98 protein-coding genes and 1 other RNA gene are annotated in these 98,314 nt (G+C 69.1%); 51 read left to right on the top strand and 48 right to left on the bottom strand.

Annotated elements, in window-relative coordinates; all coding sequences use genetic code 11:
* Positions 1-571: 571 nt before the first annotated feature.
* A complete protein-coding gene (gene metF / locus EV662_RS08270) occupies positions 572-1,444 on the bottom strand; it encodes a methylenetetrahydrofolate reductase [NAD(P)H] (RefSeq protein WP_132461692.1) in 873 nt (290 codons plus the stop codon).
* A 101-nt stretch (positions 1,445-1,545) separates the two neighbouring features.
* Here metF and EV662_RS08265 point away from each other — a divergent pair, with 101 nt between their 5' ends.
* The gene (locus EV662_RS08265) at positions 1,546-2,463 is read left to right on the top strand and encodes a LysR family transcriptional regulator (protein WP_132461691.1); all 918 of its coding nucleotides are present in this window, start codon (positions 1,546-1,548) and stop codon (positions 2,461-2,463) included.
* A gap of 170 nt (positions 2,464-2,633) precedes the next feature.
* Here the strand turns inward: EV662_RS08265 and EV662_RS08260 are convergent, their stop codons facing one another.
* Complete coding sequence (locus tag EV662_RS08260; RefSeq protein ID WP_132461690.1) at positions 2,634-3,488, bottom strand: LysR family transcriptional regulator; 855 nt, start codon at positions 3,486-3,488, stop codon at positions 2,634-2,636.
* A 124-nt stretch (positions 3,489-3,612) separates the two neighbouring features.
* On the opposite strand from EV662_RS08260, the gene EV662_RS08255 reads away from it, so the two are divergent.
* Positions 3,613-3,831 (top strand): DUF1127 domain-containing protein, encoded by a 219-nt coding sequence (locus EV662_RS08255; RefSeq protein ID WP_132461689.1) that lies wholly within the window; start codon positions 3,613-3,615, stop codon positions 3,829-3,831.
* A 150-nt stretch (positions 3,832-3,981) separates the two neighbouring features.
* A complete protein-coding gene (locus tag EV662_RS08250) occupies positions 3,982-4,734 on the top strand; it encodes a Bax inhibitor-1/YccA family protein (protein WP_132461688.1) in 753 nt (250 codons plus the stop codon).
* A gap of 252 nt (positions 4,735-4,986) precedes the next feature.
* Here the strand turns inward: EV662_RS08250 and EV662_RS08245 are convergent, their stop codons facing one another.
* From EV662_RS08245 to gatC, 9 genes are all read right to left on the bottom strand, one after another.
* Positions 4,987-6,510, bottom strand: coding sequence for an ArnT family glycosyltransferase (locus tag EV662_RS08245; protein ID WP_132461687.1), 1,524 nt, complete (start codon positions 6,508-6,510; stop codon positions 4,987-4,989).
* A 128-nt stretch (positions 6,511-6,638) separates the two neighbouring features.
* Positions 6,639-6,806 (bottom strand): 50S ribosomal protein L33, encoded by a 168-nt coding sequence (rpmG, locus tag EV662_RS08240; RefSeq protein ID WP_008233681.1) that lies wholly within the window; start codon positions 6,804-6,806, stop codon positions 6,639-6,641.
* 85 nt (positions 6,807-6,891) lie between these two features.
* Entirely contained in the window at positions 6,892-7,641 is a 750-nt protein-coding gene (locus EV662_RS08235) for a DUF533 domain-containing protein (RefSeq protein WP_165915554.1), read from the bottom strand.
* Between the two features lie 106 nt (positions 7,642-7,747).
* On the bottom strand, positions 7,748-8,455 hold the full coding sequence (locus EV662_RS08230; RefSeq protein WP_132461685.1) for a DUF533 domain-containing protein: 708 nt from the start codon (positions 8,453-8,455) through the stop codon (positions 7,748-7,750).
* Positions 8,456-8,569: 114 nt separating this feature from the next.
* Positions 8,570-8,946: RNase P RNA component class A (rnpB, locus tag EV662_RS08225), an RNA gene on the bottom strand.
* Positions 8,947-8,957: 11 nt separating this feature from the next.
* Positions 8,958-9,644: an N-acetylmuramoyl-L-alanine amidase gene (locus EV662_RS08220; protein ID WP_132461684.1), complete on the bottom strand. Its 687-nt coding sequence runs from the start codon at positions 9,642-9,644 to the stop codon at positions 8,958-8,960.
* 4 nt (positions 9,645-9,648) lie between these two features.
* On the bottom strand, positions 9,649-10,317 hold the full coding sequence (locus EV662_RS08215; protein ID WP_132461683.1) for a hypothetical protein: 669 nt from the start codon (positions 10,315-10,317) through the stop codon (positions 9,649-9,651).
* Positions 10,318-10,353: 36 nt separating this feature from the next.
* Entirely contained in the window at positions 10,354-11,835 is a 1,482-nt protein-coding gene (gene gatA, locus EV662_RS08210; protein ID WP_132461682.1) for an Asp-tRNA(Asn)/Glu-tRNA(Gln) amidotransferase subunit GatA, read from the bottom strand.
* Between the two features lie 4 nt (positions 11,836-11,839).
* Complete coding sequence (gatC, locus tag EV662_RS08205; protein WP_132461681.1) at positions 11,840-12,127, bottom strand: Asp-tRNA(Asn)/Glu-tRNA(Gln) amidotransferase subunit GatC; 288 nt, start codon at positions 12,125-12,127, stop codon at positions 11,840-11,842.
* Between the two features lie 183 nt (positions 12,128-12,310).
* On the opposite strand from gatC, the gene purU reads away from it, so the two are divergent.
* A complete protein-coding gene (gene purU / locus EV662_RS08200; protein WP_132461680.1) occupies positions 12,311-13,171 on the top strand; it encodes a formyltetrahydrofolate deformylase in 861 nt (286 codons plus the stop codon).
* A gap of 130 nt (positions 13,172-13,301) precedes the next feature.
* Here purU and EV662_RS08195 read toward each other — a convergent pair whose 3' ends face one another.
* Entirely contained in the window at positions 13,302-13,961 is a 660-nt protein-coding gene (locus EV662_RS08195) for a hypothetical protein (protein WP_132461679.1), read from the bottom strand.
* A 75-nt stretch (positions 13,962-14,036) separates the two neighbouring features.
* Between EV662_RS08195 and EV662_RS08190 the strand changes: the two genes are divergently transcribed.
* Entirely contained in the window at positions 14,037-14,729 is a 693-nt protein-coding gene (locus tag EV662_RS08190) for a metal-dependent hydrolase (RefSeq protein ID WP_132461678.1), read from the top strand.
* 88 nt (positions 14,730-14,817) lie between these two features.
* On the opposite strand, the gene EV662_RS08185 is transcribed toward EV662_RS08190, so the two are convergent.
* The gene (locus tag EV662_RS08185; protein ID WP_132461677.1) at positions 14,818-15,270 is read right to left on the bottom strand and encodes a nucleoside deaminase; all 453 of its coding nucleotides are present in this window, start codon (positions 15,268-15,270) and stop codon (positions 14,818-14,820) included.
* 74 nt (positions 15,271-15,344) lie between these two features.
* On the opposite strand from EV662_RS08185, the gene EV662_RS08180 reads away from it, so the two are divergent.
* The 7 genes from EV662_RS08180 (at position 15,345) to EV662_RS20030 (ending at position 22,056) form a co-directional block, all read left to right on the top strand.
* A complete protein-coding gene (locus EV662_RS08180; RefSeq protein ID WP_132461676.1) occupies positions 15,345-16,154 on the top strand; it encodes a pseudouridine synthase in 810 nt (269 codons plus the stop codon).
* A gap of 152 nt (positions 16,155-16,306) precedes the next feature.
* Entirely contained in the window at positions 16,307-17,218 is a 912-nt protein-coding gene (locus tag EV662_RS08175) for a 5-bromo-4-chloroindolyl phosphate hydrolysis family protein (protein ID WP_132461675.1), read from the top strand.
* Positions 17,219-17,223: 5 nt separating this feature from the next.
* A complete protein-coding gene (locus tag EV662_RS08170; protein WP_132461674.1) occupies positions 17,224-18,402 on the top strand; it encodes a toxic anion resistance protein in 1,179 nt (392 codons plus the stop codon).
* A gap of 19 nt (positions 18,403-18,421) precedes the next feature.
* Positions 18,422-19,348, top strand: a complete 927-nt coding sequence (locus tag EV662_RS08165; protein WP_132461673.1) for a DUF2927 domain-containing protein — start codon at positions 18,422-18,424, stop codon at positions 19,346-19,348.
* A gap of 99 nt (positions 19,349-19,447) precedes the next feature.
* Complete coding sequence (locus tag EV662_RS08160) at positions 19,448-20,545, top strand: SPFH domain-containing protein (RefSeq protein ID WP_132461672.1); 1,098 nt, start codon at positions 19,448-19,450, stop codon at positions 20,543-20,545.
* 21 nt (positions 20,546-20,566) lie between these two features.
* Positions 20,567-21,706, top strand: coding sequence for a TFIIB-type zinc finger domain-containing protein (locus EV662_RS08155; protein ID WP_132461671.1), 1,140 nt, complete (start codon positions 20,567-20,569; stop codon positions 21,704-21,706).
* Between the two features lie 224 nt (positions 21,707-21,930).
* The gene (locus EV662_RS20030) at positions 21,931-22,056 is read left to right on the top strand and encodes a hypothetical protein (RefSeq protein ID WP_279533246.1); all 126 of its coding nucleotides are present in this window, start codon (positions 21,931-21,933) and stop codon (positions 22,054-22,056) included.
* Positions 22,057-22,111: 55 nt separating this feature from the next.
* Here the strand turns inward: EV662_RS20030 and EV662_RS08150 are convergent, their stop codons facing one another.
* Complete coding sequence (locus EV662_RS08150) at positions 22,112-22,531, bottom strand: Hsp20/alpha crystallin family protein (protein ID WP_132461670.1); 420 nt, start codon at positions 22,529-22,531, stop codon at positions 22,112-22,114.
* Between the two features lie 150 nt (positions 22,532-22,681).
* Here EV662_RS08150 and EV662_RS08145 point away from each other — a divergent pair, with 150 nt between their 5' ends.
* The 4 genes from EV662_RS08145 to pdeM are packed head-to-tail and all read left to right on the top strand — an operon-like array spanning position 22,682 to position 27,223.
* Entirely contained in the window at positions 22,682-23,605 is a 924-nt protein-coding gene (locus EV662_RS08145) for a carbohydrate kinase family protein (RefSeq protein WP_132461669.1), read from the top strand.
* Positions 23,602-24,039 carry a D-aminoacyl-tRNA deacylase gene (gene dtd / locus EV662_RS08140; RefSeq protein WP_132461668.1) on the top strand — a complete coding sequence of 146 codons (438 nt, stop codon included), beginning with the start codon at positions 23,602-23,604 and terminating at the stop codon, positions 24,037-24,039. The genes EV662_RS08145 and dtd overlap by 4 nt, the downstream gene beginning before the upstream one ends.
* A 47-nt stretch (positions 24,040-24,086) precedes the next feature.
* Positions 24,087-26,480 carry a ligase-associated DNA damage response DEXH box helicase gene (locus EV662_RS08135; RefSeq protein WP_425057001.1) on the top strand — a complete coding sequence of 798 codons (2,394 nt, stop codon included), beginning with the start codon at positions 24,087-24,089 and terminating at the stop codon, positions 26,478-26,480.
* 38 nt (positions 26,481-26,518) lie between these two features.
* Complete coding sequence (pdeM, locus tag EV662_RS08130) at positions 26,519-27,223, top strand: ligase-associated DNA damage response endonuclease PdeM (RefSeq protein ID WP_132461666.1); 705 nt, start codon at positions 26,519-26,521, stop codon at positions 27,221-27,223.
* Here pdeM and EV662_RS08125 read toward each other — a convergent pair.
* Complete coding sequence (locus EV662_RS08125; protein ID WP_132461665.1) at positions 27,168-27,914, bottom strand: LytTR family DNA-binding domain-containing protein; 747 nt, start codon at positions 27,912-27,914, stop codon at positions 27,168-27,170. The two genes, pdeM and EV662_RS08125, sit on opposite strands and share 56 nt — an antisense overlap.
* A gap of 202 nt (positions 27,915-28,116) precedes the next feature.
* Between EV662_RS08125 and EV662_RS08120 the strand changes: the two genes are divergently transcribed.
* Positions 28,117-28,551, top strand: a complete 435-nt coding sequence (locus tag EV662_RS08120; protein ID WP_132461664.1) for a PaaI family thioesterase — start codon at positions 28,117-28,119, stop codon at positions 28,549-28,551.
* 6 nt (positions 28,552-28,557) lie between these two features.
* On the opposite strand, the gene folD is transcribed toward EV662_RS08120, so the two are convergent.
* From folD to ruvC, 18 genes are all read right to left on the bottom strand, one after another.
* Entirely contained in the window at positions 28,558-29,460 is a 903-nt protein-coding gene (folD, locus tag EV662_RS08115) for a bifunctional methylenetetrahydrofolate dehydrogenase/methenyltetrahydrofolate cyclohydrolase FolD (protein WP_132461663.1), read from the bottom strand.
* The gene (locus EV662_RS08110; protein ID WP_132461662.1) at positions 29,457-29,765 is read right to left on the bottom strand and encodes a chorismate mutase; all 309 of its coding nucleotides are present in this window, start codon (positions 29,763-29,765) and stop codon (positions 29,457-29,459) included. The genes folD and EV662_RS08110 overlap by 4 nt, the downstream gene beginning before the upstream one ends.
* 73 nt (positions 29,766-29,838) lie before the next feature.
* On the bottom strand, positions 29,839-31,515 hold the full coding sequence (locus EV662_RS08105; protein ID WP_132461661.1) for a formate--tetrahydrofolate ligase: 1,677 nt from the start codon (positions 31,513-31,515) through the stop codon (positions 29,839-29,841).
* 287 nt (positions 31,516-31,802) lie between these two features.
* Positions 31,803-33,716 carry an ATP-dependent zinc metalloprotease FtsH gene (gene ftsH, locus EV662_RS08100; protein ID WP_132461660.1) on the bottom strand — a complete coding sequence of 638 codons (1,914 nt, stop codon included), beginning with the start codon at positions 33,714-33,716 and terminating at the stop codon, positions 31,803-31,805.
* 79 nt (positions 33,717-33,795) lie between these two features.
* Positions 33,796-35,004 carry a tRNA lysidine(34) synthetase TilS gene (tilS, locus tag EV662_RS08095; RefSeq protein ID WP_132461828.1) on the bottom strand — a complete coding sequence of 403 codons (1,209 nt, stop codon included), beginning with the start codon at positions 35,002-35,004 and terminating at the stop codon, positions 33,796-33,798.
* A 17-nt stretch (positions 35,005-35,021) separates the two neighbouring features.
* Positions 35,022-35,849 carry a tol-pal system protein YbgF gene (ybgF, locus tag EV662_RS08090; RefSeq protein WP_132461659.1) on the bottom strand — a complete coding sequence of 276 codons (828 nt, stop codon included), beginning with the start codon at positions 35,847-35,849 and terminating at the stop codon, positions 35,022-35,024.
* A 10-nt stretch (positions 35,850-35,859) separates the two neighbouring features.
* Entirely contained in the window at positions 35,860-36,369 is a 510-nt protein-coding gene (pal, locus tag EV662_RS08085; RefSeq protein ID WP_132461658.1) for a peptidoglycan-associated lipoprotein Pal, read from the bottom strand.
* Between the two features lie 78 nt (positions 36,370-36,447).
* Positions 36,448-37,767, bottom strand: coding sequence for a Tol-Pal system beta propeller repeat protein TolB (tolB, locus tag EV662_RS08080; RefSeq protein WP_132461657.1), 1,320 nt, complete (start codon positions 37,765-37,767; stop codon positions 36,448-36,450).
* Complete coding sequence (locus EV662_RS08075; RefSeq protein ID WP_132461656.1) at positions 37,768-38,943, bottom strand: energy transducer TonB; 1,176 nt, start codon at positions 38,941-38,943, stop codon at positions 37,768-37,770.
* A gap of 9 nt (positions 38,944-38,952) precedes the next feature.
* A complete protein-coding gene (gene tolR, locus EV662_RS08070; protein ID WP_132461655.1) occupies positions 38,953-39,429 on the bottom strand; it encodes a protein TolR in 477 nt (158 codons plus the stop codon).
* Between the two features lie 3 nt (positions 39,430-39,432).
* Complete coding sequence (tolQ, locus tag EV662_RS08065) at positions 39,433-40,128, bottom strand: protein TolQ (protein WP_132461654.1); 696 nt, start codon at positions 40,126-40,128, stop codon at positions 39,433-39,435.
* Positions 40,129-40,237: 109 nt separating this feature from the next.
* The gene (ybgC, locus tag EV662_RS08060; RefSeq protein ID WP_132461653.1) at positions 40,238-40,633 is read right to left on the bottom strand and encodes a tol-pal system-associated acyl-CoA thioesterase; all 396 of its coding nucleotides are present in this window, start codon (positions 40,631-40,633) and stop codon (positions 40,238-40,240) included.
* Entirely contained in the window at positions 40,630-42,522 is a 1,893-nt protein-coding gene (locus tag EV662_RS08055) for a hypothetical protein (protein ID WP_132461652.1), read from the bottom strand. Before EV662_RS08055 ends, ybgC begins: the two co-directional genes overlap by 4 nt.
* Complete coding sequence (locus EV662_RS08050) at positions 42,519-43,145, bottom strand: hypothetical protein (protein WP_132461651.1); 627 nt, start codon at positions 43,143-43,145, stop codon at positions 42,519-42,521. Before EV662_RS08050 ends, EV662_RS08055 begins: the two co-directional genes overlap by 4 nt.
* Positions 43,142-43,987, bottom strand: coding sequence for a hypothetical protein (locus tag EV662_RS08045; RefSeq protein ID WP_132461650.1), 846 nt, complete (start codon positions 43,985-43,987; stop codon positions 43,142-43,144). The genes EV662_RS08050 and EV662_RS08045 overlap by 4 nt, the downstream gene beginning before the upstream one ends.
* Positions 43,988-43,989: 2 nt before the next feature.
* Positions 43,990-45,021, bottom strand: coding sequence for a Holliday junction branch migration DNA helicase RuvB (gene ruvB, locus EV662_RS08040; RefSeq protein WP_132461649.1), 1,032 nt, complete (start codon positions 45,019-45,021; stop codon positions 43,990-43,992).
* 3 nt (positions 45,022-45,024) lie between these two features.
* Positions 45,025-45,681 (bottom strand): Holliday junction branch migration protein RuvA, encoded by a 657-nt coding sequence (gene ruvA / locus EV662_RS08035; RefSeq protein WP_132461648.1) that lies wholly within the window; start codon positions 45,679-45,681, stop codon positions 45,025-45,027.
* A complete protein-coding gene (ruvC, locus tag EV662_RS08030) occupies positions 45,678-46,184 on the bottom strand; it encodes a crossover junction endodeoxyribonuclease RuvC (RefSeq protein ID WP_132461647.1) in 507 nt (168 codons plus the stop codon). Before ruvC ends, ruvA begins: the two co-directional genes overlap by 4 nt.
* Positions 46,185-46,512: 328 nt before the next feature.
* Between ruvC and EV662_RS08025 the strand changes: the two genes are divergently transcribed.
* Positions 46,513-46,716: a DUF1127 domain-containing protein gene (locus EV662_RS08025; protein WP_132461646.1), complete on the top strand. Its 204-nt coding sequence runs from the start codon at positions 46,513-46,515 to the stop codon at positions 46,714-46,716.
* Positions 46,717-46,838: 122 nt separating this feature from the next.
* Here the strand turns inward: EV662_RS08025 and EV662_RS08020 are convergent, their stop codons facing one another.
* From EV662_RS08020 to EV662_RS08005, 4 genes are all read right to left on the bottom strand, one after another.
* Complete coding sequence (locus tag EV662_RS08020; RefSeq protein ID WP_132461645.1) at positions 46,839-47,189, bottom strand: hypothetical protein; 351 nt, start codon at positions 47,187-47,189, stop codon at positions 46,839-46,841.
* Positions 47,190-47,251: 62 nt separating this feature from the next.
* On the bottom strand, positions 47,252-48,127 hold the full coding sequence (locus EV662_RS08015) for a 50S ribosomal protein L11 methyltransferase (RefSeq protein WP_132461644.1): 876 nt from the start codon (positions 48,125-48,127) through the stop codon (positions 47,252-47,254).
* A 300-nt stretch (positions 48,128-48,427) separates the two neighbouring features.
* Complete coding sequence (gene msrA / locus EV662_RS08010; RefSeq protein WP_132461643.1) at positions 48,428-49,078, bottom strand: peptide-methionine (S)-S-oxide reductase MsrA; 651 nt, start codon at positions 49,076-49,078, stop codon at positions 48,428-48,430.
* Positions 49,079-49,775: 697 nt separating this feature from the next.
* Positions 49,776-50,291 (bottom strand): GNAT family N-acetyltransferase, encoded by a 516-nt coding sequence (locus tag EV662_RS08005; RefSeq protein WP_132461642.1) that lies wholly within the window; start codon positions 50,289-50,291, stop codon positions 49,776-49,778.
* Between the two features lie 75 nt (positions 50,292-50,366).
* On the opposite strand from EV662_RS08005, the gene EV662_RS08000 reads away from it, so the two are divergent.
* Together EV662_RS08000 and EV662_RS07995 are read left to right on the top strand one after the other, a co-directional pair.
* Entirely contained in the window at positions 50,367-50,981 is a 615-nt protein-coding gene (locus tag EV662_RS08000; RefSeq protein ID WP_132461641.1) for a flavin reductase family protein, read from the top strand.
* 110 nt (positions 50,982-51,091) lie between these two features.
* Entirely contained in the window at positions 51,092-51,964 is an 873-nt protein-coding gene (locus EV662_RS07995) for an S-methyl-5'-thioadenosine phosphorylase (RefSeq protein ID WP_132461640.1), read from the top strand.
* Here EV662_RS07995 and EV662_RS07990 read toward each other — a convergent pair.
* Positions 51,961-52,914 carry a calcium/sodium antiporter gene (locus EV662_RS07990; RefSeq protein ID WP_132461639.1) on the bottom strand — a complete coding sequence of 318 codons (954 nt, stop codon included), beginning with the start codon at positions 52,912-52,914 and terminating at the stop codon, positions 51,961-51,963. The genes EV662_RS07995 and EV662_RS07990 overlap by 4 nt on opposite strands.
* A gap of 122 nt (positions 52,915-53,036) precedes the next feature.
* A complete protein-coding gene (locus EV662_RS19500; RefSeq protein ID WP_165915553.1) occupies positions 53,037-53,213 on the bottom strand; it encodes a hypothetical protein in 177 nt (58 codons plus the stop codon).
* A gap of 311 nt (positions 53,214-53,524) precedes the next feature.
* Between EV662_RS19500 and EV662_RS07985 the strand changes: the two genes are divergently transcribed.
* Complete coding sequence (locus tag EV662_RS07985) at positions 53,525-54,064, top strand: adenine phosphoribosyltransferase (protein ID WP_132461638.1); 540 nt, start codon at positions 53,525-53,527, stop codon at positions 54,062-54,064.
* 453 nt (positions 54,065-54,517) lie between these two features.
* Here EV662_RS07985 and EV662_RS07980 read toward each other — a convergent pair whose 3' ends face one another.
* Together EV662_RS07980 and EV662_RS07975 are read right to left on the bottom strand one after the other, a co-directional pair.
* Positions 54,518-55,936 carry an FAD-binding oxidoreductase gene (locus tag EV662_RS07980; RefSeq protein WP_132461637.1) on the bottom strand — a complete coding sequence of 473 codons (1,419 nt, stop codon included), beginning with the start codon at positions 55,934-55,936 and terminating at the stop codon, positions 54,518-54,520.
* A 49-nt stretch (positions 55,937-55,985) separates the two neighbouring features.
* Positions 55,986-56,816, bottom strand: a complete 831-nt coding sequence (locus EV662_RS07975; protein ID WP_132461636.1) for an MBL fold metallo-hydrolase — start codon at positions 56,814-56,816, stop codon at positions 55,986-55,988.
* Positions 56,817-56,972: 156 nt separating this feature from the next.
* Between EV662_RS07975 and EV662_RS07970 the strand changes: the two genes are divergently transcribed.
* Positions 56,973-57,743: a fumarylacetoacetate hydrolase family protein gene (locus tag EV662_RS07970; RefSeq protein ID WP_132461635.1), complete on the top strand. Its 771-nt coding sequence runs from the start codon at positions 56,973-56,975 to the stop codon at positions 57,741-57,743.
* A gap of 21 nt (positions 57,744-57,764) precedes the next feature.
* On the opposite strand, the gene EV662_RS07965 is transcribed toward EV662_RS07970, so the two are convergent.
* Genes EV662_RS07965 through thrC form a run of 3 tightly spaced genes read right to left on the bottom strand, consistent with a single transcriptional unit; the run spans position 57,765 to position 61,005 of the window.
* A complete protein-coding gene (locus EV662_RS07965; protein WP_132461634.1) occupies positions 57,765-58,355 on the bottom strand; it encodes a GNAT family N-acetyltransferase in 591 nt (196 codons plus the stop codon).
* Positions 58,355-59,617, bottom strand: coding sequence for a M16 family metallopeptidase (locus EV662_RS07960; RefSeq protein WP_132461633.1), 1,263 nt, complete (start codon positions 59,615-59,617; stop codon positions 58,355-58,357). The genes EV662_RS07965 and EV662_RS07960 overlap by 1 nt, the downstream gene beginning before the upstream one ends.
* Positions 59,614-61,005 carry a threonine synthase gene (gene thrC / locus EV662_RS07955; protein ID WP_132461632.1) on the bottom strand — a complete coding sequence of 464 codons (1,392 nt, stop codon included), beginning with the start codon at positions 61,003-61,005 and terminating at the stop codon, positions 59,614-59,616. The genes EV662_RS07960 and thrC overlap by 4 nt, the downstream gene beginning before the upstream one ends.
* 314 nt (positions 61,006-61,319) lie before the next feature.
* Between thrC and tldD the strand changes: the two genes are divergently transcribed.
* From tldD to EV662_RS07930, 5 genes are all read left to right on the top strand, one after another.
* On the top strand, positions 61,320-62,741 hold the full coding sequence (gene tldD, locus EV662_RS07950; RefSeq protein WP_132461631.1) for a metalloprotease TldD: 1,422 nt from the start codon (positions 61,320-61,322) through the stop codon (positions 62,739-62,741).
* 426 nt (positions 62,742-63,167) lie between these two features.
* On the top strand, positions 63,168-64,355 hold the full coding sequence (gene dprA / locus EV662_RS07945) for a DNA-processing protein DprA (protein WP_243695805.1): 1,188 nt from the start codon (positions 63,168-63,170) through the stop codon (positions 64,353-64,355).
* A 145-nt stretch (positions 64,356-64,500) separates the two neighbouring features.
* Positions 64,501-67,113: a type I DNA topoisomerase gene (gene topA, locus EV662_RS07940; protein WP_132461630.1), complete on the top strand. Its 2,613-nt coding sequence runs from the start codon at positions 64,501-64,503 to the stop codon at positions 67,111-67,113.
* A gap of 90 nt (positions 67,114-67,203) precedes the next feature.
* Positions 67,204-67,899: a CoA transferase subunit A gene (locus tag EV662_RS07935; RefSeq protein WP_132461629.1), complete on the top strand. Its 696-nt coding sequence runs from the start codon at positions 67,204-67,206 to the stop codon at positions 67,897-67,899.
* A gap of 13 nt (positions 67,900-67,912) precedes the next feature.
* Positions 67,913-68,542 (top strand): CoA transferase subunit B, encoded by a 630-nt coding sequence (locus tag EV662_RS07930; protein WP_132461628.1) that lies wholly within the window; start codon positions 67,913-67,915, stop codon positions 68,540-68,542.
* Between the two features lie 73 nt (positions 68,543-68,615).
* Here the strand turns inward: EV662_RS07930 and EV662_RS07925 are convergent, their stop codons facing one another.
* Positions 68,616-68,990: a hypothetical protein gene (locus EV662_RS07925; RefSeq protein WP_132461627.1), complete on the bottom strand. Its 375-nt coding sequence runs from the start codon at positions 68,988-68,990 to the stop codon at positions 68,616-68,618.
* Positions 68,991-69,287: 297 nt separating this feature from the next.
* Here EV662_RS07925 and EV662_RS07920 point away from each other — a divergent pair, with 297 nt between their 5' ends.
* The 3 genes from EV662_RS07920 to EV662_RS07910 are packed head-to-tail and all read left to right on the top strand — an operon-like array spanning position 69,288 to position 72,323.
* Positions 69,288-70,292 (top strand): lysylphosphatidylglycerol synthase transmembrane domain-containing protein, encoded by a 1,005-nt coding sequence (locus tag EV662_RS07920; protein WP_132461626.1) that lies wholly within the window; start codon positions 69,288-69,290, stop codon positions 70,290-70,292.
* Positions 70,273-71,589, top strand: a complete 1,317-nt coding sequence (locus EV662_RS07915; protein ID WP_132461625.1) for an FAD-binding protein — start codon at positions 70,273-70,275, stop codon at positions 71,587-71,589. Before EV662_RS07920 ends, EV662_RS07915 begins: the two co-directional genes overlap by 20 nt.
* Complete coding sequence (locus EV662_RS07910; RefSeq protein WP_132461624.1) at positions 71,586-72,323, top strand: SDR family NAD(P)-dependent oxidoreductase; 738 nt, start codon at positions 71,586-71,588, stop codon at positions 72,321-72,323. Before EV662_RS07915 ends, EV662_RS07910 begins: the two co-directional genes overlap by 4 nt.
* A gap of 93 nt (positions 72,324-72,416) precedes the next feature.
* Here the strand turns inward: EV662_RS07910 and EV662_RS07905 are convergent, their stop codons facing one another.
* Both EV662_RS07905 and EV662_RS07900 read right to left on the bottom strand, forming a co-directional pair.
* Entirely contained in the window at positions 72,417-73,850 is a 1,434-nt protein-coding gene (locus EV662_RS07905; RefSeq protein ID WP_132461623.1) for a UbiA family prenyltransferase, read from the bottom strand.
* Positions 73,851-73,852: 2 nt separating this feature from the next.
* Complete coding sequence (locus tag EV662_RS07900) at positions 73,853-74,659, bottom strand: lytic transglycosylase domain-containing protein (protein WP_132461622.1); 807 nt, start codon at positions 74,657-74,659, stop codon at positions 73,853-73,855.
* A 361-nt stretch (positions 74,660-75,020) separates the two neighbouring features.
* On the opposite strand from EV662_RS07900, the gene EV662_RS07895 reads away from it, so the two are divergent.
* The 11 genes from EV662_RS07895 to EV662_RS07845 all read left to right on the top strand — a co-directional run bounded on the left by EV662_RS07895 (position 75,021) and on the right by EV662_RS07845 (position 85,661).
* Positions 75,021-75,248, top strand: a complete 228-nt coding sequence (locus tag EV662_RS07895; RefSeq protein ID WP_132461621.1) for a Flp family type IVb pilin — start codon at positions 75,021-75,023, stop codon at positions 75,246-75,248.
* 248 nt (positions 75,249-75,496) lie between these two features.
* The gene (gene cpaB, locus EV662_RS07890; protein WP_132461620.1) at positions 75,497-76,333 is read left to right on the top strand and encodes a Flp pilus assembly protein CpaB; all 837 of its coding nucleotides are present in this window, start codon (positions 75,497-75,499) and stop codon (positions 76,331-76,333) included.
* A gap of 209 nt (positions 76,334-76,542) precedes the next feature.
* Entirely contained in the window at positions 76,543-77,970 is a 1,428-nt protein-coding gene (locus tag EV662_RS07885) for a type II and III secretion system protein family protein (RefSeq protein WP_132461619.1), read from the top strand.
* A gap of 4 nt (positions 77,971-77,974) precedes the next feature.
* A complete protein-coding gene (locus tag EV662_RS07880) occupies positions 77,975-78,601 on the top strand; it encodes an OmpA family protein (protein ID WP_132461618.1) in 627 nt (208 codons plus the stop codon).
* 215 nt (positions 78,602-78,816) lie between these two features.
* On the top strand, positions 78,817-80,070 hold the full coding sequence (locus tag EV662_RS07875; RefSeq protein ID WP_132461617.1) for a CpaE/TadZ family protein: 1,254 nt from the start codon (positions 78,817-78,819) through the stop codon (positions 80,068-80,070).
* Positions 80,071-80,089: 19 nt separating this feature from the next.
* Complete coding sequence (locus tag EV662_RS07870; RefSeq protein ID WP_132461616.1) at positions 80,090-81,514, top strand: ATPase, T2SS/T4P/T4SS family; 1,425 nt, start codon at positions 80,090-80,092, stop codon at positions 81,512-81,514.
* A gap of 3 nt (positions 81,515-81,517) precedes the next feature.
* Positions 81,518-82,486 carry a type II secretion system F family protein gene (locus EV662_RS07865; protein ID WP_132461615.1) on the top strand — a complete coding sequence of 323 codons (969 nt, stop codon included), beginning with the start codon at positions 81,518-81,520 and terminating at the stop codon, positions 82,484-82,486.
* A gap of 12 nt (positions 82,487-82,498) precedes the next feature.
* The gene (locus EV662_RS07860; protein ID WP_132461614.1) at positions 82,499-83,488 is read left to right on the top strand and encodes a type II secretion system F family protein; all 990 of its coding nucleotides are present in this window, start codon (positions 82,499-82,501) and stop codon (positions 83,486-83,488) included.
* Positions 83,489-83,519: 31 nt separating this feature from the next.
* Positions 83,520-84,053, top strand: a complete 534-nt coding sequence (locus EV662_RS07855) for a tetratricopeptide repeat protein (RefSeq protein WP_132461826.1) — start codon at positions 83,520-83,522, stop codon at positions 84,051-84,053.
* A gap of 29 nt (positions 84,054-84,082) precedes the next feature.
* Positions 84,083-84,934, top strand: a complete 852-nt coding sequence (locus EV662_RS07850) for a tetratricopeptide repeat protein (RefSeq protein WP_132461613.1) — start codon at positions 84,083-84,085, stop codon at positions 84,932-84,934.
* Positions 84,935-85,037: 103 nt separating this feature from the next.
* Entirely contained in the window at positions 85,038-85,661 is a 624-nt protein-coding gene (locus EV662_RS07845; RefSeq protein ID WP_132461612.1) for an A24 family peptidase, read from the top strand.
* On the opposite strand, the gene EV662_RS07840 is transcribed toward EV662_RS07845, so the two are convergent.
* Complete coding sequence (locus tag EV662_RS07840; RefSeq protein ID WP_132461611.1) at positions 85,613-87,235, bottom strand: hypothetical protein; 1,623 nt, start codon at positions 87,233-87,235, stop codon at positions 85,613-85,615. The genes EV662_RS07845 and EV662_RS07840 overlap by 49 nt on opposite strands.
* 160 nt (positions 87,236-87,395) lie before the next feature.
* Between EV662_RS07840 and EV662_RS07835 the strand changes: the two genes are divergently transcribed.
* From EV662_RS07835 to EV662_RS07790, 10 genes are all read left to right on the top strand, one after another.
* Entirely contained in the window at positions 87,396-88,706 is a 1,311-nt protein-coding gene (locus tag EV662_RS07835; RefSeq protein ID WP_132461610.1) for a P-loop NTPase family protein, read from the top strand.
* Between the two features lie 159 nt (positions 88,707-88,865).
* Entirely contained in the window at positions 88,866-89,927 is a 1,062-nt protein-coding gene (locus EV662_RS07830; RefSeq protein WP_425057000.1) for a dipeptidase, read from the top strand.
* Positions 89,928-89,980: 53 nt separating this feature from the next.
* Complete coding sequence (locus EV662_RS07825; RefSeq protein WP_132461609.1) at positions 89,981-91,576, top strand: ABC transporter substrate-binding protein; 1,596 nt, start codon at positions 89,981-89,983, stop codon at positions 91,574-91,576.
* Positions 91,577-92,635, top strand: a complete 1,059-nt coding sequence (locus EV662_RS07820; protein ID WP_425056999.1) for an ABC transporter permease — start codon at positions 91,577-91,579, stop codon at positions 92,633-92,635.
* On the top strand, positions 92,632-93,540 hold the full coding sequence (nikC, locus tag EV662_RS07815) for a nickel transporter permease (RefSeq protein ID WP_132461608.1): 909 nt from the start codon (positions 92,632-92,634) through the stop codon (positions 93,538-93,540). Before EV662_RS07820 ends, nikC begins: the two co-directional genes overlap by 4 nt.
* Entirely contained in the window at positions 93,537-94,391 is an 855-nt protein-coding gene (locus EV662_RS07810; protein WP_132461607.1) for an ABC transporter ATP-binding protein, read from the top strand. The genes nikC and EV662_RS07810 overlap by 4 nt, the downstream gene beginning before the upstream one ends.
* Complete coding sequence (locus EV662_RS07805; RefSeq protein WP_132461606.1) at positions 94,388-95,149, top strand: ABC transporter ATP-binding protein; 762 nt, start codon at positions 94,388-94,390, stop codon at positions 95,147-95,149. Before EV662_RS07810 ends, EV662_RS07805 begins: the two co-directional genes overlap by 4 nt.
* A gap of 131 nt (positions 95,150-95,280) precedes the next feature.
* A complete protein-coding gene (locus EV662_RS20025) occupies positions 95,281-95,586 on the top strand; it encodes an ABC transporter substrate-binding protein (RefSeq protein WP_132461605.1) in 306 nt (101 codons plus the stop codon).
* On the top strand, positions 95,583-96,449 hold the full coding sequence (locus EV662_RS07795; RefSeq protein WP_165915552.1) for an ABC transporter substrate-binding protein: 867 nt from the start codon (positions 95,583-95,585) through the stop codon (positions 96,447-96,449). The genes EV662_RS20025 and EV662_RS07795 overlap by 4 nt, the downstream gene beginning before the upstream one ends.
* Positions 96,450-96,512: 63 nt before the next feature.
* Positions 96,513-98,314, top strand: a 1,802-nt coding sequence (locus tag EV662_RS07790; RefSeq protein WP_132461603.1) for a HAMP domain-containing protein, incomplete at its 3' end; no start/stop codon positions are given.

The following is a 98,314-nucleotide window of genomic DNA, read 5'->3' as shown; positions in this document are numbered from 1 at the left end:
GCTCCCGCCCCCCCCCCGCGGCCGGCGGGGGGCGGGCGCCCGGGGGGGGGGGGGGCGCCCGCCCCCCCCCGGGGGGGGGCGGGGGGGGGGGGGGGGGCCGGGGGGGGGGGGGGGGGGGGGCCCCCCCCCCCGCCGCCCCCCCCGGTCACGTTTTCCTGCCAGACCGCCACAAGGTGAACGGAACACGGACGGAAACCGGCCTGCCCGGCCGCCGAAACGACACGCAGAACATCGTGCCCGACCTTGGCCACACGCCGCCATGCCCGGACCTGCCGGCTTGGATCGTGTGGCCCGATATCCGCCTCGGTTTCCCATGGCCCAGGCATCGCCCCGCGTTCGCGTCGGAAAGGGTCGCGCGCGATACGGCGCACCCGGCACGAACCGCCCCGGGAAAAGCGAGGCCGCCACGCCATTCCAGGCACCCCCGGGCAGGGGCACCGCTCCACCGGCACATGCAAAACGGAACGGGGCCGGGGGCGTCAGCCCCCGGCCCCCGGTCGCCCCGGCGCAGCCGGGGCGAAACCCTCAGGACAAGCTTGCCGGCGATCCCGCCCGCGGGCCGCCGCGCCCGTCAGGCGACCTTTTCCAGGTGCGCCTGGGTCTGCACGCCAAGGGCATGGCAGATATCGCGCGTCAGGTGCGGCTTGTTCAGCGTGTAGAAATGGAAATCCTGCACGCCCCCCTCCATCAGCTTGGAGCACAGCTCGGTCGCCATCGCCTTGCCCAAGAGTTCCTCGCGCCCGTCCCGAACCGCCTTGTCGAACGCCTCGTCCACCCAGGCCGGCACATGCGCGCCACAGCGTTCGGCGAACCGGCGCACGCCGGCCCATTTCTCGATCGGCAGGATGCCGGGAATGATCTTCGCGCCGTCGATGCCCGCCGCATCGCACTCGTCGCGGAACCGGAAAAAGGTCTCGGCCTCGAAGAAGAACTGGGTGATCGCGGAATCGGCCCCCGCCTCGAACTTGCGCTTCAGCCACTGCACGTCATGGCCCACGCCCTGCGATTCGGGATGCGGGTCCGGGTACGCGCCGACCCGAATGGTAAAGGCTGCACGCGCCGCCAGCGCCTCGATCAACTCGCAGGAATTGGCAAAGCCGTCGGGATGGGCCGTGAACGCGCCCTGCCCCTTCGGCGGATCGCCGCGCAGCGCCACGATCTCCGTCACGCCGGCCTGCGCATAGGAATCGACGATCTCCATCGTCTCGGCCCGGGTCGCCTCGACGCAGGTCAGATGCGCGGCCACGTTCAACCCGTAATGCTTGTGGATGGTTTCCACCGCGTCATGGGTCAGCTTGCGCGTGGTCCCGCCCGCGCCATAGGTCACCGAAACGAATTGCGGCTTCAGCGGCGCCAGCGCCTGCACCGTGTCCCACAGGCGAAAGCTCGCCTCGATGGATTGCGGCGGGAAGAATTCGAAGGAAACGCGGGGGGCGGCGGACATGGGGCTCTCTCCGGAGGATTCGGCGTGAGGATGCTTGTCGCACGATGCAAACTGTGAAACAAACTCATAGTTCTCAAGATGAATATGAGTATCGCGACAATATGCATCTGGAGTTGCGCCACCTGCGCACGATCAAGGCGATCCACGACGCGGGCGGCCTGGCGCGCGCGGCCGAACGGCTGAACATCACCCAATCGGCGCTCAGCCACCAGGTCAAGGGGCTGGAAGAGCAGGTGGGCCTGGAGCTTTTCGTCCGCCGGACCAAGCCCTTGCGGCTGTCGGCGGCGGGGCTGCGCCTGCTGCGCGCGGCCGAACGCGTCCTGCCCGAGATCACCGCGCTGCAGGCCGAATTCCAGGGGCTGAAATCCGGCCGGTCGGGGCGGCTGCACATCACGCTGGAATGCCACGCCTGCTATGACTGGCTCTTGCCGGTGCTCGAATCCTTCCGCAAGGCCTGGCCCGAGGTCGATGTCGACATCCGCCCCGGCCTGTCCTTCGACGCGCTGCCCGCGCTGGAACGCGAAGAAGTCGACCTGGTGATCTCCTCCGATCCCGAGGACCACGAGGGGCTGACCTTCGCCCCGCTCTTCGACTACGAACCGGTCTTCGTCTGCGCCGCCACCCACCCGCTGGCCGACAGGCCCTTCGTCGAGGCCGAGGATTTCCGCGACCAGACGCTGATCACCTACCCGGTGGACCGCGCGCGGCTGGACGTGTTCGCCGGGCTCCTGGGCCCGGCCCGGGTGGAACCGCTGGCGGTGCGCCCCGTCGAACTGACGGCGGTGATCCTGATGCTGGTGGCCTCGGGGCGCGGGGTGACGGTGCTGCCCGACTGGGTGGTACGCGACGCGCGCGGCGGCGCGGACCTGGCGGTGCGGCGGGTGACCGAGGCCGGGCTGACGAAACGCATCTATGCCGCCACCCGCACCGAGGACGCCGCGCGCCCCTATATCGCGCATTTCGTGCGGCTCGCGCGCAGCGAACCGGTCAAGCTGCAGCGGGCGATCCCGGCGGGCTGACCGGATGCGGCGCCGCGCCGCCGCCGCGCAAAGGTGCCATACCCGCCCCATCGGCAGGCGCGACAATGGCCCGGGTCCTTCTTCTGGCGGAAAATATCCCGGGGGGAGTCCGCAGGACGGGGGGCAGCGCCCCCCTTGCCCCCTGCACCGCGATCGCGCCCGCCCCGCCGCTATCGCCCGCGATAGGCCTGGCGGATCAGGTCGGCCAGATCGCCCGTGACCTGGCCGGCGGACACGTCCGAAACATAAAGGTTGATCTTGGTCTTGGTCAGCTCGGGCAGCGCGCCGCCGTGCTGGATGCGCTCGACATAGGGCGGCAACGCGCCCTCCACCACCGTGTGCACGGCCAGGTCGGCCGACACGCTGGCCTCGACGGTGCGGATCGATTCGCTTTCCACCGCCATTTCCCACGCAATCCCCGCCCGGTCCAGCGCCGCCTGCACCCCCTGGCGAAAGATACAGGCATGTTCATAGGCAAGCCGCAGCGGGCGTTGCCGCCAGGCCTGTCCGCCGATCGCGCCCACCCAGACCAGCGGCAGTTCGACCAGCGTCTCGCCCGCCTCGCCCACCCGGTCCTCCGTGGCCAGCATGATGTCGACCTCGCCGCGCCGGAACTGCTCGCGCAGCCGCGTCGTGTAAGAGGACAGCAGTTGCACCTTGACCCGGGGATATTCGGCGGTGAACCGGTTCAGCACCTGCGGGATCGCGGGGTAGACGATGTCGTGGGGCACGCCCAGCACGATCTCGCCCTCGAATTCCTGCGCGGTCATCCGGGCGTAGACCTCGTCGTTCAGCGCAAGGATCCGGCGGGCATAGCCCAGCAACTGTTCGCCCGCCGCCGTCAGCTTCACCCGCCGCTCGGACCGGTCCAGAAGCTGCAAGTCCAGCGCCTCTTCCAGCCGCTTCAGCTGCATCGAGACCGCCGATTGCGTGACGTTCAGAAAGCCCGCGGCACGGGTCACGCCGCCGGCTTCGGACACCGCCACGAAAGACCGCAGCGCGGTCATGTCCAGGTTGCGCGGCATATCACGATCCCTGATTCAAATCATAACAATCATTCGTTTGCGGAATGGACCATCTCGCGCCATAAAGATCAAGAACAATGATTGGTGGGCCCGGACCCATCACCGAATCGAAAGAGGCATGGCCATGGCACATATCTTCGCAGACACCCGCATCGCGCCCCGCCCGCACGATGTCCCGGCGCTTTTCCGGCGCCTGGTGCTGGGCCTTGGCGCGGCCCGCCAGCGCCGGCGCCTGGCCGAGCTGGACGAGGCGCTGCTGCGCGATATCGGCCTGACCCGCGACGAGGCCGTGGCCGAGGCGCGCCGCCCGGTCTGGGACGTGCCGCAAAGCTGGCTGCGCTAGACGGCGGGCCGGCTGACGAAATCGTTAAGGAAACGTGCCGTTTTCACGCGCGCGCGACTTGAATTGTGCCCCGTCCCCGCCGATATTTCCCGGCAGAGGCGGGGTTTTTCATGGCTTGCCCGCCGATTGTGAACTCTGAGGAGGCAGTCAATGGCTGACTACAACACGATCCGCGCGGGCCAGACGGCTGGTGTGCGCACCACCGCGCAGATTGACGAGGGCCTTCGCGCCCACATGAACAAGGTCTACGGCACGATGTCGGTGGGCATGGTGATCACCGCGCTGGCCGCGTGGGCGATCTCGGGCCTGGCGGTCACGCCCGAGGGCACGCTGTCGGGCCTGGGCCAGGCGCTGTATGCCTCGCCGCTGAAATGGCTGGTCATGTTCGCGCCGCTGATCTTCGTGTTCGGCTTCAGCGCGGGCATCAACCGCATGTCGGCGGCCACCGCGCAGGTGGTGTTCTACGCCTTTGCCGCGGTGATGGGCATCTCGCTCAGCTCGATCTTCCTGGTGTTTACCGGCATCTCGATCGTGCAGACCTTCCTGATCACCGCGATCGCCTTCGCGGGCCTGTCGCTGTGGGGCTATACCACCAAGAAGGACATCTCGGGCTGGGGGTCGTTCCTGATCATGGGCGTGATCGGCCTGATCGTCGCCTCGATCGTGAACATCTTCCTCGCCTCGCCGGCGATCATGTTCGCGATCTCGTCGCTCGGCGTGCTGATCTTCGCGGGCCTGACCGCCTATGACACCCAGCGGATCAAGACCGACTACATCCAGCACGCGCAGGCGATGGACAGCGAATGGCTGGGCAAGTCGGCGATCATGGGCGCACTGAACCTGTATCTCGACTTCATCAACCTGTTCATGTTCCTGCTTCAGTTCCTCGGCAACCGCGAGTGATCTGCGGGAACATCCAGACCCAAAGGGCCGGTGGCGACACCGGCCCTTTTTCGTTGCGCGCGCCGCGCGAAACGCAGGCGGCCGGGGGATGCCGTGCCTCGGGCCGCCATGGGCGCGGATGCGGGCCGTGTCTCTCTCGCGTGGCGTGTCATGGCGTGCCTCCCGGACCGTGGCTGTCACGCCAACGATAGCACGGTCCAGCCCGGACGCCACCGCCCCCGTACCGCGCCGCCGGCCCGACCTAGGCGCGTCTCAGCGCGCCGCCTCGGCCGTCCAGAACACATAGCCCGCCTGTTCTGCGCCGCGCACAAGGCCGACCAGCCTGTCAGCGATCCGGTCAAGCTCCGCATTCGTACAGACACCCCGAAGCGGGCCCGGCATCCGGCCCCGTTCGAGCCACCGGTCGACCTGGCCGGGACTGTCCAGCCCCACGAAGGGCCGGCCGTGAACCGCGGCATAATAGGACACCGCCCCCGGCAGGAACCGCGTCTCGCGGGTCCAGTTGCAGGTGACCAGCGTCTCGTCGGGGCGCAACAGACCGGCCATCTCGGACAGCACGGCGATCTGCGTTTGCAGACGCGCCGACTGCTCCAACCGCAGCGCGTCCGCCGACCGGATCGGCCCGCCACTGGCCGCCGATATCGCAAGCACCAGCCCCCAGCCCAGCCAGCGCACCCGGAACAGCGACAGCGCCACCACCGCCAGCGCCGCGGCCAGAAGCGGCACGAAGATCAGCGTATAGCGGGCATAGACGCTGCCGCCCGCCAGCCCCATCGCCACCACGTAGATCGCGAACAGCGCCGCGACGGCCAGCAATTCGGGCCGCCGCAGATGCCACGGCAGCCACAGCAGGGCAGCAATCGCGGGCAGCCGCCAGAACGGTTCACCACTGACGATCAACTGCCAAAGATCATGGCCCGAGCGCGGATCCTTGAGCGGCCGGACGGGGGCGAAACGTTCGATCATCTGCCCGCCGTAAAGGTCCTCCAGCACCTCGCCGCCATACAGCACCGTCTGGAACAGCGGCCAGGCCAGCGCGGCGAGAATCGCCAGCCGCAGCCCCCGCAGGAAATGCGGGCTGTCCTTCAGCCGCGCATAGGCGAAATCGTGGCGCGCGCGGGTCAGGTTCAGCGCCCAGATGAACAACAGCACCAGAACCAGCCCGATCGGCGCCTTCTGCAACGCGCCCAGACCCACGAACAACGCCATCCCGTACCACCACAGCGGCCGGCGCAGCGCCAGGATCGCGGCGATCAGCGCCAGCGTCGCGAACAGCGCCGCGCCGGTATCCAGCATGGCCGAGGTGGCGAGGCTCCAGAACTGGAACGAACTGGCACACAGCAGCACCGCCGCCGGAATCGCCCAGGGCAGCCCCGGCAGCAGGATCGCCGCCAGCCAGCCCGTGGCCGCCAGCGTGCCCAGCGCGAACAGCATCGAGGGCAGCCGCAGCGCCACTTCCAGGTCGGCGCCGGCCTGCATCAGGGCGCCGGTCATCCAGTATTGCAGCGGCGGCTTGCGGAACCCCGGCTCGTTCTTGTTGTAGACGGTCAGCCAATCATCGTGCCGGGCGAACCCGGCGGACCGGTCAAGCGTGTGGAACTCGTCATACCACGAGATACCGCCCGCGGGGATGTGGCCCAGATGAACGCCCCAGGCCACCGCGATCACCAGGCCCGCGACCAGCACGGGAAGGATGCCGCGCCCTGGCGCGGCGCGCGACACGGACGGCGGGTCGGCGAAGATCCGTTGGCGCAGGTTGGAAAAGCTGGCGTTCATGGGCGTCTCTCGGCGGCTGGCACCCGGCGATCCTAGGGGGTTTCCGGCCTGACCGGAACCGGCCGCCCGCTCAAATGAAAAGGGCCGCGCCCGGCGGCACGGCCCTGAAACATCGTCGCAAGATCGGATTACTTGATCTTGCCTTCCTTGTATTCCACGTGCTTGCGGACCACGGGATCGTATTTCTTGATCACCATCTTCTCGGTCATCGTGCGGGCGTTCTTCTTGGTCACGTAGAAATGCCCGGTCCCCGCGGTCGAGTTCAGGCGGATCTTGATGGTGGTCGGCTTCGCCATGTCTTATCTCCGTCGCGCGGGCCGGCATCGCCGCCGCCCCGTTGAATTCCATGAAGCCCGCGTTTTAGCGATCCGCGCCCCCGAGTCAAGCGGGTTCGTCCGGGGGCGTGGCGGGCCGGTCGCCCAGCACCTGCGGCAGCCGCATCGCGTGGTGAATCCGGGTGCGCGCGGCGCGGCCCATATGCATCGCCTCGGCCAGCCGGTCCAGATAGGCGATCTCGGCGGCATTGGCGATATCCACCGTCAGCACCGAGGCGGCATAGACCGCGGTGCGCTGATAGCTGCCGGTCTCGGCGGCCAGCGCCTCGATATCGACGGGGCGCGCCATCTCGGCCTCGACGAAGGCGCGCTCGTCCTCGGACAGATCACCCAGCACCTCCATGATCCGCGCGCGCTCGCCCGCGTCGATCTCGCCGTCCGACTTGGCCGCCTGGATCATCGCCCGGATCATCAGCCGCGCGTTCTTTTCCAGCGTGGCGCCCGGGGGCGTGCCGCTGCCCAGCGCCGCGAACAGGTCGCGCGCGTTGCCCGACCCCGCCCAGCCGGCCCCGGCCAGCGCCGCCAGCAGCCCGCCCAGCCCCATCACCGCGCTGTCGCCCGTGCCCCGCGCCCGCGCGCCGATCCAGCCCAGCGACTTTTCCAGCCCGGCCGACCCGCCCGGCACCTGCATCCGTTCCAAAAGCGCGCCGACCTGCGGTCCGATCCCGGATTTCGAGGCCGACCACCCAAGGCTGCGCGCCAGACCCGCGCCGCCGCCCATGCCCTGGAACCTCTCAAGCCCCTTGGCCGCGGCAAAGCCCACGGCAAGGGTGGCCATCGTCCTGACAAAACTCATGCTGTCTCCGTCCCGCTGTCCGGCGCGCCTCCACGGCCAGACTAGCCGCAGCCACGCGCCGGCCCAACCGCCCCGTTGTCGCGCATCCCCGCCGCGGGCAGGCGGATCAGCCGGGCAATCCCATCGCCGCGCGGATCTGCGCGACACGCCCGGCATCCAGCCCCAGCGCCGCGGCCAGCGCCGACAGGTATTGCGCCTCGGCCGGGCTGTCGACGCGCACGGCGCTTGCCGCCGTCGCATAGACCTGCGCGCGCATCGCCTCCGTGGTGTCGTTGGCCAGGGCCACCGGGTCGACCGGCGCGGCCAGTTCCGCCGCGACGAAGGCGCGTTCTTCGTCGGACACGTCGCCGAGCACCTCCATGATCTTCGCCTGCTCCTCGGCGTCGATCTGGCCGTCGGCCTTGGCCGCCTGGATCATCGCCCGGATCATCAGCTTGGCGTTCTCTTCCTGCGTGGTGCTGGCCGCCGTGGTGCCGGTCAGCGCGTCCACCATCTGGGCGGCCTGTTCGGTGCCCGCCGCCGCCGCACCGCCCAGGGACGCCATCAGCCCCGCCAGCCCCTCGGTCGCCGCCTCGCCGGCCTGCTGGGTGGTCTGGCCCATGCGCGCCATCATGTCCTGCAGCGCCTTGGTCCCGCCGGGCACGCCCATCCGTTCCATGATGCCGTCGAACTGCGCGGTCATCTGCGACAGCTGTTCGTTCGATTTCAGCTTGTCCTGCAGGCCGGCCATGCCGCCCATCTTGCGATACTGTTCCACCCCCTTGGCGGCAGCGAAGCCCGCAGCCAGCGTGGCCAATGTGCGAACGAAACTCATGGCAATCCTCCCTTTCCACGATGCACGATTCGAAATGTCGGGCGCGTGTGGCGGCACACGCCCTTGCCAAGTCTACAGGCTTTCCCGGCCGGGCGGGAATTTTCCGGAAAGGCGATGCGCGGACGGCCTGTAAGCCGGATTCTGTCCGGGGCCTCGCGGCCCCTGGATGACCATTCCTCTACGCGCACCGTTGCCGGTGCGCTTTAGCTGCCAACCCGGACCCCTGGGCCGAAGCCGCCCTGCGGACGCGCCGCGCGGGGTCCCTATTCGGCATTGCTCCCGGTGGGGCTTGCCGTGCCGGTCCTGTTGCCAGTCCCGCGGTGGGCTCTTACCCCACCGTTTCACCCTTACCCCCGGGCGGACCCGAAGGCGGTCTGTTCTCTGTGGCGCTTTCCCTGGGGTTGCCCCCGCCGGGCGTTACCCGGCACCGTTGCCTCGTGGAGTCCGGACTTTCCTCGGGGGCGGACCCCCGCGGCCATCCGGCCATCCGCGCCCGCCCTAGTTAGGAACTCGGCCCCCCGCGGTCAACGGGGAAGCGCCGCGCGAGGTCGGCCGCCGCCGCCATGTCGCCGGGCGACAGCGGCCCCGTGGCCCAGGGGCGGAACCGCTGGCGGAACGCCTCCAGCACGTCGCCCGTCGGCCAGCCCTTGCCATAGCCGATCCGCGCCGTCGCGGCGCGGAATGCCGCCTCGTCCGGCGCGCCCACCTCGCCCGCCTCGGGCCAGACCGACAGGCCCAGCCGCGCCAGCCGCCGCCAGTCGAACCGCCGTCCCGGGTCGGATTTCCGCCCCGGCGCCATGTCGGAATGCGCGATCACCCGTTCGGGCGGCACGCCGTGGCGCGCCATGATCCCCGGCAAAAGCCCCTCCAGCGTAGCCATAAGCGGCTGGGAAAACGGCTCGTCGCCGCGATTGTCCAGTTCGATCCCGATCGAGCGGGAATTGACGTCCCCCACCGCCCCCCAGCAGCCCGCCCCGGCATGCCAGGCGCGCGTATCCTCGTCGACCAGCTGGAACAGCCGGCCGTCGCGGGCGACCAGGTAATGCGCCGAAACCTGTGCCGCCGGGTCGCACAGGCGGGCCAGCGCGCCGTCCAGGTCCATCGCGGTGTAATGCAGAACCACCATGTCGGGCCGCGCGCCGTCGCGCCGTGGCCCGCAATTGGGCGAGGGCCGCCAGAGCGGCGTCATCGCCCTAGCGCAGCGCGGCGCGGAACGGCGTCGGGTCCCAGTAGCAGGCGAACCCGTCGCCGTCGGGGTCGATGCCCAGCCTGTCGCGCTCGGGGCCGCCGGCCTTCAGGAACGCCTCTTGCGCCCGGTCGGGCGAGGCGTATTTCGCGCAGTTCCGCTGAAAGCGCGCCTCGCTCACCCGGCCCGCGCGGCGATAGCGCGGCTCGCCCACGCGGTTCGGCGCGCTGATCGCGTATTCCACGATGTTCGGCCCCGAGGCGCCCGTGCGCCCCGGCAGCGGCTGGGGTTCGATGAACTTGTATTGCTCGCGCTGGGCCTCCAGCCGCTCGCGGTCGCTCTGGATCGTCTCGCGCGAACTGACCGCGGCAAAGCTTTGCTCGTCCGAGATGCCGGGATTGTCGATCTCCGCCTGCCCCTGAACCTGCGGCTGGGGCTGCGGCTGGGGCGCGGCGGCGGCTTGGGCCGCGGGCCCCAGCGTCGCCAGAGTCTGGGCGGCGATCGCGGCGCCGTCGCCGGCCGGGGCGCGCACGGTCACCTCTTCGCGCAGCGCCCGCTCGCGCTGGGCGCTGTAGCTGTCATAGCTGTTGAAGCCGACGCCCGCGGCGGAATCGGGCACCGCGGGCTCGCAGGCCGCCAGCGCCAGCACCGCCAGGACCGGAAGACCAAACCGCATCGCGTCCACCCTGCTCTTGTTGTCCGGTCGCGGGTCTTACCACCATTTGGCCGGCTTGGAAACAAAGCCCGCCGCGCGCTCAAGGACTTGTGCGGTATTCAGCAGATCGCCTTCCTCCCAGGGCCGGCCGATCAGCTGCAGGCCAAGCGGCAGCCCCTGCCCGTCCAGACCCGCCGGGACGGAAATCCCCGGCAGCCCGGCCAGGTTCACCGTCACCGTGAACACGTCGTTCAGGTACATCTGCACCGGGTCGGCATCCTGCATCTCGCCCAGCCCGAACGCGGCCGAGGGCGTCGCGGGCGTCAGGATCGCGTCGACGCCCGCCGCGAAGACCTCGTCGAAATCGCGCTTGATCAGGGCGCGAACCTTGCGGGCGCGGTTGTAATAGGCGTCGTAGAACCCCGCGGACAACACGTAGGTGCCGATCATCACCCGGCGCTGCACCTCGGGGCCGAACCCCTCGGCGCGGGTCTTTTCGTACATCTCGACGATGCCGTCGCCCTGGCCCAGCTTGGCGCGGTGGCCATAGCGCACCCCGTCATAGCGCGCGAGGTTACTGGACGCCTCGGCGGGCGCGATCACGTAATAGGCGGGCAGCGCGTATTTGGTGTGCGGCAGGCTGATATCGACGATCTTCGCCCCCGCATCGCGCAGCATCTCGGCGCCCTGGTGCCAAAGCTTCTCGATCTCGGCGGGCATGCCCTCCATGCGGTACTCCCGCGGAATGCCGATGGTCTTGCCGCGGATATCGCCACTCAGCGCCGCCTCGAAATCCGGCACGGGCAATTCGGCGCTGGTCGAATCCTTCGGATCGTGGCCCGCCATCGCGCCCAGCATGATCGCGGCGTCCTGCACCGTCTTGGTCATCGGCCCGGCCTGGTCCAGCGACGAAGCAAAGGCCACCACCCCCCAGCGCGAACAGCGGCCATAGGTGGGTTTCAGGCCGACGATGCCGGTAAACGCCGCCGGTTGCCGGATCGAACCGCCGGTATCGGTGCCCGTGGCGGCCAGGCACAGATCGGCGGCCACCGCCGCCGCCGAGCCCCCCGAGGACCCCCCCGGCGTCAGCGCGCGGTCGTCCACCTTCCAGGGGTTCACCGCGTTGCCATAGACGCTGGTCTCGTTGGACGAGCCCATCGCGAACTCGTCCATGTTCAGCTTGCCCAGCATCACCGCGCCCGCATCCCACAGGTTCTGGGTGACGGTGGATTCGTATTCGGGCCGAAAGCCGTTCAGGATATGGGACGCCGCCTGGCTGGCCACGCCGCGCGTGCAGAACAGGTCCTTGATGCCCAGCGGCAGGCCGCACATCGCCGGCGCGTCGCCCGCGGCGATGCGGGCATCGGCGGCCTTGGCCTGCTCCAGCGCGAGTTCCGGCGTCCGGTGGACGAAGGCGTTCAGCGCCCCCGCGCCCTCGATCTCGGACAGGCAGGCCTCGGTCAGCGCGACGGACGTCGTCTCGCCCGCCCGCAGCGCGTCGCGGGCCCCGGCCAGCGTCAGCTTGGTCAGATCGCTCATCGGATCACTCCACCACCTTTGGCACCGCGAAGAACCCCTCGCGGGCATCGGGCGCGTTCGACAGGATCTTTTCGGCCATGCCGCCATCGGTGACGACATCCTCGCGCCGCTTCAGCCGCATCGGCGTGACCGACGTCATCGGCTCGACGCCTTCGACATCGACCTCGTTCAACTGTTCCATGAAGGTCAGGATGCCCGACAGCTGCTGCGCAAGGGCTGGCAGATCGGCTTCGTCGACGGCGATCCGGGCCAGATGCGCCACCCGCCGCGCGGTATCGATGTCGATGGACATGGGGCCGGCTCTCCTGCTTGGGAAATCTCGCCCCCGCGTTTAGCCCCGGGATGCGCGCGCTGCAAGGGTGCCTCCCGCAGGCGCGGAAAGGGGAAAATGCGCTTGAAGTCGGGGCGGCGGTCTCTCACACCGGGGCCGCCCGGTCCCCGGGCGCCCCATTCCCCTGCCGAAGAGACAGTCGCCATGCCCGCCACGCACTTCATCCTGACCCTGACCTGCGACGACCAGCGCGGGATCGTCGCCGCCGTCGCCAATGCCGTCACCGCGCTGGGCGGCAATATCCAGGACAGCGACCAGTTCCGCGACCCCGAAAGCAACCGCTTCTTCATGCGCATCGCCTTCGACACCGAGGCCCCCGCCCAGGCCGAGGCGCTGCAGACCCGGCTGGCCCCGGTCTTCGCGGGCTATGGCATGCAGGCCGAGGTGGTCGATGCGGACCGGCGGCCCAAGATCATCCTGATGGTGTCGAAATTCGACCACGCGCTGTTGCACCTGCTTTACCAGATCAGGGTGGGATGGATGCAGGCCGAGGTGGTGGCGATCGTGTCCAACCACGAGGACAGCCGCCCCACCGCCGAGGCCCACGGCATTCCCTATCACCACTTGCCGGTCACCAGGGACACCAAGGCCGAGCAGGAGGCGCGCCTGCTGGACCTGGTCGAGGAGACGGGCGCCGAACTGGTGGTGCTGGCGCGCTACATGCAGGTGCTGTCGGACGGGCTGAGCCGGGCGCTGGCGGGCCGGGTGATCAACATCCACCACTCGTTCCTGCCGTCGTTCAAGGGCGCGAAACCCTATCACCAGGCGCATGAGCGCGGCGTCAAGCTGATCGGGGCGACGGCGCATTACGTCACCGCCGACCTGGACGAAGGCCCGATCATCGAGCAGGAGGCCGAGCGGGTGAACCACGCGCTGTCGGCCGAGGATTACGTGGCGGTGGGCCGCGACATCGAAAGCCGGGTACTGGCGCGCGCGGTGCGGTTGCACCTGCAGCGCCGCGTGCTGCTGAACGGGCACAAGACGGTGGTGTTCATGCCCGGGTAAGGGGGTGCTCCCGCCCCCGGCCGGCGCGGGGCATGCGCCCCGCTTGTCCGGCGTTGGGCCGGGCCGCGCGGCAAGCCGCGCGGTGCCTCCGGCGGGGATATTTGGGCCAGAAGAAGGACCGGTGCGGGGGTCAGGCGGCCGGGCCGGGTGCCGGGCGGGCATGGTGGCGGCGGTAGACCTCGATCATCCAGCCGAGCAGCGCCCCGTTCAGCAGGTGCCACAGGAAATGCGTGCCGATGGGCCAGGCGGGGCAAAGCGGTTCGTCGAACGTGCGGAAGGTCAGCGAGACGATCAGCATCCCGCCGCCCAGCGCCAGCCCCCGCGCGGTGGCGGGCGCGCGGCCTGCGAGCAGGGCGGCATAGACCAGGATCAGGAGCGCGACGGGCGCGTAGCCTGCCGAGCTGCCCAACCAGGAAAGCTGGCCGAAGGCCCGGCCGGCGGCGGCGGCGTAGGGGAAGAACAGTGCCGTCAGGCCCAGCGCGGGCCAGGCCCCAAGCCCCCAGAAGGCCCGGTTCGCGGCGTAGAGGTAGAGCAGGATGAAGCCGAGGATCGGCAGCACGTCGGCGGCCGCGGCCCAGACCGTCGCCCGGGTGTGGAACAGGAAGCTGCCCAGCCCGATCGCCGCCAGCACGACGCAGAGCGCGCGGCCCAGCGCCAGGCCCGCGGTGCGCCGCCACATCACCGCCGCGGCGACCAGGAAAGCCGCGTTGGTCAGCGCGTTCACCGGCTCGGACCAATGGGTGAAATCGGTCCGCTCGCAATAGGCGTCGACTTGCGCCATCCAGTCCATGGAAAACGGCTCCGGCTCTGCTAGGCTTGGGCGAAAATCTAGGGCCCGGGGCCCGCAGGCGATAGGGAGCGTTCCATGAAAATCACCTGGCTTGGCCATTCCGGCTTTCGTATCGAGATCGCGGGTCAGATCCTGCTGGTGGACCCGTGGCTGACCGGGAACCCGATGTTCCCCGAGGCCCGCCGCGCCGAGGCGATCGGGGGGGCCACGCATGTGCTGCTCACCCATGGTCATGGCGACCATTCGGCCGATGCCATCGCCATCGCGCGCGAGCTGTCGATCCCCGTGGTCGGGATCTACGACCTGGTCACCTGGTGGCAGGAGAAGGAGGGAATCGAGGTCGTCGGCTTCAACAAGGGCGGCACGGTGGCGTTGGGCGATGTCGCGGTGACGATGGTGAACGCCACGCATTCCTCCTCGGTTTCGGGGCCGGACGGGCCGGTCTACGCGGGCGGCGAGGCGGGGTTCATGATTTCGGGCGAGGGTCACACGATCTATGTCTCGGGCGATACCGACGTGATGGCCGACATGGAGATCTTCAACGACCTGCACGGCCCCGATATCGGCATCCTTTGCGCGGGGGGGCATTTCACCATGGACATGAAGCGCGCGGCCTACGCGGCGCGGACCTTCTTCGATTTCAAGATGGTGATTCCCTGCCATTACCGGACCTTCCCGCTGCTGGAGCAATCGGCAGAACTGCTGAAGCAGGAACTGCCCGACGTGAAGGTGGTGGAACCCGAGGTTCTGGTGCCGGTCGAGGTCTAGGCGGCGGGCGGCGGTTGGGGGGCGCTGCCCCCCGTCCTGCGGACTCCCCCCGGGATATTTCCAGCCAGAAGAAGGTCGATGAGGCCCGCTAGCGCCGTGCGGCGAAGAACGCCTTGAGCAGGCGTTCCGCCTCGGCCGCGCCGATGCCGTCATAGACCTGCGGCACGTGGTGGCTTTGCGGGTGGTCGAAGACGCGCGGGCCATGTGCCACGCCCCCCGATTTCGGGTCCGCCGCGCCGTAATACAGCCGCGCGATGCGGGCCTGGGAAATCGCCGAGGCGCACATCGGGCAGGGTTCCAGCGTCACGTAAAGGTCATATCCCACAAGCCGTTCCGAGCCGACCTTGGCGCAGGCCGCGCGCAGCGCCAACAGTTCCGCATGGGCCGTCGGATCGCACAGCTCGCGCGTGCGGTTGCCGGCGCGGGCCACCACCTCGCCCGTGGGCGAGACGACGACGGCGCCCACCGGCACCTCGCCGCGGGCGGCGGCGGCGCGGGCCTCGGCCAGGGCGGCGTCCATATGGCTGCGAAACGGGCTCATGCCCCGTGATCGCCCAGCCCCCGCCCCTGCGCAAGCCGCTTTCCGCGGTCCGCGATCCGGCGTAAACCGGGGTCATGGAACAGGATACCCCAAAGGGCGATCGCATCGCCAAGGTGCTGGCGCGGGCCGGCGTCGCCTCGCGCCGCGAGGCCGAACGGATGATCGAGGCCGGGCGCGTCTCGGTGAACGGGCGCCGGATCGACAGTCCGGCGCTTAACGTGGGGCCCAGCGACCGGATCGAGGTCGACGGCGCCCCCCTGGCCGAGCCCGACCCGCCGCGGCTGTGGCTGTATCACAAGCCGCAGGGGCTGGTGACCAGCGCCCGCGACGAAAAGGGCCGCGACACGGTGTTCGACAAGCTGCCCGAGGACATGCCGCGGGTGATGTCGGTGGGCCGGCTCGACCTCAATTCCGAGGGGCTCTTGCTGCTGACCAATGACGGCGAGATCAAGCGGCGGCTGGAACTGCCCTCGACCGGCTGGCTGCGGAAATACCGGGTGCGGGTCAAGGGCACGCCCAGCGACGACACGCTGGCCCCGCTGCGCGCGGGACTCACGATCGAGGGCGAGCGGTTCCAGCCCATGGAGGTGTCGCTCGACCGCCAGCAGGGCGCGAATGCCTGGCTGACCGTGGGGCTGCGCGAGGGCCGGAACCGCGAGATCCGCCGCGCGATGGAGGCGATCGGGCTGAGCGTGAACCGGCTGATCCGGGTCGGCTATGGCCCGTTCCGGCTGGGCGATCTGAAACCCGGCGAGGTCGAGGAGGTGCGCGCGCGCGTCGTCCGCGACCAGCTTGGCCTTGATGCCGGCGACGGCACCGGCGGGGCGCCGGCCAAACCGCGCCCGCAACGCCGGCGGAAAGCCCCCGCCCGACGGCGAAATTGACCATACGGCTTGCTTTTCACGGCGCTGTCGCATCCCATGTATAGGGGATAGGCGAATTCGGAGAGGCGCATGTCCGAAAGCGGGCTGCAGAAACTGGCCTTCATGCTGTTGGTGTTCCTCGTCTTCTACGTCGCGGCGACGGGGGGCAATTGATGGCACAGCGCTATGGCGGCAAGTTCAGCCCCGCCCCGCCGGCCGAAGGCGGCGCGATTCCGCCGCGCCACCCGTTCCACGGGCGGCGCCCGCGCCGCGCCGCAAGCCGGTCGAACATCATGTTCTTCCTGCCGATGCCGCTGGCGGTGCGCGCCTTTGCCGGCGGCCCCGCCGAGATGGCGCTGGAACTGACGGCCTTCGGGGTGCTGATCCTGGCCGCCTGGCTGACCCGCGAGGGGCTGAAGGCCGAAGACGCGTGGCTGGACCGCAAGATCGCCCGCCGCCCCGCGATCCCGCGCAAGATCTTCGGCTCGGCCCTGACCGGCGCGGGGCTTTTCCTGGCGGCGCTGGGGGGCGGCGCGGGGTTCCTGGGCCCGGCGATCTATGCGGTTCTGGGCATCGTGCTGCATTCCTTCGCCTTCGGGCTGGACCCGCTGAAGGACAAGGGCATGGCCGGCGTCGACAGCTTTCAGCAGGACCGCGTGGCGCGTGTCGTCGACGAGGCCGAACAGCACCTGAAAACCATGGCCGACGCGATCCGGCGCGCCGGCGACCGCCCGCTCGAGGCCCACGTCGAACGGTTCCAGGCCACCGTGCGCGAGATGTTCCGCACCGTCGAGGAAGACCCCCGCGACCTGACCGCGGCGCGCAAGTACCTGGTGGTCTACTTGCTGGGCGCGCGTGACGCGACGGTGAAATTCGCCGAGTATTATGCCCGCACCCGCGACCCCAAGGCGCGGGCCGATTACCAGACGCTTCTGCAGGATCTGGAAACCAACTTTTCCGCGAGAACGCGCGCGCTTCTGCTGGATGACCGCGCCGATCTGGATGTCGAAATCGAAGTGCTGCGCGACCGTCTGCAGCGTGAAGGCGTGCGCCCCGAGCCGGGCGCGTCCAACATGGGAGACTGACCGAGATGTCCGATACCGTGCGCCAGAAGGCCGAGGCCGCCCTGAAGGATGTGGAACACCTGACCGCCGTGATCCTGCCCGAACCCGCGGGCGAGATCGTCCCGCTTGCGGCCGCCGACGAACATGTCGCGCTTGGCATCCGCACCCGGATGGACGAGATCGACATGGCCGACACCAATTCGATCATCTCGTTCGGCTCCTCCGCCCAGGCCGAGCTGCAGGAGATCAGCCAGGCGATGCTGGCCGACGTCCGCAACAAGGACGTGGGCCCCGCCGGCGACAGCTTGCGCGACATCGTCACCACGATCCGCGGCTTCTCGGTCTCGGAACTGGACGTGCGCCGCGAACGCAGCTGGTGGGAAAAACTGCTGGGCCGCGCCGCGCCTTTTGCCAATTTCGTGGCGCGGTTCGAGGACGTGCAAAGCCAGATCGACAAGATCACCGACAACCTGCTGACCCACGAGCACACCCTGCTCAAGGACATCAAGTCGCTGGACAAGCTGTATGAAAAGACGCTGACCTTTTACGACGAACTGGCGCTTTACATCGCCGCGGGCGAGGAAAAGCTGCGCGAGCTGGACGAAAAGGACATCCCGGCCAAGGCCGCCGCGGTGGAGGCCGCCCCCGAGGCCGACCAGGTCATCAAGGCGCAGGAGCTGCGCGACCTGCGCGCCGCCCGCGACGACCTGGAACGCCGCGTGCACGACCTGAAACTGACGCGCCAGGTCACGATGCAGTCGCTGCCCTCGATCCGGCTGGTGCAGGAAAACGACAAGTCGCTGGTCACCAAGATCAACTCGACGCTGGTCAACACCGTGCCGCTGTGGGAAACCCAGCTGGCGCAGGCGGTGACGATTCAACGCTCGCGCGAGGCCGCCGAAGCCGTGCGCGAGGCGTCCGACCTGACCAACGAATTGCTGACGGCCAATGCCGAGAACCTGCGCGCCGCCAACAAGGTGGTGCGCGAAGAGATGGAGCGGGGCGTGTTCGACATCGAGGCGGTCAAGAAGGCCAATGCCGAACTGGTCGCGACGATCCAGGAAAGCCTGGCCATCGCCGACGAGGGCAAGGAACGCCGCGCCAAGGCCGAGGAAGAGCTGAAGAAGATGGAGGCCGACCTGCGCGACACGCTGGCCGCCGCGAAATCCCGCGCCCAGGGCGCGGGGTCCGTGCCGGGGGTCTGACACGCCCGTGACCGCCCGCATGCGCGCCCTTGTTTTGTCGGGTCTCGTTGCCGGGGCGTTGGCCGGGTGCCAGATCGCGCCCCCGACCAGCAGCCCCCGCCCCGCCCCGCGCCCCGAGGCGGCCGCCCCCCTGCCCTCGGCCGAAAGCGAGGCGATCGCCCGGCATTTCGCGCGGGTCGAGGCCGACCTTGTCGCGCGCGGGCTTTTGCGCACCGATGGCGATGCCCGCGACGTGCCGTTCTCGCGCCGCGCGCTGGTCGAAGATTTCATCCGCATCGCGCTGTACGACGAATATGTCTCGCGCTCGGGCCGGCTGGTCGCGCGCGAAACCCAAAGCCGGCTGCGCCGCTGGGAACAGCCGATCCGCATGGGGCTGGTGTTCGGCGCATCCGTCCCCGCGGCCCAGCGCGACAAGGACCGGGCCGAGATCTCGGCCTATACCCGGCGCCTGTCGGGGCTGACGCGCCTGCCGATCCGCATGGTGGACCCCGCGCAGGCGAATTTCCACGTGCTGATCCTGAACGAGGACGAGCGCCGCGCCATCGGCCCGCAGCTGCGCGACCTGGTGCCCGGCATCGACACCACCGCCGTGCGCACCATCGAGTCGATCCCGCGCTCGACCTTCTGCCTGGTGCTGGCCTTCTCGCGCGGCCAGTCCAGCACCTATTCGCGCGCCGTCGCGGTGATCCGGGGCGAACATCCCGAACGGCTGCGCCAGTCCTGCATCCACGAGGAACTGGCCCAGGGGCTGGGCCTGGCCAATGACAGCCCCGCGGCGCGCCCCTCGATCTTCAACGATGACGAGGAATTCGCCCTGCTGACGCCGCATGACGCGCTGCTGCTGAAAATCCTCTACGACCGCCGCCTGCGCCCCGGCATGGTCGAGTCCGAGGCCCGCCCCATCGTCGAGACCATCGCCGCCGAACTGATGGGGGGCGACAGCTAGGCCCCATCCACGCGTGACCCGGGCCCCGGGGGCGGGCTATACTCGCCCCGGCACGATCCAGAGGCCCGATCCACAGACCCGAACCGGAGGACCGACCCCATGGGCATCTTCGACTTTCTGTCCGGCGAGTTCATCGACGTCATCCACTGGACCGACGACACCCGCGACACCATGGTCTGGCGGTTCGAACGCGAGGGCCACGAGATCAAGTACGGCGCCAAGCTGACCGTGCGCGAAGGCCAGGCCGCCGTCTTCGTCCACGAGGGCCAGCTGGCCGACGTCTTCACCCCCGGCCTCTACATGCTGGAAACCAACAACATGCCGGTGCTGACCACGCTGCAGCACTGGGATCACGGGTTCAAATCGCCCTTCAAGTCGGAAATCTACTTCGTCAACACGACGCGGTTCACCGACCTGAAATGGGGCACCAAGAACCCGATCATGCTGCGCGACCCGGAATTCGGCCCAACCCGGCTGCGCGCCTATGGCACCTATTCGATCCGCGTGACCGACCCCGCGCGGTTCCTGGTGGAAATCGTCGGCACCGACGGCGAGTTCACCATGGACGAGATCGCCTTCCAGATCCGCAACATCATCGTGCAGGAAGTCAGCCGGGTGATCGCGCGCTCGGGCATCCCGGTGCTGGACATGGCGGCCAACACCGCGGACCTGGGCCGCCTGATCGCCACCGAGGTGTCGAAACCGCTCGCGGCCTACGGCCTGACCCTGCCCGAATTCTACATCGAGAACATCAGCCTGCCCCCCGCGGTGGAAAAGGCGCTGGACAAGCGGACCTCGATGGGAATCGCCGGCGATCTGGGCCGTTTCATGCAATATTCCGCGGCCGAAACGATGACCGAGGCCGCGCAGGCCCCCGCCGGCGGCGGCATGGCCGCGGGGCTGGGCGCGGGCATGGGCATGGCGATGGGCGCGCAGATGGCCCAGCCCGGCCCCTGGGGCGCGGCCCCCACCCCGCCGCCGCTCCCCGTCGAACATGTCTGGCACATCGCCGAAAAGGGCCAGACGCGCGGGCCGTTTTCCAAGGCCGCGCTCGGCCGGATGGCCGCCGAGGGCAGCCTGGGGCGCGACACCTTCGTCTGGACCGCCGGGCAGGACGGCTGGAAACGCGCCGAAGACATCACCGAGCTCGCCCAGCTTTTCACCGTCGCGCCCCCGCCCCCGCCGCCCGGGGCCTGACGCCCCGCCAAAGGCGCCCCCATGCCCGACACCGCGCCCCCGCCCGCGCCCGCCGAACACCGCTTTCCGTGTGACCAATGCGGCGCCGACCTGCGCTTTGCCCCCGCCCAGGGGCGTCTGGTCTGCGACCATTGCGGCCATGCCGAACCGATCGACGATCCCGGCCCTTGGGCCGGGGGCCTGGCCGAGCTCGACTTCCGCGCCGGCCTGGAAACCGCGCTGCCCGACACCGAGATGGAGGAGGTGCGGCGCCTGAAATGCCCCAATTGCGGCGCGGAATTCGAGATGGCGGCCGACCGGCACGCCACCGAATGCCCGTTCTGCGCCACCCCCGTCGTCACCGACACCGGGGCCCAGCGCCGGATCAAGCCGCAGGGCGTTCTGCCCTTCGCGCTCGAGGAACGCGATGCCCACACCGCGATGACCGACTGGCTGGGCCGGTTGTGGTTCGCGCCCAACGGCCTCAAGGACTACGCGCGCAAGGGCCGCCGGATGGACGGCATCTATGTCCCCTACTGGACCTACGACGCCGCCACCCACAGCCGCTATTCCGGCGCGCGCGGCACCGTCTATCACGAAACCCGCACCGTGATGCGCGACGGCAAGCCCCAGCGCGTGCAGGTGCAAAAGGTGCGCTGGGCGCCGGTCTCGGGCCGGGTGGCGCGCGCCTTCGACGATATCCTGGTGCTGGCCACCACCAGCCTGCCCAAGCGCTATACCGACGCCCTGCAACCCTGGGACCTGTCGGAACTGGACCCCTACCGGCCCGAATACCTCGCCGGGTTCCGCGCCGAGGGCTACACGGTGGGCTTGGACGAAGGGTTCGCCGAGGCGCGCGCGATCATGGACCGGGCGATCCGGCGCGACGTGAAATTCGACATCGGCGGCGACCGCCAGCGTATCGACAGGCTGCAAACCCAGGTCTCCGACGTGACCTTCAAACATGTGCTGCTGCCCGTCTGGCTGGCCGCCTACAAGTATCGCGGGCGCACCTACCGTTTCGTCGTGAACGGGCGCACCGGCCGGGTGCAGGGCGAACGGCCCTGGTCGGCCTGGAAGATCGCGCTGGCAGTGATCCTGGGGCTGCTGCTGGCCGCCGCGGTGGGCTATCTGGCCGCGCTGGGCCAGCAAGAGGGCGCCCTCGCCATCGAGTGGCAATAGCCCAAGGGGTTGATTTCCCGCGCCCCCGGGCGATATTTCAGGGGTCCGACCGGAACGCCGCGCCCCTTGGCGCGCATCACCGGTCCCGGGGCCCGTATGGCCGTGTCACGCGCGCCGCCCCGGTTTCGTTCGCCAGGATCCCCGCCTTGCGCGCCCCCCGATGGGGCGCCGCCCGCGGGCCGTTTTCCCGGTGTCCGACCAAGACCTGAAGAAAGGAGCAGCCCATGCGCCCCAGCATGACCGACGAAGAACTGAAACGCCGCATCGAAGACCTGCAAGCCGCGGGCATGACGCTCGCCGCCAAGACCCTGATGCGCGAACTCGGCCATCGCGAGAAGCAGGCCGCCTGATTGCGCGCCCACCGGATCGCGGGGGCGCCTCCGCCCCCGCGACCATGTCCCCGCCTCAGCCCTTGGCGATCGGGATCTCGGTCCCGCAGCCCGACTCTGACGGAGCCTTTTTGCCGACGCCGATGGTCAGCACCCCGTCCTTCAGTTCCGCCTTGACCGCCTTGCCGTCGGCATCGGGCGGCAGCCGGAAACTGCGCGAGAACGACCCGTATTCGCGTTCGCTGAAATACCAGGTCTCGCCGGTTTCCTCGCGGCTGGACTGCTTTTCGCCGGTGACCGTCACCACCCCGTCATCCAGCGACACCTTGATGTCCTTTTCCGCGACCCCGGGCAGTTCCATCCGGATGCGATAGCCGCCCTCGTCGACCGACGCCTCGGACGCCGGTGCGAACCAGTCCGCCACCCGCGACCCCAGGCCCCGGAACGGTTCGTAAAGCGAGGGCCAAAAGCCCGCGCTGTGGGATTTTTCGACCATCTCGACCTCCCCTCACATGGAAAGTTGCGATGGCCCGATCATGCCGCAGGCCCCGCGCCCTGTCGTTGACGCCCGTCAAGGCGGCTGCGGGCTTGGCAGCCCGCCCCCCGGGCGGGTAATGGTCGGGGAACCGAACGAAAGGCGAGGCAGATGATCCTTTGCGCGGGCGAGGCCCTGATCGACATGCTGCCCCGGCACACGGCGCAGGGCGAACCCGCCTTTGCGCCGCATGCGGGCGGTGCGGTGTTCAACACCGCGATCGCGCTGGGCCGGCTGGGGGCGAAGACGGGGTTCTTCTCGGGGCTGTCGACCGACCTGTTCGGGCGGATGCTCGACGGGGCGCTGACCGCCTCGGGGGTGGACGCGCGGCTTGCCGCGCGGTCGGCCCGGCCCACCACGCTGGCCTTCGTGACGCTGAACGACGGGCAGGCCTCCTATGCCTTCTACGACGAGAACACCGCCGGGCGCATGCTGAGCCCGGCCGACCTGCCCGCCCTGCCCGACACCGTCACGGCGCTGTTCTTCGGCGGCATCTCGCTGGCGGTCGAGCCCTGCGGCGCGGCCTACGAGGCGTTGATGCTGCGCGAGGCGCACGGCCGCGTGACGATGCTCGACCCCAACATCCGCCCCGGCTTCATCGCCGACGAACCCGCCTACCGCGCCCGGCTGGACCGGATGATCGCCGCCGCAGATATCGTCAAGCTGTCGGACGAGGATCTGCACTGGCTGTTGGGTCCGGGCGATGCGGCGGCGCTGGCCGCCGGACTGCTGAAGCGCGGGCCGCGGCTTGTCCTGCTGACCCGGGGCGGGCGCGGCGCGCTGGCCTTCGGCACCGCCGCCCGGGCCGAAATCGCCGCGCGCCCGGCCGAGCTGGTCGATACCGTCGGCGCGGGCGACACGTTCAACGCCGGGATACTGGCCGCGCTTCGGGCGGGCGGGCACCTGTCGAAACCGGGCCTCGATTGCCTGTCCCATGCCGCGCTGGTGGGCGCGCTGGACCTGGCCGCCCGGGCCGCCGCGATCACCGTTTCCCGCGCGGGCGCCAACCCGCCCTGGCGCGAGGAACTGGCATGAGGGCCCTTGTCCAGCGCGTGTCGCAGGCCGCCGTGCGCGTCGATGGCGAGACGATCGGCGAAATCGGCCCGGGGTTGATGATCCTGGTCTGCGCCATGGCGGGCGATGGCGAACCGCAGGCAGAGAAACTGGCCCAGCGCATCGCGCGCATGCGCATCTTCCGCGACGACGCGGACAAGATGAACCTGTCGCTGCTGGATACCGGCGGGGCGGCGCTGGTGGTCAGCCAGTTCACGCTGGCCGCCGACACCTCGCGCGGCAATCGCCCCGGTTTCTCCGCCGCTGCCCCACCCGCCGAGGGCGAACGCCTGTATCAGCATTTCACCCGGGCGCTGGCCGGCCAGGGCATCCGGGTCGAAACCGGCCGCTTCGGCGCCGACATGAAGGTGTCGCTGGTCAATGACGGCCCCGTGACCATCTGGATCGAGGCCTGAGCCCCCGTGTAAACCCCCGCGGCCTGCGCTACATCCTGCCCATGCGGATGCCCGACCCCTTCGAAAGCTGGTTCGCCGCGCGCGGCTGGACGGTCCACCCCCACCAGCGCGCGATGCTGGAGCGTGCAGGCGCGCCCGCGCTGTTGCTGATCGCGCCCACGGGGGGCGGCAAGACACTTGCAGGATTCCTGCCTTCACTGGCCGAAATCGCGGCGAATCCGGCCCCGGGCTTGCACACGCTCTACATTTCGCCACTCAAGGCGCTGACCGCCGACATCCGCCGCAACCTGCGCACGCCGATCGAGGAAATGGGCCTGCCCGTGCGGGTCGAGGACCGCACCGGCGACACCTCCTCCACCGCGCGGCGGCGACAGCGCGCCGACCCGCCCCATATCCTGCTGACCACCCCCGAAAGCCTGGCGTTGCTCCTCTCCTACGAGGATGCGCCGCGCATCTTTGCCGGGCTGAAGCGCGTGATCGTCGACGAGATCCACGCGCTGGCCGACTCGAAACGCGGCGACCAGCTGATGCTGGGTCTGGCGCGGCTGTCGACGCTTTGCCCCGGTTTGCGCCGCGTGGGGCTGTCGGCCACGGTCGAGGATCCGCCCGCGCTGGCCCGGTTTCTTGCCCGACACCCCGACAGTTGCGAGATCCTGACCGCCGATCCCGGCCCCGCGCCCGACATCGCCATGCTGGAAACCGACACCCCGCCCCCCTGGGCCGGTGGCGGGGGCCGCTACGCCATCCCCGCCGTGCTGGACCAGGTCGCGCGCCACCGCACCACGCTGATCTTTCACAACACCCGCGCGCAGGCCGAACTGTTCTTTCGCGACCTGTGGATGGCGAACGAAACCGGCCTGCCCATCGCCATTCACCATGGCAGCCTGTCGCGCGAGGCGCGTGAAAAGGTGGAAACCGCGATGGCCGCGGGCAGCCTGCGCGCAGTGGTCTGCACCGGCTCGCTGGACCTCGGCATCGACTGGGGCGACGTGGACCTGGTGATCCAGGTGGGCGCACCCAAGAACGTGAAACGGCTGGTCCAGCGGATCGGGCGGGCGAACCATCGCTACAACGCGCCGTCCAAGGCGCTTCTGGTGCCCGCGAACCGGTTCGAGGTGGTGGAATGCGTCGCGGCCCTGCAGGCGGTGCGCGAACAGGACCTGGACGGCGAGCCGCGCGGCCCCGGTCCGGGCGACGTGCTGTGCCAGCACATCCTGGCGACCGCCTGCGCCGGGCCGTTCGACGCGGGCGCCCTGTTCGCCGAGGTCACGACGGCGGGCCCTTATGCCGGGCTGACCCACGCCCGGTTCGACGCCTGCCTCGATTTCGCGGCCACGGGGGGCTATGCGCTTCGGGCCTATGACCGCTGGCAGCGGCTGAAACAGGCCCCGGACGGGCGCTGGGCCCTGCGCGATCCGCGCAGCGCCCGCGCGATCCGCATGAACCTGGGCACCATCGTCGAGGAAGAAACGCTCAAGGTGCGGATGAAACCCGCCCGCGGCGGCGCGCCCTTGGGCGAGGTCGAGGAAGCCTTCGCCGCCACGCTGACGCCGGGCGACACCTTTTTGATCGGCGGGCAGGTCGTGCGCTATGAATCCCTGCGCGAAATGGTCGTCGAGGTCAGCCGCAGCCCCGGGCGCGAGCCCAAGATCGCCGTTTTCGCGGGCACCAAGTTCGCCACCTCCACCCGGCTGTCCGACCGCATCCTGACCATGTTCCGCCAAGGCGACTGGCCCGATCTGCCCGCCCACACCGCGGAATGGCTGGCGTTGCAACGCCAGGTCTCGCGCCTGCCCGAACGTGACCGGCTGCTGGTCGAGACCTTCCCCCAGGACGGCCGCCAGCACCTGTGCATCTACGGCTTCGCCGGCCGCAACGCGCAGCAAACGCTGGGCCTGCTGGTGACGCAGCGGATGGAGGCGGCGGGGCTGGCGCCGCTGGGCTTCGTCTCGACGGATTATGCCACGCTGATCTGGGGCCTGGACGAGGTGACGGCGCCTGCGGACTTGCTGGATTCGAACGGGCTGCGCAGTGCTTTCGACGATTGGCTGGCCGGGAACGCGGTGATGAAGCGCACTTTTCGAACATCGGCCGTCATCGCCGGGCTGATCGAACGCAACCTGCCCGGCCGCCGCAAGACCGGGCGGCAGGCCACGTTTTCGTCCGACATCCTGTATGACACGCTGATGAAATACGACCCCGGCCACCTGATGCTGGAGATCACCCGCGAAGAGGCGATGAAGGGGCTGGTCGATTTCGGCCGGATCGAGGCGATGCTGGCCCGCGTCCGCGGCATCGACCACATCCGCCGCCCCCGCGTCACGCCGCTCGCCGCGCCGCTGTTCCTGGAGGCGGGGCGCATCCCCGTCAAGGGCGCCGCCGAACAACGCCTGATCGACGCCGCCGCCGACCGGCTTATGGCCGAGGCGGAGCTGGCCTGACCCCTTGCGCCCCCGCCCGGAACGGGGGACACCAAGCCATGACCGCCCACCATTTCACCCTGTCCGGCGCGCCGCTGGCCGCCCTGCCCTCGGGCGCGCTGCACTGGCCCGCGGCCGGGCTGCTGGCGGTGTCCGACCTGCACCTGGGCAAGTCGGAACGCCTGGCCCGGCGCGGCGGCACGCTGTTGCCGCCCTACGACACCGCCGAAACGCTGGCCCGGCTGGAATCCGCCATTGCCGCGACCGATGCGCGGACCGTGGTCTGCCTCGGCGACAGTTTCGACGACGACGCGGCCGCCCGCGCCCTGCCCCAAGGCGCCGAGGACCGCCTGCTGCGCCTGATGGCCGGGCGGCGCTGGATCTGGATCGCGGGCAACCACGACCCCGGCCCCGCGGGCCTGCCCGGCACCCACCTGGTCGAACTGGCCCAGGGCCCGCTGACCTTTCGCCATATCGCGGAACCCGGCGCCCGGGGCGAGGTGTCGGGCCATTACCACCCCAAGGCGCGGCTGACCTTGGGCGGGCGGCGCATCGCGCGGCCCTGTTTCCTGCTGGACGCGGCGCGCGTCATCCTGCCCGCCTTCGGCGCCTATACCGGCGGCCTGCCGACCGACGCGCCGGTGCTGGATGGGCTGATGGGGCCCGGGGCCCTGGCGGTGCTGACCGGCCCCCGGGCCACCGCCCTGCCTATGCGCGCAGGCCAAGGCCGCGCGCCTCGACCTCTGGCCGGTAGCGGCGGCTGACCGGCACCTCGGACCCGTCGCACAACCGCAGGAACAGGCGGCCGTTTTCGGTGCGGGCCCCGATGACCGCGCGCGCCGCCACCCAATGCGACCGGTGCACCCGCAGCCCCTCGGCCCCGTCCAGTTCCGCGATCGCATCGGCGAACCGGATCAGCACATCGCTGCTGCCCTTCTCGGTGACGACGCGCACGTAATGATCCGACGAACTCAGCCGGATCAGCGGCCCGCGCCGGCCTGCGGGCAACCGCGCCATGAGGGCCGGTTCCGATCCGGCCACCGGCGTGGCCCGCGGCACCAGGATCGCGCGCAACGCACACAGCCCCAGCGACAGAAGAAAGATCACCAGCGCGGCCTCGGCCAGGGCGATTGCCCCCGCGCGTTGGGCCTCGGCCGGTCCCATCCCCGCCGTGAGCCGCAGCGCGAAGGGCGCGAACACGACCGCCAGAACCCCGGCCTTCACCGCGGCGCGCGGCCATGGGCCCAAACCGGGCAGGTGCCGGCGCAGCCCAACGCGCAGCGCGACACCCCCGGCCAGCCCGGCCCCCACCAAGAGCGGCCAGGCCGCCATCCGGTCAAGCAACGGTGCCGCGTAGGTGCCGAACGGGCCGCTTAGCGCCAAGAGAAGCGACAGGCCAAGCCACAGCAACACCGTAGAGGGATGGAACAGAACCCGGTTGAAATCCTCGAACACGCCAAACGCCCATACAGTTGAAAGGGATCGATCAAATCGGGCCGCCGCCCGCGCAAGATAATTGCGCAAGTCAGAATGCCCCGCCCGCCCCCACGGCGCAACCCCCGCGATACCAACGGCTTGTCAACGATACCAAAGGCTTGTGAACACGCGCGGGGCCGGGCTAGCCTGCGCGCAACACCACAACGAAAAGCGCCCGAAGATGACCCATCCCCCGCGCAACCCGGCCTATGCCGACACCGTCAGGGCCAGCTTCGCGCGCCAGGGCATGATGCAAAGCCTGGGCGCCGGGATCGTGTCGCTGGCCCCCGGCACGGTCGAAATCGCGGCCCCCATCCGCCCCGAATTCGGCCAGCAGCAGGGCCTGGCGCATGCCGGTTTCACCTTTGCCCTGGGCGACAGTGCGGCGGGTTACGCGGCGCTCAGCCTGATGGAGGCCGGCCACGAGGTGGTGACATCCGAAATGACGATCCACCTTCTGGCGCCCGCGCGGGGCGACCGGCTGATCGCGCGGGGCGCGGTGGTGCGGGCGGGCCGGCGGCTGATGGTGGTGCGCGCCGATGTGCATGCCGAAAACGGGAACGAGCGCCGCCACGTGGCGACGCTCCTCGGCACGATGGTGCCGGTCACGGCCTGAGCGGTCTCAGGCGGTCAGCCCCTCGGGTTCGACCAGGCCATGGGCGCGGCAACAGGCGGTGACCGTGTTGGCCAGCAGGCAGGCGATGGTCATCGGCCCCACGCCCCCCGGCACCGGGGTGATCGCGCCCGCGACCTGCGCGGCACTTTCGAAATGCACGTCGCCCACCAGCCGCGTCTTGCCCTCGCCGCGCTCGGGCGCGGGGATGCGGTTGATGCCCACGTCGATCACCGTGGCGCCCGGCTTGATCCAGTCGCCGGGGATCATCTCGGGCCGGCCCACGGCGGCCACCAGGATATCGGCCCGGCGGCAGACCTGCGCCAGGTCGCGGGTGCGCGAATGGGCAACCGTCACGGTGCAGCTGTCGCGCAGCAGAAGATGCGCCATCGGCTTGCCCACGATGTTCGACCGGCCGACCACCACCGCGTCCAGCCCCGACAGCGCCCCCAACCGGTCGCGCAGCAGCATCAGACAGCCCAGCGGCGTGCAGGGCACCAGCGCCTTTTGCCCCGTCGCCAGCAGGCCGACGTTCGAAATGTGAAAGCCGTCGACATCCTTGGCCACGTCGATCGCGTTGATGACCTTGGCCTCATCGATATGGTCGGGCAGCGGCAATTGCACCAGGATCCCGTGCACCGCGGGCGCCGCGTTCAGCCGCGCGATCAGCGCCAGCAGGTCCTCTTCGGACGTCTCGGCGGGCAGCCGATGTTCGAAAGAGGCCATTCCGGCCTCCTCGGTCTGCTTGCCCTTGTTGCGCACGTAAACCTGGCTGGCCGGGTCTTCGCCCACCAGAACCACCGCCAGGCCGGGCACCAGCCCATGCTCGTCATGCAGGGCCTTCACATGATCGGCCACCTTGCCCCGGATCGTGGCGGCAAAGGCCTTGCCGTCGATGATATCCGCGCTCATAGCTGTCGCTCCCTCTGTCCCATCGCCACCTCTTCGCGGCGGATCGCCCATTCGATCAATTCGCGCCAGACCCGTTCGACCAGGTCGGGGTCCAGCCCTTCGTTCTCGGCGCGGGCGCGCACCTTGCCGATCACCTCGTCGATGCGCGGGCCGATCCGCGCGGGCAAGCCCTCGGCGGGTTTCAGCTCCGCCGCCCGGTCGATATAGCGCGCGCGCAATGCCAACCGCGCCACCAGGTCGGCATCCAGCGCGTCGATCTGCACGCGCAGTTCCGCCATGGTCCGGCAGTGCTCGGGCGGGATCATGGGGCGCCTCCTTGCATGCGTCTCACCGTCCCGCCCCTGTTAGCGCGCCACCCCGGCGCCTGCAACGCGCGGCTCAGAACAGCCCCTCGATCTGGCCCATGTCGTTCAGCCCGATGGTCTCGGCGGCGGGTTTGCTGGGCAAGCCGGGCATGGTCATGATCTCGCCGCAGATCGCCACCACGAACCCCGCCCCCGCGGCCAGCCGCACCTCGCGCACGGGCACCGAATGGCCCTCGGGGGCGCCGCGCAGGTTCGGGTCGGTGGTAAAGGAATACTGCGTCTTGGCCATGCAGATCGGCAGGTTGCCATAGCCCGCCTCTTCCCAGGCGTGCAGCTGGTCGCGGATCTTCTTGTCGGCGATCACCTCGCCCGCGCGATAGATGCGTTTCGCGATGGTCTCGATCTTGGCAAACAGGCCCATCTCGTCGGGATAAAGCGGGGCAAAGGCATGGTGGTCCTGCTCGGCCAGTTCGACGACGCGGGTGGCCAGCGCCTCGGTCCCCGCGCTGCCCTCGGCCCAGTGCTTGCACAGGATCGCCTCGCTGCCCTGACCGGCCACGAAGTCCTGCACCGCGGCGATCTCGGCCTCGGTGTCGCCCGCGAAATGGTTGATCGCCACGACCGCCGGCACGCCAAAGGATTTGACGTTCTCGATATGGCGGCCCAGGTTCGCACAGCCCGCCCTGACGGCGTCCACATTCTCGGCGCCCAGGTCCGCCTTGGCCACGCCGCCGTTCATCTTCAGCGCGCGCACGGTCGCCACGATCACCACCGCCGACGGCGCCAGACCCGCCTTGCGGCACTTGATGTTCATGAATTTCTCGGCGCCCAGGTCCGCGCCGAACCCCGCCTCGGTCACCACGTAATCGGCCAGCTTCAGCGCGGTCGTGGTCGCCATCACCGAGTTGCAGCCATGGGCGATATTGGCGAACGGCCCGCCATGGACAAAGGCCGGCGTGTTCTCCAGCGACTGCACCAGGTTGGGCTGCAGCGCATCCTTGAGCAGCACGGTCATCGCCCCGTCCGCCTTCAGATCACGCGCGTGGATCGGCGTGCGCTCGCGGGTATAGCCCACGATGATATCGCCCAGCCGCCGCTGCAGGTCGTGGATATCGGTCGCCAGGCACAGGATCGCCATGACCTCGGACGCCACCGTGATGTCGAACCCGGTTTGCCGCGGAAACCCGTTGGCCACGCCGCCCAGCGAACAGACCACGTCGCGCAGCGCCCGGTCGTTCATATCCATCACGCGGCGCCAGGTCACCCGGCGCTGGTCTATACCCAGGTCGTTGCCCCAGTAGATATGGTTGTCGATCATCGCCGCCAGCAGGTTGTGCGCGCTGGTGATCGCGTGGAAATCGCCGGTGAAATGAAGGTTCATGTCCTCCATCGGCACGACCTGCGCATAGCCGCCGCCCGCCGCGCCCCCCTTCATCCCGAAGCACGGGCCCAGGCTGGCCTCGCGGATGCAGATCGCGGATTTCTTGCCGATCCGCGCCAGCCCGTCGCCCAGGCCCACCGTGGTCGTCGTCTTGCCCTCGCCCGCGGGCGTGGGGTTGATCGCCGTCACCAGGATCAGCTTGCCGTTCGGGCGATCCTTCAGCCCCGCGATGAATTCGGCCCCCACCTTGGCCTTGTCATGGCCATAGGGCAGCAGGTCGCCCGCCGGGATCCCCAGCTTGGCGCCCACCTCCTGGATCAGGCGTTTCTCCGCCGCGCGGGCGATCTCGATATCGGTCTTGTGGGCCATTCTTCTTGTCCTCCCTCGGTCCGCCGGGCTCTGACGTCCCCGCGCTCCCTCAAATAGCGCCCTTCCCCCGCATTCAAAGCACAATTTGCGCCCCATGCTCCAGCACCCGCGGCCTGCCCGCCCATCCAGCCCCCGGTCTTTTTCTTGGGCCAAATACTCATCGCGGCCCGGCACGGGCCGCCCCGAAAAGGCGTGCGCCGCAGGCGCGCATCCAGACCGCGGACATGAAAAGGCCCACCACGGCAAGGGCGCGTGGCGGGCCTGTCTTTCGTCGCGGCAGCCTGTCCTCAGGTCGAGGGCTCGGGCTCGAAGCCCGGCTTGGCGCGCGGCTTGGTCTTCGGGATCGCCGTGACCGAAGGCGTGTCGCCCCCTTTCGGCGGCAGGTCCTCGTCATCGCCACGGTTCAGCGGTTCGCCGTTGATCACCTTCATGATCTCGGGGCCGGTCAGCGTTTCATACTCCAACAGGCCCTGCGCCAGCCGCTCCAGGTCGTCGCGCTTCTCGGTCAGGATCCGCTTCGCGGTCTCATAGCCCTGGTCCACCAGTTCCTTGACCTTGTCGTCGATCACCTTCTGGGTGGCCGCCGAATGGTTGGTCCCGCCGCCATAGGCGCCCAGATAGCTTTCCTGTTCGTTGGCGTAATCGACATAGCCCAGTTCCGCGTCGGCGAACCCGAACTGCGTGACCATCGCCCGGGCGATCCGGCTGACCTGCTGGATGTCGCTCGCGGCGCCGCTGGTGACGTTCTCCTTGCCGAACACGATCTCCTCGGCCACGCGCCCGCCCATCGCCATGGCGATCTTGGAGGTGTACTTGGTGTAGCTGACCGAAAGCTGGTCACGCTCGGGCAGCGACAGCACCAGGCCCAGCGCCCGGCCGCGCGGGATGATCGTCGCCTTGTGGATCGGGTCGTGCTGCGGCACGTTCAGCCCGACGATCGCGTGGCCGGCCTCGTGATAGGCGGTCAGCTTCTTCTCGTCCTCGGTCATGACCATGGACCGGCGCTCGGCGCCCATCATGACCTTGTCCTTGGCGTTTTCGAAATCCTCCATCGTGACGAAACGCCGGCCGACGCGCGCGGCCATCAGGGCGGCCTCGTTCACCAGGTTGGCCAGGTCCGCGCCCGAGAAACCGGGCGTGCCGCGCGCGATGATGCGCAGGTCCACGTCGGGGCCCAGCGGCACCTTGCGGGCATGCACGCCCAGGATCTTCTCGCGGCCCTTGATGTCGGGGTTGGGCACCTGCACCTGCCGGTCGAACCGGCCGGGGCGCAGCAGCGCGGGGTCCAGCACGTCGGGACGGTTGGTCGCGGCCACGATGATGATGCCCTCGTTGGCCTCGAACCCGTCCATTTCCACCAGAAGCTGGTTCAGCGTCTGCTCGCGCTCGTCATTGCCGCCGCCATAGCCCACGCCACGCGACCGGCCGACCGCGTCGATCTCGTCGATGAACACGATGCAGGGCGCGTTCTTCTTGGCCTGTTCGAACATGTCGCGCACGCGGGACGCGCCGACGCCGACGAACATTTCCACGAAGTCGGACCCCGAGATGGTGAAGAACGGCACGCCCGCCTCGCCCGCGATGGCGCGCGCCAGCAGCGTCTTACCCGTCCCCGGGGGGCCCACCAGCAGCGCGCCTTTCGGGATCTTGCCGCCCAGGCGGCTGAATTTCTGCGGGTTGCGCAGGAACTCGACGATCTCTTCCAGCTCTTCCTTGGCCTCGTCGATGCCCGCCACGTCGTCGAACGTCACGCGGCCATGCTTTTCGGTCAGCAGCTTGGCCTTGGACTTGCCAAAGCCCATCGCGCCGCCGCGCCCGCCGCCCTGCATCCGGTTCATCAGGAAGATCCAGATGCCGATCAGGATGATAAAGGGCAGAAGCGTGCCGATATAGGCCAGGATGCCGTTCTGCTCTTGCGGTTCGGCGCGGACATCGACGTTCTTTTCCAGCAGCCGGTCGGTGATGTCGGCCCCCCGGGGCACGATCGCGGTCACCGTGGTGCCGTCGGTCTCGCGGATCACGGCGCGCTCGCCATCCAGCGTGACACTCGCCACCTCACCGCTTTCGACGCTTTGCAGGAACTCGGTATAGCTGATGCTGCGCGAGGACATGGTGCCTTGTCCGCCGCTGAACAGGTTGAACAGGGCCAGGATCAGCAGGAACAGGACGACCCAGAATGCGATTTGACGCGCGTTGCCCACGGGCGATCTCCTTGAATGACGGCACGGGCGGGCCCGAAGGCCCGCCCATGGCCCTAAGATAGCGATTGGCCGCCCATGTTCAATGCGCGATGATCCGCTCGCTTAACGATGTTGCGAGCCGCGCCTGCCAGCCCGCGCCATGGCCGGCCAGCGGCGCGGCGACCAGCGTGTCGCCCCGCCAGACCGCCGGCGAGGCGAGCAGCGAGGCCCGCGGCAACCCCGCCTCGCGCCAGTCGGGACAGGCGGCCAGCCCCGCCGCGCCCAGCGCGCGCAGCTCCATCCCCGGCGCATATGGCCCCTCCAGCAGCCACCGCCCGTCCCAGGGCGTACCGGGCGCCGCGGTGGCGCGGGCCACCGCGGCCGGTTCGCGCGCGACGCGCAGCCCCTCCCCCGCGACCGACACCAGACAGCCATGCAGCGTGGCCCGGGGCGCGCGTGCCAGTGCTGCGCGCATGTCGGCCAGCGCCTCGGCCCGCGGCGGATACTCGGCCGAGGCGACCCAGCACAGCGCCGCGACCAGCAGGCGGCGCGCGATCTCGTCGGGCAGCGCCGCCAGCCCCGCCCGGTCGATCACCACGTCGCCGCGATCCGCGCGCGCGACCCGCGCCGCGGCATCCAGCGTGCAGGCCGCCAGCGCCGCGCGGGCCGAGGCCATGCGCCGCGCCACCGCCGCCAGACCGGCGGCCTCGATCCCAAGGGGCGCCAGGGCGGCCAGCGCGCGCCGCGCTTGCACCCGGTCGAACCGCGTATCCTCGTTCGACGGATCCTCGACCCAGCGCTGGCCACGTTCCGCCAGGTAGGCGCGCAACTCCGCCCGCGACAGCCCCAGCGCCGGGCGCAGCCATGTCACCCCCCGCGCCATGCGTGCGGGCGCCATCGCCGACAGCCCGTCCACCCCCGCGCCGCGGGCCAGCCGCATCAACACCGTTTCCGCCTGGTCGTCGCGGGTGTGGCCCAGCGCCACGCGCCCGATCCGCCGGCCCGCCGCCCAATCCGCGATCAGCGCGTATCGCGCCCGCCGCGCCGCGTCCTGCAGATTGCCCGTGCCGTCCCAGCCACCCCAGCGCAGCACGTCATGCGACACGCCCAGCCGCGCACAGGTGTCCGCCACGAAGCGCGCCTCGTCGGCGGCCTCGGGCCGCAGCCCGTGATCCACGGTGACGGCATGAACCGGCGGGCGCCCGCGCGCGGCCAGCGCGCACAGAACCGCCATGGAATCCCCGCCGCCCGACACCGCCACCCCCAGCGGCGCGTCGCCCGGGCAGGCCGCGGCCAGCGCCGCCTCGATCGCCCGGGCCGCCGGGCTCAATTGCACCCGATGGCGTCCATCGCGGCATCCGCGTCCTGCGCCTCGACCGAATCCGGGAACCGCGTGCCCACCTCGCCCAATGTCACGCAGGCCTCGCGGTTCTGGCCCAGCGCGTCCAGCGCAAGGCCCAGCTTGAACAGCGCGGCGGGCGCGTTCGGCCCGCCCGGGCTGCCCGAGAAACTGTCCAGATAGGCGCGCGCCGCGGCCGAGGTATCATCCTCGGCGCTCAGCGCCTCGCCGCGCAGGAAATGCGCCTCGCCCGACAGCGGGCTGCCCGGATAGGTCTCGGTGAAACGGCCGAACATCTCGGCCGCGCGGGCGGTCTCTCCGGCCTCCAGGGCTGCGCGGGCGGCGTCGAAATCGGCCCGTTCGCCCATCGCCAGTTCCGCCCCGCCATTGGCCTCGGGCGCGCGCACCGCCGGCGCGGGCCGCGCCATGTCCGCGCCGCCCAGCGTCGTCGTCTCGCCCAGCTGGCTGACATCGCCGCCTTCCAGCTCGACCAGCCGGAATTCCAGATCGCCGATCCGCCGGGTGCCGTCCTCGACCACCGTCTGGATGCGGAATTCCAGTTCCTCGGTCTTCGAAGTCAGCCGTTGCAATTCCTGCTCGATCGCGTCGATCCGCGCCAGCGCCGAGCCGCCCGCCAGCGCCCCGCCCGGCGCCCCGGTCGTCGACAGCTCGCGTTTCAGGCGCTGGATCTCGACATACAGCACCGACATTTCCTGGCGGATATCGGCCAGCGTTTCCTCGCGCGATTGCGCGGCGGCCGGTCCCCCGGCCGCCAGCATCACGCAAACGCCCAGCAACAGCGCGGCAATGCGCATGGTTGCCCCCTTACGCCCCGGCGCCCGCGGCGACCACGGTCACGGCGCGGCGGTTCTTGGAATAGCAGGCCTCGTCGGAACAGATTTCCAGCGGGCGTTCCTTGCCATAGCTGACGGTGCGCAGCCGGTTCGGCGACACCCCGCGCGACACCAGGTATTCCTGCACCGCGTTGGCCCGGCGCGCGCCCAGCGCAAGGTTGTATTCCCGCGTGCCCTGTTCGTCGGCATGGCCCTCGACGATGGCGGTATAGGCCGGGTTGTCGGTCAGCCAGCGCGCCTGCCCGTCCAGCGTGGCCCGCGCGGTGTCGGAGAGCGTGCTCTGGTCGACGGCGAACAGCACCCGGTCGCCGATGGTCTGGTTGAAATAGGCCACCGTCGTCGGGTCAGAGGCGGCGCCCAGCGCGCCATAGGCGCCCGCGCCCCCCGCGCCCCCCGCCCCCATGCCGAAGCGGTCGGGGTTGGAACAGCCGGCGACGGCCAGGGCGGCCACCACGAGAAGGGTCTTGGAAATCGGGGTCATTCGGGTCTTCCTTTTTTGTCGGGACCGGACCGATGGACGCATCCTATCAGCCGGATTTCGGTTTGAAAACGTGAGGTCTCAGGGCAAAAGCGGCGACCAGGCCGGGTCGGACGCGGCGCCCTGCACAGGCAACCGGCGCAGGTTGCGCCCGGTGATATCGACGGAATACAGCGCGGGCGCCCCCTGTGCCCCGGCGGTCTCGCGGGTGAACATCACCACCCGGCCATTGGGCGCCCAGGTCGGCCCCTCGTCCAGGAAGGACGCGGTCAACAGCCGTTCCTCGGACCCGTCGGTGCGCATCACGCCGATATGGAACCGGCCCTGGTTCTGCTTGGTGAACGCGATCATGTCGCCGCGGGGCGACCAGACGGGCGTGCCATAGCGCCCCTGGCCAAAGGAGATCCGCTGCGCCTCGCCCCCCGTGGCGGGCATGACATACAGCTGTTGCGTGCCCGACCGGTCGCTTTCGAACACGATCTGGCGGCCGTCGGGCGAATAGCTGGGCGCGGTCTCGATCGACGGCGCCGAGGTCAGCCGCGTGCGCCGCCCCGTTGTCAGGTCCAGTGTGAACAGGTCGGTATTGCCGCCCTGCGACAGCGAGAACACCACCTGCCGCCCGTCCGGCGCGAACCGCGGCGCAAAGGTCATCGTGCCGGGCTGTTCGTCCAGCGCGCGCCGCCCGGCGGTGGCCACGTCCAGCAGGTAGATGCGCGGGAACCCGGATTCATAGCTGGTATACAGCACCCGGTCGCCGGTGGGCGAGAACCGCGGCGCCAGCACGATGGACGAGGCATCGGTCAGGTAGGTCGCGTTCGCCCCGTCGTAATCCATGATCGCCAGCCGCTTCTGACGGGCGTCCTTGGGGCCGGTCTCGGCCACATAGACCACGCGGCTGTCGAAATAGCCGCCCTCGCCGGTGATCCGCGCATAGACCTGGTCGGCCACCTTGTGCGCCACCCGCCGCCAGCTGCCCGCCGGGCCGCCGAATTGCAGCCCGTCGCCCAGGGGCGCCTCGGAGAACACGTCGAACAGGCGGAACTTGACGTTCAGCCGCCCATTGCCGTCCAGCGATACCGCCCCGGTGACCAGCGCCTGCGCGTTGATCGCCTTCCAGTCGGCATATTGCACCGGGCTGTCGAAACTGGTGACCTGGCCGATATGCGCCTCGGCCGGGATTTCCCGGAACAGCCCCGTGCCCGCCAGGTCGGCGGCGACCACCCGGGCGATGTTCTGCGCGTATTCGGTGGCGGCCGCGTTCTCGGCCACGAAACCGGGAATGGCAAAGGGCAAGGGTTCGATCACGCCATCGTCGATCTCGATCCGCAGGGGGCCGGTCTGGGCCAGCGCCGGCAGCGTGCCCAGCGCCATGGCCAATGCCAGGGTCAGAATGCGCAACATCTATCGGATCCTCATGTTCTCGGGATTGAATGTCATCTCGATCTCGCGCCACTGGTCGTATTTTTCCACCGGCAGCGGAAAGCCCGAGGCGCCGCAGCGCACGATGGCGCGGCGCGCCGATTCATAGGTCTGGCGCGCCGCCGCCTCGGACCCGCCCACCCACGAGATCAGCCGGATCGTGTCGATCAGCGGCTTGCCGCTTTCGGCCATGTCGACACCGACCACGACCTGGGTGCGCATCGCCTCGGTCGACAGCGATCCCACGTTCCAGCAATTCGCCACCGCGATGCGCAGCGCGTCGCGCTCGCCTGCGGTCATCGGCGGGCCGGTCCGCGCGGTGCCGGTGCCGGGCCGCGCGGTTTCGGCGTTGCCCTCGGCCAGCGCGTCGGCGAGGGCGCCAGCCACCGCGTCGGCCAGCGCGTCCGGCGCAGGCGCCTCAGGGGCCGGTTCGGGTTCGGGCGCTGCGGCGGCCGGCGTTTCGGTCGTGGGCGCGGGCGGGCGCGGCGCCGCCGGGCGGGCCCGCGGGCGCGGCGAGGCCGCCATGGCCAGCCCCGTCTCGGGCCGTTCCTCGGCCTCGGTGACGATCTCGGTCGTGGCCTCCTCGCGGGCGGTCTCGCGCGGGTCCTCGGGCGGCGGGGTCGGTGCGGCGGCGTCGGGGCGTACCGCCTGGCTGGGCTGCTCGGCGATGGCCACGTCCTCGGGGGGCGCGGGCGCGGCCTCGGGGGCCACGCGCGGCGCGGGGCGCGGCGGCGCGGTGTCCACGACGGGCGCCTCGGGGGCATCCGGGGTCACCGGCGGCGGCGCGACCAGCGGCGGCAGGGTCTCGGTCACCTCGGCCTCGGGCGGGGGCTGGATCCCGCTGGTGTCGGGGGCCGCATCGGGTTCGGGCGTCTCCTGCGGGGCGGGCGATTCGGGCCGCTCAGGGCGGCGCTCGGGCGCGGGGGCGGGCCGGGGCGAACGTGTCACCGCGGGGGCCTCGGGGGCCTCGACCGCCTGCGCGGGCGCCTGCGGCGCGGCCGCGGGTGCGCTCAGCGCGGCGAATTCCTCACCCGACAGGATCGTCACGTCCGTCACCTCCATGGGCCGCGGCTTCGGCGCCCAGAACAGGCCGCCGAACAGCACCCACGCGATCAGGATCAGGTGCGCCGCCCCCGAGATATAGGTGCCGGTGTTCATGGCGCGGCCCTATTCGCCCGACCCGTCCAGCGCCGGCCCGCCGGTATCGGTCACCAGCCCGATATCGCGGAAGCCCGCCGCGTTCAGCGCCCCCATCACCTGAACCACGCGTTCATAGGCGATCGCCCCGTCCGCACGCAGATAGACCTTGTCGTCGTCGCGCTCGGCCGCGACCGCGCGCAGCCGCGGGATCAGCGCGTTCGCCTCGATCTCGGTTTCCTGCAACAGGATGCGCCCGTCCGCCGTCAGCGTGACGGCCAGCGGTTCCTCCTGCGCGGCCGGAAGCGCGTCGGCCGCCGTCTTCGGCAGCTCGACCGGCACCCCCACCGTCAACAGCGGCGCGGCCACCATGAAGATGATCAGCAGCACCAGCATCACGTCGACAAAGGGGGTGACGTTGATCTCGGACATGGCGGGCGGGTGGCGGCGGTGGCGCCGCACGCGCTTGCCGCCCGAATCCTGGCGGGGGGTCAGCGTCGCACCCATGGCCTAGGAATCCAGCTGGCGCGACAGGATGGTCGAGAATTCGTCGGCGAAGGATTCATAGCCGCCCACGATCCGGTCGCTGTCCGCCGACAGCTTGTTGTAGAACACCACCGCCGGGATCGCCGCGAGCAGACCCAAGGCGGTCGCCAGCAGCGCCTCGGCGATGCCCGGCGCCACCACGGCCAGGTTCGTGTTCTGCTGAAGCGCGATCTGCTCGAAGGCGTGCTTGATCCCCCAGACCGTGCCGAACAGCCCCACGAAGGGCGCCGTTGCCCCCACGGTGGCCAGGAACGACAGCCCGCCGTTCAGCGCCTCGGCCTGCTTGGCGATGGCCACGTCCATCGACCGGTCGATCCGCGCCGCCGCCCCCGCGATCAGCCGGCCGTCCTGCCGGTGGCTGCGGCGCCATTCCATCATGCCCGCGGCGAATATCTTTTCCGGCGCGGCCTGCGGGTCGGGGCCGATCTTGTCGAACAGCTCGTCCAGCGGCTCGCCCGACCAGAACGCCTCGTCAAAGCCCTCGGCCTCGACCTTGGCCTTGCGGAAATTGATGGATTTCTGGATGATGATCGCCCACGACCAGAAGGACGACAGGATCAACAGGATCATCACGATCTTCACCGTGAAGGTCGCGCGCGCGAAAAGCGCCAGCAAGGAGAAATCAATCTCCTGCGCCATCGCAAGGGTCTCGGTTTCCATGACGTACCGCTCGTTTGCTGGGGCCGTTGTTTTCCGGCCTTCATTACACCCGAGTCTACGCGGTTTTTAGGGGGATTGCCAACACATCCCTGTCAGCGCGGGCCGGCGCCTATGGCGTGGCCGGCAATTGGCGGAACTCTGCCGGCAGGCGGGTCGGACGCCCGGTTTCGCCCAGCGCCACGATGGTCACCCGCGCGGTGAACAGCACCGTTTCGCCCCGCATCACCCGCTGGTCCAGGACCAGCCGCGCGGGCGTGACCTCGGCCACCTCGGTCTCGACCTCCACCAGGTCGTCGAACCTGGCCGGGCTCAGGTACTCCGCCTCGACCCGGCGCACCGCGAACACGACGCCGTGGTCCGCCTTCAGCCGGTTCTGGTCCACCCCGATCCCCCGCACCCACTCGGACCGCGCGCGTTCGATGAATTTCAGGTAGTTGGCGTAATAGACGATCCCGGCAAGGTCGGTATCCTCGTAATAGACGCGGCACTGGAAGCGGTGGGTCATGTGTTGTCCGTCTTGATGAGGCCCGAGAACCCGGCCACCGCCAACAGCGACAACGCCCAGCCCGCCCCGATATGCAGCCACAGGTAGGCCCGCGCCCAGCGCCCGCGCGGCTTGCTCTCGTCGGGCACCCAGTAGGACTGCATTTCCAGCGAGACGACCGGAACCAGCGTGTCGATCGAATAGATGAAGGCGTTGAACCGGGGATAGGCGGCCGCCTCGGGCTGGTCGAGGAAACAGGCGACCTGGTGGGGATAGGCGGCCGCCGTCGCCTGCCCCTCGGCGCATCGGGTCCACTCGGCCTGGCGCAGGATCATCGGGGCGTTCGGCTTGATCTCGCCGAAGCCCGCCGAATTGGCGAAGACGATCCAGCCGGTCAGGAAGAACCCCATCGCCCAGGTCGCGGCACTCTGCGGCCTGCGGCCATAGCCGACGACCCCGCCCAGGATCGCGTCCCACAGGCGCAGGAACGCCAGTTTCAGCCACAGGCCGATCACCCGGTCGGTATGCGGCCGGACGCCTGCGACGGGCGCGGCCCGGTCCCGGTCGGCCCGCGCCCGGGCCAGCCGCCGGGTCACCCGGTCCCGCCGCGCGGCGCGCTGCCGCCTTTCCTTCTCGATCAGGATCGCGCGGGCCTCGGCCCCATGGCCCATCTCGCGCAACACCCTGGCGCACTGCTCCCAGGGCTGCGGCCAGAACTCGGCACCCCACCGGCTTTCGTCCTGCAGCGACAGCCAGCGGATGCGCGCGGCGGCGTCGACCGGGCCGCCCGTGAAGGCGCCATAGCGGCAGCGGTCGAGAAGCAGGTCGCCCTGCTTCGGCCAGCAGGCGGGATCGTCGTTGATATCCCCGATCTCCGCCGCGGTCAGGTCCAGCGCCCCGTGCAGCTCCGCCCCGTCCCGCAGGAAGAATGCGCCGTCGAGGTGCAGGCCTTGGAGGGTGAGCGCCCTGCCCCTCTTCACTGCTGTCAACCGTGCGCCCTCGCAAGTCAGAACCCCGCGAAGCTTCGCGCTGAGCAACCGTACCTCCCCCTGCGCCTCCACGCCGCGTAGGAAAACACTGCCCCGCGCCTCCAGACCGTCGGCGGACAGCGCATAGCCGTTCTCGCCCGCCGTCAGCCGCGCGCCGTCGCAGTCGAGACTTCCGCCCACCTTCGCCCCGACCAGCCGCACCTCCCCCTGCGCCTCCACGCCGTCCAGGACAACGCTGCCCCGCGCCTCCAGACGGTCGGCGGACACCGCCCTGCCCCCCTTTCCCGCCGTCAGCCGCGCGCCCTCGCAGCCAAGGTCCCCGCCCAGCTTCGCCCCGATGAGCCCGATCTCGCCTTTCGCGACAACCTTTCGTAGAAAAACGAAGCCTTTAGCATCCAGCCCGTGCGCCGACAGCGCCCGGCCCTCCTGCCCTGCCGTCAGCCGCGCGCCGTTGCCGTCGAGGTCCCCGCCCAGCGTCGCCCCGCCCAGCCGCACCTCCCCCTGCACCTCCGCGCCGCGCAGCACCACGTCGCCCCGCGCTTCCAGCCGGTCAGCCTCAAGCCCCGGCAGGGCGCTGCCGTTCAGGCCCAGCGTGTCGATCTGCGCGCCGCGGAGGACCGGTGCGGCATGGAACCGGCAGTTCATCACCCAGACATCCCGCGGGATGCGGGCGCCTTCGAGGTCCAGCTCCCCGGTAATCCGCGCCCCGAAAACCCGCACGCCCCACTCGGGCACGTCCAGATCGTCGAAGCCGTCGAGGACCAGGGAGCGCAGGAAGGCGGCCGTCACCTGCCGCTCCGGCCCCGCCCCCGGCCCGGGGCGCGTGCCGTCGCCCAGGACAACCTCTTTCCCATCCCACAGCCTGTCGCGGATCTCCTGCTCCGCCGGGGTCAGGTCGAACTCGCTCAGCTTCCGTTTCACTGCACGCCCCCCACCCGCGCCGCGAGCCGCAGCGCATGCGCCGGGTCGCGCGCCATCACCGGCATCACCGGGTCGTAGCCCGCGCGGATCACCCCGGCAATCTCGGGGCGCAGGACCAGCGTGCCCTCGGGCGTGCGGGCCAGCGGGCTTTGGTCGGTGAACGCCCGGTCGGACCACAAGAGGATCACCTGCACCATCTGGTTCAGCGCGATCGCCTCGGCGGGCAGCTGCGCCAACTCGTCATCCATGCGGACGAAGACGAAGGCCGCCTTGATCCCGCCCCCCTCGTCGAAGCGGAAGAACCGGTACTGGTTGGCGCCCGCCGCCTGCAACCGCTCGACCAGCGGGCCAAGGTCGGGCACCAGCCGGTCGAGATTCGGCACCTGGGGCAGTTCGGCCCAGTCGCGGAAGAAGAACACCATCAGGTTCGCGCCCAGTTCCGGGTCGGTCTCGGCCATCTGGTGACCGGCCAGCGCCACCACCGCCTCGGCCGCGCCCTTGACGGTGGCCAGCGTCTCCTCGGCCACGCCGAAGACCACCGGCGCGATGGGCCGCCCCCAGCGCGCGAAGAGATAGGACCCGTCGCCCCGGGTGAACAGCGCCTCGACCGCCTCGGGGCTCATGGCAGGGCCCTTTCCGCCGCATAGGCCGCCACGGCCGGGTCGGCCAGCACGTCCGGCCGGCCGAAAAAGCGGGGTGCGCGCCTTGCGTCCAGGAACACCGCCACCGGCGCGCCGTCGCTGATGCGCAAACCCCAGACCCCCGCCACCGCGTTGCACTGATGCGCCATGCAGCCCGCCCCGAACACCCAGTCGCCGCGGCGCACCGGGTTGCCGCCCACCGCGACGCGGCGGCGCAATTCGTCGATCTGCGCCAGGTCCATGATCGCGCCAAAGCGGGCCAGTTCGGATGCATCGTCGAAGATCATCCCCGAATGCCCTCCCAGCCAGCGGGTCACGTCCTGCCCCGCCCCCGCGGGCGCCGCCCCCGCCGGTGCCGGCGCGATCGCCGTCTCGGTCAGGGCCACCCCGTCAAAGGCATAACGGCGGATGTCGACCCGGATATCCGGGTCCTCGATATCGACCTCGATCCGGCCCGCCTCCAGCCGCACCTCGCGGACCGGGCCAAGGCAGCCGCCCATCGCGTCGCTGCGGGTGACCCGCCCCTGGCCGATCTGGATCACGATCAGCGACAGCGGACACATGTTGCCGCCGTGGCTGGTCTCGACCACGACCCAGTCGAACGGCTCGTCGGCACGCGCAAAGGCGCCCTTCAGCTTCACCCACCGATCCGAGGCCAGCGGGGTGGCCATCCCGCCGAAGAACACGCCCGTCTCTCCGGCCGAGATCGGCGCGACCGAGACCATGCCGAACCGGGTCTGGATCGCGTCGTACTCGCCCAAGGTGACGGGCTGGGCGCACAAGGGCGTGGCGGCAAGGGCGATCAGGGCGGCAAACCGGCGCATGGTCAGGCTCCGTCGAACAGGTCGGTCTGGCCGGGGGCGCGCGGCGCGGGCAGGCCCAGATGGGCCCAGGCCTTGGCCGCCAGCATCCGGCCGCGGGGGGTCCGCTGGATCAACCCCTGTTGCAGCAAGTAGGGTTCGATCACCTCTTCCAGCGCGTCGCGCGATTCCGACAGCGCGGCGGACAGCGTCTCGATCCCCACCGGGCCGCCCGCGTAATTCTCGGCGATCAGCCGCAGGTAGCGGCGGTCGGCGCCATCCAGGCCCATCGCGTCCACCTCCATCCGGGTCAGGGCATGGTCGGCCACCGCGCGGGTGATCCGCCCGTCGCCCTCGACCAGCGCGAAATCGACGACCCGGCGCAACAGACGCCCGGCGATCCGCGGCGTGCCGCGGGCGCGGCGCGCGATTTCCCTCAACCCGTCCGCATCGGCGGGCACCCCCATCAGGCGCGCCCCGCGCGAGACGATCTGTTCCAGTTCCGCGTCGGTATAGAATTGCAGCCGCACGGGAATGCCGAACCGGTCGCGCAAGGGCGTCGTCAACAGGCCCAGCCGCGTCGTGGCGCCGACCAGCGTGAAGGGCTGCAACTCGATCCGCACGGTGCGCGCGGCCGGCCCCTCGCCGATCACCAGGTCCAGCTCGAAATCCTCCAGCGCGGGATACAGCACCTCTTCGACCGCCGGGTTCAGGCGGTGGATCTCGTCGATGAACAACACGTCGCGCGATTCAAGATTGGTCAGGATCGCCGCCAGGTCCCCCGCCTTGGCCAGCACCGGGCCCGAGGTCATGCGGAAATTCACGCCCAGCTCGCGCGCGACGATCTGGGCCAGCGTCGTCTTGCCCAGGCCCGGGGGGCCGTGGAACAGCGCGTGGTCCATCGCCTCGCCCCGCTGGCGCGCGCTTTGCAGGAAGACGCGCAGGTTGGCGCGCGCCTCGGCCTGGCCGATGAACTCGTCCAGCGTGTCGGGGCGCAACGCGCGGTCGGCATCCTCGGGGCGGCGGTCGGGGCGCAGGGTGGGGTCGGGTTCGGTCATGGCTCAGCCTTTGGGGGCCAGCAGTTTCAGGGCGGCGCGGATCAGCGCGGGCGTATCGGCCCCGGGCGCCTCTCCGGCGGCCTGGGCGACGGCGCCCGCGGCCTCGGACGGAGCATAGCCAAGGTTGCCCAGCGCCGACAGGGCCTCGGCCTGCGCGCTGGCCGAGGGCGCGGGGCGCGGCGGCGCCGCCTCGATCACCGGCGTATCGGCCGGCGCCATGCCGCTGGCCGCCGCCAGCGTCCCGCCCAGCGCCATCACGCCCGGCGCCTTGCCCTTCAACTCGTTCACCACACGCTGCGCGATCTTGGGCCCGACGCCCGGCGCGGCCTTGATCGCGCCCCAGTCGCCCAGCGCAATCGCCCGGCCCACGCCCTCGGCCCCCAGCGTGCCCAGAATCGCCATCGACGCCTTGGCGCCGATCCCCTGCACGCCCATCAGCAACCGGTGCCATTCGCGTTCGTGCAGCGTGGGAAAACCGTACAGCTGCAGCAGATCCTCGCGCACCAGAAGGTCGGTGAACAGCGCCACCGCCTCGCCCGGGCCGGGCAGCGCGGCCAGCGTCCGGTCGGACACCTGCACGATATAACCCACGCCGCCCACGTCGATCATCACGTGGTCGGGGCCGCGATGGATCAGCCGCCCGGCGATGCGCCCGATCATGCGCCCGCCTTGGCCAGCGCCGCGGCCAGCCGCCCGCCCGAGGCCAGGTGGAACGCGTGGCACATCGCGATGGCCAGCGCATCCGCCGCATCGGGACCCGCGATCTTGATGCCGGGGAATTGCAGCCGCACCATGTGTTCCACCTGCCGCTTGTCGGCATGCCCCACGCCGACCACCGCCTTCTTGACCGCGTTGGGGGCGTATTCGCCCACCGCGAGCCCCGCCTTTGCCGGCACCAGCAACGCGATACCGCGGGCCTGGCCCAGCTTCAGCGTGCCGGCCGCGTCGCGGTTGACGAAGGTCTGTTCGACCGCCGCCGCCTCGGGGGCGTGCCGGGCCATGATCTCGGACAGTTGGTCGTGCAGCGACAACAGCCGTTCGGCCAGCGTCGCGCCCGCCGAAACGCATTGGCCGTTCGCCACATGCGACAGCCGCCCGTTATCCTGCTCGATCACGCCCCAACCGGTGCTGCGAAGGCCGGGATCGACGCCCAGAACGCGCATGCGCACCCCGCTTTCCTGTGTCTTTTCGGACGCAGTAGCACGAAAAGCGAACATCGGCCAGCGGCAATCGCGGCCCCGCCGCATCGCGTGCTGCGCGCCGGGCGCAGCAGCGGGCGGCCGGAATCGCCGCCTCATGGCCTGGAAACGACATTTTCCGGGCGACTGTTTTCCGTTCTCTAACAAAGTGTTAGCGTATCGTCGCGCCATGCAGCGCCTGCATGCGTCCCATGCGATTTTTCCGGCTTGTGCGGCGCAGGCCGGGCGCCTAGCTGCCAAACCACGAACCAAGTGCAAGACCCCTTGCCCGACCGTGGAAGGACGACGAGAGATGGCTGTTTACACCACCACCCGCCCCCATCTGAACGGCCGCCTTTTCGGAGGCCGTCTGCACCGCCTGCTGCCCGATCTCATGGGCGCGCTGGCCGCCTGGAACGATGCCCGCGTCACCCGCAACGCGCTGTCGCGCCTGTCGGACCGCGAGCTTGACGATATCGGGCTGTGCCGCGCCGATATCGACCGCATCACGCGCTGATCCCCGTTGCCCGCCGGGCACGGGCCCGCGCGGGCGCCGTTGCGCCCCTCACGCAACGCGAAGGCCCCGGTCGGACAATCCGGCCGGGGCTTTTCACATCGGCATGTCGGGGGGCGCGGCGATCAGCCCAGCAGGCCCACCAGCCTGACCATCTCGCCCGCCATCCATTCGGTGACCGGGTCGATCTGCATGATATAGATAGAAACCTGCTGCACGACCGAGTCGCCCGCCGCGCTTTCCAGCCGCTGGTGATAGCTGATCGGGCCGATCTGGGCGAGGATCAGCGCCTTGACCACGACCACGGCCAGCGCGATCGTCCCAAGCGAGCGCCACAACGGAATCCGCCCGGACAGGCCACGGCGATAGCGGGACCGGCCCATCGTGCCCGGCGCCTCGAAGCCATAACCCTTGCGATGCATCCGCTCCAGCTTTGCCAGCCGGCCGCGAAACTCTTCGTATTGCGGATCGTACATGGCCCAGTTCCTACACACCCAACCATGACGATAATGCGTGGAAAAAAGGGCGAAATTGCGGCCTAACCCGCGGATTTCCGAAGACAAAGCGTGACCCAGTCGCCGATTTCCTCGCGCTCGTGGACAATCAGCCCGGTTTCCCCGTAACACGCCGCCACCTCGTCGCCCTGTTCCACCAGCAGACCCGACAGGATCGCATAGCCGCCCGGGGCGATTCGCGCCGCCATGTCGGGGGCCAGCGCCATCAGCGGCGCCTTCAGGATATTGGCGAACACCAGGTCGTAGGGCGCCGCGGCGTCCAGCTCGGGGTGGTCGAACCCCGCCGCCTCCAGGCAGCGCACCCGCCCCGCCAGGCCGTTCGCGGCCACGTTCGCCTCGGCCACCTCGACGGCGACCGGGTCGATGTCGGACGCCAGCACCGGCACCTGCCACAGCCGCGCCGCCGCCATCGCCAGAACCGCCGTGCCGCAGCCGATATCGGCCACCGCGCGCGGCGCGATGCCGGCCGTGGCCAGCCGGTCCAGCGCCCGCAGACAGCCCTGCGTGGTGCCGTGATGCCCGGTGCCGAACGCCATCGACGCCTCGATCAACAGCGGGATACAGCCCCCGGGCACCCGGTCCGCATCGTGGCTGCCATAGACGAAGAACCGCCCCGCCTCGACCGGGGCCAGCTCGCGTTTCACCTTGGCCACCCAGTCGGTTTCCGGCAGTTCCGACACGATGAATTCGCGCGCCCCATGCATCGCGGCCAAAAGCGCAAGGCCCGCGGCATCGGGCGTCTCGGTGAAATAGCCGCCCACCTCCCACAGACCCGACCCGTCCTCGATCTCGAACACGCCGACCCCGCTGGGCGCGGGGTCCAGCCGCTCCATCGCCTCGCCCAATGCCTCGGCCCGGGCCGGGCCCGACAGGGTGGTCAACGCGGTATAGGTGGGCATGGGCGATCTCCTTGGCAGGCGGGGCTGACCAGCGCCTAGGCCCCGGGCGCGGCCGGGTCAAGCGCCGCGATCACCCGCCCGGCCGGGATGACGGCCCCCGAGGCGCGGCACGCCGCGTCACCGGGCGGTCCAGCCACGCCGCGGCCTCGCGCTCCACCCTTCGCCGGGACCGCCAGCGCCCCCCATGGATCAGCCCGCCGCCCCGGCCAGCGCCCCGCCCGGGGCCCGGAACGGGGGACGCGCCCGCATCGCGGACCCGAACCGCCGACGCACCGGCCGCACCCCGCGGGCGCCTGCGGCTCAGGCCTCCGTGCCGATGGGGCAACGCACCCCGGTCCCGCCCAGCCCGCAATAGCCGCCCGGATTCTTGGCCAGGTATTGCTGGTGATAGCCCTCGGCATAATAGAATGGCGGCGCGGGGCGGATCTCGGTGGTGATCGCCCCGTAACCGGCGGCGTCCAGCCGCGCCTGATAGGCCGCCCGGCTGGCCTCGGCCGCGGCGGCCTGCGCGTCGGTAAAGGTATAGATGGCCGAACGGTACTGCGTGCCCCGGTCATTGCCCTGGCGCATGCCCTGGGTGGGGTCATGCCCCTCCCAGAAGGCGCGCAACAGCGCGTCATAGCCGATCTGCGCGGGGTCATGGACCACGCGCACCACCTCGGTATGGCCGGTGCGCCCGGTGCACACCTCGTCATAGGTCGGGTTCGGGGTAAAGCCCCCCGCATAGCCCGCCGCCGTCATCCACACGCCCGGCAACTGCCAGAACTTGCGCTCCACCCCCCAGAAACAGCCCATGGCGAACACCGCCTCCTCCATCCCCTCGGGCAAGGGCGCCTTGAGCGGGCGGTGAAAGACGTGGTGCATCTCTGCGGTCGGGATCGGATCGGGGCGGCCGGGCCAGGCATCGGCCTCGGCCACCATGTCGGTCTTGCGGCTGAGAAAGGAAAACATGCGTCGAACATCCCTCGTCGATTTCCGGGCAACGATATAGCGTGCCCAGCCGCCCCGCCCAGAGGCACCGCCGGTGGCAGGCACGGGTTTCGCCTTGGCTTCGCCAAGGCAACCGGGGCCAGACCCAAACCGTCACACAACTGCCGGGGGCGTCAGCCCCCGGCCCCGGTCGCCGCGCACCAGCGCGGCGAAACCCAAGCCACCAAAGCGCCAGAACGGTACGGACCCACGCTCCAGCCATGCCCAACCGCCCCACCCGGCCGCGTCCCCGCAGGCCGGAATCCCCCAGACCACCCGCATGCGGTCCAAGGCAAAACTCCCCCACGATCCAACGCCGGGGGCGCAGCCCCCGGCGCCGGTCGCCGCGCGTAAGCGCGGCGAAACCCCTCTGCTTTCCCCTTGCCGATCGCCCGGACCCACGCGCCCCGCCCTCCAAAACCTGAAACGCGACAACCGTGCCCGCCAAGGCCCCCCGCCGATCGCACGACCACAGCCCCAAGGCGGCCCGACCGGTCGCCCTGGCCCGGCGCACCCCACCGATCCCGGAAACACCCCGCCCTCCAACGCCGGGGGCGCAGCCCCCGGCGCCGGTCGCCGCGCGCAAGCGCGGCGAAACCCGAACCTCGGACAAACCCGCCGGATCAGGCGCGGCGGCCCGGCCCGGCTGCCGCTCGTCCGTCCTCCCGCACCGCCAGGGTCAGACCGCCCGCCCCGTGCCGCCCTGGGGCGGCCCGGCCCGTGTCACCGCGCCGCTCACATCCTGCCAGGCGCCGGGCACCAGCGCGATCCCCAGCACGCGCTCGGGGTTGGTGGGCGGCGGCATCTCGACGCCCTCCAGCTTCTCGAACCCGAACCGGCCATAATAGGGCGCATCGCCCACCAGCATCACCCGGCCGAACCCCAGCACCCGCGCCCGCTCCAGCGACTCGCGGATCAGCATCGCCCCCAGCCCCTCGCCCTGCCGCGTCGGGTGCACCGCCACCGGCCCCAGCAAAAGCGCGGGCGCCCCGCCCACCAGCACCGGCCAATAGCGGATCGCGGCGGCCAGGATCCCGTCGCCGTCGCGCGCGGTCAGGCACAGCCCCGGCACCGGGTTTACCCCCTCGCGCAGCCGATAGGACGACAGCGCCGAGCGCCCCGGCGCAAAGCAGAGGTCGTAAAGCGCCTCCACCTCCCACCAATCCTCTGCCGTTTCCTCGGCCACCCGGAACAAGGCTGCCCTCCGTCCTGCTGGAAACGGCCCTAGCACGCGGCTATGACGGGGGCAAACGCACGAAAAAGGCGCGCCATGTTCTACCGCCCCGCCGACGGCCACCCGTTGCCGCACAACCCGTTCAACGCCATCGTCACGCCGCGCCCCATCGGCTGGATCTCCACCCGCGGCGCGGACGGGAGGGACAACCTCGCGCCCTACTCCTTCTTCAATGCCGTCGCCTACGACCCGCCGCAGGTGATGTTCGCCTCGACCGCGGCGAAACCCGACCGCGACGGCACCAAGGACAGCGTGGCGAACATCCGCGACACCGGCGTCTTTTGCGTGAACATCGTCGAATACGCCGCCCGCGACGCGATGAACGCCACCTCGGCCGCGCTGCCGCGCGAGGTGGACGAATTCGCCCATGCCGGCCTGCCCAAGGCGCCATGCGACACCATCGACTGCCCCCGCGTCGCCACCGCGCCCGCGAACCTGGAATGCCGCCTGACGCAGATCGTGCAGCTGCCCGGCGCAGCCAATTTCGTCGTCTTCGGCGAGGTCACCGGCATCCACCTGCGCGACGATTGCATCGTGGACGGGCGTTTCGACGTCACGCGCTTCCAGCCGCTGGCGCGGATGGGCTATCGCGATTACGCCGTGATCCGCGAGGTGTTCGCGTTGAATCGCCCCGGCGAACAGGGCGAATAGCCGGGCCGTTCCCGCCTGCGGCCAAGCTTCGGCTTTGCGCCCGGCGCGCGGCCCCCTAAAAGGGGCGCCGACTCGCACTATCAACGATCCGAACGAGAGGGGCGGACCACATGGAACGGATGATCGCGGTGATCGGCGGCTCGGGTGTCTACGACATCGACGGGCTGGAGGATGCGCGCTGGCAGGCGGTGGACAGCCCCTGGGGCACGCCGTCCGACGAGATCCTGACCGGCACGCTGGACGGGGTGAAGATGGCCTTCCTGCCGCGCCACGGCCGGGGCCACGTGCATTCGCCCTCGACCGTGCCCTATCGCGCCAATATCGACGCGCTGAAACGGCTGGGCGCGACCGACGTGGTGTCCGTGTCCGCCTGCGGATCGTTCCGCGAGGAAATGGCACCCGGCGATTTCGTGGTGGTCGAACAGTTCATCGACCGCACCTTCGCCCGCGAGAAAAGCTTTTTCGGCCAGGGCTGCGTCGCCCATGTCAGCGTGGCGCACCCGACCTGCGGGCGCCTGTCGGCCCATTGCCTTCAGGCCGCCCGCGACGAGGGCATCACCATCCACCAGGGCGGCACCTATCTCGCGATGGAAGGCCCGCAATTCTCGACGCTGGCGGAATCGAAGCTTTACCGGGAAAACTGGGGCTGCGACGTGATCGGCATGACCAACATGCCCGAGGCGAAACTCGCCCGCGAGGCCGAGCTTTGCTATGCCTCCATCGCCATGGTCACCGACTACGACTGCTGGCACCCCGACCACGACGCGGTCGAGGTGGCCGATATCGTCAAGACGCTGATGGGCAACGCCGAAAAGGCCCGCGCCATGGTCACCCGCCTGCCGGGCCTGCTGGGGGCGCACAAACCCTGTGACAAGGGCTGCGATACGGCGCTGGAATACGCGATGATCACCGCGCCGGAAAAACGCGACCCCGCGCTGGTCGCGAAACTCGACGCGGTCGCGGGGCGCGTGCTGAACCGCTAGACGACCCCTGCCAGCAACATCCCCAGGTAGACCCCATAGGCGAGGACGCAGACCGCGCCCTCGCCGCGGGTGATCCGCGCCCCGGTGCCCGCCACCACCAGAAGCGCCGCGGTCGCGGCCAGCATCACCCAGACGTCCAGCCGCAGGATCTCGGCCGGCACCGCCAGCGGCACGACCAGCGCGGTCGCCCCCAGGATGCCCAGCAGGTTGAAGATGTTGCTGCCGATCACGTTGCCGATGGCCACCCCGCTTTCGCCGCGCCGCGCCGCCATCACGGACGTGACCAGTTCCGGCATCGAGGTGCCCACCGCCACGATGGTCAGCCCGATCACCGCCTCGGACAGCCCCGCCGCCTGCGCCAGCCCCACCGCGCCCGCCACCAGCATCCGCGCCCCCGCCAGCGTCAGCCCCAGCCCCACCAGCATCAGCCCCGCCGCCACCACCGGCCGGTCGGGCGCCTCCAGCGTGGCGGCCTCGGCCTCGTGCAGGGCCGCCACCGGGCCGTCGCGGCGCCGGTCGGCGCGGATCGCCACCGTGATGTAACCGGCCAGCAGCGCCAGCCCCAGCGCCCCGGCCCAGCGCTCGACACTGCCCGTCAGCAAGGCCGCCACCGCGACCAGCGACACCACCGCAAGCACCGCGCCATCGCGCCGGAACGCCGCCGCCTCGACCGCCAGCGGGCGCACCAGCGCGGCCAGCCCCAGGATCAGCAGGATATTGGCGATGTTGCTGCCGACCACGTTGCCGATCGCGATCCCCGGCGCCCCGGCCAGCCCCGCCTGCAGGCTGGTCACCAGTTCCGGGGCCGAGGTGCCGAACCCCACGAAGGTCAGCCCGATCACCGCCGGCGACACGCCGATCAGCCGCGCCACCGCGACCGCCCCGCGCACCAGCATTTCGCCGCCCGCGATCAGCACCACCAGGCCGGCGCACAGCAGGACGATATCCATGTCGGGTTTTCCTCGGGGCCCGGGGCGCAGGACCGGCGGGGGCCGGGCCGGGCCGCCGCCCGATGCACCTGAGGATCGCACCGCCCGCTTTCAAGCCCCCCGCAACGGCCCGGCCCCGCCGCCTAGGATTTTCGCGCCGACGCCTTGGCGTGCTGCTTCATGAAACCGCGGATGAAGGCCCGGATTTCACGGGCCGCGCTGGTGTCCAGCTCCTTGCACAGGGCGACGAAATCATCTCGCTCGTCCTTGTCCAGGCGCAGGACCAGCTGGCTGTCCTTCTTGCCCGCCTTCTTGCCCATGCGCCCCCCGGCGTTGATTTTTGCCTATGCGATGTATATACATTACATATTAACCGCAGGACGCCATCCCGCGGCAAGAGCAAAAAAGAAGGGAACGGCAAAATGATGCTTCAATCGGCGCAGGCACTTCTGATGCGGGACCGGATGGACTGGCGCAAGCCGCATCTGAACTGGATTTCCGACCGCTATTACAGGTATTTCCGCACCTCCCGGGGCTGACCGGGGCGGCGGGGCACGCGGCATTCGGCGCCCTTGATCGCGGCGCGCGCATCGGCCAAACCGGGCGCGACAGACCGAAAGGGCCCCCCGACATGCAGCAAAGCACCTCCGTCAAGGATTACATCCGCACGATCGTCGACTTCCCCCACGAGGGGATCATGTTCCGCGACGTGACCACCCTGTTCGCGAACCCGCGCGGCTTCCGCATGGCCATCGACCAGCTGCTGCACCCCTATGCGGGGATGCAGATCGACAAGGTCGTCGGCCTCGAGGCGCGCGGCTTCATCCTGGGCGGCGCCATCGCGCACCAGCTGTCCAAGGGCTTCGTGCCGGTCCGCAAGAAGGGCAAGCTGCCGGCCGCCACCATCGCCGAGGAATACCAGCTGGAATACGGCTCCGCCGTGGTGGAAATCCACGACGACGCGCTGTCGGCGGGCGAAAAGGTGCTGATCGTCGACGACCTGCTGGCCACCGGCGGCACCGCCGAGGCCGGGATCAAGCTTTGCGAACGGCTCGGCGCCGAGGTGATCGGCTGCGCCTTCGTCGTCGACCTGCCCGATCTCGGCGGCCGCCGCCGGCTCGAGGCGCTGGGCATCGACGTCCACGCGCTCTGCGACTTCGCCGGCCACTGATCGCCACCGTCCGCCCGGCAGGGCCACGCTGGGAAAGGGCGGCAAAGGGGGCGGGGGCGTCAGCCCCCGCCCCCCCGGTCGCCCCGGCGCAGCCGGGGCGAAACACCCGCTCCCCAGACCCAGCCCAACGATCCGGCCCGGCCGCCCGTCACATCGCCCTCCCGCCCGGGGGCGTCAGCCCCCGGCCCCGGTCGCCCCGGCGCCAGCCGGGGCGAAACACCTGCAAAGCTCTCCCACCCCGACCCGTGCCGCCAACCGCCCGCGGCACCGCCGACCCGGTCGCCCGCCAATCGCCCTCGGCATCCAGCAGCCAGCCCCCTTTCGCGGGCCGTGCCCCCCGCCCCCCGCCAAGCTGCCGCCTCTCCCGCCCCTCACCCACCGCGCCAAACGCCAAGGGGCCGGGGGCGCCAGCCCCCGGCCCCGGTCGCCTTGGCGAAGCCAAGGCGAAACCCCTCAGCCCCGCGCGCGCAGGATCACGCCGGGGTTCAGGATCCCCGCCGGGTCCAGCGCGTCCTTGATCGCCCGCATCGCCGCCAGCTTGACGGGATCGCCATAACGCTCCAGGTCCTCGACCTTCAACCGCCCCACCCCGTGCTCGGCGCTGACCGACCCGCCCAGCGCGTGCACCAGGTCATGCACGCAGGCCTTGATCGCCGCGCGCTTGTCCTCGTGATCGGCGCGGGTCTCGCCCGGCACCGGGAACACGTTGTAATGAAGGTTGCCGTCGCCCACATGGCCGAAGCAGTTGACCCGGAAATCCCCGATCCGCGCCAGCGCCGGCCCGGCCTGCGCGATGAAGTCCGGGATCGCCGACAGTGGCACCGAGATGTCGTGCGACGAGATCGCCCCGATCCGCCGGTTCGCCAGCGGCAGGCTTTCGCGCACCGCCCAGAACCCGGCCCGCTGCCCCTCCGATTGCGCGATCAGCCCGTCCGACACCAGCCCGGCCGCCTCGGCCTCGGCGAACAGACCCACCAGCGCCTCGTCCGGCGACAGCCCCGCGCCCAGCCCAAGGTCGATCAGCACCGTCCACTCGGGCGCACGGGCCCAGGGCAGGCGGATCTCGGGCATGGTCTCGGCCAGGAAATCGAACCCCTGCCGGTGCATCAGTTCAAAGGCCGACACCCCCTCGCCGATCCGCCCCTGCGCCAGCGCCAGCAGGTCCAGCGCCGCCTGCGGATCGCGCACCGCCATCAGGGCCGCCCCCGTCGCCGCCGGCACCGGCGCCAGCCGCAGCGCGGCCGCCGTGATGATCCCCAGCGTGCCCTCCGCCCCGATCAGCAGGTGGCGCAGGTCATAGCCGGTATTGTCCTTCCTCAGCCGCTTCAGCCCGTGCAGGATCGACCCGTCCGGCAGCACCGCCTCGACGCCCAGGCACAGATCGCGCGCATTGCCATAGCGCAGCACGTTCACGCCGCCCGCATTCGTGGCCAACAGCCCGCCGATCCGCGCCGACCCTTCGGACGCCAGCGACAGCGGGAACAGCCGCCCCTCGGCCTCGGCCGCCGCCTGCACCTCGGCCAGGATCGCGCCCGCCTCGGCGATCAGCACGTTTTCCGCGGGGTATACCGCGCGCACCGCCCGCATCCGCTCCAGCGTGACGATCACCGGCGCGGGGCCGTCCGCCATGATCTGCCCGCCCACCAGCCCGGTGCCCCCGCCATAGGGCACCACCCCCACCCGCGCCGCCGCACAGGCGCGCAGGATCTCGGCCACCTCCTCCACCGTTCCCGGCGCCAGCAACAACCCGCCCTGCCCGCGATAGCGTCCGCGAGGTTCCTCCAGGTAGGCGGGGGTCATCTCGCGGAACGTGGCCTCGGGCAGGCGGGCGCGCAGATCGGCGGCAAAGGCGTCGGTCACGGGGGTCAGCATGGGCGCTCCTTTTCCCCCGGTGATGCACGCCCCCCCGCCCGGGCGCAAGTCACTCCGCCGCGCCCAGGCGCCTCGGCTCCAGCACGATCACCGTAGGCCGGTCGGGCAGCGTGCGCAGCGACACCTCCAGGTGGCTGATGCCGTCGCGCCGCACCGCGAATTCCTCGGAAATGCCGGCCAGGAACCGGTTTAGCGCATACTCCCCGAACCAGTGCATCGGGATCACCACCGAACTTTTCAGCCGCGTCAGCACCCGGATCATCGTCGGCAAATCCAGCGTCAAACCGCCATCGACGGGCGCCATCACCACGTCCAGCCGCCCGAGCGAGGCATATTGCATCTCGTCCGGCTCGTGATGCAGGTGGCCCAGGTGCCCGATGCACAGGCCCCCCACCTCGAACACGAAGATCGAATTGCCGTTCTCGCGCACCACCGCCCGGTCATGGCCGCGCAGATCGGTCGGCACGTTGCGGACCAGCATCTCGCCCAGATCCAGGTAATGGTCGGCCGCAACGCCGTCCCGGTCGGCCCAGCCCCGCAACACGTGCGGGATGGCCGGGTCGGGATAGGCGGTAAAATGGGTCGAATGGGCGTTGTTCATCGTCACCACGTCGGGCACGACTTCGGCGGTGCCCAGGAACCCCGTGTAATCGGTCGCCACGTTCAGGCCCCCCGCCGTCTCGATCACGAAGGTCGCGTGATCGACGTAATTGATCCGCACCGTATAGGCGTCGGGCAGCGGTGCGCCGAACGCGGCAAGGTGGACGAATTCCATCGCCGGGTCGGCCTCGGCGATGGCGATGCAATGGCTGGGGCGGCGGTCCTGCGCGGCGGCGGGCAGGGCGAACAGGACCAGGCACAGGGCGATCAGGCGGGTCATGGCGGGCACCTCCTGCGCCAAAGGATAGCGCGCCCGCCCCGCCTGTCACGCGCCCCACCCCCGACCTTTTTCCCCCGTGACGACACGGCGCCAAGACCGTAGAACCCGACGCGCACCCGGCCCGCCGGGTCTTGGACAACAGGGAGGACGACGAGAATGGCACACTGGGCACGGATCCGAACCGCCGACGGCCAGATACTGACCGGCGTGATCGAGGGCGACGCGCTGCACCCGCGCGCGGCGCTGGGCAGCGACGAGGCCGCCGGCGCGCCCGTCCCGATGGCGGGCGCCACGCTTCTGGCGCCGTGCGAGCCGCGCAATTTCATCTGCCTGTGGAACAATTTCCACGCCGCCGCCGAACAGAACGGCTGGACGCCGCCCGACCACCCGCTGTTCTTCCTCAAACCCGCCAGTTCGGTCGCAGGCCCCGGCGCCACCGTCACCCTGCCCGCCGCCGCGGGCCGCGTCATCTTCGAGGGCGAGCTGGGCATCGTCATCGGCCAGACCTGCAAGGACGCCACCCCGGACCAGGCCGCCGAGGCGATCCTGGGCTATACCTGCGTGAACGACCTGACCTCGCTCGACATCCTGAACGCCGATCCGTCCTTCAAGCAGTGGACGCGGTCCAAGGGCTATGACGGGTTCGGCGTGATGGGGCCGGTGATCGCCACGGGGCTCGACTGGCGCGACCTGACGATCCGCGTGCTGGTCGGCGGGCGCGAACGGCAATCCTACCCGGCGTCCGACATGATCCATTCGCCCGCGGAAATCGTGTCCAAGATTTCGGGGGACATGACCCTGATGCCCGGCGACATCATCGCCTGCGGCACCTCGGTCGGCGCACGGCCCGTCAAGGCGGGTCAGGTGGTCGAGGTGGTGATCGAGGGCATCGGCGGGGTGGAAATCACGCTGGCCGCCGAGGAGTGACCCCCGGGCCGGGCGGGCCGCTCAGGCCAGCCCGGTCTCGCTGCGCCCGCGCCGGTCGCCGCGCAGGTTGGCGTAAAGGACGTGGTTGCGCCACCGCCCGTTGATCTGCAGATAGGATTGCGCCACGCCCTCGTACTTGAACCCGGATTTCTCCAGCACCCCGCGCGAGGCGGCGTTCTCGGGCAGGCAGGCGGCCTCGATCCGGGACAGGTCGCGCCGGACAAAGGCATACTGCACCACCGCCTCGATCGCCTCGCGCATGTAGCCCTGTCGCGCGAAGGGTTCCCCGATCCAATAGCCCAGCGTGCCCGATTGCGACGGCCCGCGCCGGATATTGTCCAGCGTGATCGCCCCCAGCAGCACGTCATCGGCCCGGCGGAACAGGAACAGCGGGATCGCCGTGCCCGAGCCCAGCGCGCGCTGCGCCCAGTAGACCCGGTTGGTGAACGCCTTGCGCGACAAGTGGTCGGGCGCCCAGGTCGGCTCCCACGGGGTCAGGAAATCGGCGGACTGGGCGCGCAGCGCGCACCATGGGCGGCAATCGGCATGGGCGGGCGGGCGCAGGATCATCCGCTCGGTCTCGATGCGGACCTTGCGCCTCAGGCCCAGCATCAGGCCGCCAGCCTGCCCTGCAGCGCATCCAGCGCCGGCGCCTTGGCCACGGGTCCGTACAGCGCCAGCGCCGCGCGCCCCGCCCCGGCCATCCGGCCCGCGAAATCGCGCACGTCGCCCGTGGTGACCGCGTCGATATGGGCCACCGTTTCCTCGATCTCGGGCACCCGGTCCCAGATCGCCACCAGGCGGGCCAGCCGCTCGGCCCGGTTCGACGGGCTTTCCAGCCCCATCAACAGCCCCGCCTTCATCTGCGCGCGCGCCCGCGCCACCTCGGCGGGCGTCATGTCCTGCGCCGACCGGGCGATCTCGGCCATGGTCAGTTCGGCCAGCTCGCCGATCTGCGCGCCGCTGGTCCCGGCATAAAGCGTGATCGTCCCGGTATCGGCATAGGCCCCGGCCTGGGCAAAGACCGTGTAGCACAGCCCCCGCGTTTCCCGCAGTTCCTGGAACAGCCGCGACGACATCCCCCCGCCCAGCGCGGTGGCGAAGATCTGCGCGGTGTAGATCGCCGGGTCGCGATAGCCCGGGCATTCGAAGGCCATCGCCATATGCGCCTGTTCCAGCGTCTTGACCTCGCGCCGCTCGCCCCCGGTGAACCGCGCCGGTTCATGCGCCTCGCGCGGGCCGGGCACCAGGTGGCCGAACAGCCCCTCGGCCAGCCGCACGATCTCGGCGTGATCGACCGCACCGGCCGCCGACAGGATCATCCGGTCGGGCGAATAGTTCCGCCCGACAAAGGAAAACAGGTCGTCCCGCCCGAACCCCCTGACCCGTTCCGCCGGGCCCAGCAGCGACCGCCCGATGGCCTGGTCGGGATAGGACACCTCTTGCAGCCAGTCGAAGATCACGTCGTCGGGCGTGTCCAGCGCCTGCCCGATCTCCTGCAGGATCACGCCGCGCTCGACCTCGATCTCGTCGGCCTCGAACTTGGGGTTCAGCAGGATATCGGCCAGCACGTCCAGCGCCAGCGGCACGTCGGCCTCCAGCACGCGGGCGTAATAGGCGGTCATCTCGCGGCCCGTATAGGCGTTGATATAGCCGCCCACATCCTCGATCGCCTCGGCGATCTGCAGGGTCGTGCGCTTGTCGGTGCCCTTGAACGCCATGTGTTCCAGGAAATGCGCGATGCCGTTCTGTTCGGCGCGCTCGTCCCGGCCACCGGCCTGCACCCAGATGCCGATGGACGCCGATTGCAGCCCCGGCATGTGTTCGGTCACGACCCGGAACCCGTTGGACAGCCTGTGAAGCTCTACGCTCAACCCGCGCGCCTTTCCTCGATAAGGGCCTCGATCGCGCCCAGGTCGTTGTCCACCACCGTCACGCGTTCGGGGCGCTCATACAGGTCCGCCATCCGGTTGGGAAGGGGCGGGCGCTGGCCGGTCGCGGCCTCGACCGCGTCGGGGAATTTCGCCGGGTGCGCGGTGGCCAGCGTGATCATCGGCGTGGCGCCGCCCGGCTGGTCCTCGGCGACCTTCACGCCGACCGCCGAATGCGGGCACAGGATTTCCCCGGTCGCGGCATGGGTCGCGCGGATCGTGGCCGCCGTTTCCTCTTCCGACGCGCGCCCCGAGGCGAACACCTCGCGCAGGGCCTGCAACGCGCCCTGGCTGATGGTGAACCCGCCCCTGGACTTCAGCTCTTCCATCTGGTGCGCCACCGCCGCCCCGTCGCGGCCATAGGCCTCGAACAGGGCGCGTTCGAAATTCGACGACACCTGGATATCCATCGACGGGCTGATCGAGGGCGTCACCCCGTGGGTTTCATAGGCCCCGCCCGTCAGCGCCCGGTGCAGGATGTCGTTCTGGTTCGTCGCGATCACCAGCCGTTCGATGGGCAGGCCCATCCGCCGCGCGATATAGCCCGCGAAGATGTCGCCGAAATTGCCCGTGGGCACGGTGAAACTGACCGCGCGGTGCGGCGCGCCCAGGCTGACCGCCGAGGTGAAGTAATACACCACCTGCGCCAGCACCCGCGCCCAGTTGATCGAATTCACACCCGCCAGCCCCACCCGGTCGCGGAATTCGAAATGGTTGAACATGTCCTTCACGGCGGCCTGGCAATCGTCGAAATCGCCCTTCAGCGCGAGGGCATGCACGTTCGCCTCGCCGGGCGTGGTCATCTGGCGGCGCTGCACCTCGGACACGCGCCCCTCGGGGAACAGGATGAACACGTCCACGTTGTCCAGCCCCCGGAACGCCTCGATCGCCGCCGACCCGGTATCGCCACTGGTCGCCCCCACGATCGTCACCCGCTGACCCGACCGCTCCAGCGCCGCCTGGAACAGCTGCCCGATCAGCTGCATGGCGAAATCCTTGAACGCCAGCGTGGGCCCGTGGAACAGCTCCAGCAGGAAATGGTTCGCCCCCAGCTGCACCAGCGGCGCCCGCGCCGCATGGCCGAACCCCGCATAGGCGCGCGCGATGATCGCCTGGAACTCCGCGTCGGTGAAGGCGTCCCCGATATAGGGCCGCATCACCCGGAACGCCGTTTCCTCATAGGACAGCCCCGCCAGCCCCGCGATATCCGCCGGTTCCATCGCCGGCACGGTTTCAGGCACGTACAGCCCGCCGTCGCGGGCCAGCCCCGTCAGCATCGCCTCTTCGAATGTCAGGACCGGGGCCTGCCCCCGCGTGGACACGTATCGCATCTGCCCGCCTTCTGATTGCCTGCCGCCTGATACGCCAGCGGCGCGGCGGTGTCACCCGGGTAGAATGCGCTGAGGGGAAGGGAATGTCCGGGCCGCAGGAGCGTGCGGCACCGGACGAGATCTGGGGAAGTTCGGCAGTCGAACCCGAACTGGCGCATTCGCGCCTCCCCCGGTTCCCTTGAACTGGCGTTGACCGCCATTCTGTCGATACGAACGGAGACAGTTGTATCGCCCCGCCAAGGAAACATATTGAGAGGCAGGACACAAGCGAAAGCTGCGACATTCTGCCGCCTTTCTTCATGTCGAGGATACCGATGACCCAGGCCCCCTTCCGCCCCTTCGAAACGCTGATCGACCGCGACCGCGCGCTGTCGCTGTTGCAGCAGGCGACGGCGGGGGCCGACGATGGCGAATTGTTCCTCGAACGCCGCCGCTCCGAGGTGCTCAGCTTCGACGACGGGCGCGTGCGCACCGCCAGCTATGACGCCTCCGAAGGGTTCGGGCTGCGCGCCGTGCGGGGCGAGGCTGCCGGTTATGCCCATTCCACCGAGATTTCCGAGGCCGCAGTGAAACGCGCCGCCGAAACCGCGCGGTTGGCCGTCACCGATGGCGGCGGCACCCTGGCCGACCCGCCCCAGGCCACCAACCGCCGCCTCTATACCGATGCCGACCCGATGGCCGAGGCGACCTTCGGCGTGAAGCTCGACACCCTGCGCGAGATAGACGCCTTTGCCCGCGCGCTCGACCCGCGCGTGGTGCAGGTCACCGCCACCCTCGCCGCGTCCCTGCAAGAGGTGTTCATCCTGCGCCCCGACGGGATGCTGTTGTCCGACACGCGGCCCATGGCCCGGCTGAACGTGGGCGTGATCGTCGAACAGGACGGCCGCCGCGAATCGGGCAGCCATGGCGGCGGCGGGCGGCGCGGCCTTGCGGGCCTGCTCGACCGCGCCGACTGGGAGGCCTCGACGCGCGAGGCGCTGCGCGTGGCCCTGGTCAACCTGCGCGCCGAACCCGCGCCCGCGGGCGTGATGGACGTGGTCCTTGGCCCCGGCTGGCCGGGGGTTCTGTTGCACGAGGCCGTGGGCCACGGGCTGGAGGGCGATTTCAACCGCAAGGGGAGTTCCGCCTTCGCAGGCCTCATGGGCCAGCGCGTCGCCTCGCCCGGGGTCACCGTGCTGGATGACGGCACCCTCCCCGACCGTCGCGGGTCGATCAGTTTCGACGACGAGGGCACGCCCAGCGGCAAGACCACCCTGATCGAGGACGGCATCCTCGTGGGCTTCATGCAGGACCGCCAGAACGCCCGCCTGATGGGCGTGGCCCCCACCGGCAACGGCCGGCGCGAAAGCTTCGCCCACCCGCCCATGCCGCGGATGACCAACACCTACATGCTGTCGGGCGAGGCCGACCCCGCCGATATCCTGGCCGACCTCAAGGACGGCATCTATGCCGTTGGATTCGGCGGCGGACAGGTCGACATCACCAACGGCAAGTTCGTCTTCAGCTGCACCGAGGCCTACCGCGTGAAGGACGGCAAGGTCGGCGCCCCGGTCAAGGGCGCCACCCTGATCGGCGACGGGCCGACCGCGCTGCAGAAGATCCGCGCCATCGGCAACGACATGGCGCTGGACCCCGGCATCGGCAATTGCGGCAAGCAGGGGCAATGGGTGCCCGTCGGCGTGGGCCAGCCCACGCTGATGATCGGGGGGCTGACCGTGGGGGGCGCGGCGGCCTGAGCCGCACCTTGAAAACCGGCGAATTTTCGCCGAATTTTATCGAACGGTCAGGAAAAAACTCTCCTTTAAGGCGAAATTCTTGAATCCGTTCACCTTGTATTAACCTTTTGCGCCGAATTCTGGTGTCACGGATGAGGCGGAGTTGCGAAAACGTGGAGAATTTTTCTTCCTACCACCCCCTCGCACCACCCACCCGGGAAGACTCCCTGGAAACGTAACCTCGTCTCATCCGGTCGCGCCCCCTCGGGCGCGACACGACTTTTCAGCCCCCCTTTCCCCGCATCCCCGCCCCCGCCGCGCCCCATGCCGGCGCGGCGCGATGGCCACAGCCCCCGGGCCCGGCCCGGCCGGTCGCCAGCGCCATTCACCTTCTGTTAACCTTCGACGCGGCACTGTCCCTCGGTCATCGAGCGGAGACCCAGACCCGTGCCCAGCGCCCTTGCCGATTCCCCGACCGCCGCCACCCTGCCCCAGGCCGAGCTCGTGGCCCGGCTGCGGCTGGTCCGGTCGCGGCGCGTGGGGGCGACCACCTATCACCGGCTGATCGCCGAACATGGCAGCGCCCGCGCCGCGCTGGACGCCCTGCCCGACATCGCGCGCGCGGCCGGCGTCGAGGGCTACGACCCCTGCCCCGAGGGCGTCGTGCACGCCGAACTCGCCAAGGGCCGGGCGCTGGGCGCGGTGCCGCTGGTCCATGGCGCGCCGGGCTACCCGGACGCGCTGGCCGACCTGCCCGACGCGCCGCCGGTCCTGTGGGCGGTCGGGCGCACCGACCTTCTGGCCCGCCCGATGGTCGCCCTGGTCGGCGCGCGCAACGCCTCGTCGCTGGGCACGCGCATGGCGCGCCGCATGGCCGAGGGCCTGGCCGAGGCGGGCCATGTCGTCGTTTCGGGGCTGGCCCGCGGCATCGACCGCGCCGCCCACCTGGCCGCGCTGGACGGCGGCACCATCGCGGTGCTCGCGGGCGGCGTCGACGTGGTCTATCCCGCGGAGAACGAGGCGCTGTTCGCCGATATCGGCGAGCGTGGCCTGCGCCTGTCCGAACATCCCGCCGGGCTGCACCCCCAGGCCCGCCACTTTCCCCAGCGCAACCGCATCATCTCGGGGCTCGCCCGCGCCGTCGTGGTGGTCGAGGCCGCCGCGCGTTCGGGCAGCCTGATCACCGCGCGCACCGCGCTCGACCAGGGGCGCGAGGTGCTGGCGGTGCCCGGCCACCCGTTCGACGCCCGCGCCGCGGGCTGCAACATGCTGATCCGCGACGGCGCGACGCTGGTGCGCAATCCCGCCGACGTGATCGAGGCGCTGGCCCAGCAGCCCGCCCAGCCCCCCGCGATGCGCGACCTGTTCGACACCCCCGCCCCGGCCCCGCGCCCCCGTCCCCGCATCACCGAGGTGCCGGAAACCCCCGCCCATGCCCGCCGCACCACGCCCGCCGACCCGGCCCGCCTGCACAGCGCGATCCTCGACCGGCTCGGCCCCTCGCCGCTGGCCGAGGATCAGCTGATCCGCGATCTCGACCTGCCCGCGGGCCAGGTCGCGCCGGAACTGGTCACCCTCGAACTGGAAGGCCGCATTTCGCGCGCGCCGGGCGGGCTGATCTCGCGCCGCGACTGACCGGCGCCCGCGCCGTCGCGCCCGGCGGCTTGCCGCAGGGGCAGGCGGGGTCACGGGGTTCGCATTGACATTCCCCCCCCGCCCCCCACATTTTCCGCCGCCAAGGGTGCCCGCCCCCCGCGGAACCCGAGTCGAAAGGAATTCCATGCCCGTCGTCGTTGTCGAGTCCCCGGCCAAGGCCAAGACAATCAACAAGTATCTGGGCTCCGACTACACGGTTCTGGCCTCTTACGGGCATGTCCGCGACCTGCCGCCCAAGGACGGGTCGGTCGATCCCGACCATGATTTCGAGATGAAATGGGAGATCGCGAGCGACAGCCGCAAACATGTCAAGGCGATCGCCGACGCCCTGAAAGAGGACAACGCGCTGATCCTCGCCACCGACCCCGACCGCGAGGGCGAGGCGATTTCCTGGCACCTGGAAGAGGCGCTGCGCAGCCGCAAGGCGATCAAGAAGGACACCGCCGTCAGCCGCGTGGTGTTCAACGCGATCACCAAGTCCGCCGTGACCGAGGCAATGAAGAACCCCCGCCAGGTCGACGAACCGCTGGTGCATGCCTATCTCGCGCGGCGCGCGCTGGATTACCTGGTGGGCTTCAACCTGTCGCCGGTGCTGTGGCGGAAACTGCCCGGTGCGAAATCGGCCGGCCGCGTGCAATCCGTGTGCCTGCGCCTGATCGTCGAACGCGAGATGGAGATCGAGGCCTTCCGCGCCCGCGAATACTGGTCGGTCAAGGCCATCTTCGCCACCCCCCGCGGCCAGACCTACGAGGCCCGGCTGACCGTTCTGGGCGGCAAGAAGCTGGACAAGTTCGACATCGCCACCGACACCGCCGCCGAACTGGCCGTGCAGGCGATCACCAGCCGCACCTTCACCGTCGAGGCGGTCGAGGCCAAGCCCGCCAGCCGCAACCCCGCCCCGCCCTTCATGACCTCGACGCTCCAGCAAGAGGCCAGCCGCAAGTTCGGCTTCGGCGCGCGCCAGACCATGCAGGCGGCGCAACGGCTCTACGAGGCGGGGCATATCACCTACATGCGGACCGACGGCATCGACATGGCCCCCGAGGCGGTGATGGCCGCCCGCGACGCGATCAAGGACCGCTACGGCGCCGATTACGTCCCGAAATCGCCGCGGATGTACAAGAACAAGGCCAAGAACGCCCAAGAGGCGCATGAATGCATCCGCCCCACCGACATGACCCGCGACGCGGCCAGCCTGCGGGTGACGGATGCCGACCAGAAGAAACTGTATGACTTGATCTGGAAACGCACCCTGGCCAGCCAGATGGAGGCCGCGCGCCTGGAACGCACCACGGTCGACGTGACCAGCGGCGACAAACAGGTCAGCCTGCGCGCCACCGGCCAGGTCGTGTTGTTCGACGGCTTCCTCAAGGTCTACGAAGAGGGGCGCGACGATGTCGTGGTCGACGACGACGACAAGCGCCTGCCCCAGATCGCCCAGGGCGAGCCCGCCAAACGCGAAAGCGTCACCCCCGAACAGCATTTCACCCAGCCGCCCCCCCGCTATACCGAGGCCACGCTGGTCAAGCGGATGGAGGAACTCGGCATCGGCCGGCCCTCCACCTATGCCTCCATCGTCACCACGATCCAGGACCGCGGCTATGTCACCAAGGACAAGAACCGCCTGATCCCCGAGGACAAGGGCCGGCTGGTGACCGCCTTCCTGTCCAACTACTTCCAGAAATACGTGGGCTATGAATTCACCGCGAACCTGGAGGACGAACTTGACGACGTGTCCGCCGGCAGCCGCGACTATCACGACGTGCTGGCGCGCTTCTGGCGCGATTTCTCTGCGGCCCTCGCCGAAACCGCCGACCTGCGCATCTCCGAGGTGCTGGAGAAGATCGACGAGGTTCTGGCCCCCCACCTGTACCCGCCCCGCGCGGACGGCACCGATCCCCGCGTCTGCCCGAAATGCGGGCTGGGCCGGCTGAACCTGAAAACCGCGCGCTCGGGGGGCGCCTTCATCGGCTGCACCAACTATCCCGAATGCCGCTATACCCGCCCGCTCTCGGCCCCCAATGGCGACGACCCGGCCGCCGAACTGGACGGCAAGGTGCTGGGCCATGACGAGGGCGAGGAAATCACCCTGCGCAACGGCCGCTTCGGGCCCTACGTGCAAAAGGGCGAACCGACCGAGGAGCAGCCGAAACCGCCCCGCGCCAGCCTGCCCAAGGGCTGGGCGCCCGAGACGATCGACCTGGAAAAGGCGCTGATGCTGCTGTCGCTTCCGCGCGAGATCGGCCCGCATCCCGAGGATGGCGAACTGGTCGAGGCGGGCATCGGCCGCTATGGCCCCTACGTCAAGCACGGCCGCGTCTATGCCAACCTGCCCGACGTGGAAGAGGTGTTCACCGTCGGCATGAACCGCGCGGTCGAAGTGCTGGCCCAGAAAAAGACCCGCGGCCGGGGGGCGTCCACCGCCAAACCCCTGCGCGAACTGGGCGAACACCCGGAAAAGGGCGGCGCCGTCAACGTGATGGAGGGCCGCTATGGCCCCTATGTCAAATGGGAAAAGGTCAACGCCACCCTGCCCAAGGGGACCGAGCCCGACGATGTCACGATGGAACTGGCCGTCCAGCTGATCGACGAGAAGGCGGCCAAGAAGGGCACCCGCAAGACCGCGGCCAAGAAACCCGCCGCAAAGAAGCCCGCCGCGAAGAAACCCGCGGCAAAGAAAACCGCCGCCAAGAAGACCACGGCCAAGAAACCCGCCGCCAAGAAGGCCGCCGAATAGCCCGGCCGACCGCCGCAGCGCGGCATCACATTGACTCCCCGTCGCCCCTTCGCCACTACTCGGGCCGAAGGTTCAGACGGGGAGTGATCCATGAACAAGGTGTATGGCAGCGCCGCCGAGGCCCTGGACGGGCTGTTGTTCGACGGCATGTTCATCGCCGCGGGCGGCTTCGGGCTTTGCGGCATCCCGGAACTCTTGATCCAGGCGATCAAGGAGGCGGGGACAAGGGACCTGACCTTCGCCTCGAACAACGCGGGCGTGGACGATTTCGGCATCGGCATCCTGCTGCAGACGCGCCAGGTGAAAAAGATGATCTCGTCCTACGTGGGCGAGAATGCCGAGTTCATGCGCCAATACCTGTCGGGCGAACTTGAACTGGAATTCAACCCGCAGGGCACGCTCGCCGAACGCATGCGCGCGGGCGGCTGCGGCATCCCCGGCTTCTACACGAAAACCGGCGTCGGCACCGTGATCGCCGAGGGCAAGGAACACAAGGAATTCGACGGCCAGACCTATATCCTGGAACGCGGGATCGTGGCGGACCTGTCGATCGTCAAGGCGTGGAAGGCCGACACCACCGGCAACCTGGTGTTCCGCAAGACCGCGCGCAACTTCAACCCGCCGGCGGCGATGTGCGGCAAGGTCTGCGTGGCCGAGGTCGAGGAAATCGTGCAACCGGGCGAGTTGGACCCCGACAAGATCCACCTGCCCGGCATCTACGTGCACCGCCTGATCCAGGGCGAGCATGAAAAGCGCATCGAACAGCGCACCACCCGCGCGGCGTAAGGGAGAGAACGACATGCCTTGGGACCGCAACCAGATGGCGGCGCGCGCCGCGCAGGAACTGAAGGACGGGATGTATGTGAACCTCGGGATCGGCATCCCGACGCTGGTGGCCAATTACATCCCCGAGGGCGTGACCGTCACGCTGCAATCGGAAAACGGGATGCTGGGCCTTGGCCCCTTCCCCACCGAGGACGAGGTCGACCCCGACCTGATCAACGCGGGCAAGCAGACGATCACCGAACTGGCCCATTCCGCCTATTTCGACAGCGCGCAAAGCTTTGGCATGATCCGCGGCGGCAAGATCGCGATGGCGATCCTGGGCGCGATGGAAGTGTCGGAAAAGGGCGACCTGGCGAACTGGATGATCCCCGGCAAGCTGGTCAAGGGGATGGGCGGCGCGATGGACCTTGTCGCCGGGGTGCGCCGCGTGGTGATCGTGATGGACCACACCAACAAGCATGGCGAGTCCAAGCTGTTGAAATCCTGCACCCTGCCGCTGACCGGCACCGGCGTGGTGGACCGGATCATCACCAACCTGGGTGTTCTGGATGTCGTCGAGGGCGGGTTGAAGATCGTCGAATGCGCCGATGGCGTGACCGAGGACGAGCTGCGCGCCGCGACCGAAGCCACCATCGTCGATTGAGCCGCAACGCAAAACGGGGGCCGGCGGGCCCCCGTTCCGTTTTCACGCCGCCGCGGCGCAGGACGTGCGCGCCTCAGTCTTCGGCTTGCGCCATGTCCTCGATGATCGCGCGGGCGCGCGGGTTGGCGATCTCGCCCGACACGACGGTGCCCACGTTGTCGGCGAACAGCCGGGTGTTGCCGTCATCACTGGTCAGCGCCTGCGCGCGGATCAGGTCGCGGGCGCGCTGGTTCACCGGCCCGGCGGTCGACATCGTCATGTCGCTGGCGGCCTTGAAATGCACGGCGCCGTCATTGCCGGTCTGTTCGGCGGCAGATTTCAGCTGCACCAACTGGGACAGCGTGTATTCCCCCGCGGGCACGCCCAGCTGCCGCTCCAGCTGGCTTTGGGCCATCGCGGGCGCGGCGGCGGACAGGATCAGGGCGGTGGTGATGGCAAGGCGTTTCATGTCGGTCTCCTCTGTCATTTGCGGATCGGGATCCGATCCTTGGGGTTCGGGACGCGTTCGGTGCGTCGGTAGGGGGAAACTGGGCGTGGACACACCTCACTTCAACGCACAGACGCGTGCCCTCAAGGCGGCGTGAGTGCACATGCGCACAGATCATGTGCCGCTTTTCCGTGACCCCGCGCGAGAACGGCGTGATCGGCCGCAAACCGCCGGCCGCCCGCGCCCCCCTCGGCGTTGCCGTTACGGAAACGGCTTCATAAATCCGCCCCAATCTGTTGCTATGCGCGCGGTGACATGATGACGACGCGCGTTTCCCCTCCGACCGGAACCACCCCGCCGCAGCGCTGGCGCGACACGCTGCTGTTGCTGGGGCTTCTGGTGCTGGTGCTGGCCGGCCTGGCCGGGCTGGCCGCCGCCACCGGCTGGCAGGAGACGCGCGACCAGCTGTTGCGCCTTGGCCCGTTGCAGATGGCGCTGTTGCTGGGGCTGTCGCTGGTCAATTACGCCATGCGCGGGCTGCGCTGGCACCTGTTCGCGCGCCGCGTCGGCCTGCCCCCCGACCTGGTCCGCGACATGCGCCATTACCTCGGCGGTTTCCTGATGAGCGTGACCCCCGGCCGGGTCGGCGAACTGGTGCGCGTGCGCTGGATCCGCCGCGAAACCGGCCTGACGCTGGAACGCACCGCGCCGCTCTTCCTGATGGACCGGGCGGGCGACCTGGTGGCGATGGCGCTGATCCTGGCCGGGGCGCTCGCGCTTTCGACCAGCGGCATCGCGGGCGCCGTGCCGCTGGCCGCCCTCGCCCTTGCCGCCGCCGCCATCGCCACGAATTCCCGCCTTCTGACCGCGCTCATCACCCGCACCTACCGCGTCGTCGGGCGCTGGCACCGGCTGTTCGGGCGGCTGCGCGGCATGGCGCGGACGCTGGCGCATTTCTCGCATTCCGGCGTGCTGGCGGGCGCGGTGGCGCTGGGCCTGGTCGGCTGGCTGGCCGAGGGGTACGCCTTCTACCTGTTGCTCGCCTGGCTGGGCGCCGACACCTCCGTGGCCACCGCGATGGCGATCTTCGTCTTCGCCACGCTCGCGGGCGGTCTGACCGGCGCGCCGGGCGGTCTCGGCGGAGCCGAGGCCACGATGATCGCGCTCCTCACGCTCGAGGGGCTTCCCCCCGAAACCTCGATCGCGGCGACCGCGGTGATCCGGGTGACCACGCTGTGGTTCGCCATCGGGATCGGCGCGGCGATCTTCCCGGTCGCGGAACGTCTGTCGAAAAGGAAGATGCATGCAGTGGAAAACCGCTGACTACGCGGGCTGGGGCCGGGCGCGCAGCGCGCGCGGCACCCTGGCCCGCCCCGAACGCGTCCCCGCGCTGGCCAAGGCCCTGGGCGCGCGCGGCCCGGCCATCGGCAACCGCCGGTCCTATGGCGACGGGCCGCTGAACGCGGGCGGCGCCGCGATCGAGATGACGCGGATGGATCGCCTGCTTTCCTTCGACGCCGACACCGGCGTGCTCGAGGTCGAGGCCGGCGCCACCCTGGGCGCGCTTCTGCGCCTGTTCGCGCCCCGCGGCTGGATGCCCGCCGTCCTTCCCGGCACAGGGTTCGCCACCGTCGGCGGCGCCATCGCCAACGACGTGCACGGCAAGAACCACCACAACGCGGGCAGCTTCGGCCAGCACGTCCTGGCCGTCACCCTGATGACCGAGGCCGGCCCGCGCGAGGTCACGCCCGAGGGCAACCCGGGCCTGTTCCGCGCCACCATGGGCGGGCTTGGCCAGACCGGCGCGATCCTGTCGGCGCGGCTGCAACTGAAACCCATCCCCGGCCAGCGGATGCGCGTCGTCGAAACCCGCATCCCCGATTTCGACGCCTTCATCGCCGCGCTGGAGGCCTCGACCGCCGAATTCGCCGTGGGCTGGGTCGATGCCACCGCGAAACGCAAACGCCTGGGCCGCGGCATCCTGGAAGAGGGCGAACTGGTCGAGGGCACCCGCCCCGGCCTGCCCCGGCGCGCGAAATCCGTGCCGCTGGACGCGCCCGGCCTCGCGTTGTCCTGGCCGGTCGTCAAGATGTTCAACCGCTGGTACCTGTGGCGCGTGCCCGACACGGGGCGCAAGCGCACCCGCCCGCTGGACGAATTCTTCTTCCCGCTCGACGCGATCCACGACTGGAACCGGCTTTACGGCAAGAAGGGCTTTCACCAGTTCCAGTGCGTCGTGCCCCGCGACGCGGCCCCCGCGCTCAGGGACATCCTCGCCACCATCGCCAAGGCCGGGGTCGCCTCGCCGCTGGCGGTCCTGAAACGCATGGGGCCGGGGCGGGCCGGCCACCTCTCCTTCCCGATGGAGGGCTATACGCTCGCCGTCGACATGCCCGCCCGCAAGGCCAAGGTGCCCGCGCTTTACGCCCGGCTGGAGGATATGGTGCAGGCCGCCGGCGGGCGCATCTACCTCGCCAAGGACGGGCTGGCCCGGCCCGAAACCGTGGCCGCGCTGTATCCCGAACTTGACGCCTGGCACGCCGAGGTGGCGAAAGCCGACCCCGAGGGCCACAACCTGACCGACCTCGTCCGTCGGCTGAAGCTGAGGAGCGCGGCATGAGCGAGACCTGGATCATTCTCGGGGCCTCGTCCTCGATCGCGCGGGCCTTTGCGCGCAAGCTGGCCGAACGCGGCGACGGCGTGATCCTCGCGGGCCGCGACACCGCCGACCTGGACCGCGACGCGGCCGATGCCCGGGTGCGCGGCGCGCCGCTCGCCGAAACCATCCGCTTCGACGCGCGCGACCCGGCAACCTTCGCCCCCCTCGTCGCGCGCATGGCCGCCTGCGAGGGCACGGTTTCGGCGGCGGTTTTCGTCGGTTCCATGCCCGCGCAATCCGAAATCGACGCCGACCCCGCCCTGATCGACGGCGTCGTGACCGACAATTTCACCGGCCCCGCCCGGGTGCTGCAGATGCTCGCCCCCCTGATGGAGGAACGCGGCGGCGGCACCGTGGTGGGCGTGGGCTCGGTCGCGGGCGACCGGGGCCGCATCGGCAACTATGTCTACGGCGCGGCCAAGGCCGGGTTCGCCACCTATCTCTCGGGTCTGCGAAACCGGCTGACGCGGGCGGGCGGGCATGTGGTGACGGTGAAACCGGGCTTTACCGACACCGCGATGACCTGGGGGATCGAAGGGATGTTCCTGGTCGCCCCCCCCGACAAGGTCGCGGGCGACATCCTGCGGGCCGTCGAGAAAAAGCGGAACGTGATCTATACCCCGGTCTTCTGGCTGGGCATCATGTCGATCATCCGCGCCATCCCAGAACCCATCTTCAAGAAGCTTTCGATCTGATGACCGCCCCGCCCGCCGGGGCGGGGCAGTCCGATAAAAGTCATATGGGATTCATATGCGATTCATATGGAATTCATATCGCGGAATCCGGGCTCAGAACCCGAACCAGCGCTGCCACAGCCCCGCACCGTAGAACATGAAGGACAGCGCGAAAAAGATAAGCCCCAACCCCGCCCGGTCGCGCAGCGCGAACACGATCGGGTCGTAATCCTGCTTGCCGCGATAGCCCAGGACCACCATCCGCACCAGCCACGCCGCGATCGGCACCATCGCCAGCCACAGCATCCAGCGCGTCGGGTAAAGTGCCTGCGCCTGCGCGCTGAAGGAGTAGGCGAAGAACACCACCAACGCCCCCACCACGCCCAACCAGGCCACGTTCAACAGGTCCCCCCGGTCGCCCCGCCCATAGCCGCGCCCGGGCAGCCGGTCGTCGGTTTCGGCCAGCGCCAGTTCCGTCATCCGCTTGACGCAGCCCAGCGCCAGGAACACCGGGAACACGAAAACCAGCATCAGGAACGACGCCGCCACCCCCGTCGCCGCCGCCCCGGCCACCACCCGTATCGTGTAAAGCGCGGCCAGCGTCGCGATATCCACCCAGCGCAACCGCTTGAGTTTCAAGGAATATGCCAGCGACAGCGCCATGTACAGCACCAGCACCCCCAAGAAGGCCGGGCCCAGCGCCGCCCCCACCCCCAGAGCGCCCAGCCCCAGCGCCCCGCAGGCCGCCATGCCTGCACGGATCGGCACCGTGCCGGCGGCAAAGGGGCGGCGGCACTTGGTCGGGTGGAGCCGGTCAGCCTCGAGATCCAGCAGGTCGTTGACGATATAGATGCAGGACGCCGCCGCCGAGAACGCCACGATCCCCGCCAGCGCCAGCAGCAACGTCGGCCAGGCGAAATCATGCGCGGCCAGCACCGGCAGGAACAGCAGGACGTTCTTGACCCATTGATGCGGCCGCAGCGCGCGCGCCAGGTCGCGCCAGCGCCAGCCCCCCGGCACCACCTCGACGCGGCGCCCGGCGGCGTGCAGGTCCTCGACGATGCGGGCGCGCCCGCCGACCACCACCGCCCGGTCGGCCGCCTTCCACGCCGCCCGGTCCGCCGCCCCGTCGCCCGCGTAATCATAGCCCCGCAGCCCGAACGCCGCCTTCAACGCCCGCGCCCGCCCCTCGCCGGTCATCCCGCCCGGTCCATCTGCCCCGATCCCGCCGGAAAACCCATAATGGTCAGACAGTTGACCGACCAGTTCCGCATCGGCATCCGAGACCAGAACCACCTCGCGCCCCGCTTCGCGCGCGGCAAGGGCGCGTTCGGCGATCTCGGCGCGCAGCGGCAGCAGGTCGACGCGGGGCGGCGCGATCCGCGTCACCGCCCGGCGCAGCGCGCCCGGCCGCCCCAGGTGACGCGCCAGCGCCCCCAGCGTCGCGCGCGGCGCCCGGCCAAGCCCCGCCCAGACCGATTCCAGCGCCAGGTCGGTCCTCAGCAAGGTGCCATCGACATCGATGACCAGCGGCTTTGGCGCCCCCATCGCTAACCGGCCCCCCGCACCGTGAACACGCAGCCGTCCGAGATCAGCTCGGGCGGAGTCCGGCACAGGCCCCGCGCCACGGCCCAGGCCGCCAGGACCTTGGGCACGTAATCGCGCGTCTCGGCATAGGGCGGCACGCCCGCGTGGTTGCGCACCGCGCCCTCGCCCGCGTTATAGGCGGCCAGCACCAGCACCGGATCATTGCCGAATTCCCGCATCAGCCAGTCCAGGTAGGCGACCCCGCCGCGGATGTTCGCGGCGGGATCGCGCGGGTCGGATACGCCGAACCGCGTCGCGGTGGCGGGCATCAGTTGCATCAACCCGGTGGCGCCCTTGGGGCTGACCGCGGCGTGGCGGCCGCCGCTTTCCACCCCGATCACCGCCAGCGCCAGCGCGGGCGAGACCCGGGTGCCGACGGTGGCCAGCAGGATATCGGTTCCGTGCAAGGCGGCGATGTCCTGCAGATGTTGCAGCCGCGGCGCGGGCACGCCTTCGCCCAGCGGCGGGTTGGCCAGCGCGGCCAGCGCCGGGGCCAGCCGCCCGGGGCCGCCATCGGCCAGCGCCGGCGAAACCTGCGCCCAGAACCAGCCGGGCCCCGGGGCGGGCGCGACCGGGTCGGCCTTTGCGACGGGGGCCGCGGGCGGGGCGGGCGCGACCGGCTGAACCTGGATGGTGATGCGCCGTTTCGCACCCGGCTCGGGCGGTTTGACCCGCTTGAACGTGAAGTCCGGCCAGGGCGGCGGTTCGGCCGCAGCCGGGCCCGCCAGCGCCACGGCGGCCACCATGGTCAAGACCAGCCTCAACGCCATTTTCCGTCCTGCCTGCCCGTTCGGTCCGCTTTTGGTTTACTATGCAGAATCCGTCGCCAAACGCCACATGGAATGGCCGATCGTTGCCGCACCCGGTCCCATCACCAGACCGGCAGCCCGGACGATCACCGGCATTCGCCTAAAATCCTAAACTTTTTATCACGCGATTTCATGGCGTTATCAATAAATTCCGCGAAACTCTCCACAGGGCGGAAATTGACAAGCCTCAGCCAAACTCTTGCCCGATTCGGATGGCCTTATACCCCCATGCCGAGGCGGTTACGGGCCATGTCAGAGGCCGGCCCGACAGTCTCCGACAAGGCACGTTGAAGCGAGCGAGCATCCTATTGGAGGGACCAAAATGAAACTGTTCGAACTGATCAAGCGTTTCCACAGCGACGAATCCGGCGCCGTGACCGTGGACTGGGTCGTGCTGACCGCCGCGATCGTGGGCCTGGGCATCGCGGTTCTGAGCACCGTGAAAACCGGCGTCGACGACCTGGCCGGCGACATCAAGGGCGCGCTGACCTCGGCCAGCGTCAAGAACCTGGGCACGCTGGGCTGGGACGGCAACGAAGCCAACCCGTAATCCGCCATTCACGCAACGACCAAAGGCAAAGGCCGCGTCCCCGGGATGCGGCCTTTCCTGTGCCCGGGGACCATGCAGCGCATCCCCACAGACCACTTTCGGACGATTGTTTCGTTTTCGCAGAATATCCGCCTTCGGGCCGCGCTGTGACCCTGATTTCGCCGCAATTGCCCGGCACCCTGACGCGGAAAAGCAGGTTTGGACATGTCCGGCCAACGGCCCGGGCATGAGCTGAGAAAGGACATGGCATGCGTATGATCTTTGGCCTCGTGCTGATCGTGGGGCTGGGCCTTGCGGGCTTTGCCGTCTACATGGCCCAGGGCTATATCCAGAAATACGAACGCCAACTTGCCGAGGAACGTGCCGCCCGCGCCAACCAGGTGGAACTGGTGACGGTCGTGGTCGCCAAGGAGGACTTGCGCTATGGCCAGCGGGTGACGCTGGAGAACCTGCGCCCGGTGAAATGGCCCAAGGACTCGCTGCCCAAGGGCGTCTTCCAGACCCGCGAGGACTTGTTCCCCGAAGGCGGGCCGCAATTCCGCACGGTACTGCGCGCCATGGAGGCGGGCGAACCGCTTCTGGCGGTGAAGGTGACCGAACCCGGCGCCGATGCCGGGCTGACCTCGCGGCTGGCCCGCGGCATGCGCGCCTTCGCGATCCGGGTCGACGTCGCCTCGGGGGTGTCGGGCTTCTTGCGGCCGGGCGACACGGTCGACGTGTTCTGGACCGGCCAGTCGCAGAACAAGCAGGTCACCCGCCTGATCCAGACCGGCATCCAGCTGATCGCGGTGGACCAGATCGCCGACGAAGATACCTCGCGCCCGCTGATCGCGCGCACCGTCACCGTCGAGGCCACGCCGCAGCAGGTCGCGGCGCTGGCCCAGGCGCAATCGACCGGCCGGCTGTCGCTGTCGCTGGTGGGCGCGGGCGATGACGAGGTCGTCGAGATGGTCGAGGTCGACCAGAAGACACTCCTGGGAATCGAGGACGCCCCGGTGATCGTCGAGGAGAAAAAGGAAGTCTGCACCATCCGCACGCGCCGCGGCGCCGAGGTGGTCGAGATCCCGATCCCCTGCACGAACTGATCCCACCCGCCCCACAACCTGTTGCGCGCCGGACCGCATCTAGCGGTTGCGGCGCGCACTGTTGTCAGATCTTGGGTTGTTGCGAGATATCCACATAAAGCGATTTCCGCAATTGCTTGAATCTTGCATTAAAACCTCGCTTGGCCCATCCTGCCCCGGACAAGGGCGCAAAGACCCGACCTGAGGCGTGATCGGAAAGGCAGGATCACATGAAAATCAAGATGCTTATGGCGGCCGGCCTGGTGGGCCTGGCGGCCACGATGGGCACCGTTGCGGATGTGCAGGCGCAGACGCTGCGCACCCTGACCGGCAAGGCGACCGGCCAGCTGACCGTTCCGATGAACCGCGCCGTGGTCGTCGAGAGCGATGAGATCTTCGCGGAACTGTCCATTTCGAACCCGTCCATCGCCGATATCTCGACGCTGTCGGATCGCACGATCTACGTGCTGGGCAAGTCGCCGGGGCGCACCACGCTGACGCTTCTGGGCCCCGATGGCAGCCTGATCACCAATGTCGAGGTCCGCGTGACCCCGGACATGAGCGAGTTGAAGGAACGCCTGCGCGAGGTTCTGCCGGGCGAGGCGATCGAGGTGCGCTCCGCGAATGACGGCCTGGTGCTGTCGGGCACGGTCAGTTCGGCCCAGGCGGTCGACCGGGCGCTGGATCTCGCCTCGCGCTATGCGCCCGAGCGGGTCTCGAACCTGATGACGGTGGCGGGCAGCCAGCAGGTGATGCTGAAGGTCCGGTTTGCCGAGATGAACCGGTCGGTGTCCAAGACGCTGAGTTCGAGCCTTGCGTTCAGCAACGTGCTGAGCGGCAATTCCACCAGCATCCTCGGCGGCACGATCACCGCGACCGAGGGCGACAACCTGGGCACCTTCGCCACCACCCCGCCGCACCTGGCCCAGCGCTCGCGCAACAGCACGGGCGTGTTCTCCCTGGGTGTGGGCGTTGGCGATTTCGAACTGAACATCCTGCTCGAAGCGCTTGAATCCAAGGGCTTCGTCCGCACGCTGGCCGAACCGAACCTGACCGCGCTGTCGGGCCAGAACGCCAGCTTCCTGGCGGGGGGCGAATACCCGATTCCGGTCGTGGGCGACAACGGCGAGATCACCGTCGAATTCAAGCCCTTCGGCATCTCGCTGGACTTCACGCCGCGCGTGGTCGGCGAAAACATCAACCTGCGCCTGAGCGCCGAGGTCAGCGGGATCGACCCGTCGGTCACCTATTCCGACGGCGGCATCACGATCAGCGGCTTCTCGAACCGGCGCACCGAGACCACGGTGGAACTGCGCGACGGCGAGAGTTTCGCGGTGGCGGGCCTGTTGCAGGACGATTTCGCCAGCCTCAAGGGCCAGGTGCCGTGGCTGGGCGACATCCCGATCCTGGGCACGCTGTTCCGCAGTTCCGAGTACGAGCGTGACCAGACCGAACTGGTGATCATCATCACCGCGCACCTGGTCAGCCCCACCCGCGGGGAGGCGCTGGCGCTGCCCACCGACCGGGTGCGCCCGCCGAGCGAACGCGAACTGTTCCTCTTCGGCGAGCTGTCCTCGCCCAACACGCCCAAGAAAGGCGCCGCGGGCGAAGTCGCCCGGCAGGATTTCAGCGGCTCCTACGGCTATGTGATGGAGTGAGACCATGCGTGCCACCCTTGCCTTCCTGACGCTGGGCGCCACGGTCGCGCTGACCGCCTGCAGCCCGCAACAGATCGTCGATTTCAACCGCCCGGCCGGCGACAACCTGGACGACGGCCAGTTCGGCAACGCGACGATGAACAACACGCTGGTCCAGACCGGCGACCGGGCGATGGCGATCAACCTGAACCGCCGTTTCGCAGCCGAGGTCGACAGCACGATCAACTTTGCCTTCGACAGCGCCCAGCTGGACGGCGAGGCGCGGGCCAAGCTGGACCGGCAAGCCGCCTGGATCGCGCAGTACCCTTACGTGAAATTCCGCGTCTACGGCCATACCGACCTGGTCGGCAGCCCCGCCTATAACAAGGCGCTGGGAATGCGGCGCGCGCGGGCGGCGGTCAACTACCTGGTGACGCGGGGCATTTCGCGTGCACGGCTGCAGGCGGTGGTGTCCTACGGCGAAACCCAGCCGCTGGTCGTGACCGAGGGCCGCGAGCGCAAGAACCGCCGCACCGTGACCGAGGTCTGGGGCTTCCTCGAACCCAAGCGCCTGCTCCATGACGGCAAGTACATGCAGCGCACCTACGGCCTTTACGTCCAGAGCGCCCAGGAAGCACACGATACGGAATAGGTGCCCCGCCCCCTTGGCGCCCCGGTTCGGCCAACCACCGGGGCGCGAGACGGCCGGAATTCCAACAATTTCGGCTTTTGGGCCGTAATGTTGCCCAGATTGGCCTTCACATTCCTTCTTTGAGAGCAGTGCGCCCGGCGGCGAGTCGGGCGCGGGCGGGTTCGGAACGCGGCCAGAAGGCCCATCGCCTGCCCGCAAGGAGGGAAGTGGACAAGATGACGAGTACGGCGGCTTTGCATTCCGATCCGGCCCCGGTGATCGCCTGCACGGTGTCCCGGGACATTCAGAACTTCGATCTGCTGATCGAGGACATGGAAACGGAACTGGGGGAAAGCTGGGGCGATCTCGCCTTTCCGGATGCCAACAGCTTTTTCGAACAGCCCGATGCGCGGTCGCTGGAATTCATCGCGGTCGCCGTCGATGACCAGGACGAGGAAAACATCGCGTTCATCGGCGAAATCGTCCGCAACGCCAAGAAACGCGGCATCAAGGTCATCGTCATCGCCGAGGAACTGAGCCCGATCGCGCTGCACCAGCTGATGCGCGTGGGCGCCGATGATTTCGTTCCCTACCCCCTGCCCGAAAAGGCGCTGCACGAGGCGATCGAGAGGGTGCGCCGCCCCGATCCGGCGGCCGGTCTTGCCCGGGGCCCCGACGGCCAGCCCGCCCCCGCGGTCTCGGCCTCGAACCGCGATGGCGTCGTTCTGCCGGTGCACGGCCTGGCCGGCGGGGTCGGCGCCTCGACCTTCGCGGTCAACCTGGCCTGGGAACTGGCACAGGCCGCCAAGGGCACCAACAGCCGGGTCTGCCTTCTCGATCTCGACCTGCAATTCGGGTCAGTCTCGACCTACCTGGACCTGCCGCGCAAGGACGTGGTGTTCGAACTGCTGTCCGACCTGTCCTCGCTGGACAGCGAGAATTTCATGCAGGCGCTGCAAAGCTATAACGACGATCTGCACGTGCTGACGGCGCCTGCCGACATCATCCCGCTGGACCTGGTCACCCCCGAGGACGTGCGCACGCTGATCGACATGGCGCGCTCGCAATTCGAATTCGTCGTCATCGACATGCCCACGACACTGGTTCAATGGACCGAAACGGTGCTGAGCCAGGCGCATGTGTATTTCGCCCTGCTCGAACTGGACATGCGGTCCGCCCAGAACGCGCTGCGGGTGATCCGGGCGCTGAAATCCGAGGACCTGCCGCATGAACGGCTGCGCTACGCGATGAACAGGGCGCCGAAATTCGCGGACCTGTCGGGCAAGAGCCGGGTAAAGCGGATGGCCGAAAGCCTGGATATCGACATCGAGATCCAGCTGCCCGATGGCGGCAAGGTGGTATCGGAGGCGGGCGATCACGGCCTGCCGCTGTCCGAAACCGCGGCCAAGGCACCGCTGCGCAAGGAAATCCAGAAACTCGCGACCTCGCTGTTCGAACTCGGCCAGATGCCGGCCGCGGCCGAGGCATGACGAAGGAACGGTAGGCCCCATGTTTTCCCGCTACAAGAAAGCCGATGCCGGCGCGGCCCGCCCGGCCAGCGCCCCCCAGATGCAGAACGCCCCGGCCCCCGTGCCGCAGCCCCAGGCCGCGGCCCGCACCGTCCCGGCCAAGCCCGCCCCCGCCGACAAGGAGCGCAAGCGAAAGGAACGGCTGGGCGAGCTGAAGGTCGAGCTGCACAAGCGCCTTCTGGAGAACCTCAACCTCGCGGCGCTGGAACATGCCGACGAGAAGGAGTTGCGCGCGGAAATCCAGGCCATCGCCGGCGAGGCGCTGGAAGAGATGAGCATCGTCCTGAACAAGGACGACCGCCAGCAGCTGAACCAGGAACTGTTCGACGAGGTCACCGGGCTTGGCCCGCTGGAGCCCCTGTTGAAGGACGAGACCGTCAACGACATCCTGGTGAACGGGCCCAAGCAGATCTTCGTGGAACGCGCGGGCAAGCTGACGCTGACCGACATCACCTTCAAGGACGAACGCCACCTGTTGCGGATCATCGACAAGATCGTGTCCGCGGTGGGCCGGCGCGTCGATGAATCGAACCCCTATGTCGACGCCCGCCTGGCCGACGGATCGCGTTTCAACGCGATGGTGCCGCCGATCGCGGTGGACGGCAGCCTGGTCTCGATCCGGAAATTCAAGAAGGACAAGCTGGGCATCGAGGACCTGGTGAAGTTCGGCGCCTTCACCGAGGAAATGGCCGCCTATCTTCAGGCCGCGGTGGCGACCCGGCTGAACGTCATCGTCTCGGGCGGGACGGGCTCGGGGAAAACGACGACGCTGAACGCGCTGTCGTCCTTCATCGACAACGCCGAACGGATCCTGACGATCGAGGACACCGCCGAACTTCAGCTGCAGCAGACCCATGTCGGCCGGATGGAAAGCCGCCCGCCCAACGTCGAGGGCAAGGGCGCGGTCACCCAGCGCGACTGTCTGAAGAACGCGCTTCGGATGCGGCCCGACCGCATCATCGTCGGGGAAACGCGGGGCGAAGAGGTCATCGACATGCTGCAGGCCATGAACACCGGCCATGACGGCTCGATGACCACGATCCACGCCAACAACGCCCGCGACGCGGTCAGCCGCCTTGAAAACATGGTCGCGATGGCGGGCATCGAGATGCCGCTTAAGGCGGTGCGCAGCCAGATCGCCTCGGCCGTGCACCTGATCGTGCAGGCCTCGCGCCTGCAGGACGGCTCGCGCAGGATGGTCTCGATCACCGAGGTGACGGGGATGGAGGGCGAGGTGATCTCGATGCAGGAGGTGTTCCGCTACGAACGCCTCGGCTTGGAACCCGACGGCAAGATCCTCGGCCGGTTCACCGCGACCGGCGTGCGCAGCCACTATTCCGAACGCTTCCGCCAATGGGGTTACGACCTGCCGGCAAGCATCTTCGAACCGAACAGGGGAATGTAAGCGATGCAGATCAGCGCGGAACCAATCATCTACGGCCTGATCTTCGTCTCGGTGCTGGCGCTTGTCGAGGGCCTGTACCTGACGGTCTTCGGCAAGTCGATCAGCCTGAACGCCAAGGTCAATCGCCGGCTGGAAATGCTGGAAAAGGGCACCTCGCGCGAGCAGGTGCTGGAACAGCTCCGCAAGGAGATGCACCAGCACATGAACGCCCGCGGCATCCCGCTCTATGCGCTGCTGGCGGACAAGGCGCAAAAGGCCAACATCGCCTTCACGCCGAACCAGCTGATCATGATCATGGCGCTCTTGGCCGCCGTCGCCTTCCTGGGGCTGACCGTGGGCACCGCCGCGGCGCTGCCGGTGCGTGCGCTGGTCGCCGTGGCGATGGGCGTGGGCGGGGTCTATGTCTGGGTCAACAAGAAGGCCAAGAAACGCCTTGGCCTGATCGAGGAACAGCTGCCCGACGCGGTCGAACTGATGGTGCGCAGCCTGCGGGTGGGGCATCCCTTCGTTTCGGCGATCAACATCGTGGCGAAAGAGGTGCCCGACCCGCTGGGGTCCGAGTTCGGCATCATCGCCGACGAGGCCGCCTATGGCCGCGACGTCGGCGAGGCGCTGAAGGACCTGGCCGAACGCTGCGACATGCAGGATTTGCGCTTTCTCGCGGTCGCGGTGACGATCCAGCAGCAATCGGGCGGCAACCTGGCCGAGGTTCTGGACGGCCTGGCCAAGGTCATCCGCTCGCGCTTCAAGCTGTTCCGCCGGGTCAAGGCGATCACCGCGGAAGCGAAATGGTCGGGCATGTTCCTGTCGGGCTTTCCCATCGCCGCGATCCTCATGATCTCGGTTCTGAAACCCGACTATTACGACGAGGTGAAGGAAACCGCCGCCTTCATCCCCGCGGCGATCGCCGTCGGCGTGTTTCTGGTCGTGAACGTGATCTTCATGCGGATCATGGTCAACATCAAGGTCTGAGGAGCCGACCCCATGGACATCATCGCCACGATCAACAGCGCCCTGACCGACCGCTTCGGCGAGTTGGGGCCGCTTTACGCGCTGGGCGCGCTCGGGCTGTTGATGATTGCCCTGACCCTGCCGGCCCTGCTGAAAAAGCGTGTCGATCCGCTGGACAAGCTCAAGCGCGAAACCCGCGAGATGAAGGCCGCCGGCAGCCGCGACCCCGCCACCTCGCTGCGGCCCACCTCGCGCGCGGACAAGCTGGAGCGGTTCTCGAACTTTCTCGAACCGCAGAACGAGGAGGAATTCTCGGCGATCCGGCTGAAGCTGATGCAGGCGGGCTACCGGCACAAATCCTCGGTGCGGACGTTCCATTTCGCCCAGCTCGCGCTGGGCATCGGGCTGCTGATCCTGGGCGTGTTCTATACCGTCGTCAAAAGCGCCAGTGCCGAGATCAGCACGACCAACATGCTGTTGAGCGTGATCATCCCCGGCGCCGTCGGGTATTACCTGCCGAAATACTGGGTCGAACGCCGGCTGCAGACGCGCCAGCAGGAAATCACCAACGGCTTCCCGGACTCGCTGGACATGATGCTGGTCTGCGTCGAGGCGGGCCAGTCACTGGACCAGTCGATCATCCGGGTGGCCAAGGAAATGCGCGCGGGCTTTCCCGATCTGGCCGAGGAATACGAGACCGTCGCCCAGGAAATGAAGGCCGGCAAGGACAAGGTGCAGGTGCTCAAGGACATGTCCGAACGCTGCGGCGTCACCGACATCTCGTCCTTCGTCACCGTGCTGATCCAGTCGGCCACCTTCGGCACCTCGATCGCCGAGGCGCTGCGGGTGTTCTCGGCAGAGATGCGCGACAAACGCGTGATGCGCGCCGAAGAGAAGGCAAACGTCTTGCCGACCAAGCTGACACTGGGCACGATGATGTTCACGGTTCCGCCGCTGCTCATCATCCTGATCGGCCCCTCGGTTTATGCCATCTACAACACGCTATCGACTTCGAGCTTCTGACATCCGGGTACGCGGCCCGATCGTGGCCGCGATGATCGCGCTGGCCGCCTGCCAGCCGTCGGGGGGGCTTGGTCCCGGCTACCAGGGCCTGCCGCCGCCCCCCGGCACGCCCGAGATCACCGAGGCCGTCGACGGGCTGATCGTCGGGCACCGGCTGATGGCGGCGGGCGAATACGAACTGGCCCTGAAGGCCTATTACCGTGCCGCGGCCGACCAGGGGATGACCGCCGACGTACTGTCGGCGGTGGGTTCGGCCAACCTGCGCCTGGGCCGGCTGGGCCAGGCCGAGACCCAGCTGCGCCGCGCGCTGGACCAGGATGACCGCTTCGTGCCGGCCTGGAACAACCTGGGCGTAGTCCTGATGGAGAAGGGCGAGGTCGGCGAGGCACGGCGTGTCTTCGAAACCGCGTTCGCGCTGGATAGTGGCCATTCGGACGACATCCGGCAAAATCTTTTGCTGGCTATCGCAAAAACCGGCGATACCGCCTATGCTGAGCCCAATAAAAACGATTTCGAACTGGTGAGGCGCGGCAGCGACCGGTACCTGCTGCTCGCCACGCCGTGAGGCCAGAGCAGCAGAGGACGCAGGATTTCATGCGCCACCTATCCCTTATCCCGATCTGCGTCATCAGTGCGCTTGCCCTGTCGGGCTGCCAGCGCGCCGGCGAGGCCGAGGTCGAACGCGCCGTCCAGGACGTGATCTCGACCGACGAGAGCAACCTCAACGACATCATGATGACGGTGGCCGACCCCGACGAGGCGGTCGCCTATTTCCGCCGCAACCTGGACCAGCAGCCCGAGAAGATCAGCTTTCAGCGCGGGCTGGCCAAGTCGCTGATCCGCGCCAAGCGCAACACCGAGGCCGCGAGCGCCTGGGCCCGCGTGGCCGACCACCCCGAGGCCACCCACGAGGACCGGGTCGACTATGCCGATGCGCTGATCCGGGTCGGGGAATGGGACAAGGCCGAAGGTGTTCTGGACGCGATCCCGCCCACCTATGAAACCTACCGGCGCTACCGGCTGGAGGCGATGGTGGCCGATGCCAACAAGGAATGGGCCAAGGCCGACAGTTTCTACGACACGGCCGCCGGGCTGACGACCAAGCCCTCGGGCGTGTTCAACAACTGGGGCTATTCCAAGCTGACGCGCGGCGATTACAAGGGCGCCGAGCGGCTGTTCACCGAGGCGATCACATATGATCCCGGCCTGTTCACCGCCAAGAACAACCTGGTGCTGGCCCGCGGCGCACAGCGCAATTACGACCTGCCGGTGATCCAGATGACGCCGACCGAGCGTGCGCAACTGTATCACACGCTGGCGCTGACCGCGATCAAGCAGGGCGATGTCAGCATCGGCAAGGGCCTGTTGCAGGACGCGATCGACACCCATCCGCAGCATTTCGACCCTGCGGTGCGCGCGCTCAAGGCGCTGGAGGCGCGGGGCTGAGCGGGCGGCAAGGCCCCTCGACCGCCGCCGGGCCGCCTTATCGGTGCCGGATTTCGCCGCAATCCTTGTGAATGTCGTTTCTGTTTCGCCCCCGGAGACAGCCATGAACCAGACCGATCCTTCCGCAGGATCCGACCGCCGGCCGCGGCGCCCGCTGCTTGTTCTTGTGGCGCCTGCCCTTCTGGCGGGGCTGGCCGCACTTGCCGCGACGGGGCTGGCGCGGCTGTCGCTGCCGGCGGCGTTCGTGTTCCTGCCCTTTGCCCTGCCGGTCGCGATCTGGGTCGCGTGGAGCGACATGAAAACCATGAAGATCCCGAACAAGGCGGTGTTCGCCCTGGTCGGGGTCTTTGCGGTGGTGGGCCTGATCGCGCTGCCGCTGGAGGCGTGGGCCTGGCGCTGGGCGCATCTGGGCGTGGTGCTGGTGATCGGGTTCCTGATGAGCACCTTCGGCATGGTCGGCGCGGGCGATGCCAAGTTCGCGGCCGCGATGGCGCCCTTCGTGGCGTTGCCCGACACCGGCAGTTTCCTGGCGCTTTTCGCCGCGGTGACGCTGTCGGCCTTGGTCACGCACCGGATGGTGCGGCGGATCGGGGCCGTGCGGCGCGCCCTGCCCGACTGGGAAAGCTGGGAACGGCGCGATTTCCCGATGGGCCTGGCACTGGCCGGGGCGTTGATCTTCTACCTTGCGCTGTCGGGGACGCTGGGGCTGATCGCCAGCAGCACGTAATCGGGCGTGCGGCGCAGTTCGGCCAGGGCATGGCCCGCCTCGTCCAACTCGCGCAGAACGCGGTCGCGCACATCGGGCCGCGTGGCGCATTGCGGCACCAGCACCAGGTCCGCCCCCTGCACCCCGGGCAACCCGCCGTAATACCAGGGCGCCCCGCCGGGTAGCGGCGCCGGCCCGCCGTAGAGCCAATAGGCGCTTAACATGTCGGCCACCAGAACCGGCCGGCCGCCCAGCCCCGCATCGTCGATATCTTGGGCCACCGCGCGGAACCAGCCGACCAGCCCGCTGATCAGGCGGCAGTTTTCCAACGGCTCGCCCGACAGCAGCGTGGCCTCGGGCAGCAGGCGCGGCTGCCACCAGGCATGGCCCGCGCTCATCGAACGGCTGATACGGGTCTGAACATGACCCACGCGGGCCTCGGGCATCCAGATACCCGCATCGCCCGGCAATGCGGCGACGGTGCCCGCCTGCGAGGCGGCATAGTTGCGCAACGGGCTTTCGGCCATCGCCATGAAGATCGGCGCGACCAGCAGCAACGCGGCCCCGCCTGCCACCGTCAGCCCCTGGCTGGCCCCCGCCTCGCCCGGCCCTGACGCAGGACGCAGCGCCAGGGCGGCAAGGCCGAGAAAGAACAGCCAGACCGGATCGTTGCCATAATTCTGGAAGGTCACGTAGGCCAGCCCCGGCGCCGTCGCCAGCAGCAACAGGCCAGCGCGGTCGCGCCCGGCGCGCCGTGCCAGGATGACCGTGGCCAGGAAAAGCAGGCTGCCGATCCGGGCCGTGGTGCCCCCCACCACGTCCAGCAGGCTGCCGCTGGGATGGGCGCGGATGTCGGTTCCCGCCACGCCGAGCAGATCGCCCAGATAGGCCGGCCACAGGGCAGGCCCCGCCGCGGCCGTCACCGCCAGCGCGACCGCCCCGCCCGCGCCCAGCGCCGCCAGCCCGCCGCGCCGATCCCGCGCAAGGAGAAAGGCCAGCGCGGCAACAGGGGCCGCCGCAAGAAAATAGGTCACCTTGATCAGCGCAAGCGCCCCCAGCCCCAGCCCGATCACCAGCCCGTCGGCCAGCCGCGCCCGCGGCCCGGTGCGGCGCGCGGGCAGCACCGCCAGGACCAGCACGATGAAGAGGATCGCCCAGGCCCAGCGATTGTAGTTCATCGACAGCGAGATATCGGGATCGGACGTGGCCGGCACCAGCGCGATGGCCAGCACCATGACCCCCGCGCCGAAAAGATGCGCCCAGCCGCGCGGCAGGCGGCTGACGCCGGCCCACCAGGCCGCGGGCGCCAGAACGGCCCCGACCAACGCCTGGCCCAGCACGAAGGCATCCGCCAGCGGATAGCCAAGCCGCACGAACAGCGCGATCGGTGCGTAGGCCAGAACGCCCAGCGGCGTCATGAAATCCAGATGGGGCCATTCGCCCGCGGCCTGGCGCAGCACGATCTGCACCATGTGCAGCATGTCGCCCTCTTGCCAGACGGGGTAAAGCCCGCCCTTGGCCAGCCCCGCCCAGGTCGCCGCCCCCAGGATCGCGGCCATCAGCGCCGCAAGCGTGAACGGATCGGATCGTGTCATCCCCTGCCCTCGTCCTGCCTGTCATCCTCTTGCGGCCGGGGTCATGAACGGACAAGCGCGATTCATGCGATTGTCCCAAAAGCCCCGGCCTCTTGCCCAAGAATTGCCCCAAAATGCGGTCAGTTTTGGGCAGAGAACGCAGCAGTTTCAGGGCAACTCCATGAATATGCAGACTTCCGCGGTGATGGCGCCACCCGCCCCGCGCACGCTGGCCGAAATGCGCCTGCCGATGGTGATGATGCGCGACATCCTTCTGAAGACGATCTTTCGCAAGAATGTCGACACGGTCAGCGAGATCGCCAAGGCGATCTGCTTGCCGATCCCGGTGACGCAGGAACTGGTCGATGTCGCGCGCCAGCAGAAACTGCTGGAGGCGACCGGCACGCTGCATGCGGGCGCGGGCAGCGAGATGGGGTTCCAGCTGACCGATGGCGGAAAGGCGCGGGCGCTGGATGCGCTGTCGCAGTCGGAATATTACGGCGCGATGCCCGTACCGCTGGAGGTCTACTCCGAACAGGTGAAACGCCAGTCGATCCGCAACATCCAGATCACGCGGGACCAGCTGACCGGTGCGATGGGCCACCTGATCCTGCCCGACGAGTTGCTGGACCACCTGGGCCCGGCGGTCGGCGCGGGCCGGTCGATCCTGATGTACGGCCCGCCGGGGAACGGGAAGTCGTCGATTTCCAACGGTATCCGCGACGCGCTGGGCGACAAGATCTACATCCCCCGCGCCATCGAGTATTCCGGCCAGGTGATCACCGTCTACGACCCGATCGTGCACACGGCAGCCGAGGAACTGGTGGACGACCCGAATTCGCTGCGCCGCACCTCGGGGCGATTCGACACGCGCTACGTGCTGTGCGAACGGCCCACGGTGATCACCGGCGGGGAACTGTCGCTGTCGATGCTGGATCTGGTCTACAACCCCACCGCGCGCACCTACCAGGCGCCGTTGCAGTTGAAATCGACGGGCGGCATCTTCATCGTCGACGACCTTGGCCGCCAGGCGGAACCGCCGCAGGCGCTGGTCAACCGCTGGATCGTGCCGCTTGAGGAATCGAAGGACATCCTCGCCCTGCAATCGGGCGAGAAGTTCGAGGTGCCGTTCGACACGCTGGTGATCTTCTCGACCAACTTCCACCCGAACGAGATCTTCGACCGCGCCGCGCTGCGCCGGATCTTCTTCAAGATCAAGATCGACGGCCCCTGCCAGGAGGATTTCCTGAAGATCTTCGCCATGGTCGCGCGCAAGAAGAAGATGCCGATCGACGAGGACACGCTGATCTACCTGCTGAAGGAAAAATACCCCACGATCGACAATGTCTATGCGAACTACCAGCCGGTGTTCCTGATCGACCAGATGATCGCGATCTGCGAGTTCGAGGGCATCCCCTACCAGATGTCGCCCGCGCTGATCGACCGCGCCTGGGCCAACATGTTCGTGCGCGAAGAGGAAATCATCCACTGACCTCTCCGCGCCGGTGGATGAGGGGCAGCCCGGCCGCGATGGCCGGGCTGTCCGCGTTTCGACCGGAAGGTCCGGTTTCGGGGTTTCCACCGGGCGGAATTCGGCTAGGGTCGGCGCTGGAATGCAGGGCAGAAGCCCTTGGACAAGCGCGGGGATTGCGTGACGCTGCCGACGGAACCGGCCGTTTTCGACGGCCATAACGATGTTCTTCTGAAACTGTTCCGCGCCGGCGGCCCTGTCGCCGCCGACCGGTTCCTGACCGACCACGAGGGTCATCTCGACCTGCCCAAGGCGCGCGCGGGGGGATTTGCCGGCGGGTTCTTCGCGATCTTCGTGCCCTCGGACGATATCGACCTTGACGACAAGACCGGGCAGATGAGCCAGGCAAGCTACAGCCTGCCCCTGCCCAGCCCCATCGAGTGGGAAGACGCGCTGCCCGTGGCGCTGACCCAGGCCGCGACGCTGTTCCGGCTGGAGGAACTGGGCGCGCTGAAGGTCTGTCGCACGGCGGCCGATATCCGCGCCTGCATGGCCGAAGGCAGGCTGGCGGCGATCCTGCACATGGAGGGCGCCGAGGCGATCGACCCGGAATTCCACGTGCTGGACGTGCTTTACAAGGCGGGGCTGCGCTCGCTTGGCCCGGTCTGGAGCCGGCCGACGATCTATGGCGAGGGTGTGCCGTTTCGCTATCCGTCGGATGCCGATATCGGCGGCGGGCTGAGCGAGGACGGGATCGACCTGGTCAAACGGTGCAACGATCTGGGTATCCTGATCGACCTGTCGCACCTGAACATGGCCGGATTCTGGGACGTGGCGAAGCATTCCGCCGCGCCGCTGGTCGCCACCCATTCGAATGCACATGCGATCACGCCGCAGGCACGCAACCTGACCGATGCCCAACTTGACGCCATTGCGGCAAGCGACGGCATGGTCGGGCTGAACTTTGCGGTTGCCTTCCTGCGCCCGGACGGCCGGATGGTCGATACCGGGCTTGACGACATGCTGCGCCATCTCGACCATCTGCTGCATCGCCTGGGCGAGACGCGCGTGGGGCTGGGATCGGATTTCGACGGGGCGCTGATCCCCTTTGGGATCGGCACGGCGGCCGGCCTGCCCGCGCTGCGGCAAGCGATGGCCGATCACGGATACGGGGCAGAGCTGATCGAAAGGCTGTGCCACGGCAACTGGTTGCGGGTGCTCGAAAAGACCTGGGGGCAGTGAAAGACCCCCGGGCCGCGCCCGAACACGGACAACAACAGGAGAGGACTGACAAGATGAACGCATTTTCCAAGCTGATGTCAGGCGCCGCGCTGGGCCTGAGCGTCGCGCTGACCGCGATGCCCGGCTGGGCCGAGACGCCGGCCAACATGCTGGTGATCGCGACCCGGATCGACGACATCACCTCGCTTGACCCGGCGCAGAGCTTCGAGTTCTCGGGCGGCGACGTGATCCGCAACCTTTATGGAAAGCTGGTCAATTTCGATCCGCTGAACCTGGAGGCGGGCTTTCAGCCGGATCTTGCCGAAAGCTGGGAGGTCAGCGAGGACGGCCGCACCATCACCTTCACCATGCGCGAGGGCGTGAACTTCGAATCCGGCAACCCGGTGACCGCCGAGGATGCCGCCTTCTCGTTGCGCCGCGCGGTCAAGCTGAACCTGAACCCCTCGTTCATCCTGACCCAGTTCGGCCTGACCGCCGACAACGTGGACGAGATGATCCGCGTCGAGGACGGCAAGCTGAAGCTGACCACCGACAAGGCCTACGCGACCTCCTTCGTGCTGAACTGCCTGACCGCCAATATCGGTTCGATCGTCGACATGCAGACGGTGATGGCGAACGAACAGAACGGCGACATGGGCAACGCCTGGCTGTCGACCCATTCGGCCGGGTCGGGCGCCTATCGGCTGGTCAGCTGGAAGCCGAACGAGAGCGTGACGCTCGCGGCCAATCCCGACTTTCACGAAGGCGCCCCCGCAATGGAGCGCGTCGTCGTCCGCCACGTCCAGGAAAGCGCGACCCAGCGCCTGTTGCTGGAACGCGGCGACATCGACATCGCGCGCAATCTGAACCCCGAGGATATTGCCGGGGTGTCGGGTCGGGACGGCGTGAAGATCCAGGAAGAGCTGAAAGGCTACCTGATGTATTTCTCGCTGAACCAGAAGGTGCCGGAACTGGCCAAGCCCGAGGTCCGGCAGGCGTTCAAGTACATGGTCGACTATGAGGGCATGGCGAACAGCTTCCTCAAGGGGCAGTATACGGTCCAGCAGAACTTCCTGCCCCGGTCCTACCTGGGCTCGGTCGACGAGAACCCGTTCTCGCTGGATATCGAGAAGGCCAAGGCGCTGCTGGCCGAGGCCGGCGTCGAGGGGTTGGAACTGGAGATCGGCGTGCGCGAGGTGCAGGACCGGATGGAGATCGCCCAGTCGCTGCAGAACACCTTTGCCCAGGCGGGCGTCAAGCTGAACATCACGGTGGGCACCGGCGCGCAGATCCTCGGGCGCTATCGCGCGCGCGAACTCGACGTCTATCTCGGCACCTGGGGCCCGGATTATCCCGACCCGCAGACCAACGCCTCGACTTTCGCGTGGAACGCCGACAACTCGGACGAAGCGCAGCTGACCGGTGTCCTGGCCTGGCGCAACAGCTGGGATGCCGCCGGTCTGACCGAGAAGGTGGACGCCGCCGTCGTCGAGAACGACACCGAGACCCGCGCACAGATGTATCGCGACATCCAGGCCGAGTTCCGCGAAACGTCGCCCTTCGCCATCATGTTCCAGAACATCGAACAATCGGCGATGTCCGAGAACGTGGCGAATTTCACCACCGGACAGGCGATCATGGACGCGGCCTACTGGGAAGTGACCAAGTAGGTGGCGGTGGCCGACCGAAAGACCGAAGGGCGCCCCCGGGCGCTCTTCCCGCGCTGGCTGCTGCGTTCGGGCGTGACGGTCGGTTCGATCGCTGTCACCATGCTGGGGCTGCTTTTCGTGACCTTCATGATCGGCCGCGTGATGCCGGTCGACCCGGTGCTGGCGATCGTGGGCGACCGCGCCTCGGCCGAGGTCTACCAGCAGGTCTATGAACGGCTCGGTCTCGACCGGCCGCTGATCGTGCAATTCGCGATCTATCTCGGCGACGTGGTTCGGGGCGATTTCGGCATGTCGATCCTTACCGCCCGCCCGGTGGCCGAGGACATCGCGCGCGTGTTTCCCGCAACGCTGGAACTGGCCACGCTGGGCACGGTGATCGGCGTCGCCTTCGGCGTGCCGCTGGGCGTCGTGGCCGCGGTCCGGCGCGGCAGCTGGATCGACCAGATCGCGCGCGTCGTGGCGCTGGTCGGCTATTCGATGCCGATCTTCTGGCTGGGGCTGATGGGCCTGCTGATCTTTTACGGCATCCTCGGCTGGGTCGGGGGCCCGGGCCGGGTGTCGATCTTTTATGCCGACATGGTGCCGCCGGTGACGGGGATGATCCTGGTCGACTCGGCGCTTGACGGGAACTGGACGGTGTTCCGCGATGCGCTGTCCCATATCGTGCTGCCCGCCGCGCTGCTGGGCTATTATTCGCTGGCCTATATCAGCAGGATGACGCGGTCCTTCATGCTGGAACAACTGTCGGCCGAATACGTCACCACCGCGCGGGTCAAGGGCATGTCGGAATGGGCGGTGATCTGGGGGCATGCCTTCCGCAACATCCGGGTGCAGCTGATCACCGTGGTCGCACTATCCTATGCGGGCCTGCTGGAAGGATCGGTGCTGACCGAGATCATCTTTTCCTGGCCGGGCATCGGCAGCTATATCACCACCGCCCTTCTGTCGGCGGACATGAACGCGGTGCTGGGCGGCACGGTGGTGGTGGGCCTTGTGTTCGTGCTGCTGAACGTGGCGTCCGACCTTCTGTACAAGTTTCTCGACCCGAGGGCGAAATGAGCGGGACGGCCTGGCGCGAGTGGTTGCTGACGGACACGCCGCATTCACGGATGCAGGCACGGGCCGCGGCGCTTTACCAGGGCTGGCTGGCCTTCCGTTCGAACACGCTGGCGATGTTCGGGCTCGGCATCCTGGTGTTCCTGCTGGCGGTCGCGGCCTTCGCGCCCGTCATCGCCCCACATGACCCCTATTACCAGGACCTCGCGAACCGGCTGCAGCCGCTGGGCACCGAGGGCCACTCGCTGGGCACCGACTCGCTGGGCCGGGACATTCTTTCACGGCTGATCTACGGCTCGCGGATCACGCTGTATATCGTTGCGCTGGTGGCGCTGATCGCGCCCGTGGCGGGGCTGATCGTGGGCACGGTCGCGGGGTATGTCGGCGGCTGGGTCGACATGGTGCTGATGCGGATCACCGACATCTTCCTCGCCTTTCCCCGGCTGGTTCTGGCGCTGGCCTTCGTCGCGGCCCTGGGCGCGGGCATCGAGAACGCGGTGCTGGCCATTTCCCTGACCGCCTGGCCGCCCTATGCCCGCATCGCCCGGGCCGAGACGCTGACGATCCGCAATTCCGACTATATCAGTGCCGTGCGCCTGCAGGGCGCGGGGCCGCTCCGGATCATCACGAAACATATCTGGCCGCTGTGCATTTCCTCGCTGATCGTGCGGGTGACGCTGGACATGGCCGGCATCATCCTGGCCGCGGCGGGCCTCGGCTTCCTCGGCCTCGGTGCGCAGCCGCCCAGCCCGGAATGGGGCGCGATGATTTCCGAGGGGCGGCGTTTCATCCTCGATCACTGGTGGGTCGCGACCATGCCGGGGCTTGCGATCTTCACCGTGTCGCTGGCGTTCAACCTGCTGGGCGACGGCTTACGCGACGTCCTCGATCCGAAGAGCGAGAAATGACCGACCTGCTGGACGTCAAGGACCTGTGGGTCCGGTTTCCCACCCGCAAGGGCCAGTTCGACGCGGTCCGGGGCGTGTCGTTCCGGCTGGGCCGCGAACGGCTGGGCATCGTGGGCGAAAGCGGGTCCGGCAAGTCGATGACGGGCCGTGCGATCCTGCGCCTGATCCGCGCGCCGGGGCAGGTCGAGGCCGCCCATATCAAGCTGGATGGCGAGGACCTGTTGCAGAAATCCGAGGTCGAGATGCGCGCGGTGCGCGGCCAGCGGATTTCCATGGTGATGCAGGATCCCAAGTTCTCGCTGAACCCGGTGATGACCGTGGGCGACCAGTTGATCGAGGCCTATCGCCTGCACGCCAAGGGCACCCGCGCCGAGGCGCGCGCCAAGGCCATCGAGATGCTGGAGGCGGTCTCGATCCGCGACGCCGAGCGCGTGATGCGCGCCTATCCACACGAGATGTCGGGGGGGATGGGCCAGCGGATCATGATCGCGATGATGCTGATCCCCGACCCGGAGTTGCTTATCGCAGACGAACCCACCTCGGCGCTGGACGTGTCGGTGCAGGCGCAGGTCCTGCAGATTCTCGACCGGCTGGTGCAGGATCGCGGCATGGGGCTGATCTTCATCAGCCACGATTTGAACCTCGTGGCGCAATTCTGCGACCGGGTGCTGATCATGTATGCCGGGCGCGTGGTCGAAACCTGCGATGCCGCGCGGCTGCACGAGGCGACGCATCCCTATACCCGGGGCCTGCTGAATTCGCTGCCCCGGTTCGACGCGCCGCAAGGCCGGCTGGAGGTGTTGAAACGCGACCCGGCCTGGGCCGAGGCGCCGAGCGTGGGGCCGGAATGAGCGCGCTGAGTTTCAAAGATCTCGATGTCTGGTTCGGCGAGGGGCGCGACCGGGTGGATGCCGTCCGGGGGGCCAGTTTCGAGGTCGCCCCGGGAGAGAGCTTCGGGCTGGTGGGCGAAAGCGGTTCGGGCAAGTCGACGATCATGCGCGCGCTGACGGGCCTTGCGCCGCACTGGTCGGGCCGGATGGCGGTGAACGGGCGCGACGTGCCGCCCGGCAAGCGCCGCGACAGGGCGTTCTACAAGACCGTGCAGATGGTGTTCCAGGACCCTTACGCCTCGCTTCACCCGCGCCAGTCGGTCGACCAGGTCCTGTCCGAAACCCTTTACCTGCATGGCTTTCGTGATGTCGAACCGCGGATCGAACGGCTGCTGGACGATGTCGGGCTTGGCCCGACCTTCCGCTTTCGCTACCCGCACCAGCTTTCGGGCGGGCAGCGCCAGCGCGTTGCCATCGCGCGCGCGCTGGCCCCTGAACCCGCGATCCTGCTGCTGGACGAACCGACCTCGGCGCTGGACGTGTCGGTGCAGGCCGAGATCCTGAACCTGCTGACCGACCTGCGCACCGAACACGACCTGACCTTCCTGATGGTGTCCCACGACCTGGCCGTGGTGGCGCATATGTGCGAACGCATCGCAGTGATGCGGGCGGGCGAGATCGTCGAGGTGATGGGCGTGGACGAAATGCGCGCGATGCGGCCCGGCCATCCCTATACCCAAAGCCTGCTCGAGGCCTCGCTGGGTTACCACCGCGGCTGACAGCGCCCCCGTCCGGCCCGGGTCGCTAAACTTTGCGCTTAACCCTAAGCTTTGACCCGCGCGGCGGGAAAGGCCCCGTTAAGGGTTCGGGCGCAAGGTCTGCCAGCACGTCCTGAAAAGCAGAGTCGCAGATGCACATATCTTCCACTCTGGCTCTCGCAGCCGCCTATTGCCTTGTTCCCGCGACCCTGCATGCCGCCCAGGGTGTCGATCGCGACAGTATCCGGTTTGTCCAGATCGCCCCGCTTGAGGGCGAAGGCGCCGCACTCGGCACCGGGATACGCCTTGGCCTTCTCGCCGCGTTCGAAGAGGCGAACGGCAAGGGCGGGGTCCATGGCCGCAAGATCCGGCTGGACAGCCATTGCGACAGCAACGATCCGGGCCGTGCCGTGGAACGGATGGACGCGGTCATCGCCGGGTCGACCATCTCGCGGTGATTGGCACGGTCGGCGCAGCCGCGTCGCGCACGCTGCAGCCTTTGGCCAGCGCGGCAGGCATGGCCTTTGTCGGCCCGGCCACCGGCGACGAGACCTTGCGCGCGCCCTGGGCCAGCAATGTCATCAACATCCGCCCCACCGACGCGGCCGAAATCCGTGCCCTAGCCGGGCACCTGGCCGGCGCCCAAGGGGTCAAGCGCATCGCCGTGCTTTACGAAAACGGCGAGGAAGGGCGCGCATTGCTCAAGACGGTCAAGTCCGCGCTGGGCCGCCACGACCTCGAACCTGTGGCCCAGGGCCGCTATGCGCACGGTACCACCGCGGTCAAGGTCGCGCTGCTGACGATCCGCCGGGCCAACCCGGATGCCGTGCTGATGCTGGGCGGGCACGCCCCCGCGGCCGAATTCATCCGGGTTGCCGGTTCGCTCGATTTCGCACCGGTCTTTGCCGGGCTGTCCGATACCGACGCGATCGCGCTGAGCGCCGAACTCGGCAAGGCCGCCGACCGCATTGTCGTCGCGGGCGCCGTGCCGCCCCCTTGGGACGACACCCGCGCCGTGGTCGCAGACTACCGCGCCGCGCTGGGCGCCTATGACACGGCGGCCGAACCCGGCTTCGCCTCGCTCGAAGGCTATCTCGCAGGCCGGCTCGCCGTGGCCGCACTGGACGATGCCGGACCCTGGCTCGACCGCGCGGATTTCCTGGCCGCTCTTGGCCGGCTGGGCGAACTGAACCTCGGCGGGCTCGCGCTCGCCTATGGCGCCGGTGACAACCAGGGGCTGGACGATGCGTTCCTGGTCCGCCTGGGCGGGGACGGCACGTTCGCCGCCCTGCCGCCCACCCCGGAGGGGGGCGCCGACTGAACCCGGCGGGCGGGGCGTATGCACCGCCCGCCGCCAACAACCTGAAACCTGCGGGAGGCTTCCATGCGCCGACTCGTGTCCTTCCTCTTTGGAAGCATCGCTATCAAGATCTCCATTTCCATGGCCGCCATGGGGGCCATGGCAGGCGCTGCCGTTCTGATCGGGTTGATGGTGTTCAACACGCTCTCGGCCTCGCTCAACACGCTGCTCGGCGAACAGCTTCCGGGCCTGCGCCACAGCGTCACCGTGATCGAGCATACCGGCGGCATCCGCGATGCCCTGTCCGAGATGCTGCTCGCCGGCACGCCCGCGGGCGTCGAGGCGGGGCTTGCGCGGTTCCATGACGAAAAAGCCTATCTCGAAGAGGGGATGAACGGCCTGCCCGAGGCATCGGCGGCGGCGATGCGGCCGCTGCTGGCCAAGCTGGAGACCGAGGCAGGCGACATGCGCGCGGCCCTGTCCGACCGCTTTGCCCGCGATGCCCAGCTGGACCAGACCATCGCCGGTTTCCGTGACCTGTCGCAACAGGCGCGCGACCTGCTGGTGCAGATGTCCGATGATGCGGCCTATGACATGGAGCTGGCCGGCGAACAGACCGTGCAGGCGGTGACCGACACGCTGACCGCCTTGATGGACTACGATTTCGCCGCGACGGCGCTTGTCCTGCGGGCCCGCAGCGAGATCAACCTGCTCAGCGGTATCGCGATCGCGCTGGCCGAGACGGTGGATGACGGGCTGGCCGAACGGCTGCGCGGCATCGCCGAAGCAAGCCTCGGAGAGTTCGACGCGATCCTCGCCGAGCTTGAGGAACGCGACGCGATCCCCGATCAACTGCCGACCCTGGTCGAAACCCGCGCCGTCTTCGCCGAGGCCAGCCGACAGGGCTTTCGCGCGCGCGCGGGGTTCATGGACCGGCTGATGGTTTTGCGCGACAAGAGCGAAACCGCGCTGACCTACGCGATCGACGAGCTGACCTACAACCTGATGATCGGCGCCGAGGATACCGCGACCTTCAACAGCGAAGCCGTCGTGCGGCTGATCGACAACGAGATGAAGTTCATTCGCGACGCCGCCCGCATGGAACTTGCGGTGGAAACGGTCGTCGCGACCGCCTTTCTGGGGGCAACCGTGCGCAACCTCGATACCGCGGCCGCCGCCCAGGCCGAACTGGACGCCGCCGCCGAGGCCCTGCGCAACCTGGCGGCCGAGATTTACATGACCGACGAGCTGGGCGTTATCGTCGAGGGCATCCTGGCCTTCGCCGCGCCCGAAACCGGGATCGTGGCGACCCGCGCCGACATGCTGGCGGCGCAGGCACGGGCGGAACGAACCTCGGTCGCGGCCTATGAGCAGTTGCGCCGGATCGGCGACGCCGCCGTCGCCCATGGCGATGCCGCGCTCTTGGCGGCAGCCGAAGCGGGCGACGCGGTTCTTGCCGATGCCGACCGCGCCGAAGACCAGCTGCGCATGGTCGCGCTGGGCAGCCTTGCCCTGGTGGTGGCCGCACCGCTTTTCACCTGGCTTTTCATCCTGCGGCCCATGGGGCGCCTGGTCCGCGTGACCGAACGGCTGTCGAAAGGCGATCTCGCACCGATCACCGGGTTCCACATCTCGGGCGGCGAAATCGGCCGCATGGCAACCGCGCTTGGGGTCTTTCGCGAGGGCCTGATCGAACGCGAACGCATGCAAGAGCACGAACGCGCCACCGAAGAGGAGCGTCGCGCCCATGCCGCGGCGCAGCATGACGTGGTCACCCGCCTGGCCGATGCGCTGCAGCGCCTGTCTGCGGGGGATTTGTCGGAGTCCCTGGAGAAGCCATTCCCGGAGGATTACGAGCAGTTGCGGCATGATTTCAACGCGACGGT

This window comes from Rhodovulum marinum, assembly GCF_004343075.1.
Taxonomy (GTDB): Bacteria; Pseudomonadota; Alphaproteobacteria; order Rhodobacterales; family Rhodobacteraceae; genus Rhodovulum; species Rhodovulum marinum.
This window is presented reverse-complemented; position numbering and strand designations above follow the sequence as displayed.

Excerpts from the sequence above, each read along its gene's own strand:
- EV662_RS07845 (WP_132461612.1), top strand. The coding sequence starts at position 85,038 with ATGAACCAGACCGATCCTTCCGCAGGATCCGACCGCCGGCCGCGGCGC.
- tolR (WP_132461655.1), bottom strand. The coding sequence starts at position 39,429 with ATGGGTGCGACGCTGACCCCCCGCCAGGATTCGGGCGGCAAGCGCGTG.
- EV662_RS07975 (WP_132461636.1), bottom strand. The coding sequence starts at position 56,816 with ATGACCCGCCTGATCGCCCTGTGCCTGGTCCTGTTCGCCCTGCCCGCC.
- cpaB (WP_132461620.1), top strand. The coding sequence starts at position 75,497 with ATGCGTATGATCTTTGGCCTCGTGCTGATCGTGGGGCTGGGCCTTGCG.
- EV662_RS19500 (WP_165915553.1), bottom strand. The coding sequence starts at position 53,213 with ATGGGCAAGAAGGCGGGCAAGAAGGACAGCCAGCTGGTCCTGCGCCTG.
- EV662_RS07825 (WP_132461609.1), top strand. The coding sequence starts at position 89,981 with ATGAACGCATTTTCCAAGCTGATGTCAGGCGCCGCGCTGGGCCTGAGC.
- EV662_RS08165 (WP_132461673.1), top strand. The coding sequence starts at position 18,422 with ATGCGCGCCCTTGTTTTGTCGGGTCTCGTTGCCGGGGCGTTGGCCGGG.
- purU (WP_132461680.1), top strand. The coding sequence starts at position 12,311 with ATGCCCGCCACGCACTTCATCCTGACCCTGACCTGCGACGACCAGCGC.
- EV662_RS08105 (WP_132461661.1), bottom strand. The coding sequence starts at position 31,515 with ATGGCCCACAAGACCGATATCGAGATCGCCCGCGCGGCGGAGAAACGC.
- EV662_RS07965 (WP_132461634.1), bottom strand. The coding sequence starts at position 58,355 with ATGCTGGGCCTGAGGCGCAAGGTCCGCATCGAGACCGAGCGGATGATC.
- EV662_RS07835 (WP_132461610.1), top strand. The coding sequence starts at position 87,396 with ATGAATATGCAGACTTCCGCGGTGATGGCGCCACCCGCCCCGCGCACG.
- EV662_RS08265 (WP_132461691.1), top strand. The coding sequence starts at position 1,546 with ATGCATCTGGAGTTGCGCCACCTGCGCACGATCAAGGCGATCCACGAC.
- EV662_RS07840 (WP_132461611.1), bottom strand. The coding sequence starts at position 87,235 with ATGACACGATCCGATCCGTTCACGCTTGCGGCGCTGATGGCCGCGATC.
- EV662_RS08050 (WP_132461651.1), bottom strand. The coding sequence starts at position 43,145 with ATGAGCCCCGAGGCGGTCGAGGCGCTGTTCACCCGGGGCGACGGGTCC.
- thrC (WP_132461632.1), bottom strand. The coding sequence starts at position 61,005 with ATGCGATACGTGTCCACGCGGGGGCAGGCCCCGGTCCTGACATTCGAA.
- EV662_RS07915 (WP_132461625.1), top strand. The coding sequence starts at position 70,273 with ATGCAGTGGAAAACCGCTGACTACGCGGGCTGGGGCCGGGCGCGCAGC.
- EV662_RS08245 (WP_132461687.1), bottom strand. The coding sequence starts at position 6,510 with ATGAACGCCAGCTTTTCCAACCTGCGCCAACGGATCTTCGCCGACCCG.
- EV662_RS08000 (WP_132461641.1), top strand. The coding sequence starts at position 50,367 with ATGTTCTACCGCCCCGCCGACGGCCACCCGTTGCCGCACAACCCGTTC.
- EV662_RS08175 (WP_132461675.1), top strand. The coding sequence starts at position 16,307 with ATGGCACAGCGCTATGGCGGCAAGTTCAGCCCCGCCCCGCCGGCCGAA.
- EV662_RS08120 (WP_132461664.1), top strand. The coding sequence starts at position 28,117 with ATGACCCATCCCCCGCGCAACCCGGCCTATGCCGACACCGTCAGGGCC.
- EV662_RS07970 (WP_132461635.1), top strand. The coding sequence starts at position 56,973 with ATGGCACACTGGGCACGGATCCGAACCGCCGACGGCCAGATACTGACC.
- EV662_RS07865 (WP_132461615.1), top strand. The coding sequence starts at position 81,518 with ATGCAGATCAGCGCGGAACCAATCATCTACGGCCTGATCTTCGTCTCG.
- EV662_RS20025 (WP_132461605.1), top strand. The coding sequence starts at position 95,281 with ATGCACATATCTTCCACTCTGGCTCTCGCAGCCGCCTATTGCCTTGTT.
- ybgC (WP_132461653.1), bottom strand. The coding sequence starts at position 40,633 with ATGACCCACCGCTTCCAGTGCCGCGTCTATTACGAGGATACCGACCTT.
- EV662_RS07855 (WP_132461826.1), top strand. The coding sequence starts at position 83,520 with ATGATCGCGCTGGCCGCCTGCCAGCCGTCGGGGGGGCTTGGTCCCGGC.
- ruvA (WP_132461648.1), bottom strand. The coding sequence starts at position 45,681 with ATGATCGGGCGCATCGCCGGGCGGCTGATCCATCGCGGCCCCGACCAC.
- EV662_RS07935 (WP_132461629.1), top strand. The coding sequence starts at position 67,204 with ATGAACAAGGTGTATGGCAGCGCCGCCGAGGCCCTGGACGGGCTGTTG.
- EV662_RS07985 (WP_132461638.1), top strand. The coding sequence starts at position 53,525 with ATGCAGCAAAGCACCTCCGTCAAGGATTACATCCGCACGATCGTCGAC.
- EV662_RS07930 (WP_132461628.1), top strand. The coding sequence starts at position 67,913 with ATGCCTTGGGACCGCAACCAGATGGCGGCGCGCGCCGCGCAGGAACTG.
- EV662_RS08250 (WP_132461688.1), top strand. The coding sequence starts at position 3,982 with ATGGCTGACTACAACACGATCCGCGCGGGCCAGACGGCTGGTGTGCGC.
- EV662_RS07990 (WP_132461639.1), bottom strand. The coding sequence starts at position 52,914 with ATGGATATCGTCCTGCTGTGCGCCGGCCTGGTGGTGCTGATCGCGGGC.
- dtd (WP_132461668.1), top strand. The coding sequence starts at position 23,602 with ATGAGGGCCCTTGTCCAGCGCGTGTCGCAGGCCGCCGTGCGCGTCGAT.
- EV662_RS08180 (WP_132461676.1), top strand. The coding sequence starts at position 15,345 with ATGGAACAGGATACCCCAAAGGGCGATCGCATCGCCAAGGTGCTGGCG.
- EV662_RS08020 (WP_132461645.1), bottom strand. The coding sequence starts at position 47,189 with ATGTACGATCCGCAATACGAAGAGTTTCGCGGCCGGCTGGCAAAGCTG.
- EV662_RS07805 (WP_132461606.1), top strand. The coding sequence starts at position 94,388 with ATGAGCGCGCTGAGTTTCAAAGATCTCGATGTCTGGTTCGGCGAGGGG.
- nikC (WP_132461608.1), top strand. The coding sequence starts at position 92,632 with ATGAGCGGGACGGCCTGGCGCGAGTGGTTGCTGACGGACACGCCGCAT.
- ruvC (WP_132461647.1), bottom strand. The coding sequence starts at position 46,184 with ATGCGCGTTCTGGGCGTCGATCCCGGCCTTCGCAGCACCGGTTGGGGC.
- EV662_RS07850 (WP_132461613.1), top strand. The coding sequence starts at position 84,083 with ATGCGCCACCTATCCCTTATCCCGATCTGCGTCATCAGTGCGCTTGCC.
- pdeM (WP_132461666.1), top strand. The coding sequence starts at position 26,519 with ATGACCGCCCACCATTTCACCCTGTCCGGCGCGCCGCTGGCCGCCCTG.
- EV662_RS08260 (WP_132461690.1), bottom strand. The coding sequence starts at position 3,488 with ATGCCGCGCAACCTGGACATGACCGCGCTGCGGTCTTTCGTGGCGGTG.
- EV662_RS07880 (WP_132461618.1), top strand. The coding sequence starts at position 77,975 with ATGCGTGCCACCCTTGCCTTCCTGACGCTGGGCGCCACGGTCGCGCTG.
- EV662_RS08195 (WP_132461679.1), bottom strand. The coding sequence starts at position 13,961 with ATGGACTGGATGGCGCAAGTCGACGCCTATTGCGAGCGGACCGATTTC.
- ruvB (WP_132461649.1), bottom strand. The coding sequence starts at position 45,021 with ATGACCGAACCCGACCCCACCCTGCGCCCCGACCGCCGCCCCGAGGAT.
- topA (WP_132461630.1), top strand. The coding sequence starts at position 64,501 with ATGCCCGTCGTCGTTGTCGAGTCCCCGGCCAAGGCCAAGACAATCAAC.
- EV662_RS08015 (WP_132461644.1), bottom strand. The coding sequence starts at position 48,127 with ATGCCCACCTATACCGCGTTGACCACCCTGTCGGGCCCGGCCCGGGCC.
- tolB (WP_132461657.1), bottom strand. The coding sequence starts at position 37,767 with ATGTTGCGCATTCTGACCCTGGCATTGGCCATGGCGCTGGGCACGCTG.
- EV662_RS08255 (WP_132461689.1), top strand. The coding sequence starts at position 3,613 with ATGGCACATATCTTCGCAGACACCCGCATCGCGCCCCGCCCGCACGAT.
- EV662_RS08150 (WP_132461670.1), bottom strand. The coding sequence starts at position 22,531 with ATGGTCGAAAAATCCCACAGCGCGGGCTTTTGGCCCTCGCTTTACGAA.
- EV662_RS07920 (WP_132461626.1), top strand. The coding sequence starts at position 69,288 with ATGACGACGCGCGTTTCCCCTCCGACCGGAACCACCCCGCCGCAGCGC.
- rpmG (WP_008233681.1), bottom strand. The coding sequence starts at position 6,806 with ATGGCGAAGCCGACCACCATCAAGATCCGCCTGAACTCGACCGCGGGG.
- EV662_RS08155 (WP_132461671.1), top strand. The coding sequence starts at position 20,567 with ATGCCCGACACCGCGCCCCCGCCCGCGCCCGCCGAACACCGCTTTCCG.
- metF (WP_132461692.1), bottom strand. The coding sequence starts at position 1,444 with ATGTCCGCCGCCCCCCGCGTTTCCTTCGAATTCTTCCCGCCGCAATCC.
- gatA (WP_132461682.1), bottom strand. The coding sequence starts at position 11,835 with ATGAGCGATCTGACCAAGCTGACGCTGGCCGGGGCCCGCGACGCGCTG.
- pal (WP_132461658.1), bottom strand. The coding sequence starts at position 36,369 with ATGACCCCGATTTCCAAGACCCTTCTCGTGGTGGCCGCCCTGGCCGTC.
- EV662_RS07905 (WP_132461623.1), bottom strand. The coding sequence starts at position 73,850 with ATGGGGGCGCCAAAGCCGCTGGTCATCGATGTCGATGGCACCTTGCTG.
- EV662_RS20030 (WP_279533246.1), top strand. The coding sequence starts at position 21,931 with ATGCGCCCCAGCATGACCGACGAAGAACTGAAACGCCGCATCGAAGAC.
- ybgF (WP_132461659.1), bottom strand. The coding sequence starts at position 35,849 with ATGCGCATTGCCGCGCTGTTGCTGGGCGTTTGCGTGATGCTGGCGGCC.
- EV662_RS07885 (WP_132461619.1), top strand. The coding sequence starts at position 76,543 with ATGAAAATCAAGATGCTTATGGCGGCCGGCCTGGTGGGCCTGGCGGCC.
- msrA (WP_132461643.1), bottom strand. The coding sequence starts at position 49,078 with ATGTTTTCCTTTCTCAGCCGCAAGACCGACATGGTGGCCGAGGCCGAT.
- EV662_RS07995 (WP_132461640.1), top strand. The coding sequence starts at position 51,092 with ATGGAACGGATGATCGCGGTGATCGGCGGCTCGGGTGTCTACGACATC.
- EV662_RS08185 (WP_132461677.1), bottom strand. The coding sequence starts at position 15,270 with ATGAGCCCGTTTCGCAGCCATATGGACGCCGCCCTGGCCGAGGCCCGC.
- EV662_RS07900 (WP_132461622.1), bottom strand. The coding sequence starts at position 74,659 with ATGGCGTTGAGGCTGGTCTTGACCATGGTGGCCGCCGTGGCGCTGGCG.
- EV662_RS07895 (WP_132461621.1), top strand. The coding sequence starts at position 75,021 with ATGAAACTGTTCGAACTGATCAAGCGTTTCCACAGCGACGAATCCGGC.
- EV662_RS07810 (WP_132461607.1), top strand. The coding sequence starts at position 93,537 with ATGACCGACCTGCTGGACGTCAAGGACCTGTGGGTCCGGTTTCCCACC.
- EV662_RS08045 (WP_132461650.1), bottom strand. The coding sequence starts at position 43,987 with ATGCGCCGGTTTGCCGCCCTGATCGCCCTTGCCGCCACGCCCTTGTGC.
- EV662_RS07980 (WP_132461637.1), bottom strand. The coding sequence starts at position 55,936 with ATGCTGACCCCCGTGACCGACGCCTTTGCCGCCGATCTGCGCGCCCGC.
- EV662_RS08230 (WP_132461685.1), bottom strand. The coding sequence starts at position 8,455 with ATGAGTTTCGTTCGCACATTGGCCACGCTGGCTGCGGGCTTCGCTGCC.
- EV662_RS08215 (WP_132461683.1), bottom strand. The coding sequence starts at position 10,317 with ATGCGGTTTGGTCTTCCGGTCCTGGCGGTGCTGGCGCTGGCGGCCTGC.
- EV662_RS08160 (WP_132461672.1), top strand. The coding sequence starts at position 19,448 with ATGGGCATCTTCGACTTTCTGTCCGGCGAGTTCATCGACGTCATCCAC.
- EV662_RS08075 (WP_132461656.1), bottom strand. The coding sequence starts at position 38,943 with ATGAACACCGGCACCTATATCTCGGGGGCGGCGCACCTGATCCTGATC.
- tldD (WP_132461631.1), top strand. The coding sequence starts at position 61,320 with ATGACCCAGGCCCCCTTCCGCCCCTTCGAAACGCTGATCGACCGCGAC.
- EV662_RS07925 (WP_132461627.1), bottom strand. The coding sequence starts at position 68,990 with ATGAAACGCCTTGCCATCACCACCGCCCTGATCCTGTCCGCCGCCGCG.
- EV662_RS08025 (WP_132461646.1), top strand. The coding sequence starts at position 46,513 with ATGGCTGTTTACACCACCACCCGCCCCCATCTGAACGGCCGCCTTTTC.
- EV662_RS07870 (WP_132461616.1), top strand. The coding sequence starts at position 80,090 with ATGTTTTCCCGCTACAAGAAAGCCGATGCCGGCGCGGCCCGCCCGGCC.
- EV662_RS08170 (WP_132461674.1), top strand. The coding sequence starts at position 17,224 with ATGTCCGATACCGTGCGCCAGAAGGCCGAGGCCGCCCTGAAGGATGTG.
- EV662_RS08220 (WP_132461684.1), bottom strand. The coding sequence starts at position 9,644 with ATGACGCCGCTCTGGCGGCCCTCGCCCAATTGCGGGCCACGGCGCGAC.
- tolQ (WP_132461654.1), bottom strand. The coding sequence starts at position 40,128 with ATGGAAACCGAGACCCTTGCGATGGCGCAGGAGATTGATTTCTCCTTG.
- EV662_RS08135 (WP_425057001.1), top strand. The coding sequence starts at position 24,087 with ATGCCCGACCCCTTCGAAAGCTGGTTCGCCGCGCGCGGCTGGACGGTC.
- EV662_RS08110 (WP_132461662.1), bottom strand. The coding sequence starts at position 29,765 with ATGATCCCGCCCGAGCACTGCCGGACCATGGCGGAACTGCGCGTGCAG.
- EV662_RS07860 (WP_132461614.1), top strand. The coding sequence starts at position 82,499 with ATGGACATCATCGCCACGATCAACAGCGCCCTGACCGACCGCTTCGGC.
- EV662_RS08190 (WP_132461678.1), top strand. The coding sequence starts at position 14,037 with ATGAAAATCACCTGGCTTGGCCATTCCGGCTTTCGTATCGAGATCGCG.
- folD (WP_132461663.1), bottom strand. The coding sequence starts at position 29,460 with ATGAGCGCGGATATCATCGACGGCAAGGCCTTTGCCGCCACGATCCGG.
- EV662_RS08145 (WP_132461669.1), top strand. The coding sequence starts at position 22,682 with ATGATCCTTTGCGCGGGCGAGGCCCTGATCGACATGCTGCCCCGGCAC.
- gatC (WP_132461681.1), bottom strand. The coding sequence starts at position 12,127 with ATGTCCATCGACATCGATACCGCGCGGCGGGTGGCGCATCTGGCCCGG.
- EV662_RS08235 (WP_165915554.1), bottom strand. The coding sequence starts at position 7,641 with ATGAGTTTTGTCAGGACGATGGCCACCCTTGCCGTGGGCTTTGCCGCG.
- EV662_RS07910 (WP_132461624.1), top strand. The coding sequence starts at position 71,586 with ATGAGCGAGACCTGGATCATTCTCGGGGCCTCGTCCTCGATCGCGCGG.
- EV662_RS07875 (WP_132461617.1), top strand. The coding sequence starts at position 78,817 with ATGACGAGTACGGCGGCTTTGCATTCCGATCCGGCCCCGGTGATCGCC.